The 102497-nt window shown below is 66.3% G+C and carries 74 protein-coding genes (1 of these 74 only partly in view); 39 read left to right on the forward strand and 35 right to left on the reverse strand.

Annotated elements, in window-relative coordinates:
- The 8 genes from CEY11_RS09610 to CEY11_RS09645 form a co-directional block, all read right to left on the reverse strand.
- Position 1 carries a 1-nt sliver of an ABC transporter ATP-binding protein gene (locus CEY11_RS09610; RefSeq protein ID WP_088603138.1) on the reverse strand. It extends 1142 nt beyond the left edge of the window, so just 1 of its 1143 coding nucleotides falls inside the window; only part of the start codon is in view: it crosses the left edge, with 1 base visible at position 1; its stop codon lies off the left edge, out of view.
- A 6-nt stretch (positions 2-7) separates the two neighbouring features.
- Positions 8-1693, reverse strand: a complete 1686-nt coding sequence (locus CEY11_RS09615) for an ABC transporter permease (protein WP_088603139.1) — start codon at positions 1691-1693, stop codon at positions 8-10.
- A gap of 42 nt (positions 1694-1735) precedes the next feature.
- Positions 1736-2869, reverse strand: coding sequence for an ABC transporter substrate-binding protein (locus tag CEY11_RS09620; RefSeq protein WP_088603140.1), 1134 nt, complete (start codon positions 2867-2869; stop codon positions 1736-1738).
- Between the two features lie 181 nt (positions 2870-3050).
- Positions 3051-4784: an L-arabinonate dehydratase gene (gene araD, locus CEY11_RS09625; protein ID WP_088603141.1), complete on the reverse strand. Its 1734-nt coding sequence runs from the start codon at positions 4782-4784 to the stop codon at positions 3051-3053.
- 195 nt (positions 4785-4979) lie between these two features.
- On the reverse strand, positions 4980-6035 hold the full coding sequence (locus CEY11_RS09630) for an Ldh family oxidoreductase (protein WP_088603142.1): 1056 nt from the start codon (positions 6033-6035) through the stop codon (positions 4980-4982).
- 21 nt (positions 6036-6056) lie between these two features.
- Positions 6057-7004 (reverse strand): 2-hydroxyacid dehydrogenase, encoded by a 948-nt coding sequence (locus tag CEY11_RS09635; protein ID WP_088603143.1) that lies wholly within the window; start codon positions 7002-7004, stop codon positions 6057-6059.
- Between the two features lie 118 nt (positions 7005-7122).
- Positions 7123-8643 (reverse strand): aldehyde dehydrogenase (NADP(+)), encoded by a 1521-nt coding sequence (locus CEY11_RS09640; protein ID WP_088603144.1) that lies wholly within the window; start codon positions 8641-8643, stop codon positions 7123-7125.
- A gap of 22 nt (positions 8644-8665) precedes the next feature.
- Entirely contained in the window at positions 8666-9442 is a 777-nt protein-coding gene (locus tag CEY11_RS09645; RefSeq protein WP_088603145.1) for an SDR family oxidoreductase, read from the reverse strand.
- 289 nt (positions 9443-9731) lie between these two features.
- Between CEY11_RS09645 and CEY11_RS09650 the strand changes: the two genes are divergently transcribed.
- Complete coding sequence (locus CEY11_RS09650) at positions 9732-10772, forward strand: LacI family DNA-binding transcriptional regulator (protein ID WP_198958871.1); 1041 nt, start codon at positions 9732-9734, stop codon at positions 10770-10772.
- An 18-nt stretch (positions 10773-10790) separates the two neighbouring features.
- On the opposite strand, the gene CEY11_RS09655 is transcribed toward CEY11_RS09650, so the two are convergent.
- The 3 genes from CEY11_RS09655 to CEY11_RS09665 form a co-directional block, all read right to left on the reverse strand.
- Positions 10791-12104 (reverse strand): CaiB/BaiF CoA transferase family protein, encoded by a 1314-nt coding sequence (locus tag CEY11_RS09655; protein WP_233154814.1) that lies wholly within the window; start codon positions 12102-12104, stop codon positions 10791-10793.
- A gap of 16 nt (positions 12105-12120) precedes the next feature.
- Positions 12121-13086, reverse strand: coding sequence for a Bug family tripartite tricarboxylate transporter substrate binding protein (locus tag CEY11_RS09660; protein ID WP_158215257.1), 966 nt, complete (start codon positions 13084-13086; stop codon positions 12121-12123).
- Between the two features lie 214 nt (positions 13087-13300).
- On the reverse strand, positions 13301-13771 hold the full coding sequence (locus CEY11_RS09665) for a MarR family winged helix-turn-helix transcriptional regulator (protein ID WP_088603147.1): 471 nt from the start codon (positions 13769-13771) through the stop codon (positions 13301-13303).
- A gap of 245 nt (positions 13772-14016) precedes the next feature.
- Between CEY11_RS09665 and CEY11_RS09670 the strand changes: the two genes are divergently transcribed.
- The 6 genes from CEY11_RS09670 to CEY11_RS09695 all read left to right on the forward strand — a co-directional run bounded on the left by CEY11_RS09670 (position 14017) and on the right by CEY11_RS09695 (position 20569).
- Positions 14017-15033, forward strand: coding sequence for an NAD(P)H-dependent flavin oxidoreductase (locus tag CEY11_RS09670; RefSeq protein WP_269845277.1), 1017 nt, complete (start codon positions 14017-14019; stop codon positions 15031-15033).
- 72 nt (positions 15034-15105) lie between these two features.
- On the forward strand, positions 15106-15831 hold the full coding sequence (locus CEY11_RS09675; RefSeq protein ID WP_088603149.1) for an enoyl-CoA hydratase/isomerase family protein: 726 nt from the start codon (positions 15106-15108) through the stop codon (positions 15829-15831).
- Between the two features lie 9 nt (positions 15832-15840).
- Positions 15841-17046 carry a CaiB/BaiF CoA transferase family protein gene (locus tag CEY11_RS09680; RefSeq protein WP_088603150.1) on the forward strand — a complete coding sequence of 402 codons (1206 nt, stop codon included), beginning with the start codon at positions 15841-15843 and terminating at the stop codon, positions 17044-17046.
- Between the two features lie 95 nt (positions 17047-17141).
- Positions 17142-18125, forward strand: coding sequence for a Bug family tripartite tricarboxylate transporter substrate binding protein (locus CEY11_RS09685; protein ID WP_088603151.1), 984 nt, complete (start codon positions 17142-17144; stop codon positions 18123-18125).
- 52 nt (positions 18126-18177) lie between these two features.
- A complete protein-coding gene (locus CEY11_RS09690) occupies positions 18178-18936 on the forward strand; it encodes an enoyl-CoA hydratase/isomerase family protein (protein ID WP_088603152.1) in 759 nt (252 codons plus the stop codon).
- Between the two features lies 1 nt (position 18937).
- A complete protein-coding gene (locus CEY11_RS09695; RefSeq protein WP_088603153.1) occupies positions 18938-20569 on the forward strand; it encodes an AMP-binding protein in 1632 nt (543 codons plus the stop codon).
- A 128-nt stretch (positions 20570-20697) separates the two neighbouring features.
- Here the strand turns inward: CEY11_RS09695 and CEY11_RS09700 are convergent, their stop codons facing one another.
- Entirely contained in the window at positions 20698-21558 is an 861-nt protein-coding gene (locus CEY11_RS09700; RefSeq protein WP_088603154.1) for a class I SAM-dependent methyltransferase, read from the reverse strand.
- 327 nt (positions 21559-21885) lie between these two features.
- Between CEY11_RS09700 and CEY11_RS09705 the strand changes: the two genes are divergently transcribed.
- Positions 21886-22500: an LON peptidase substrate-binding domain-containing protein gene (locus CEY11_RS09705; protein WP_088603155.1), complete on the forward strand. Its 615-nt coding sequence runs from the start codon at positions 21886-21888 to the stop codon at positions 22498-22500.
- 23 nt (positions 22501-22523) lie between these two features.
- Positions 22524-23300 carry a trans-aconitate 2-methyltransferase gene (tam, locus tag CEY11_RS09710; protein WP_088603156.1) on the forward strand — a complete coding sequence of 259 codons (777 nt, stop codon included), beginning with the start codon at positions 22524-22526 and terminating at the stop codon, positions 23298-23300.
- 46 nt (positions 23301-23346) lie between these two features.
- On the opposite strand, the gene pdxR is transcribed toward tam, so the two are convergent.
- Positions 23347-24771, reverse strand: coding sequence for a MocR-like pyridoxine biosynthesis transcription factor PdxR (pdxR, locus tag CEY11_RS09715; RefSeq protein ID WP_088603157.1), 1425 nt, complete (start codon positions 24769-24771; stop codon positions 23347-23349).
- 210 nt (positions 24772-24981) lie between these two features.
- Here pdxR and CEY11_RS09720 point away from each other — a divergent pair, with 210 nt between their 5' ends.
- The 8 genes from CEY11_RS09720 (at position 24982) to CEY11_RS09755 (ending at position 32856) form a co-directional block, all read left to right on the forward strand.
- Positions 24982-25455, forward strand: a complete 474-nt coding sequence (locus CEY11_RS09720) for a GNAT family N-acetyltransferase (protein WP_088603158.1) — start codon at positions 24982-24984, stop codon at positions 25453-25455.
- 147 nt (positions 25456-25602) lie between these two features.
- Positions 25603-26289 (forward strand): TetR/AcrR family transcriptional regulator, encoded by a 687-nt coding sequence (locus tag CEY11_RS09725; RefSeq protein WP_088603159.1) that lies wholly within the window; start codon positions 25603-25605, stop codon positions 26287-26289.
- A 53-nt stretch (positions 26290-26342) separates the two neighbouring features.
- Positions 26343-27071 carry an RraA family protein gene (locus CEY11_RS09730; RefSeq protein ID WP_088603160.1) on the forward strand — a complete coding sequence of 243 codons (729 nt, stop codon included), beginning with the start codon at positions 26343-26345 and terminating at the stop codon, positions 27069-27071.
- A 1-nt stretch (position 27072) separates the two neighbouring features.
- Positions 27073-28788, forward strand: coding sequence for an ABC transporter permease (locus tag CEY11_RS09735; RefSeq protein ID WP_088603161.1), 1716 nt, complete (start codon positions 27073-27075; stop codon positions 28786-28788).
- 28 nt (positions 28789-28816) lie between these two features.
- On the forward strand, positions 28817-29908 hold the full coding sequence (locus CEY11_RS09740; RefSeq protein ID WP_088603162.1) for an ABC transporter ATP-binding protein: 1092 nt from the start codon (positions 28817-28819) through the stop codon (positions 29906-29908).
- A 20-nt stretch (positions 29909-29928) separates the two neighbouring features.
- The gene (locus CEY11_RS09745; protein WP_158215258.1) at positions 29929-31182 is read left to right on the forward strand and encodes a 3-isopropylmalate dehydratase large subunit; all 1254 of its coding nucleotides are present in this window, start codon (positions 29929-29931) and stop codon (positions 31180-31182) included.
- Positions 31183-31194: 12 nt separating this feature from the next.
- The gene (locus tag CEY11_RS09750) at positions 31195-31740 is read left to right on the forward strand and encodes a 3-isopropylmalate dehydratase small subunit (RefSeq protein ID WP_088603164.1); all 546 of its coding nucleotides are present in this window, start codon (positions 31195-31197) and stop codon (positions 31738-31740) included.
- Positions 31741-31782: 42 nt separating this feature from the next.
- Positions 31783-32856 carry an ABC transporter substrate-binding protein gene (locus CEY11_RS09755; RefSeq protein ID WP_158215259.1) on the forward strand — a complete coding sequence of 358 codons (1074 nt, stop codon included), beginning with the start codon at positions 31783-31785 and terminating at the stop codon, positions 32854-32856.
- Positions 32857-32991: 135 nt separating this feature from the next.
- On the opposite strand, the gene CEY11_RS09760 is transcribed toward CEY11_RS09755, so the two are convergent.
- The 3 genes from CEY11_RS09760 to CEY11_RS09770 all read right to left on the reverse strand — a co-directional run bounded on the left by CEY11_RS09760 (position 32992) and on the right by CEY11_RS09770 (position 36077).
- On the reverse strand, positions 32992-33828 hold the full coding sequence (locus tag CEY11_RS09760) for a M90 family metallopeptidase (protein WP_088603166.1): 837 nt from the start codon (positions 33826-33828) through the stop codon (positions 32992-32994).
- A gap of 81 nt (positions 33829-33909) precedes the next feature.
- On the reverse strand, positions 33910-34785 hold the full coding sequence (locus CEY11_RS09765; protein WP_088603167.1) for a carcinine hydrolase/isopenicillin-N N-acyltransferase family protein: 876 nt from the start codon (positions 34783-34785) through the stop codon (positions 33910-33912).
- Between the two features lie 218 nt (positions 34786-35003).
- Entirely contained in the window at positions 35004-36077 is a 1074-nt protein-coding gene (locus CEY11_RS09770; protein ID WP_408608112.1) for an Lnb N-terminal periplasmic domain-containing protein, read from the reverse strand.
- Positions 36078-36361: 284 nt separating this feature from the next.
- Here CEY11_RS09770 and CEY11_RS09775 point away from each other — a divergent pair, with 284 nt between their 5' ends.
- A complete protein-coding gene (locus tag CEY11_RS09775) occupies positions 36362-38146 on the forward strand; it encodes a solute carrier family 23 protein (RefSeq protein WP_158215260.1) in 1785 nt (594 codons plus the stop codon).
- A gap of 3 nt (positions 38147-38149) precedes the next feature.
- Here CEY11_RS09775 and CEY11_RS09780 read toward each other — a convergent pair whose 3' ends face one another.
- Positions 38150-38488 (reverse strand): STAS domain-containing protein, encoded by a 339-nt coding sequence (locus CEY11_RS09780; protein WP_088603169.1) that lies wholly within the window; start codon positions 38486-38488, stop codon positions 38150-38152.
- 229 nt (positions 38489-38717) lie between these two features.
- Between CEY11_RS09780 and CEY11_RS09785 the strand changes: the two genes are divergently transcribed.
- Entirely contained in the window at positions 38718-39164 is a 447-nt protein-coding gene (locus CEY11_RS09785) for an ATP-binding protein (protein ID WP_088603170.1), read from the forward strand.
- On the forward strand, positions 39161-40354 hold the full coding sequence (gene alr / locus CEY11_RS09790) for an alanine racemase (RefSeq protein ID WP_088603171.1): 1194 nt from the start codon (positions 39161-39163) through the stop codon (positions 40352-40354). Before CEY11_RS09785 ends, alr begins: the two co-directional genes overlap by 4 nt.
- Here the strand turns inward: alr and CEY11_RS09795 are convergent.
- The gene (locus tag CEY11_RS09795) at positions 40340-42799 is read right to left on the reverse strand and encodes an MFS transporter (RefSeq protein ID WP_088603172.1); all 2460 of its coding nucleotides are present in this window, start codon (positions 42797-42799) and stop codon (positions 40340-40342) included. The genes alr and CEY11_RS09795 overlap by 15 nt on opposite strands.
- Before the next feature lie 132 nt (positions 42800-42931).
- Here CEY11_RS09795 and CEY11_RS09800 point away from each other — a divergent pair, with 132 nt between their 5' ends.
- Positions 42932-44947 carry a SpoIIE family protein phosphatase gene (locus CEY11_RS09800; protein ID WP_088603173.1) on the forward strand — a complete coding sequence of 672 codons (2016 nt, stop codon included), beginning with the start codon at positions 42932-42934 and terminating at the stop codon, positions 44945-44947.
- Positions 44944-46128: an ABC transporter substrate-binding protein gene (locus tag CEY11_RS09805; RefSeq protein ID WP_088603174.1), complete on the forward strand. Its 1185-nt coding sequence runs from the start codon at positions 44944-44946 to the stop codon at positions 46126-46128. Before CEY11_RS09800 ends, CEY11_RS09805 begins: the two co-directional genes overlap by 4 nt.
- Positions 46129-46200: 72 nt before the next feature.
- Here CEY11_RS09805 and CEY11_RS09810 read toward each other — a convergent pair whose 3' ends face one another.
- The 6 genes from CEY11_RS09810 to CEY11_RS09835 all read right to left on the reverse strand — a co-directional run bounded on the left by CEY11_RS09810 (position 46201) and on the right by CEY11_RS09835 (position 64886).
- Positions 46201-47724, reverse strand: coding sequence for a glutamate-cysteine ligase family protein (locus tag CEY11_RS09810; RefSeq protein WP_088603175.1), 1524 nt, complete (start codon positions 47722-47724; stop codon positions 46201-46203).
- Positions 47711-49084, reverse strand: coding sequence for a glycosyltransferase family protein (locus CEY11_RS09815; RefSeq protein WP_143322777.1), 1374 nt, complete (start codon positions 49082-49084; stop codon positions 47711-47713). The genes CEY11_RS09810 and CEY11_RS09815 overlap by 14 nt, the downstream gene beginning before the upstream one ends.
- 132 nt (positions 49085-49216) lie before the next feature.
- Positions 49217-58828 carry a hybrid non-ribosomal peptide synthetase/type I polyketide synthase gene (locus CEY11_RS09820; RefSeq protein WP_088603177.1) on the reverse strand — a complete coding sequence of 3204 codons (9612 nt, stop codon included), beginning with the start codon at positions 58826-58828 and terminating at the stop codon, positions 49217-49219.
- The gene (locus tag CEY11_RS09825) at positions 58825-60960 is read right to left on the reverse strand and encodes an AMP-binding protein (protein ID WP_088603178.1); all 2136 of its coding nucleotides are present in this window, start codon (positions 60958-60960) and stop codon (positions 58825-58827) included. The genes CEY11_RS09820 and CEY11_RS09825 overlap by 4 nt, the downstream gene beginning before the upstream one ends.
- 156 nt (positions 60961-61116) lie before the next feature.
- Complete coding sequence (locus CEY11_RS09830) at positions 61117-63858, reverse strand: ATP-binding cassette domain-containing protein (protein WP_088603179.1); 2742 nt, start codon at positions 63856-63858, stop codon at positions 61117-61119.
- Between the two features lie 242 nt (positions 63859-64100).
- On the reverse strand, positions 64101-64886 hold the full coding sequence (locus CEY11_RS09835) for a thioesterase II family protein (RefSeq protein WP_158215261.1): 786 nt from the start codon (positions 64884-64886) through the stop codon (positions 64101-64103).
- 206 nt (positions 64887-65092) lie between these two features.
- Here CEY11_RS09835 and CEY11_RS09840 point away from each other — a divergent pair, with 206 nt between their 5' ends.
- From CEY11_RS09840 to CEY11_RS09885, 10 genes are all read left to right on the forward strand, one after another.
- Positions 65093-65944: a phytanoyl-CoA dioxygenase family protein gene (locus CEY11_RS09840; protein WP_088603181.1), complete on the forward strand. Its 852-nt coding sequence runs from the start codon at positions 65093-65095 to the stop codon at positions 65942-65944.
- A gap of 241 nt (positions 65945-66185) precedes the next feature.
- Positions 66186-66512, forward strand: coding sequence for an antibiotic biosynthesis monooxygenase (locus CEY11_RS09845; protein WP_088603182.1), 327 nt, complete (start codon positions 66186-66188; stop codon positions 66510-66512).
- A gap of 224 nt (positions 66513-66736) precedes the next feature.
- Positions 66737-70009: a non-ribosomal peptide synthetase gene (locus CEY11_RS09850; RefSeq protein ID WP_198958872.1), complete on the forward strand. Its 3273-nt coding sequence runs from the start codon at positions 66737-66739 to the stop codon at positions 70007-70009.
- Complete coding sequence (locus CEY11_RS09855) at positions 70006-77019, forward strand: non-ribosomal peptide synthetase (protein WP_088603183.1); 7014 nt, start codon at positions 70006-70008, stop codon at positions 77017-77019. Before CEY11_RS09850 ends, CEY11_RS09855 begins: the two co-directional genes overlap by 4 nt.
- A 184-nt stretch (positions 77020-77203) precedes the next feature.
- Positions 77204-77542 (forward strand): cupin domain-containing protein, encoded by a 339-nt coding sequence (locus tag CEY11_RS09860; protein WP_088603184.1) that lies wholly within the window; start codon positions 77204-77206, stop codon positions 77540-77542.
- Positions 77543-77789: 247 nt separating this feature from the next.
- The gene (locus CEY11_RS09865) at positions 77790-78488 is read left to right on the forward strand and encodes a GntR family transcriptional regulator (RefSeq protein WP_269845273.1); all 699 of its coding nucleotides are present in this window, start codon (positions 77790-77792) and stop codon (positions 78486-78488) included.
- 69 nt (positions 78489-78557) lie between these two features.
- Positions 78558-79493: a thiamine pyrophosphate-dependent dehydrogenase E1 component subunit alpha gene (locus CEY11_RS09870; protein ID WP_143322779.1), complete on the forward strand. Its 936-nt coding sequence runs from the start codon at positions 78558-78560 to the stop codon at positions 79491-79493.
- Positions 79490-80560, forward strand: coding sequence for an alpha-ketoacid dehydrogenase subunit beta (locus tag CEY11_RS09875; protein ID WP_088603187.1), 1071 nt, complete (start codon positions 79490-79492; stop codon positions 80558-80560). Before CEY11_RS09870 ends, CEY11_RS09875 begins: the two co-directional genes overlap by 4 nt.
- Before the next feature lie 8 nt (positions 80561-80568).
- A complete protein-coding gene (locus CEY11_RS09880) occupies positions 80569-81291 on the forward strand; it encodes a 2-oxo acid dehydrogenase subunit E2 (protein ID WP_088603188.1) in 723 nt (240 codons plus the stop codon).
- The gene (locus CEY11_RS09885; protein WP_088603189.1) at positions 81284-81526 is read left to right on the forward strand and encodes a biotin/lipoyl-containing protein; all 243 of its coding nucleotides are present in this window, start codon (positions 81284-81286) and stop codon (positions 81524-81526) included. The genes CEY11_RS09880 and CEY11_RS09885 overlap by 8 nt, the downstream gene beginning before the upstream one ends.
- 125 nt (positions 81527-81651) lie before the next feature.
- Here CEY11_RS09885 and CEY11_RS09890 read toward each other — a convergent pair whose 3' ends face one another.
- The 4 genes from CEY11_RS09890 to CEY11_RS09905 form a co-directional block, all read right to left on the reverse strand.
- Complete coding sequence (locus CEY11_RS09890; protein ID WP_088603190.1) at positions 81652-82716, reverse strand: ABC transporter ATP-binding protein; 1065 nt, start codon at positions 82714-82716, stop codon at positions 81652-81654.
- A complete protein-coding gene (locus tag CEY11_RS09895; protein ID WP_088603191.1) occupies positions 82713-84386 on the reverse strand; it encodes an ABC transporter permease in 1674 nt (557 codons plus the stop codon). Before CEY11_RS09895 ends, CEY11_RS09890 begins: the two co-directional genes overlap by 4 nt.
- A gap of 18 nt (positions 84387-84404) precedes the next feature.
- Positions 84405-85397, reverse strand: a complete 993-nt coding sequence (locus CEY11_RS09900) for an ABC transporter substrate-binding protein (protein ID WP_088603192.1) — start codon at positions 85395-85397, stop codon at positions 84405-84407.
- A 398-nt stretch (positions 85398-85795) separates the two neighbouring features.
- Positions 85796-86734, reverse strand: coding sequence for a bifunctional helix-turn-helix transcriptional regulator/GNAT family N-acetyltransferase (locus tag CEY11_RS09905; protein ID WP_088603193.1), 939 nt, complete (start codon positions 86732-86734; stop codon positions 85796-85798).
- Positions 86735-87082: 348 nt separating this feature from the next.
- Between CEY11_RS09905 and panE the strand changes: the two genes are divergently transcribed.
- On the forward strand, positions 87083-88021 hold the full coding sequence (panE, locus tag CEY11_RS09910; protein ID WP_088603194.1) for a 2-dehydropantoate 2-reductase: 939 nt from the start codon (positions 87083-87085) through the stop codon (positions 88019-88021).
- A 123-nt stretch (positions 88022-88144) separates the two neighbouring features.
- Here panE and CEY11_RS09915 read toward each other — a convergent pair whose 3' ends face one another.
- Both CEY11_RS09915 and CEY11_RS09920 read right to left on the reverse strand, forming a co-directional pair.
- Positions 88145-89722: a DHA2 family efflux MFS transporter permease subunit gene (locus tag CEY11_RS09915; RefSeq protein ID WP_088603195.1), complete on the reverse strand. Its 1578-nt coding sequence runs from the start codon at positions 89720-89722 to the stop codon at positions 88145-88147.
- 103 nt (positions 89723-89825) lie between these two features.
- Entirely contained in the window at positions 89826-90335 is a 510-nt protein-coding gene (locus CEY11_RS09920; RefSeq protein ID WP_088603249.1) for a MarR family transcriptional regulator, read from the reverse strand.
- A gap of 238 nt (positions 90336-90573) precedes the next feature.
- On the opposite strand from CEY11_RS09920, the gene ppc reads away from it, so the two are divergent.
- The gene (gene ppc, locus CEY11_RS09925) at positions 90574-93471 is read left to right on the forward strand and encodes a phosphoenolpyruvate carboxylase (protein WP_269845274.1); all 2898 of its coding nucleotides are present in this window, start codon (positions 90574-90576) and stop codon (positions 93469-93471) included.
- 33 nt (positions 93472-93504) lie between these two features.
- On the opposite strand, the gene CEY11_RS09930 is transcribed toward ppc, so the two are convergent.
- Both CEY11_RS09930 and CEY11_RS09935 read right to left on the reverse strand, forming a co-directional pair.
- Positions 93505-93849: a PsiF family protein gene (locus tag CEY11_RS09930; protein ID WP_088603251.1), complete on the reverse strand. Its 345-nt coding sequence runs from the start codon at positions 93847-93849 to the stop codon at positions 93505-93507.
- Positions 93850-94031: 182 nt separating this feature from the next.
- The gene (locus tag CEY11_RS09935; protein WP_088603196.1) at positions 94032-94934 is read right to left on the reverse strand and encodes a LysR family transcriptional regulator; all 903 of its coding nucleotides are present in this window, start codon (positions 94932-94934) and stop codon (positions 94032-94034) included.
- A gap of 113 nt (positions 94935-95047) precedes the next feature.
- On the opposite strand from CEY11_RS09935, the gene CEY11_RS09940 reads away from it, so the two are divergent.
- The 4 genes from CEY11_RS09940 (at position 95048) to CEY11_RS09955 (ending at position 98478) form a co-directional block, all read left to right on the forward strand.
- On the forward strand, positions 95048-96307 hold the full coding sequence (locus CEY11_RS09940; protein WP_088603252.1) for an aromatic ring-hydroxylating dioxygenase subunit alpha: 1260 nt from the start codon (positions 95048-95050) through the stop codon (positions 96305-96307).
- Position 96308: 1 nt separating this feature from the next.
- Positions 96309-96779, forward strand: a complete 471-nt coding sequence (locus CEY11_RS09945) for an aromatic-ring-hydroxylating dioxygenase subunit beta (protein ID WP_088603197.1) — start codon at positions 96309-96311, stop codon at positions 96777-96779.
- An 11-nt stretch (positions 96780-96790) separates the two neighbouring features.
- Positions 96791-97105, forward strand: coding sequence for a non-heme iron oxygenase ferredoxin subunit (locus CEY11_RS09950; RefSeq protein ID WP_088603198.1), 315 nt, complete (start codon positions 96791-96793; stop codon positions 97103-97105).
- Positions 97106-97281: 176 nt separating this feature from the next.
- The gene (locus tag CEY11_RS09955) at positions 97282-98478 is read left to right on the forward strand and encodes an MFS transporter (protein WP_408608109.1); all 1197 of its coding nucleotides are present in this window, start codon (positions 97282-97284) and stop codon (positions 98476-98478) included.
- Between the two features lie 63 nt (positions 98479-98541).
- On the opposite strand, the gene CEY11_RS09960 is transcribed toward CEY11_RS09955, so the two are convergent.
- Both CEY11_RS09960 and CEY11_RS09965 read right to left on the reverse strand, forming a co-directional pair.
- Positions 98542-100047, reverse strand: coding sequence for a DUF3300 domain-containing protein (locus tag CEY11_RS09960; RefSeq protein ID WP_198958874.1), 1506 nt, complete (start codon positions 100045-100047; stop codon positions 98542-98544).
- 281 nt (positions 100048-100328) lie between these two features.
- A complete protein-coding gene (locus CEY11_RS09965; protein ID WP_233154817.1) occupies positions 100329-100763 on the reverse strand; it encodes a hypothetical protein in 435 nt (144 codons plus the stop codon).
- A 454-nt stretch (positions 100764-101217) separates the two neighbouring features.
- Here CEY11_RS09965 and lhpI point away from each other — a divergent pair, with 454 nt between their 5' ends.
- Complete coding sequence (lhpI, locus tag CEY11_RS09970) at positions 101218-102171, forward strand: bifunctional Delta(1)-pyrroline-2-carboxylate/Delta(1)-piperideine-2-carboxylate reductase (protein WP_198958878.1); 954 nt, start codon at positions 101218-101220, stop codon at positions 102169-102171.
- A 185-nt stretch (positions 102172-102356) separates the two neighbouring features.
- Here lhpI and CEY11_RS26000 read toward each other — a convergent pair.
- The coding region (locus CEY11_RS26000; RefSeq protein WP_332888362.1) for a fumarylacetoacetate hydrolase family protein at positions 102357-102497 on the reverse strand (141 nt) is incomplete at its 5' end.

The following is a 102497-nucleotide window of genomic DNA, read 5'->3' on the forward strand; positions in this document are numbered from 1 at the left end:
TTGAGCGTTATCCTTTCAAATCGCGCCGGCGCATCAGCACCGTGAAAATCACTATGACCACGCCGACCACCACGGTCTGGATCAGGGCCATGGCCGCGGTCAATTCGGAGCTGCTGAAATTCCAGGCGTCGACGATGGCCGGTGTCAGGACTTGCGAGTTGGGCCCGACCAGCAGTATCGACGCGCCGAGTTCACGCACAGAACCAATGAACAGCAGCATCCACGCGGCCATGATGCCGGGGCGCAGCAGCGGGATGTTGATGGTACGCAGCCGCTGGAACCAGTTCGCGCCGCACACCTGGCCGCATTCATCCAGGGTTTTGTCCAGCTGCAACAGCACGCTGGATATGGTGCGCACCCCAAGCGGCAGGAACACGGTGACGTAGGCGATCAGCAGCAGCCAGATGGTGCCGTAGACCGGTACGGGTATCACCAGCCATGCCCACATGATGCCGAAGGCGAAGACCAGGCGCGGCACCGCTTGCGGGAACATCGAAATGTATTCCAGGGCGCCGCGGCCCGGCAGCTTGCTGCGATGCAGTAGCCAGGAAATCGTCCCGGTCAGGGCCACGCCTATGGTCGCCGTAAAGACCCCGAGCTCGAGGCTGTTGCGTATGGCAAAGCGCACGGCGTTCTGCGACAGCGCGACCCGGTAGTGCTCGAGCGTGAAGTTCGACCAGCTGGGCAAGGCGGTGGCGAGCTGCTGCAGCGACACATATGCCAGCGTCAGCAGCGGCAGGATGACCGACAGGAAAATATAGGCACCGACCAGCGCCAGATAAACCCAGCGCAAGCCGCCCACATCCACGGGGCGCGGCCGGAAGGCCTTGCCGCTGACGGTGACGTAGCTGCGCCCGGCAATCATGCGACGATAGATGTAGGTCATGAGGAACATGACCGCGAACAGCACCACGCCCATCGCCGCCGCCAGCGGGATACGGGGCGGATACTGGGTCACCATCAGGAAAATGGCCGTGGTCAGAACATAGAACCGGCTCGGCGTACCCAGCACCAGCGCCGCGGAGAACGACCCGAGCATCTCGGCAAAGACATAGATCAGGGCTCCGAGCACGCCGGGCGCGACCAGCGGCAGCGTAACCCGCATCATGGTGTTGAAGCGGCTGGCGCCTATGACCTGCGAGGCCTCTTCGAGGGACGGGTCGATGGACTGCATGACCGCGCTGATCATGACGAAGGCGACGGAGCCCTCGAACAGCGCCATGACCCAGGCAATGCCCATGGCGCTTGTGACGTTGATGATCGCCCCCTCGCCGCCCAGCGCGCGCCACAGTATGTTGATGTAGCCGCTGTGCGGCTCGCCCAGCAGGCCCCAGGCCAGCGCGCCCAGCAGCGGCGTCACGTAATAAGGCACCGCCATGAGCTGCTCGAGCCCACGGCGGAAAGGCACGTTGGTGCGAGTCAGGATATACGCGATGAGAAAGCCCACGACGATGGCGACGATGGTCGCCACCACCGAGACTTCCAGCGTATTCCAGATAATGCTGCCGTAGCTGGGCAGGCGTTCGAAATTCCCCAGGCCGTAGCCGGTACTGCCTTCAACCGTACCGTCTCCCTGCTTCAGGGCGGCCTGAAACAGGAAGAAGATCGGGTACAGAACAAAAACCCCGATCACCGCGACGACGGCGATGCCGGTAATTGCGCTTCTGCGCGATTTGGTCTTGCTGGTCGCCATGCGGTGCGCTCCTGGTCAAAGATCGGGGTCAGGTGGTCTCGATCAGAGCAGACCCAACATCTGATTCCATTCGGAATTGAATTGCTTGCGGCTCGCCAGGAACGCCTTCATGTCCGTCGGAACCAGCAGCTTGAAGTCGTTGAGCTTCAGCCCACCAGGCATGGCCGGCGCGTCTTTGCGGATCGAGCCATAGTACAGATACGGGTTTTCCTGGTAGAAGGTCTGGCCCTTGAGCGACATCAGCCAGTCGGTGAACAGCCGTGCGGCCTGCGGGTGCGGCGCATTGGCGACAATGCCGTTGGCCATGGGCGAAGACGGCAGGCCGTCTTTGGGCGCGACGAACTTGATCGGCGCCTTCTTCTGGTGGGCAAGCTGGTAGCCGGCCCATTCGGCCATGCCGCAGACGGCATCGTCGCCTCGTCCCAGGCGATCGAAGAGCTGCACCCGCGAGTTGACGGCCGTGGGCTTCTGCTTGGCGAACTCTTTCCAGTAGCTGTCGCCGTACAGCTTGCGCAGTTCGTACCATTCGGTGAACTGCATGCCCGAATTGGCCTGCTTGACGCTGAGCTTGCCCTTCCATTTCGGGTCGAGCAGATCTTTCCAGTTGGCCGGCGCTTCTGCTTCCTTGACGCGATCGGTGCAGTAAGCAAGACCGGCAAAACCCATGGCGATCCAGAAGAAGTGCCCGGCGGGATGGCTCAGGTGATCGAGCGAGTAGTATTTTTGCTGCGGCGAATGGTAGTCGTCGTAGCCGCCCTTGTTCTGGAAATCGATGGCGGTGCCCAGATCCGAGAACTGGATGACGTCCGCCTCGTAGCGACGGGCCCCGCGCTCGGCCAGGATCTTGCTGAACAGCGAGCCGTTCTGCAGGCTGACATAACGCGCCGTTATCTTGGGAAAGTCTTTGTGGAACGCCTCGCAGATCGCCGCGGCGGCGGCGCCGCTGTCGTGCGTATAGAAAACCAGGGCGCCTTCTTTTTCGGCGGCCGCGACATCGGCGCCGGTTTCAAAGCCCTGGACGGTCGTGGTCTTGCCGGACTGCGCGTAGGCGCCGCGCGGCGTGATCACGCTTAGAACCGGAAGCGCCGCCAGCGACAGCCCCGCGCGCAGCACATTGCGGCGACTCGGAACCCATACACTGCCCGCGGTACCCCTTGCCTTGCCTTCTTTGCTCATACCTTCCTCCTTGCTGGTTTCCTTACTATGGGTAAGGTCTTACTGCCAGGCTGGAGCCCTGTCGTCGGACGAGGCTCCGGCCTGATGGATCAGACAGATGAAGCTACGCTTGGACTTCAAGGGCGCCGGCGGCAACACCTGCCCGCGCCCCGCGCCACCCCCGGCATCCCGGGGATGATGTTCAGAAAATATCGGGCTCGCCGGCCGTGCGCCCGAAGTCCGTCTGCAGGAAATCGAAATCGCAGCCCTTGTCGGCCTGGGTAATGTGGTTGATGTACATCCAGCCCCAGCCCCGCTCGAAGCGCGGTTGGGGCGGCGTCCAGGCTGCGCGGCGCCGGGCGATTTCCGCGTCGTCGACCAGCATGTCCAGGCGCCTGTTGGCAAGATCCAGGCGCACGATGTCGCCGGTCTTGAGCAGCGCGAGCGGGCCGCCCACATAGCTTTCCGGCGCCACGTGCAGCACGCAGGCGCCATACGAGGTGCCCGACATGCGCGCATCGGAAATCCGCAGCATGTCGCGGTGGCCTTGCTTGATCAGCGCCTTGGGAATGGGCAGCATGCCCCATTCCGGAAAGCCCGGGCCGCCCTGCGGGCCGGCATTGCGCAACACCAGCACGTGATCGGGTGTGACTTCCAGGTTTTCGTCGTCGATCGCCTTTTTCATTTCAGGGTAGCTGTCGAACACCAGCGCCGGGCCTTCATGGTTGTAGAACCTGGGGTCGCAGGCCGCCGGCTTGATCACCGCGCCGTCCGGGCAGAGGTTGCCGCGCAGCACCGCCAGCGAGCCTTCATGGTAGACGGGGTTGGACAGCGGCCGGATCACGTCGTGGTTGTAGACTTCCGCGCCTTCGAGGGTTTCGCCGAGGCTCTTGCCGGACACCGTCGGCGCCGAAGTGTCGAGCCTGTCTTCGATCTGCTTCATCAGTGCCAGCAGGCCGCCGGCATAGTAGAAGTCTTCCATCAGGTAGTCTTTGCCGGAAGGGCGCACGTTGGCGATCAATGGCGTGACGCGGCCGAGCGCGTCGAGGTCGTCGAGTGTCAGGCTGAGACCGGCGCGCCGCGCCATGGCAATCAGGTGCACCACCGCATTGGTCGAACAGCCCAGCGCCATGGCGACGATGGCCGCGTTCTTGACCGAGGCCTGGGTAAGAACTTTGTTCGGCGTCAGGTCTTCGCGCACCATGTCGACGATGCGCCGGCCGCAGTCGGCGGACATGCGCTGGTGGCCCGAATCGACCGCGGGAATGGACGATGCGCCAGGCAGCGTCAGCCCCAGCGCATCGGCGATCGACATCATGGTCGAGGCAGTGCCCATGGTCATGCAGGTGCCGGCCGAGCGCGCGATGCCGCCCTCGACGCCCTGCCACTGCTCGCTGGTGATGTTGCCGGCGCGCCGCTCGTCCCAGTACTTCCAGGCGTCCGAGCCCGAACCGAGGATCTTGCCCGCATAATTGCCGCGCAGCATGGCGCCGGCCGGCAGGTAGATCATGGGCACGCCCGCCGATATTGCCCCCATGACCAGGCCCGGAGTGGTCTTGTCGCAGCCGCCCATCAGCACCACGCCGTCCAGCGGATGCGAGCGGATGACCTCTTCGGTTTCGATGGCCAGCAGGTTGCGATACAGCATGGAGGTCGGCTTGGTGAAGCTTTCGTCCACCGACAGCGCCGGCATTTCGACGGCAAAGCCGCCGGCCTGGAATACCCCGCGCTTGACGTGCTGTATGCGATCGGGAAAGTGCGAGTGGCAGCTGTTGAGTTCGGACCAGGTGCTGAGCACGCCGATGATGGGCTTGTTGCCGAAATCGGCCTCTGAAAAGCCCAGCTGCATCATCCGGGAACGATGCCCGAAGCTGCGCAGATCATCGGGCGCAAACCAGCGAGCGCTTCTGAGTTTTTGTGTCGAATCTTTTGCCATTTGAGTTACCTTCGCGCGCCGCCAAGGAGATTTTAAATTTCCTTAGTATGCGCATACATTGATTAAATTCCAACTAGGGAATTACCCCAATAATATGGATAATTATTTGATTTTATTAGATTAATTTTTAAGAGAAAGCGTAACTAAAAAAGAATGCGCAATCATTTTTGGAAACAAAAAAACCCCGCTGGGGCGTCAGCCCGGCAAGCCCGCGCCCTGCCATGCAACGCCGGCCTGCCGGGCGCGCCGTTCCAGCCGCTCGAGCAGCGCATCGGGAATTTCCAGGCCATGCTCGAGCGCGGCACGCCGCTTGCGCGCCGCGGCATCGCCCGGCACGCGCACCGCATCGACACCGGGCGCCGCCGGCGTGTCCCGGCACAATTGCGTGGTGTAGCTGGATTGGCGCACGAAGGCGTCGAGCCCGGCAAAGGCCTGCGGATCGATGAGCTGAATGAATACGGCCAGGGCCATGTGATCGGGGTGATCGACCCTGCCGAATCCGGCGAGCCCTTGCGTCATGAGGTCGACACCCAGAGCCATCCCGTACCCCTTGTGGCCCTTCAGGCTGCCGCCCAGCGGCAGCAGCGTGCCGCCGCCCTCTAGCACCGCGCGCGGATCGTCAGTCGGCTCGCCCTCGGCCGTCAAGGCCCACTGCTCGGGATAACGCCGCCCTTCGCGGGCCAGCGTCTGGGTAAGCGACGTCGTGGTGATGCTGGAGCTGATGTCTATCATTACCGGGTCGCCATTGGTGGGATAGCCTTCGGCCAATGGGTTGGGCGTGAAGACCGGGCGGATGCCGCCGTAAGGCGCCATGCGCGCGACCGAGGCCGTGGAGCACTTGATTTGTGCGACGTAGCCGCGTTCGGCAGCATCGCGCAGATACACGGCCAGTGCACCGATATGATGCGAGTTGCCGATTGCGAACGTGACCACGCCGTGCCGCTGCAGGCGCTCGTAGCCCAAGGCCAGCGCCTTCCTGACCAGCCAGCCGCCGGGCAGGCGCTGCCCGTCCCAAGTGATGCAGCCGCCGCGGTCATTCACTACCCTGACGTCGCCGCTGCCGCGCATGCGTCCGTTGGCCAGCGCATCGAGGTAGGACTCCAGCAGCGCCACCCCGTGCGTATCGTGGCCGATCAGATCGGCCTCGACCAGCACGTCGCCGACGGTCTGCGCCTTGTCGCGGTCGACACCCGAGGCTTCCAGCAGCGCCACCACGTTATTGAAAAGAACGGCGTGACTGACTCTTGCCATGAATTTTCTCCGTAGGCCGCGCTACAGCTTCACGGGCGTCAGCAGCGGCTTGCCAGCGAAGAATGCGGCCAGATTATCGACCACGAGCTGCGCCATGGCGTCGCGCGTCTCGACCGTGCCCGAGGCGTGATGCGGATACAGCGTGACGTTGGGCAAGGAAACCAGGCTCGGCTCTTGCGTGGGCTCTTGCGCATAGACATCCAGTGCCGCGTGGCCCAGACGCCCGTCGCGCAAGGCCGCGATCATCGCCTCTTGATCCACCACCGAGCCGCGCGCGATGTTGATCAGCAGGCCCTGGGGCCCGAGGGCTTCGATGATCTCGCGGGAAATCAGGCCGCGCGTGCCCGCGCCCCCGGCCACCGTGACCACGAGGTGGTCGACCTCTGCCGCGAGCGTCTTGACGTCGGGCCGATACTGCCAGCTTACGTCTTTGGGGCTGCGGTTCCAGTACAGAATTTCGACACCCATAGCCTGTGCCCGCTGCCCGATGGCGTTACCGATCATGCCCAGCCCGACTATGCCCAGGCGGCTGCCCTTGAGCGAGCGCTGCAGCGGAAACATGCCGTGCTTCACCCAGTCGCCGGAACGCACGTAGGCATCGGCCGCGATCAGTCCGCGGCGGGCGGCCAGCATCAGCATGATGGCCGTGTCGGCCACATCGTCGCGCAGCGCCTGCGAGGTGTTGGTCAGGGCAATGCCGCGCTCGGCCATCAGGCCGGCGTCGAAGGACTCGAAACCGGCCGAGGAACAGGCGACCAGCTCCAGGTTCGGCAGCGCGTCCAGCATCGCCTTGTTCAGCGGCGCATGGCCATTGGTGGCCACCGCCCGGCATTTCGCCCCATGCTCGGCCAGCAGGGCGGCCTTGTCCGCCGCCGTGTCCCAGCGGTGCAGGGTATAGGCCTGTTCCAGCTGCGCCATTGCCTTGGGGCGCTGCTGGTACAGCACCATTACATCGGGTTTGCTCGTCATAATGTCTCCGGGATGTGCCGCAAGGCGCGGCCGGCAAGGCCGCCGCACGGCTGCATTTGCATCGCTGCGCGGCGCGGCCTTGCCGCGCCGCGAGCAGGCATGTGCCTGGTGCCGTCCATCAGGCGAGATCCACGGGCAGCAAGGCTTCGGGAATGTTCTGGTAGCAGACCGGCCGCAGGAAGCGGCGGATCGACAGGGTGCCCACGGACGTGGCTCCGAAATTGGTCGAAGCCGGATACGGGCCGCCGTGCACCATGGCATCGCAGACCTCGACGCCCGTGGGGTAGCCGTTGGCCAGCAGGCGGCCCGCCTTGCGCTCGAGCACGGGCAGCAGCCGGCGGCCGAGATCGGCGTCGCCCGCATCCAGATGCAGCGTGCAGGTCAATTGCCCTTCGATGTTGCGCGCAATCGCCAGCATCTGCTCGGCGTCTTGCGCCGTGACGATCAGGCCCAGCGGGCCGAACACCTCTTCGGCCAGCTCGGCATCGGCCAGCCAGTCTGTTCCCGACACAGTGAACAAATTGGGCGAGGCGCTGCGCTGGCCGCTTTCCGAGACCAGCACCTTGCCAACGCCAGGGCCGCCGGCAATACGGGCGCAGCCTTTTTTATAGGCTTCGGCAATGCCGTCGGTAAGCATGACCTGCGCGCCGACCGGCACAAGCGCCTGCTGCACGGCCTCGGCGAAGGCGCCGGCCTGGTCTTGCATGATTACGGCGATGCCGGGATTGGTGCAGAACTGCCCCGCCCCCATGGTCAGCGAAGCGGCCCAGCCCTTGGCGATTTCGGCGCCGCGGGCCGCAATGGCCGAGGGTAGCAGGAACATCGGGTTGACCGAGCCCAGCTCGCCGAAGAAGGGAATCGGGTCGGGGCGCGCGGCGCACAAGTCGAAGAGCGCGCGGCCGCCGGCCAGCGAGCCGGTGAAGCCGACCGCCTTGATCAAGGGATGCTGCACCAGTGCGTGGCCGACATCGCGGCGGCCGCCCTGCACCAGGCTGAAGACACCCTTGTGCATGCCGCAACGGGCGACCGCGGCGCTGATGGCCTCGGCGACGATCTCGCCCGTCCAGGGGTGGGCGGAATGGCCCTTGACCACCACGGGGCAGCCCGCCGCCAGCGCGGCCGCGGTATCGCCGCCCGCGGTCGAGAAGGCCAGCGGGAAGTTCGACGCGCCGAACACCGCGACCGGGCCGATGGGCCGCTGCATCATGCGGATGTCGGGCCGCGGCGCGGGCTTGCGATCGGGCAGCGCCACGTCGTGGCGGCGATCGAGATACTCGCCATTGCGTATATGCTGGGCGAACAAGCGCAGCTGGCCGATGGTACGGCCGCGCTCGCCTTCGAGCCGGCCGGGAGGCAGGCCGGTTTCGCTGCTGCCGACCTGGGTGATGGCCTCGGCGCGGGCCTCGATCTCGTCGGCAATGGCGTCCAGGAAGGCGGCGCGCTCTGCGCGGCTGGAATAGCCATAAGACAAGAACGCCTCTTCGGCCGCCTTGCAGGCCTGATCCACTAGGGCCACCGTGCCGACGGAAAAATCATGCGGCTCGCCGGAGGCGGGCGCCGAGCGGAATGTGGCGTCCGTCGCGACCCATTCGCCGGCGATGAGATGCTTGCCGTGAGGCTGGAAAGATTTGTCGAGCATTTGAGATTCCTGTTTGCGGCTGTCAGCCGCGACCAATAAACGGCATGGTCGTTGCCATGACCGTCAAAAATGGGATGTTCACATCGAGCGGCAGATTCGCCATGTGATAGACGGACGAGGCGACATGGTCGACGTCCATCATGGCTTCCGCCCGGATCGAGCCGTCTGCCTGCGGTACGCCCTTTTCCTGCTTGGAGGCCAGGTCGGTGCGGGCATTGCCGATGTCGATCTGGCCGCAGGCGATCCCGAAGGGACGGCCATCGAGCCCCAGCGTGCGGGTCATGCCCGTGACCGCGTGCTTGGACGCCGTGTAGGCGATCGAGCCGGGCCGCGGCACGTGGGCCGAGATCGAACCGTTGTTGATGATGCGGCCGCCCTGCGGATCTTGGCGCCGCATGCGTGCGAAAGCCGCGCGGGCGCAATAAAAGACCGCATTGATGTTGACGTCTATGACGGCCTGCCATTGCTCTATACTGACGTCGTCCGGCAGCACCGACTTCAGGCCCCTGCCGGCATTGTTGAACAGCGCATCCAGGCGGCCCCATTGCGCCATTGCCTGGTCGAACGCCGCCTCGACCTGCTGCGGATCGGTTACGTCGCAAGTAAGAACCAGCGCGTTTTCATTGCCGGCCGCAGTCTCGACCAGCGCTTCCGTGCGGCGGCCGATCAGGCCGACGCGCCACCCTTCTTGCAAGAATTTGCGTGCCGTGGCGCGCCCGATTCCGGCCGATGCGCCTGTCACGATAATGGTTTGTCCCGCCACGGGCGTTCTCCTTGGATTGTTAATTAGTATGCGCATTCATTAGAATACACAAAAACCGTCGCTTCTATCAAGAATAAAAACAACTAATTGATAATAAATAGAATTATTTATGTTTTTACATAATTTTGAATATGCATACGCAATCAATTTTATGCCAAAAGAGCGCCAATTCGTGTACGATGCAATACGACGCCGTATAAAGGCGCCTTTGGATATTCGGACTTAGCATCGTCCGGCGCCTGTGCGGCAGGCGGGGCATGGGCTTGCAAGCGGCAAGAGCCTGTCGCCGCCAGTTGCCATGCCTCCACCAACAAAATGAATGGCGATGAACAAGACTTCTAATCTGCGCGAGAGAGCATCGGGCGGCCGTCCCAGCGGGCGGGTCACCATGGCAACGGTCGGCAGATTGGCGGGCGTCAGCCAGGTGACCGTGTCGCGCGCGCTGTCCGACCCTTCGAAGGTATCGCCGGCGACTATGCGCAGAATCCGGGACGCCATCGATATCACCGGTTTCGTTCCGAACGCCGTGGCCGGCGCCCTGGCCTCGCGCCGCTCGAAGCTCATTTCGGCGCTGGTGCCGTCGCTGACGAACACCGTCTACGCATCGATGATGCAGTCCTTCAGCGACCTGATGCGCGACAACGGCTACGAGCTGCTGCTGTCCGAATGCGGCTTCCAGGCCGAAACCGAAGAAAAGCTCATCGCCGCCCATTTGTCGCGCCGGCCCGACGCCTTCTATCTGACCGGCATCCATCACACCACTCGCGCCCGGCAAATGCTGATCGGCGCCGACATCCCGGTCGTGGAAGTGTGGGATCTGACCGATACGCCCATAGATATCTGCGTCGGCTTCGATCACCGCGAAGTCGGCCGGGCCATGGCAGACTTCGCCGCGGACGCCGGCTACAGGCATGCCGCCACGGTCGGCGCCGGCGACGCGCGCGCCCTGCGGCGTCGCGATGCTTTTGCCGACAGGTTTGCCGCAAGAGGCGGCACCTGCGCGGGCGATGTCACCTTCCAGGATTCGGCCAGCGTCGCCCACGGCCGCGAAGGCCTGTCCCGCCTCATCGACGAACACGGCTTCTCGTCCGGCGTGATCGCCTGCAGCTCGGATCTCATGGCGGAAGGCATCCTGATCGAGGCGCAAAAGCGCAGGCTCAGCGTGCCCGACCAGATCGGGGTCTTGGGTTTTGGCGACCAGGATTTCGCCGCCCATCTGGAACCCGCCTTAAGCACGGTGCGGGTCGACCGCCCCGCTCTCGGCACCACCGCCGCCCAGGCGGTGCTCAAGCGCCTGCACGGCAGCAACCCCGAACACTCGCGCGTGGACATCGGCTTCCAATTGATACGCCGCGGCTCGGCCTAGCAAGGCCGCCGCCGCGCACTACGCCGGACGGGCCCGCCCCTGGCTCGGCTCGAACCGATATTGGTAGGCCGCCCCTTCCCGCAGCAGACTCTGGATCTGCTGCGCGGAATACCCCAGCTCCGCCAGAATCTCGGAGGTCTGCTCGCCGATGTGCGGGGCATGGTGCCTGAGCCCCGGCGTGTAGCCCGTCATGGAAACCGGTACATTGATCTGCTTGATGCGCCCTTCGGTGGGATGCAAGGCGGTTTCTACCAGCCCGACATCCAGAATATGCGGATCGTTCAGCAGCGTGTCCATGGTGTGGCAAGGCATGACCGGTATGTCATGTTCCCCCAGGGTGCGCAGCCAATGGGCGGTGTCGCGGCGCGAGATTTCTTCGGCGCGTATTTTGAAGAATTCGGCAATATTGTCGATACGGTTGCGCGCTGAATTGAAACGGCTGTCCCGCTTCAGGTCGGGCCGCTCGAAAGCGTCGAACAAGGCCAGGACTTGCGCATCGGTATTGGTGGTAATGCAGATGTAGCCGTCCTGCGTTTTGACGGGCCGGGCATTGGGGTCGAGCAGGCGCGCATCGCCGCTGCCGGCGATGGGAGGCTCGAAGGTTTCACCATACAGGTGCTCGCTCATGACCAGCGAGGCGAAGCTTTCGAACATGGGAATCTCCAGCTCGACGGCCTGCTTGCTTTGGGCGCGCGCAATAATGGCCACCAGAATGGCATTGGCCACCATCAGCGCCGCGGTACGATCCACAACCACATAAGGTACATAGCGAGGCTCGCCGCCATGCACGGCAAACAGGCTCGCCAGGCCGGTGCCCCCTTGCAGGATGGAATCGTAGGCAGGCCTGTCCGCATAGCGGCCTTTGCTGCCGAAGCCCACGACATTGCAATAAATAAGCTTGTCGTTCTGCCCGCGCAGCTGCTCGAACGCCAGCCCCAGTTTTCTTACGGCTGGTGCACGCATATTGTGTACGAACACATCGGCTTGCGCGGCCAGGCGCAACAAGGCTTCGCGCCCATGGGCGGTTTTCAGGTCGAGCGAAATGCTGCGCTTGTTGCGGTTCATGTGCATGAACTTGCCCGACATGCCGGGGGTGGGCGAACGCCCGGATATCCAGCGGATGATATCGCCCGAGGCCTGTTCCAGCTTTATGACTTCGGCCCCGTAGTCCGCCAGGATTTGCGTGGCGTAGGGCCCGACCACCGCGGAGGTCAGATCGAGGATGCGCAGGCCGGCCAGGGGCAGGTGGCCGTCCCGGTCGAGATTTGCATCCCGACCCTCCGACGCCGCCGCGCCCGCGGCCCGGCGGGCTCTCTTGCTTGCTTCGTCCACCAGGCTGCTTCCCGTGTCAGTCTATATGTATGCCCGCGCTCTCGATCAGCTTGCGGTAGCTGGCCGTTTCCGTCTGTACCAGCCGCGCCAGATCCTGGGGGCTGCCCTCGAGCGCCACATTGCCGCTGGCCTTGAAGCGCTGGAGCAAAACCGGATCCGAGAGCGAGGCGTTGATGGCGTCGTTCAGGCGTTTGACCACCGCCGGGCTGGTGCCGGCCGGGGCGAACACGGCGAACCAATTGCTGGCGTGGAACCCCTGCAGCCCGCTCTGCGCGATCGTCGGCAGCTCGGGCAGTTCGGCTTCGCGCGTTTCTCCGGTGCTGCCGTAAGCCTTGACCTTGCCGGCCTTGATCTGCGGCAGGATGGTCGGCACCGAGTCGAACAGCAATTGGATATTGCCGGCGATCAGGTCGCTGAGTGCGCCGGCGGTTCCTTTGTAGGGAACGTGGGTCAGCCTTATGCCGGCCCGCGCCATGAAATCGGCCGCGACCAGATGGGTGTTCGAGCCGACACCTGCCGAACCGATATTCAGCTTGGACGGATGCGCCTTGGCATAGGCAATCACCTGCGCCAGGGTGGACATCGGCAGCTTCTTGCTTCCCAGCAACACATAGCTGAAGCGCGCAACCGGAGAAACAGGCGCGAAATCATGCTGCGGGTCGTAGCCTATATCTTTCTGTATATAGGGGTTGATGACGAAGGCGGCCGCGCTGCCCAGCAGCAAGGTGTAGCCGTCCGGCTTTTCCCGGGCAAGCTTGCGTGTTGCCAGCACTCCGCCGGCACCGGGCTTGTTTTCCACGATTACGGACTGATGCAGCTTCTGGCTCAGGGTCTGGGCCAGGATCCTGGCGACCAGGTCGCTGCCGCCCCCGGCAGAGAAGCCGACCACCAAGGTAACCGGATGGTCGGGATATTCGGCATGGGCCATGGACATGGCGCCAAAAGCCAGGCATACGCCCAGCATCCTGATGTATCGCTTCATGAGGCTCCTCCCTTGCGTGCATGCGTCGGCCCGAGCGCGGCAATACGGCGCTGCCGAGCCCATCAAGCCAGCCAAACAAGTTTCAATAATCAACTATAAAGTTGTTTTTGTCAACTAATAGACAGGAAGAGAGGCGGGCAGAAGCCGATTTGAAGGAGGAAGTTTTTAGGCCTTGCAGGCGCCACTGCCCGCGCGGCCCCGGGCCAGGGAACCCCTAGCGTTTTCTGCCGCCATGCAGGCTGCCGAACATGACCCTGGCCCGATATAAAAGCTTGTCGAGCATGAAGTCGAGCTGTTCTTTCTCGGCGGGGCTCAGGGCATCGAGCAGATCCTCGTTGCGGCTCAGCGCCAGCGGGAACACTTGGGCGTACAGCGCCTCGCCCTCGGGCGACAACGACAGCTGGATGCCGCGCCCGTCGCGATCATCGGCGCGCCGCGCGATCAGGCCCCTGCGCTCCAGCGAGGCAATCGACCTGCTGGCGCGGCTTTTGTCGATGTTGGCCTCTTTGGCCAGGGCCTTGAGCGACATGGGCTGAAAGGCCGCCAGCAATGCGAGAAACCGCCAATCCTGCTTGTCCAGCCCATAGCGCTCTTTATTGAGGCTTTCGGCAATAGCGCTGGAAAGAAACGCAAGATGATTCAGGCGATATGAGAAAAGCTCTTTGATATGGGCGGGCTGCTTCATAAATGAATATGTAAAAAAGTGGCGGACGGCCGGCGCCCGGTGGACGGCAATGCCGCCCGCGCCGGGACGGCGCCAAGCAATCGAAAACTTTCCCCGACGATTGCCCGTCGTCAACAAAATTGGTTGAATTTGTCAACGGGATAAGATAGCATACCAATATGGTTGCTAAATACAACTATATTTTTTGACAACCGGTCTCCAGCCGGCCTCCGGGCTCGAATCCCGCGCCGGCCTGGCTCCAGACCCTGCCCTCCACGTCATCAACGCATCACGCCATGAAAACACGCGCGACGAGCCTGCTAGGCATAGAACACCCGATCATCCAGGCCGGCATGAGCTGGGCGTCATCGTGCGCGGCGCTGCCCGCCGCCGTATCCAATGCCGGCGGGCTGGGCATGCTGGCCGCGGGCCCCATGCGTGTGGCCGACTTCAGCCAGGCCCTGGATCAACTGCGCCGGATGACCACGATGCCGTATGCCGTGAACCTGCCGCTGTATCGCCCGGAAGCCGCGGCCATGCTGGATATCCTGTACGCGGAACGCGTGCCCGTGATCTTCGCCTCCCAGGGCGGCCCCGCCAAGCACCTGGATCGCTTCCATGCGATCGGCACCAAGTGGATCCACGTCGTCAGTACCGTCGAGCATGCCCGCAAGGCCGTTGCCGCGGGCGTGGACGGCCTGGTCATCGTCGGCGCCGAAGCCGGCGGCCACCCTCCGGCCAATCAGGTCGGCACGCTGGTCATCGTGCGCAAGATCGCCCGTGAATTCGACATCCCCATCATTGCCGGCGGCGGCGCCGCGGACGGCTACGGCATTGCCGCCCTGCTTGCGCTCGGCGCCGATGCCGTGCAACTGGGAACCCGCTTCCTGATGACGGAAGAGGCCGCGGTGCATCCCAACTACAAGCATGCCGCCCTGCGGGCCGAAATCGACGGCACCACGCTGGTCGGGCGCAAGGGCTTGCCGGTGCGCATGATCCACAACGATTTCGCACGCCACATGGAAACCGTGGACGCCGGCCCGTTCGACCAGCAAGCCTATGCGGCGGAATTCAGCAAAAGCACGCTGAAACAGGCCGCGTTGGAAGGCAATGTCGACTGGGGCAAGGTCGAAGTGGGCCAGTCCGCCGGCCTGGTCGACACCATACTTCCGGCGGCCGAGGTCATGCGCACTTTGGTGGCCGAACTCGAACATGCCTGGGCGCGCCTGTATGCCATGCATGGCGGCGCCGAACACAGGCAGGCCGCCGACATCGTCAGTTAGAGCCCGTTCATCCCAAGCGGGCACCCCGCGCCCGCCGCGGCCCGATCAACACTCAGAGAGGTAAACGTAAACGTGTCCACACTACTTACGCAAATACATGGGGCCGTGCTGCAAATCAGCCTGAACCGCCCCGAAAAGCACAACGCCTTGAACACGGATCTGACCCAGCGGCTGCTGGACAGCCTCGAGGTCGCCAAACACGACCCGGAAGTGCGGGCCATCGTCCTGCACGGCAAGGGCAAGTCTTTCTGCGCTGGCGCCGACACCGGGGAATTCAAGTCCTTCGCCCCCGACACGGGCAATGCCGCGGTAGACCGCGCCGACCTCACCACCGCCCTGCACCTGGCATTTTCGCGGACGGCCAAGCCCGTCATCGCCGCCGTGCACGGCAACGCGCTGGGCGGAGGCGCCGGCCTGGCGCTGGCCTGCGACATGGTCGTCATGGCCGAAGACGTCCGCTTCGGCTACCCCGAACTGAAGCACGGCATCGTCGCCGCCGTGGTGCTGGCGAACCTGGTGCGCCAGGCCGGACTGAAACATGCATTCGAGCTGGTATCGATGGCCGAGCCCATAGACGGCCACCGTGCGCTCGCGCTGGGCCTGGCCAACCGGGTATGCCCCGCCGGCGAGGTGCTGGATCAGGCCCTGGCGCTGGCCGGCAAGCTCGCGGCCTGGAGTCCGGCCGCCATGGCCACGACCAAGCGCACGTTCTATCGCGCTGCGGATCTGTCGCTGGAAGCCGCACTGGCCGTAGGCCGCGATGCCAACGTCATGATGCGCGGCTTCGACAAGAAATAGGATGCGGCGATGAGACCTCTGGATGGTATCAAGATACTCGACTTGTCGCGCGTGCTGGCCTGCCCTTTCGCCACCATGATACTGGCCGAACTGGGCGCCCGCGTCATCAAGGTGGAACAACCCGGCAGCGGCGACGAAACGCGCCACTTCGAACCCAAGATTCCGGCCGCCGACGGCAGCGGGCGGGAAGAATCGGCCTACTACTTCGCCTTCAACCGCAGCAAGGAGTCGGTCACCGTCAATCTGCGGCACCCGCGGGGCGGCGAAATCATACGTGAGCTGGCGGCGGGCGCCGATGTGGTGCTGGAAAACTTCCCCACCGGCAGCCTGAAGAAATACAACCTGGACTACGAGTCGATACGGGCGGCCAACCCCGACATCATCTATTTGTCGTGCACGGGCTTTGGCCAGACCGGCCCATACGCGCCCCGCAAGGGATACGACACCATCTTCATGGCCATGGGCGGGCTGATGAGCCTGACCGGGGAAAAAGGCGGCGGCCCGGTCAAGCCCGGGCTGCCCATGGCGGATCTGACCTCGGGGCTATGGATCGCCATCGCAGTCTTGTCCGCCGTGATCGGCAAGCAGGCCGGCCGCGGCGGCTGCCACGTGGACTTCTCCATGTTCGACGGCCAGGTGGGCCTGCTGTCTCTGGCCGCGGCACGCTTTTTCACGCTGGGCGAGGTGCCCGCGCGCATGGGTACCGAACATCCGGGCCGGGTTCCTTCCGCCGCCTTCGAGTGCGCCGACGGGAAATGGCTGCAGATTACCGGCAGCGACCAGCACTGGAAGCCGCTGTGCGAACTGCTGGGCCTGCAAGACTGGGCCGACGATGCCAGCCTGGCGCGCAATGCCGCACGGGTGGCGCGGCGCGAAGAGGTAATGGCCGGCCTGGCGGCCGCCGTGGCGCGCCTCGATCGCAAGACTCTGTGCGAACGCTGCGACGCGGCCGGCGTGCCGGCGGGCCCCATACTCGACATCGACGAAATTTTCGCCGATGCCCAGGTGCGGCATCGGCATATGGTTCAGGGCTTCGACCACCCCACGACGGGGCACTTCAAGGCGCTGGGCCTGCCTTTCAAGTTCACGAACTACCAGAACCCCCGCATGGAACGCCCGCCGCTGCTGGGCGAGCACACGGCGCAGGTGCTGGCTCGGGAACTCGGCCTCGACACCGAAGAGATCCAGGAGCTGGCCGCGGCCGGCGCCATCTGAGCGCCCGAGCCACCGAACCCGCACCTTCATCACCCAAAGCCACATCGCGGCTTATACAACGCAGTTATCGAGCAGACACACACAAGGAGACCAACATGTTCATACGCATTTCACGCCCGGCCAAGGCCTTGTTCGGCGCCACGTTGCTGGCCGCAGGAGCCCTGGCATCCGCCCCCGGGCTGGCGGCCTACCCGACGCAGCCCATCAACTTCGTCAACCCTTACTCGGCGGGCGGGCCCAGCGACATACTCGGCCGCATCGTGTCCCAGAACATGAGCAAGATCCTGGGCCAGCAATTCATCGTGCAGAACAAGCCCGGCGCGGGCGCGGCAATCGGCGCCGCCTACGTCGCCCATGCCTCGCCGGATGGCTACACAATGCTGATCGGCACCGCCGCGGCCCATGCCGTGTCGCCCTTGCTGGAAAAGACGCCCTATGACGGCATCAAGGATTTCAAGTTCGTCGGCATGATCGCCAACATTCCCAACGTGCTTACCGTATACCCCGCCACCGGCATCACCACGGTCAAGCAATTGATACAGGAAAGCAAGGCGCACCCCGACAAATTCAGCTATGCCTCGGCCGGCAACGGCAGCTCGCCGCACCTGACGGGCGAGAATTTCAAGCTGGTGACCGGCGCGAAAATGCTGCACGTTCCTTACAAGGGGGCCGCGCCGGCCACCACCGACATGGTCAGCGGCCTGGTGCAAGTCGGTTTCATGAATCTGCCCGCGGTGCTGCCTTTCGTCAAGTCGGGCAAGCTGCACGCCCTGGCCATCGCGGCAAGCTCGCGCTCGCCCACACTGCCCGATGTGCCGACCTTCGCACAGCTGGGCTACTCCGGCTTCGAAGGCTCCAGCTGGTACAGCCTGGCCGTGCCCGCCAAGACCCCCGATGCCGTCGTCCAAACGCTGTACTCCGCATTGGCCAATACCATGCACGACCCCAAGATACTGAAGCAGCTCGCTGCGCAAGGCATAGAGCCATTCCTGATGGATCCCGCGCAGACCAAGGCCTTCATCATCAAAGACCAGCAGCGCATCAAGGGGCTCTTGAAAGCCGCGCATCTCATAAAGTAGTCATGCAGCGTGGCGCATCGCCCTGTTTCACTTCCCATCATCGAGTCCGTCCATGAGTTATCAAACCCTAAGCCTAGAAGTGGATGCCCAGGGCATCGCCACCCTGACACTGAACCGCCCCGACAGCCGCAATGCCCTGAACGTACAGATGTGCGCAGAGTTCCTGCAAGTGCTCGACGCCGTTGAACAAGACCCGCAGGTGCGGGTCGTACTGGTGCGCGGGGCGGGAACCGCTTTTTGTGCGGGCGCCGACCTGAAAGAACGCAAGACCATGAGTCACGCGGAAATGATGGCGCGCCGCATGGCGGGGCTCACCGCCTACAACGCCATCGAGAAAGTGTCCCGGCCCGTAGTGGCGCTGGTGCACGGCCCGGCCTATGGTTCGGGATGTGAAATCGTCGCCGCGTGCGACTTCGCCTGGGCTACCGAGCAGGCCACTTTCCGCTACCCCGAAGTGGGCTGGGGCACGGTAGGCGCCACGCAGCGCATTCCGCGCATTGCCGGCTTGCGCGTGGCCAAAGAGCTGCTGTTCACCGGCCGCATCTTCACCGCGGCAGAGGCACTCGAATACGGCTTGGTCAATCGCGTCCTGGAGGCGGGCCGGTTCGAATCCGAAGCCCTGGAAATGGCCCGCCACATCGCCCAGGCGCAGCCGCTGACGGTCAGCCTGACCAAGCATTCGCTGAACGCCGGCGTCGAAACCACGCGCGAGGGCGCCATGGCGATAGAACTGCTGGCCATAGAGAAAAACCTGCGGGGCATGGACTGGAAGGCGGCCATTGCCGGCTTCGGCACCACCAAGGAGGCCTGAAATGCTGCCACGCCGCTTGAACCTCGCCCAGGTTCTGGACGATACCGTACAGCGCCATCCCACAAACGAGGCCTTTGTCTGCAATGGCACCCGCGATACCTGGGCCACGCTGGACGACAAAGTCTGGCGCACCGCCGCCGTCCTCTGGAAGCTCGGCATCCGCAAGGGCGATCACGTCGGGATAATGCTGGGTAATTCGATCCAGTGGCTGCAGGCCTTCTTCGCCTGCGCGCGCATCGGCGCGGTAACCGTGCCGGTGAACACCCGCTTCCGGACGGAAGAGCTGCGCTTCTGCCTGTCGCAGGCCGACATCAAGGCACTGGTCATGGCCGACGAATTCCTGGGCATAGACTTCAGCGCCTTGCTGCAGGAGGTAGAGCCCGCGGTTTCGACGCGCCTGCCGGGCGCAAACCTGCCCAGGCTCGAGCACGTGCTGGTGGTACATTCCAGCAGCAAAGAAATACCCGCCGGCGCGCAAGACTTCGCAGCGCTCGTGGCGGCGGCCGCGGCGGCGGATCTGGACGCCGTACGAACCCGGCATACGCCTGCGGCCCCCGACGACATCCTGTTGATTCAATACACCTCGGGCACGACCTCTTTCCCCAAGGGCGTCATGCTGAGCCATGACAATATGCTGTCCAATGCCGCCGCGGTGGCCGAACGCATGGGGGTGCGGCCGGACGACCGCTATTTCAGCATACGGCCGTTTTTCCACGTGGCCGGGACGACCCTGTCGGTACTGGTTTCCTTGACCGCCGGCTGCTGCCTGCTGACCTTGCCGCGCTTCGACGTCGCCGAGACACTGCGCATCCTGGATCAGGAAAAATGCACGCTGACTTCGGGCAACGACACCATATTCCTGATGCTGATGGCCCACGAAACCTTCGACCCCGCCAGGCTGCACCTGCGCGGCGGCTGGGCCGCCGCCGGCCCCGAAGTCATGCAGAAGATCCATGACGTCATGCGCGTTCCCGGCCTGTGCAATGCCTACGGCCTGTCCGAAGCGTCGCCCAACGTCGTGTTCTCGTCCTGGAACGACCCGCTGGCGCTGCGCGTCGCGGGCCTGGCCCTGCCGCATGCCGGAACGCAGGTGCGCGTGGTCGATCCGGAATCCGGCATCGCCCTGCCTCCGGACAATCCTGGCGAAATCCAGGTCAAGGGCTGGAACGTAATGCGCGGCTACTACAACATGCCCGACAACACCGCCAAGACCTTCACGGACGACGGCTGGCTCAAGACCGGCGACCTGGGCGTACTGAACCAGGAAGGGCGCCTGAGAATCGTGGGCCGCCTGAAAGACATGCTGCGCGTCGGCGGCGAGAACGTCGCGCCTTCCGAAGTCGAGGGCCTGCTGCTGACACACGATGCCATAGAGCTGGCCCAGATAGTAGGCGTGCCCGATCCGCGCCTGGGCGAAGTGCCCGCGGCCTTCATCGTGCTCAAGTCCGGCCATCACTGCACCGAAGACGAGCTCATCGCCTGGTGCAAGCCGCGAATCGCCAATTTCAAGGTTCCGCGCTACGTACGGATCGTCGACGACTTCAATGCCATAGGCATGACGGGAAGCTCGAAGGTTCAAAAAAACAAGCTGCGCGCGCACGCCATCACGGTACTGGGGCTGGAAGGCCGCTGAGCCGGCTTCCCCAGGCAGGCCATGGCGCCATGGCCTGCAGCGACGTCCGCCGCGTTTCGCGCAACGGCCGCGCCCCGAACGGGTGTTGCGTACAAGGACAAGATCCCAGCCCGGGGCGGCGCGGAATACTAAACGCGTGCAATCAACAACTCTTCCGCATTGGCGGGCGGCCGGAGGCCGTCGGGCCTTGCCGCGAAATACCGTTGCGTCAGGGCTTGCGCCGATACATGCTCGGCCTTGCCGAAGCCCGCGGCCCTGGCCATTTCCAGGATTTCCGCAGGCTTGAAGAAGCTGACGAACGGTGTGCCGCTCGCCCTTGCGCCCTTCTCGGCCATTTCCAGGGCGGGACGGATTCCGGGGTCGGCGAGCTGCAGCGGCAATAGAAAGGTCATGGCCAGCGTCGTGCCTGGGGCGAATGCCGCCACCTGGCGCAACGCGGCCGCGTTGGCTTCTTTGCTCAGGTACATGCTGACGCCGGTGGAGACCACCACTGCCGGCTTGCCGTCGTCGAAACCCGCGGCCAGCAGCCCGTCGCGCCAGGACTCATTCGCTTCGAAATCGACCGGCACGAAACACAGGCAGTCCGGGATGCCGAAGCCCAGCTCGACCAGGCGCCGGCGCTTCCAGGCCTGCGGCCCCGGCCGGTCGACCTCGAACACCTTGAGGCGCGAGGCGAGTTCCGGCCGGCGCTGGACGAAGCTGTCCAAGCCGGCGCCAAGAATCACATACTGGCTCAAGCCGCGGCCGGCCTGCTCCGCCACCATGTCTTCGATATAGCGGGCGCGAGCCACGATAGAAGCGCGGAACGGCCGGGTGAATTGCGGATCCATATCGCCGCGGCCGCGCCAGTTCGGCTCGGGAGCCAGCAGCTGCAGGCCGACCTCGTCCTCCAGCACATGCGGAGGCGGGTCAATTTGCACGTGCAGGGCGCGCCACAGCGCGACCCGGGCGGCAGTGCTGTCGGGGGCGATGTCTGGGGTATCACTCATACATGCGACTCGCTTGTTGCGGCGATCATGACCTGGGCCGGCTAGCACTCGCGTCTCAACGGCCGTGCGTGCCGCTTGTTTGCCGCTTGTCGACGCGATTCCGGCATGCCCTCATGTTACTACCATGCTCAGTGCAGGCCCTCGCGGTGCCGCGCCCGCCGAAGGGCTCTTCGACATGATCACGGCACCTGGGTTTTCGACAACATTTGAGACAGAGCCCATTCTCGATCGACAATCCTGTCCACCTATTAAAATAGCGCAACACCTATGTCGACATCCGGTGACAATCGGCCCAGGCCCGTACTACCGCCGAGTTCCGCACACACCATGGCCATCATCCCCCTCTTCCCTCTGCAAACAACCTTGTTTCCCGGGAGCCATCTGCCCTTGCGCATCTTCGAGGTGCGCTACCTGGATCTGATCAAGAAATGCATCGCGGACGGCACGCAATTCGGCGTGGTGGCGCTGCTGAGTGGCGGGGAGGTGCGCACGCCGCAAGGCGGCGAAGTGCTGGCGGCTCATGGCACCATGGCCCGCATCGATGCCTGGGAGGCCCCCATGCCGGGCCTTTTGCATGTGAAATGCTCGGGCACGACGCGTTTCGCGCTGTCGGGCAGCACAGTGGGAAAATACGGCCTGTGGCACGGCGAGGCCGCCGAACTGGCCGAGGATTCGCGCGTCCCGATCCCGGCCGCCTTGCAGGCCGCCGCCAATCGGCTCGGCAGCCTGATCACCGAGCTGCAGAAGAATCGCGTGCCGGCCGAGGAAATGCCCATATCGCGCCCGTACCTGCTGGACGAATGCGGCTGGGTGGCCAACCGCTGGGGCGAGCTGCTGCCGCTGCCGGTTGCCGAAAAACAATTATTGCTGGCCATGGACGACCCGGCTGCGCGGCTGGCATGGGTGCACAATTATCTGTCCGCCAAGAATCTGCTTTCCTGAACCTCGCACATTGTGGAGCCCCGATGAAAGACTGGAACCCCGAACTGTATACGCGCTTCGAAGCGCAGCGCACGCGCCCCGCGCAGGAGCTGCTGGCCCGTGTGGCCCTCGAGCACCCGGCGCACGTCGTCGACCTGGGCTGCGGTCCGGGCAATTCCACGGAGTTGCTGGCCGACCGTTTTCCCGGCGCGCGCATAAGCGGCATCGATACGTCCGAGGCGATGCTGCAAAGCGCCCGCAAGCGTCTGCCGGGCTGCACGTTCGATCTGGGCGACATCGCCACATGGCGCCCCGAAACGCCGCCCGACCTGATCTACGCGAATGCATCGCTGCAGTGGGTTCCCGATCACGCAAGCCTGTTTCCCAAGCTGATGTCCAGCGTGGCGCCGGGCGGTGTGCTGGCCGTCCAGATGCCGTCGAATCGCGACGAGCCATCCCACAGCTCGATGCGCGAGGTGGCTGCCAGCGGCCCCTGGGCCACAGCCATAGGCGATGCCGCCGCGGTGCGCATCAAGGTGCAGCCACTGGCCGACTATTACGACATGCTCGCTCCGCTGTCCGAGGAAATCGATGTGTGGTGCTGCATCTATTACCACCAGATGCCCTCGGCCGATGCCATCGTCGAATGGGTGCGCGCCACCGGGCTCAAACCTTTCGTAGAACGCCTGCCGGCCGACCAGCAGGAAGCTTTCATCGATGCCTACCGCCGGCGCATCGACGCGGCCTATCCGCGGCAGGCCGACGGCCTGCGGCTGTTGAAGTTCCCGCGTATTTTCATGGTGGCGCGGCGCAAGCGGTAAAAGCCTGCCAGGCTCACCATCTATAGGCAGCGCCGCGGCGCACGGTTCAACGGCGCATCAGCTCCAGCAGGCGCGCGCCCAGTTCTTCGGCGCGGCCCTGCGAGGCGATATTGGTAAAGCCCAGCATCAGGCCGGCGTGGCCGGCCGGCGCCGTGGCCCAGCTTGCCACGGTATGGCTGTACATGCCGTGCTCGAGCATGCGCGCGACCAGGCGCTGTTCCGCGCGGCGGCTGCCCAAGCGCAGCAGCAGGTGCATGCCGCCGGGCCGCTCGTCGATGTGCGCACGCCCGGCCAGGGCCCGCGCCAGGCCGGCGGCGGTCGCGCTGCGGCGCTCGCCGTATAGTTTTCTCATGCGCTGTATGTGCCGCACGAAATGCCCCTCTTCCATGAACGCGGCGACGATCGCCTGGGTCGTGTGCGGCACGCCTATCGACAGCACCTGGCGGGCCCGCAGGAAATTGTCGACCTGCGCCTCGGGCACCACCAGGTAGGCCAGGCGGATGCCCGGGAACAGCACCTTGCTGAAGGTTCCCGCATAGAGCACGCAGCCGTGGCGATCCAGGCTTGCCAGCGCCGGCAGGGGCCGGCCCAGATAGCGATATTCGCCGTCGTAGTCGTCTTCGACGATCCAGGCCTTGCGCCGCACCGCCCAGTTCAGCAGCGCCAGGCGCCGCGGCAGCGACAAAGACACGCACAAAGGGCTCTGGTGGGCGGGAGTGACCACCGCGGCCCGTGCGCCTGCGGCAATATCCACGGCTCGCTGCACCGCCATGCCCTCGGCGTCGACCGGTACGGGCACTGGCTGCAACTGCAGGCCTTTCAATACCGCCCGGGTCGGCGGATAGCCGGGATCCTCGACCCAGACCGAGTCGCGCGGCCGCAACAGCGTACGCGCGATCCACTGCAGTGTGTCGTGATAGCCCGCCGTGACCAGCACCTGCGCCGGATCGCAGTCGACGCCGCGCGCCATGCGCAAATAGGCCGCGATGGCGCCACGCAGGGCCGGCAAGCCGGCCGGATCGGGAAAGGACATGTCGCACGGCTGCATGGCTCGCGCCTGGCGGGCGCCCAGGCGCGCCCAGATTTTGCGCGGGAAGGCGTCGAGCGCCGGCAGCCCCATCTGGAACGGGCGCATATGCGCAGACTCGAAAAGACTGCCGCCCGTGCCCGCCGCGGCATGGCGCGGCGCAGCGGCCTGCACGGACTCGAGGCGCAAGCCCGGGCTGACCATGGTGCCCGCCTGGCCGCGGCCTTGTATATAGCCTTCGGCCTCGAGCAAGGCATAGGCGGTTTCGACCGTGCCGCGGGCCAGCCCCAGCTCTTTGGCCAGCGCCCGGGTCGACGGGATGCGGCCGCCCGGCTTGAGCGCGCCGTCGGCGATGGCGCCGCGCAAGCGGCCATACAGCTGCCGGTACAAGGGTTCGGCCGCGCCGGTGTCGACCGCCAGCAGTTCATCGATGGAAGAATTCATGGCCCAGCCGAAATGACGATTCTTGGATCTTTGGATTATGACATCACGGCCCTAGGATAGACGCACGAGCCAGCGCAAGACTACCAGTCTCTGCGCCCCCATGCAGCGCACGATGCAGCAAGGCAGATAAAAGGCGCACTGGCCGTGGCTGCTGCGAGAACGCTTGCGCTGAAGCCTGCCGTCAAAATCCAATTCGAGCGATTCCACCCCATGAACCAAGCCCACAGCAACGACAGCCCGCGCGAAGCCGCCGCCATCCGCCACGCGGAAACGGAACAGGAACTACGCGCATGTTTTCCCGTGATGCACGAGCTCAGGCCTCAGCTCACGGACGAAGAAGACCTGCTGCAGCGCATACAGCGCATGCGTGGCCAGGGATACCAGTTGCTGGCCGCCTGGCGGGGCCACAAGCCTCTTGCGCTGGCCGGCTACCGCCTGCAGGAAAACCTGATCTACGGCCGCTTTCTATACGTCGACGACCTGATAGTGACGCAGGCCAGCCGCGGCCAGCGCCTGGGCGCGCAGCTGCTGCAATACCTGCGGGCTCAGGCGCACAAAGCCGGATGCGATGCCTTGGTGCTGGATACAGCCTTGTCCAACGCGCTGGGCCAGCGCTTTTATTTCCGGCAGGGGCTGCTTACAAGGGCGATCCGGTTCAGCGTTCCGGTAGCGGAGACTGCTTGATCCATACGCCGCTACACAAGAAAACATCTGAATAACCGGCCCGCATCTCCTCTGCCTCGTCCGGGCCGGGATTCAACCCATTGACACGCCAGGATTCCCATGTTTACCATACGGTAAATTTACTGTTTGGTAAGTAACTTATCCGACATGCCGAACCAGTCTCGCACTCGCGGCCGGGCCCATACCCTGGCCGCCATCATCGACGCAGCCCGGAAGGAATTCGCCCTGAAGGGCTATGCCGGCGCTCGCATGGAGTCGATCGCCCAGACAGCCGGCATCAACAAGGAACTGATCTACCACTACTTCCGCAGCAAAGAGCACATCTTTCAGGAAGTCCGGGGCCTGCATCGCACCGACGTGCTCACCAACGATGCCCGCCTCGATCCCGCCACCGATCCTTCGGGCGCCACAGATGGCCTATTTGCCTGGCGTTTCGACACCGCCGCCAAACACATGGAGTGGGTCAGGTTCCTGACATGGGAAGCCGCGCAGAGCCAGGACGACAAGGTGCCTGGCGAGCAAGGCCGCCGCGAAGGAATGCAGCGCACCATAGACAGGCTGCGCGAAGCACAGCAGAACGGCCGCATCAGCAATGCGTTCGACCCGCGCCTATTGCAGTTGGCCGTGTTTGCGCTGGCGACCTATCCCCTGGCCTATGGGCAAATAACCCGCATGGTGACCGGCAAATCGCCGTCCGATCCCGCTTTCCAGAAAGAGTGGCACGAGTTTCTCCAAAAACTGGGGGAAAGGGTACTGCCCCCGTCGAAGGTGGAAAAAGCACCCGCCAAATCAACCAGGCCAAGAGCGCGCAAGCGCGCTAATCCTGGCCAATAGCCGCAGCGCGGCAATGGCGCCCCGGCCAGCGGGAGCGCCTGGAGGAGGCAAACATGGCCGGCAAGGTTCTTACCGGGAAAATCGATCCGTCGCGCATCCGGCTGACCGAGATCCCTCATCTGCCCAGCGAGATCATCGAGGGCTTCCGCGAATTGGGAGACGCATCCAGCGCTGTGTCCGATGCCCTGGACTACATCGGAGTGGCCGGGGCGGTGGCAAGCTCCACGCTGATCAGCGTCATACCCGGGGCCACACTGGTGGGCCACGCACTGACGCTGCGCAACATGAAGCGCAACGGCGACATCCACCTCGCAGCCCGCGAGCGCAATTCACAGACGGCGGAAGTGGAGGCGCACAACCTTGCCGGAAAGGACGACGTACTGGTGATCCAGGGCGTGGCGGGCATCTCGAACATGGGGGGCATAGGCGCCCAGATGGGAAAGCGGCAGGGGGAAGTCGGCGCGATCATCGATGGCGGGTTTCGCGACGTGGCCGACATGAGGCGCTTGGGCTACCCCGTCTGGTCCACCGAACGCACGCCACTGACGGGTAAGTGGCGCATCGAAGCCGTCGAGATCAACGGCCCGGTCACGATCTGCGGGATCCGGGTTAACCCCGGCGACCTGGTCGTAGCCGACGACACCGGCGTATGCTTCGTGCCCATCGCGCATGCCGCCGAGGTTCTGGAATACGCTCGCAAAAAGACCGCGGCGGAACAGCGCAAGAGCGAACGAATAGCCGCAGGCGCCAGCATCGTCGAGCTGGCGGGCGGGAAGAGCTGACATGGTCAAGTCCTTCGGCTGGCCCTCCGGAGAGAGAATCATCTGGCTGGTGATCGCCGCGGCCATTCTCTGCATCGTGATCTGGCCGCTTGCAGCCAATATCGACGCAGCCTTTCACCAAGAAGGCCGCTTCGGCCTGGCACCCGAACACAGCCTGGCCGCCATATCCTCAGTCTATCTCGGCAGCGAGTACCTCGGCCTGCTCGGCAAGTCGCTGCGCCTTGCGGCATGGGTGACGCTGCTGTGCACTGCTACGGGCGTGTCGATAGCCGTGCTATTGGCAAGAACAGACTTGCCGGGCAAAGCTGCGCTCGAACTGCTGGTGGTCATGCCGCTGTTCATCAGCCCATTCACCGGCCTGATCGCCTGGGTGGCCCTGGGTTCGGCCAAAACGGGCTTCATCAACACCCTTGCCGCCACCGTGCTTCGATCGGCGGACGTGAATGTGGCGCCCATCGTGGATATCTGGACCTACGGCGGGGCCGTCTGGATCATGTATCTGTTCTTCACGCCCTTCATCTACTTGTTCACCATCGGCAGCCTGAGAACCATGGACGGGACGCTGGAGGAAGCGGCCCGTGTGAACGGCGCCTCTCCGCTAAGAACGATCTTGCGCATCACACTGCCGCTGTCCATGCCCTCCATCCTCATTGCCGCACTGACGGTATTCATCCTGACGACGGAAACCTACACGATTCCCGGGATCATCGGGAGCGTTGCCGACTTCGACGTCCTGGCCTACCGGATCTTCGAGGACGCCACGGGCGCCCCGCTCAGACTCGCGCACGCGGCGGCGGCGGCCACCATGCTGGTCGCCCTGGCGTTCTTCGGCATGCTGCTGCAGCGTCACATCACGCGCAGCGCCTCCCGATTCGTAACCGTGACGGGCAAGGGGCTGCGCACCGAGCCGATGAAGCTGGGCCGCTGGAAGCCGGCAGCCCTTCTTTTGGTCTGGGCCTATATTGTCTGCACGACACTGCTTCCCCTGGCGGCACTGACACTGTCGTCGCTGATGCGGTACAGCTCGGGCGATCTGTTCGGCCAGCCGCTGTCCTGGGCCAACTACTGGCAGTTCTTCAGCGGCGACGATATGCGTCGAGCCCTGGCGAACACGATCCTGCTCGCCTTCGGAGCCGCAGGGATATGCGTGTTCGCGGGCGCCGCCATCAGCTTCATGGACGTGCGCCGGCCCGGCATTGCGACACGCGCAGTTGCAATACTGGCCTCGGTGCCGGTGGCAGTCCCCGGGCTGGTCTTCGGCCTGGGCCTGCTGACCGTGGTACTGAAGTCGCCCCTGTACGGCACAGTATGGGTGCTGCTCATTGCCTATGTGGCCAAGTTCGTCCCGTTCGGCATAATGATGAGCCGCAGCGGCCTGCAGCAGATGCACCCCGATCTCGAGCACGCGGCCCGCATCGCAGGCGCGAATTCCCTGCAGACCATTCGATACATCACGATCCCCTTGCTGCGCTTTACGCTGCTGTCGGCGCTGTTCTGCATCGTCGTGCTGTGCTTCAAGGAACTCTCGGCCTCGGTCATTCTTTACACCAAGAACAGCGAGGTTCTGTCGGTGCTGGCCTGGAATTACATGGGATCGGGAAATTACCAGTTCGCGGCGACCTTGGGCGTCCTGCAATGCATGATCATTATTATTCTCGTCGTCGCCATACGCGCGCTATTCGGAATCAAGCTCGAGCGCGCGATGGGGAAGTCCTGACGGGCAGCCGGGCACAACGGAATCGGAAATGAGCGCCATCAGAATCAACGGACTCGTCAAACGGCACGGAGGCGTCGCGGCGGTTCAAGGCCTCGACCTCGAAGTCGAGCCCGGCGAATTGGTCGTACTGCTGGGCCCGAGCGGATGCGGCAAGACCACCACGCTGCGTTGCCTGGCGGGCCTGGAGGACGCCACGGAAGGAGAGATCCATATCGGAGGAGCCCTCGTTTCCCGCCCGGGATACAAGACACCTCCCGAGAAGCGGTCGATCGGCATGGTTTTCCAGTCGTACGCATTGTGGCCACACATGACCGTGGCGGAAAACCTGGCTTTCGGCCTGCGGCTACGCCGGCTGCCCGCAGCCGAGGTTTCCGAGCGCGTGGAAACCGCGTTGCGCCTGGTTGGCCTGTCCGCGCTCGCTACACGCAACGCCGGCGAGCTTTCGGGCGGGCAGCAACAGCGTGTGGCGCTGGCGCGCGCCATTGTCCTGGAACCGGAAATCCTGCTGTTCGACGAACCGCTGTCGAACCTGGACGCCAAGATGCGGGAGCGCATGAGGCTGGAAATCCGCGAACTGCAAAAGCGTCTCGGAATCACCACGGTATATGTGACTCACGACCAGCAGGAGGCCATGGTCATCGCGGATCGCATCGTGCTGATGAACGCGGGCCGCGTCGAACAAATGGGCGCTCCGCGGCAATTGTACGAACGGCCCGTGACACAGTTCGCGGCCGACTTCATCGGGGTGGCCAACGCACTGGGCGGGGTCGTACACAGCATCGATGGCGCGCGCACGACCGTGGCCGTCGGCAATGCCATGCTGGAGTGCACGACGCAGAACGACTGCCGCCAGGGCGACGCTGTCGACGTCATTATCCGCCCTGAACACGTAAGCGTCATCCCCGAACACGAAGGCACGGCCAACTGCTTGCGGGGCCAGGTGACGGACGTCATTTTTCTCGGGAGCAGCACCGACATCGGCATCGCTTCGGGCATCGGCAGCCTGCGCGCCCAGGTCAGCCCGCCAGGCGTCGAGGTTCCGGGCCAGGAGGTGCGGCTGAAGGTCAATCCAGCCGCCATAGTGCTGCTGCGCCGGGAACCGGCTGTCAACAAGGCATGAACAGGAGTCGCAAGATGGGCATGACTATTTCAGAGAAACTGCTGGCGCAAGCTTCGGGCAGGGATCGGGTGAAGCCAGGCGAGATAGTTTCGCCGATACCGGAACTGGTGATCGTACACGACGGGTATCTCGAGACCGCCTACGAACAGCTGAAGGAGATCGGCTACCGCAGTATTGCCAATCCGGAACGCGTCATGGTCGTCACCGATCACAACGTCATCCAGGTCACGCCCCGGGCAGTCGAGCGCAGCCGGGCGAACCGGCGCATCGCAGCGGAATGGAAGGTCGGCCATTTCTTCGATGTCGGCCGCGGCGGCCATGGCCATATTTTCCCGATGGAAGCCGGCTTCGTGCGACCGGGGATGTTCCTGTTCTCTTATGACATGCACTGCACGAATTTCGGCGCAATAGGGGCCTTCGCGCTAAGGGCCGGCCCCGACATTCCCGTGGTGCTTGCCACCGGAACCCTCTGGACCATCGTGCCGGAAACACTACGCATCGAGCTGGTCGGCAGGTACCGGCCCGGAGTCCACGCCCGCGACCTCGGGTTCCGCCTGTCGTCGGATCTAACGTCGGGCCGCCACGGCGTGGAATTCGATCACCGGGTGGTGGAATTCGGCGGGGAACAGGTAGAGGCCATGCCGGTCGCCGAGCGCATCGCGCTGTGCAATACATTGACCGAGATCGGCGTCAATAACGTCATGTTTCCACCCATGTCGATCGACGGGAAGCGCGTCGCCCGCCCCGTCGCAAGTGATCCGGACGCACACTATGAAAGTCGCCTGACGCTCGATCTGGAACAGCTGGTGCCGCAGGTGGCGCTTCCCGGCGGCCCCGATCGCGCGGCGGACATCGGGGACGCCGCGGGGACGCCGGTAGACCAGGCGTTCCTGGGCTCCTGCGGATCAGGGATGTACGAAGATTTCAAGCTCGCCGCCAAGTTGCTCCGGGGGCGCAAGATCGCCCCAAACGTGCGCTTCTTCGTCGTGCCCGGCACGGTTTCCATCGCCAAGCGGCTGGCCGACGAAGGAATCGCGCAGCAGTTTCTCGATGCCGGCGCGATGTTCCTGCCGGCGGGATGCGGCCCCTGTACCGGAGGCATCGGCGCGCCTCTCGGCCCTGGCGAGGTCTCTATTTCCACGGCAGCGACCAACGGCGTCGGCCGCATGGGCTCAAAGGAAGCCCGCTGCTACTTGGCCAGCCCCATCACTGTGACCGAGTCGGCGATTGCCGGCCACATCGTCGACCCGCGCACAACCGGCAAACCGCACTGAAGGAGTTCGATCATGGGAACATTCGAGGGCTGGAAGACGCGCGGACGATGCCACGTGCTTGGAGACGATATCCCGCACGACGGCGCAGTCATGCCATTCGACCTGGTCACCGCCAAGGTGCGGGATCCGGAATTATTGATCTCCCACCTATTCGAAGCCGTCGACCCCGGCCTGCGCGCCCGGCTGCAACCCGGCGACTTTATTGTGGCGGGGCGCAACTTTCTATGCGGCAAGGCCCACAACCAGGGTCTCATCGCCCTGAAGGCGCTGCAGATACGAATACTTTGCGAGTCCATGCCTTTCAGGTCGTTCCGCGGTGCCATAGGGTTGGCGCTGCCGTGCCTGGTGGGCTGCACGGGAATCACCGGGTTTCTGAAAGACGGGGACGAAATCGAAGCCGATCTCGAAACAGGAGAAGTAATACGCCTCGCCGCGGGCGAGAGCAAGAACTATCCGCCCATCTCGCCGACCGTCAAGGCGATCGTCGAGGAAGGCGGGATGCGAGGCATGTTGGCGAAGTGGCTGGAAGACCACCCCGAACGCCGTCTTCCGGCGTGACGAAGGCTGTGTGAAAGCGACAACAACCTGGAGACAATGATGATGAGTACCCGAAACCTGCTTATCAGTGCAATCCTGCTCTTGTACCCCCTGGCGGCTCCTGCCGCGCAATCCTACCCCGTGGATGACGCCCAGCTTTATGCCAACGCGAAATCGCACGAAGACGGAAAGATCGTATGGTATCTGAATCAACCGCTGGAGCCCCTGCGGCTGGTGGCGAATGAATTCGAAAGGCAGTATCCCGGCATGAAGGTAGAACTGCAGCGGGCCGTGGGAGGACAGCTCCTGCAGAAATTCGTCCGGGAATCGGACGCCAAGCAGAACATCGCAGATCTGGTGCAGATCAGTGACCCGGTAATGATGCGCGATCTGGCGCAAGGCAATTACCTGGCGCACTGGAAGGTACCCACCCATGACCGGATACCCGCTGGCTATCGGATCGGTGATCAGGCTTACTCCGCGATCATTACCGACATGGCGATTCCGTACAACGCCAACAAGCTGACGCCGGAAGAAGTGGCAATTCTGCAGAAGGGCTGGGACGGCGTGCTCGACCCCAGGTTCAAAGGCCGGTTCGCGGTGTCGAGCTCCCGTAGCGGCATAGGCTACGCGGGTTTGAGCATGTTCCTGGATCCGGCGCTGAAAGACCGGTATGGAGAGAAATTCCTGGCCAAAGTCATCCAGCAAAAACCCGCGGTCTACTCGGATGGTGCGATGGCGCTGGATCGCGTGGTCGCCGGCGAACAGGACTTCTTTTTCTGGTTCACCGAGGGGCCTTCTGTAACAAAATGGATGCAGGGCGCCCCGCTGCGCTGGATCGAACCCAGCCCACGTCCCGCTTATCCAAACGCCCTGCAAGGCATTTCGGCGGCAGCGCCGCATCCAAACGGCGCACGATTGTTCCAGGACTGGCTGACCAGCGACGCGGGCGCCAAAGCACTGCAGGACAAATACGGCGTTCGCACTTCACTGGAGGGCGTCCCCGACACGCGCAAGGCGGCCCAGCAGCCCTGGTCCCCCAAGCCCAAGGACTATCACATCGACCTGCAACGCTGGGCAAAAAATTACAGCGCGACGCAGAATCTCTGGGCCAAGATTCTAAAAGAAAATCGCTGAAGCACCCCTGCCCGCCCGACGAACCAGACGGACTTGCCGCCGACCGGAACCGCCGCCCGCGCACACCTTTGAAGGCGGCATGAACCGTCATGGTTCCCGCGGTGCAGTGCCGGCGTGGCAGCCGGCAGCTTTGCCCTATCCCAGCCTCAGCAGCGGATCCTGCCGGTAGTAGCGCGCCAGCAAGCCATACCATTCGGGCAGGTCGCGCGCCAGGGGCGCGGGGCTGACGAAGAAAGCTTCGGAGCTGACGGCGAAGAATTCCGCTACGTCGGTGGCGGCGTAGGGATCCAGCGGCAGCCTGTCATACCAGCGCGAGGCCGCGGCGGACTCCGGATCCACATGGCGCGGGATGTCGGCCTCGACCGCGTCCAGCATGCGCTCGAAGCGATCCAGCGAAGCCTCCAGCACGCGCTGCCATTCGCGTGGCCGGATGTCGCGGTGCGCATGCAGGGCGGGCATGCCATCGGCCTCGCCGCCGTGCAGATCCAGCTTGTGCGCAAATTCGTGTATGACGACGTTGGTCTGGCGCGGCGCGCCGGGCGCGCTGTCTTCCCACGAAAGAATGACGGGGCCGCCGTCCCAGGCTTCGCCGGACGCGGGCTGCAGATATTCGTGCACCACGCCGCTGTCGTCGACCTCGCGGCGCGGGATGATGAAGCCCTCGGGGTACAACACGATCTCGACCCAGCCCTCGTAGAGCACCGGGTCGAGCTCGAGAATGGGCAGAGCCGCCTGGATGGCCACCGACATCCTGATCGCGTCCGTGACCTCGAGGCCGCGCACGCCGGTATAGGTCTTGCTGGCCAGCAGCCACGCGGCGCGACGCCGCAAGGCCTCGTCCTGCTGCGGCGACAGGCCGCGCAGGAACGGCAGCGCCGCTACGGCGGCGCGCCAGTCCGGGTCGGAGATGCGCGCCAGCTCGCGCTCGACCTGCCGCCGGCCGGCGCCGCGGCCGCTCAGCCATCTGAACATATGCCCGATTCCTTGATGAACATCGACGACGCCAGTGCCCGTCAGCGCCCATAGTAGCAAGCGCAGCGGCAGGCACGACGGTCAATGGCCGGGCGCGGAATGATCGGGCGCGGCCCAGAAGGCATCATTCAGCGTATATGTCCGCACCACTTCGGGCGCACCGGGGTTGTCCAGCACGACGCGCAGGGTCTGCGCGCCCCGCGCGGGGGATTCGATGATCCAGGACGCCAGGGTGGCTTCCTTGCGGCCCGTGCGCCACAGGCTGTCGTCGGGCCCGTCGCGGCGGTCGCGGCTGATGGCCACGTAGCTATCCAGGGTGTAGGGCCGCGGCGCATCGTTCAATAGCTGGCTGACGCGCCGGTAGCGCGTCGCGCTGCTGCGGCCGACCTTGATATTGAACTCGGCCAGGGCGCGATCCAGGTAGTAATTGGTGTGGGCGATGGCGCCGCGATCCAGCACCTTGTAGGCGTAGCGGCCGTGCAGGCCGATTTCCGCCACGAGAACCTTGTGGCGATCCGAGACCATCAGGAACATGGCGCGAGACTGCGAAAAGATTTCATCCGCATGCGCGGCGAGTTCGTCCACGCTGCCGTAGTGCGCCAGGATGCGGCTCAGGATGCCGTGCTTGCCGGGCTGCGAGGCGCGCAGCCGGCTGGGGATGCTGCTGGCCGAGGCGGTGACGGCCGACAGGCCTTGCCGATTGACGCCGCTCTTGATGCCGCGCGCGCGGCCATCGATGGCATACAGGCCGAAATACGCAATGCCGTGGTTGGGATGGCGGTATTCCAGCACCTGATGCTGGCCTGGCGCCCAGTCGCGGTTCTTGGAAAGCAGCGTGCCGCCGGCCGCAACCTGCGAGCCGGCAGAGGCCCATAGCGTGCAGGCTCCGGCCGGCATGGCCAGAGCGACGGCCAGGCAGGCCGCGGTGCAATTCAGAAAAAACGAGGTCTTGGGCATGATGAACGGTGCCGAGCAAGAAACGCATGGCGCAGCGTGCGTGCATGCGTGCGGCGGCACGCCTCCAGTTTGCCGCGCCGGCCGTGGGCGCGCAAGACGGCTTCGAAGCCTGCCGCCATCCAGTCGTTTCACTCGATTTCGCAGCCAGGCAGTCAAGCCGGCCGGCAGCCGCCAGCGCTGCCCGCGGCGGCTGTCGAATCTGCTCCGCGCAGGCGCCGCTACGCGCTTGCGGGCCGGGCCGGCTCGGCAGCAGCCTGCCGCGGCTCTATTCCCGGCACGCCACGCCGTATCGCCGCGGAAAACCCCGCGGCGTCGCCCTCGGCCAGCGCTCTATCGGTATAACGGCCGCGGCTGCGGTATTCGGCCACGCTGTCGGCACCCCGCAGCGCGCCCAGGTCGTACAAGTATTCCGGCAAGTAGCCGCAGGCCACCAGGCGATAATCCAACGGCAGGCCAGGCACGATGCGGTTCATCATCTTGAAGATGATGGTGGTGCAGTTGGCGGTGATGGTGTTGTAGAAACGCGGTTTGTCCACCAGCCGGTTGGCCCGGCGCACGTAGGCCAGGAACAGCGACCTCATGGCCTCCGGCGCCATCGGTACCCGGTAGATATAAGAGTCTTCGCCGCGCATATTGGTGCGCACCAGCAGGATGTCGCGCTCGTCGGCGGCGACCACGCTCAATTCGTACTGCCGGAAGAAGCCTCCCAGGGTGGAAAACGCGTCGCCCTTTTTGCGGCGTATCTCTACGGAAAACACGACGTAGCGGTCTTCGCCGAAGCCAAAGGATACCAGCGCATGGGCAATGCCGGGGTGCATCCAATACGACAGGATCAGATCGGTGGACTGCAGCCGCCGCAGGTCGTAGGCGCGGGTTTCCCAGCGCACATCGAAATCGTCGGCGCTGCGCCAGTGGAAATTGCGCACGTTTTCCAGCGTGACCAGGTCGCCGTCGACCGTACCCTGGGTCTGGCAGGCCACATCGGGTATCCAGTCCCGGTCGTTGCTGGGGCGCACCGCGGCCCACCATGCCAGCACCAGCACCACGGCGCCCAGATACAGGCTGGCGCTCAGGGGCCGCGCCGCCGGCCACTGCGGCAGGAAGAACCCGACAAGAAACAAGCAGGCCGCGGCCAGCCACAAGACGAGCAGCGCCCTGCCCACCACCAGACCGCCGGGTTTGCGCACCCAGAGCGCCAGGCCGGCCCACACAGTAAAGGCCAGGGCCAACACGATTTGCAGAATCAGAATCCCCTCCGTATGTGCGTCACCGGGAGCTGCGGCCGTCGGCAGCGTCGCCAAGCCAACTATTCTATATGCAGGACGCGCCCGCACGCAGGACGCCGGGCGCGCCACGGGGTTCCCCAGCCAGGCGGCCCGAACCGGGAAGCCCGGACAAAGGATTCCGAACCCGGCCTGCCGGAACCGGCTTGCGGCTTTTTTTCGGCGCTCCGCGGGTGGTGCTTCAGCATATACCCTACGTCCACGCCGCCGCCGCGCCACGTACAATACGCAAAACTATAAACGCCACGCGCGCGGACTTCGCCCCACAGGCCGGGCCGCAGCAGGCCCTTTCCGTGCATGCGAGCACCATGGCCCTGTTCTCGAAGATCAAGCTGCCTCCCGTCCCCGCGTTCAGGCGCCCCGCGGATCTGGTCTACGCGCTGGGGGAAAAGCCGCCCGCTTTTACCCTGTTCGGGCTGGCCGTACAGCATATGGTCACGGCCCTTACCTGTGTCGTCTACGTGCTGGCCGCCGCCAAGATCGGCGGCCTGTCGGCGGCCAGCACACAGGGGCTGGTGACGGCCACCACGCTGGGCATGGCGCTGGCCACGTTTTTCCAGGCCTGGGGCGGCCGCCTGGGCTCGGGGCTGATGCTGGTAGACATCCCGTCGCCGCTGCTGATCGTGATCGGCGGTTCGATCATCGGGCAATTCGGCATTGCCGGCGCTGCCGCAATGAGCCTGACCAAGGGCCTGGTGTCGCTGGCAGCCAGCGTGGTGGTGCCCAGGCTGCGGGCGATCCTGCCGCCCACTGTGGCCGGCGTGGTGGTGTGCATCGGCGGCCTGTCGCTCGTCGCCCCCGCACTGACGCACATGACGGGACTGCAAAGCGGGGCCATGGACGGCGCCGACATCCTGATAGGCACGGTGACGCTGCTGGTGATCGTGGCCCTGTCCATCTGGGGCAATCGCCGGCTCAAGCTGGCGGCGCTGCTGGCAGGGCTGCTGGCCGGCGTGATACTGGCCGCCGTACTGGGCAAGCTGCACGGCATGGCGCTGCTGAGCAAGTCATCGGTGCTGGCGCTGCCGCAATTACATCTGCCCAACCTGGCGGTGGATCCCGCCGCCCTGGCGGCGGTCGCACTGGTGTCGCTGATGGCGCAACTCGACTCGCTGGGCAGCCTGGTACTGATGCACAAAATGAACGACGCCGACTGGCGCCGCCCCAGCATGCGCCTGGTAAGCCACGGGATACGTGCCAACGGCCTGGGCAATCTGCTGGCTTCCTGCCTGGGCTCGTACCCGACCGGCATGTCGTCGGCCAACCTGGCACTGTGCCACATCAGCCGTTCGACCTCGCGCTGGATCGGCCTGGTGACGGCGCTGCTGCTGGCCGTCAGCGCCTTTCTGCCGCAAGTGGCGCTGGGCCTGACGCTGATCCCGACCTCGGTGGTCGGCGCCATCGAAGTGTACGCCGCCGCCTACCTGGTGGTATCCGGCATCGAGCTGATCGCGTCGCGGGCCCTGGACTCGCGCGGCATCTTCATGATCGGCCTGTCGTTCGTGGCCGGCCTGGGCGTAATGGTATTGCCTCAGCTTGCCGACCAGGCGCCCGCGGCGCTGCATTTCGTGGCGCGCAGCGGCATCATCACCGGCGGGGTCATGGCCATCGTGCTCAACGCGATATTCCGCCTGGGCACTTCGCAGCGGGCCGTGCTGCATATCGACGAGGCCAGCCACAGCGAACGCATGCGCCGCATCGTCGAATTCGTGGAATCCAGCGGCGCACGCTGGAGCGCCAGGCGCGACGTGGTACGCCGCGCCGCGCAGGCCATGCTGGAAGGCGCAGAGGCGCTGGAAGCCGCCGGCGAAGGCCGGCGCCTGGTGCAGGTACAGGGCAGTTTCGACGAATTCAACCTGGACTTCGAACTGCTGTACCAAGGGCCCGCGTTACTGCTGGAACCCTCGGCCGAGCCGAGCCCCGCCGCGCTGCTGGACATGCGGGAAGAAGATTTTCACAATGTATTGGGGCGCGCGCTGTCGGGTGTGTCGCACATGCTGCTCAAGAGACTGGCCGACCGCGTGACCAGCGGCACGCGCGGCCGGCTTTCATACCTGCGCCTGCATCTTAATCACTGACGTTCAGCCCGCGAGCCTGGCCAGAGCCGCGGCGCGATCCGGGACGACATTGAGAATCGACAGAAAGCCGCTGATCTCGAACACCTCGGTTACGTTCGGCTGCAGCCCGCACAGAATCAATTGCCCGGAATTCTGCTTCAGGCGCTTGGCCAGCATCAACACCACCCGCAGGCCTGCGCTGGAGATGTAGTCGAGCTGGGACAGGTCGAGCACACAGCGCCGCTCTTCTTTGCCGATGGCGGCCACCAAGCCGGCCTCGACCTCGGATGCATTGGCGCTGTTGACCTGTCCGGCCACGGACACGACCTGGATCTCGCCGATTTTTTCGCTTGCAAGACTCATAGACAAACCATAGAGGTGGGTGAAGTGATTACCGTATTACCGCATTGTAATTCACTGTAATTAATTATTTCGCATTTAAGCGGCTGAATAATATAATACGCGACAAACCTGCCGTCGGCACAGCTTGCCTTGCGACACGATCGGTGCGCCGGGCCGGCCTGCATCGGCAGCCGCACAACCCGCCTCCAGAGGCGCGTTTGACTGGGTGGCTTCCCCAGCCCACACACTTATGCAGACACTCGCCTCTCTGACGCTGACTCCCGGGCCCGACGCCGTGACCCAGGCGCTGGGCTGGCTCGAGACGGTGGGTGAACAGGCCCGGTGGCCCACGCGCACGACCTTCAAGCTCAGCCTCTGCCTGGACGAGGCGCTAAGCAATATCGTCATGTACGGCTTCAAGCATGCGGCGGGCGATAGCGGCACCGGCGTCATCAGGCTCGCCGTGCACCAAGACGCGCAGCATGTGCTGCTCGACCTCTACGACAATGGCGTGCCGTACGATCCCACCCAGCAAATGCCGCGTGATCTCGACAGCTCTATCGAAGACGCAGAAATCGGCGGCCATGGCCTGCGCCTGATGCGGCATTATCTGCTCGACATCCAATATCAGCATACCGGCGCAGAAAACCATCTGCGCATGACCGCCGCATCCGAAACCGAAGCGGGCCGCGCATGAAAACCCTGCAGCCTGCCGCTCCGCAGCCGCAGGTTCGCAGCCAAGCGGCGCAGCACGGCTGCGTGGCCATTATCAGCCGCCAGGCCATCGCCCACAATGTAGATACAATTCGCCATCGACTCGACCAGGATGGCCAGCGCGACGGCCCGCGCCTGTGGGCCGTGGTCAAGGCCGACGCCTATGGCCACACGCTGGCTCACGTGCTGGGCGGACTGGGTAAGGCCGACGGGCTGGCGGTGCTCGAACTCGAAGAAGCCCATCTGTGCCGCGCCATGGGCTGGCGCAAGCCCATCCTGATCATGCACGCGCGCTACACCGCGGCAGATCTAAGCGATCCGGGCCTTGCGCCGCTGCACGTCGTCGTCGACAACGACGAACAGCTGCGCCACCTGGAAGCGCTGGCACAGCGCCCCGGGCCGCATGCCTGGCTGCGCTACCGGGGCAGCCTGAATCATTCGGGCTTTGCCGCCGCGGCCTACCGCCGCGCCTACGACAGGCTGCACAAGCTGCTGCAGGCGGGCCGACTGTCCGGCCTCGGGCTGCTGCAGCACTATGCGCGCGCCGAAGAAGCCGAACACCTGCGCGAGGAACGCCGAGACTTCGAAGCCGTCTTCGCCGGCCTGCCCGGCCCGCGCTGCACCGAGAATTCGGCGGCTCTGCTGTCCGACCCGGGCTACGCCGGCAGCGGCGACTGGGTGCGCAGCGGCATAGCCCTTTACGGCATCAGCCCGCTGGCCGGCGTCGACGGCCGCGGCCTGGGCCTGCTGCCGGCCATGACGCTCAGCGCGCCCATCCATGATGTACAACTGCTTGCCGCCGGCGACCCGCTGGGCTATGGCGCCACTTTCCGGGCCGCGCACCAGCTGCGCGTGGGGCTGGTGCATTGCGGCTACGCCGACGGCTACCCGCGCAACCTGGTAGCGGCAGGCACGGTGCTGGTGCAGGGGCGCCCGTGCCGCATCATCGGCCGCATCTCTATGGACTCCATCACCATAGATCTCAGCGGCCACCCGCAGGCCAGCCCGGGCACCCCGGCCGTGCTGTGGGGGCCTCCAGATCTGTCGGTGGAAGCCGTGGCGCTAAGCGCCGGAACCATACCTGCACAACTGTGCGTGGGGATCACCGGCCGCGTGCCGCGCCTTGCCGAAGCCGCGGAGGCAAGCGGCGCGGCAGGTTCAGGAAGCCCTTAAGGCCGGGGCGCTGCTAAGCGGTGCAAGCACCAGGAAGGCCAGCGTGGCCACCAGGTACAAGACGCCCGTAAGCGCCAGGCCGCCCGAGATCCCCACCGAGGCGAACAGCGCCCCCACCGCCAAGGGCCCCAGCATCTGCCCGAACTTGTCGGCCGCGCGCATCACGCTGGTGGCGCCGCCCGCCCCGTAGCGCTGCACATGATCCAGCGACAGCATGTAGGCCGTCTGGGCGCCTCCGGCCAGGCAACTGGCCAGGGCCAGCAGCACCACCGCCAGCCCCGCGGCGACCACGCCGCTGGCGAAATACAGGCTCAGCAGGCCGACGCTGCCGATCACCCCGCCGGCGGCGATCCAGTATTTTTTATAGGCGCTGCGGTCGGCCAGCCTGCCCATGTACGGCCCGACGTAGATCACGCAGAAGCCATACAGCATCAGGATGCGGCCGACGGTTGCCGCGCTGGCGTGATATTCCTCCATGTACAAGGGCAGCGCATAAGTGAGCAGCCCAACCTGGGCTATGGAGAACGGCACCACGCAACCCAGCAGCAGCATGCCGAAATCGCGTGTCGCAAGCAGCTCGCGCAGCGCCTTCCAGGAACGTATCACCGGCCCGGCGATCACCTGCGTGGCCTTTTGCGTTCCCGCCACATGGCGATACGGCCACATCAATGTGAAGACACCCAGCGTCGGCAGCGCCAGCAGCACGGCCCCGGCGACGAATACCGCCACCGGCCCGAGCTGCTGCATCAGCATGGCGCCCACCGCGGCACCCGAAAGATGGCCGGCGAACAGCCCGGCGACCACCAGCGCCATGTTGCGGCCGCGATAGGCGGCCGGGCTGCGGATGACGATGAAGCCCTGCAGCCCCATCCAGGTCAGCCCATAGCCCAGCCCCACCAGTCCGCGCGCCACGATGAAAGCGGGCAGCGAACCGGCCAGCGCGCAGGCCAGGTTGCCGGCCACCGACCCCAGCAGGCCGGCCAGCACCGGGAACTGCCAGCCGCGGCGATCGCTCAGGCGGCCGGCCAGCAGGGCAGTCAACAGGCCGCAGGCCATTTCCGCGGCGATGGGCAGCGCCATGAGCAGGGCGCCCTGCCCCGGCGCATCGCCCACCAGGCTGCGCGCGTAGATCGGCAGGAAGCTCAGCGGCAGCGCCATCGCGAACAGGAAGCCGAACATCACCGGGCGCACGATCGCGCCCACATTGGACGGGTCGTCCAGCCCCACCGGCTCGCCTCCCGCACTCGGCGCACGCACCGCGAACGCCCGATCCATCAGCAGGTTCAGCAATAGCAGCAGCTCGATGGCCGCCACCAGCGCCACGGCCGCCACGGTGGCGGCATCCAGCGCACGGGCGCGTATGCCCGCGGCCAGCAGGCGCGGATCGAGCAGCACTTGCAAGGACGCCAATACCGGGCCTTTTCCTTGCGCCTTGAGCGGGAAGCTCAGGGTGTCGTGGGGCTCGGCCGGCGCGGCGCCGGCCAGCGGCATGGCGCCGTGCGCATTGGCACGATTCAGCAGACGCCCCTGCGCATCGACCAGGCGCAGCTCGCCGATGACGGGAAAGGCCGAGGCCAGTCGTGCCATGGGCTGCTCGACGCCGCGCAGGTGGGTGGGCTCGATGCCGTAGCCCAGGACGCGGTCGAGCGAACCCTGCAGGCCCTGGGCCAGCACCTGGGTGTTGTCGCGCGTGACGCGGATCCAGACATCGCGGAAGGTGTGTATGGTATAGGCCGCATAGACCCCCTGGGCCAGCAGCAGCACCAGCAGCGGCACCAGCATGCGGGCCCGGCTCGCCGCCGCGACCTCGTACAGCGGCATCGCATAGCGGAAGGCCAGCCCCAGGACGATCGCGGCGCACAGCGTGGACAGCCCCAGCACCGTCAGATTGTCGATCATCAGGGTGCTCTGGCGCATTTCCTGCGGGTGCACCTGCAAGACCACGGCGCCCTGCAAGCTGCCGTGGTCGCGCAACAGCGGCACGGCCACCCGGATGCCCTGCGCGTCGGCCTGGTGCACGCTGCCCGGGCCCGCCGCGCGGGCATGGCCGTGTTCGTCGGTCAGGTTCGAGCGCAAATCGCGCAGCAGCGCCGCCGTCTGCAAGGGGGTGCCCACCGAAGCCAAAGCCTGCCCATCGGCCAGCACCACGCTGGCGCCGGAAAGATCGGGAATGCGATGCTGCAGGTCGTCGAGCATGGCCGACAGGCCGAAGAACTGCGCCAGGGGCTTGCCCAGCCGCATGCCGTTCTGGATCTGGTCGGAAGTCTGGCGCGCCAGCAGCTGCACGCGATCGGCCGTGTTGTCGATGATCTGGCGGTTCAGCGCCGACAGGCTCAATGCCCCGATCAGTCCCTGGGCCAGCAGCAGCACCAGCATGCAGGCCAACAGTACGTCGCGCAAGGGATGACGGCGGCTCTTCACTTCCGATACAGAACTATTCTTCATAGCAGAGCCACGCCGCTATTGCACGCCGGGCCTTCTCCGGTAGACCAATTCATGCAATATTAATTTACAATCCCAGACAAAAGAACACTCCCGATCATCGGGCCCGCAATTTTCCGGCCGAGCGTCCCACCAATGCGACTGACTTCGCTGCGCAGCAAAATCTTCCTGCTGGTCGGCCTGACGCTGCTGATCAGTGCGGTGGCCGTCATGCTCGTCACCGAACACGATGTGCGCAAAACCGTGGTTGCAAGCGAACGGCTGGCAGTCAAGAACGTCCTGAACCTGCTGTTGCGCGACAGCGACGCCCGCTGGGGCAGCCTGCTCAACGACAAAATCACCACCGTACGGGCCGACCGCAAAGAAATGGTCGAACAGGGCGCCCTGATCCGCTCGGTGCTCGACATGTACGCCGACCAGGTCGTCCGCAAGGAACTCGGCACCGAGCAGGCGCAGCATCTGGCTATACAATGGATAAACCGACTCTTCAAGGGCCGGGATCGCTACAGCTTCGTGTTCAACCACGACCTGACCGTCATCGCCAGCGGCAACCGCAAGCTGCTCGGCGCCAGCCTGGCCGGCATCAAAGACTTCAAGGGCCACCCCATGGCGGCGGCGGCCTACCAGGAAGCGCGCACCAGCGGGCAAAGCTTCGCCATCTACCGCTGGCCGCAGTACAGCAACGGCACCGGCGAACTGCGCTACGCTTATTTCGCCTACTTCCAACCCTGGGACTGGGTCTACGCCATCACCGACAACGCCCGTGGGGTGGTCAAGCAATTCCAGGTGCGGCGCCAGGACATGCAGCGCGCCATAGGCGAAACGCTCGAATCGCTGCGCCTGGCGCAGTCGGGCTTCGCCTTCATCGCCGCCGACGACGGCTCGCTGGTGGTGCCGCTGCCCAAGCCCCAGACCGGCCTGCTGCAAGAGCGCGACACCCATTCAGACAAGACACTGCACGACCTGCTGCGCGCCATCCCGCCCAATGGCGAGATATCGTCTTTCCAGTTCGACAGCAGCGGCCAGGAACCCTGGGAAATCACCGCGGCCTATTTCAAGCCGCTCAAGTGGACGATCGTGGCCGCGGTGCCCAGGCGGGATCTTACCGCCGCCGCCATCCAGTTGCGCAACCGCCTGGCCTGGGTGTTCCTGATCGTGCTGGTGGCTTCGCTGGCGGTTGCCTGGGCCTTGTCCACCCGCATCTCGCGGCCGCTGCGGCAATTGGCCGATTTCGCGCGCAAGCTGCCCGAACAGGATCTGAGCACGGCCGCGCCCATACCCGAACGCATATCCCGGCTGCCCAAAGACCAGCCCGATGAGGTCGGCCGGCTCGCAGCCACCTTCATTTTCATGGATCAGCAGTTGCGCGAGAAGATCGCCCGGCTGGTGCAGGAAACCTCCAGCCGCGAACGCTTCGAAAGCGAACTGAACATCGCCCACAGCATCCAGATGGGGCTGCTGCCCGTGCCGCTGCCCAACGAGGTGCTGCGCAAGGTCGATCTGCATGCCACCATGATTCCCGCCAAGGAAGTCGGCGGCGATCTGTACGACTATTTCGTGCTGCCCGACGGCAGGCTGTGCTTCGCCATCGGCGACGTATCCGACAAAGGGGTGCCCGCGGCCCTGTTCATGGCGGTCACACGCACCCTGATCCGCGCCTCGGCCGAAGACGAGACCGATCCGGCGCTTATCATGGAGCGCGTCAACAACCGCTTGTCCGAAAACAACCCCAACCTGATGTTCGTCACACTGCTGCTGGCCGTGCTCGACCTGGACAGCGGCGAGCTGGCATGGTGCAATGCCGGCCATCTGCCGCCCTGCGTGCTGGACGCCAACGGCTCGCTGCGCATGCTCAAGGGCCGCAGCGGCCCGGCCTGTGGGGTGCAGGAAGACATCCCCTACAAGAGCTTTAACGCCACGCTCGAACCCGGGGAAATCTTCGTGGGCTACACCGACGGCGTCACCGAGGCCTTGAATCCGGACAACAAACTGTATGAAGAGGCGCGCATGGTTCAGCTGCTCACCGACCAGAAGCCGGCCGATGCGCAGGCCGCCACCGCCGCGCTGCTGCACGACATCCGCAACTTCGTCCAAGATGCGGAGCAATCGGACGACATCACCTTGATTGCCGTCAAGAGGTTCACGTCATGATTTCACGCTTTCTGTCCCTGATGCTGCTGGCGGCAAGCCTGTGCGTGTTCCCCGTGGGCCGCGCGGCCACACCGGCGGCGGCAGCGGCGCCATCCGCCCAAGCCCGGGTATTTCCCACCACCCCCACCCTGCGGCCCGACGGCCAGCGCTGGCGCATCGGCTATGTGGAAAGCGGCGATTATGGCGATTACCCGCTGACCCTGGGCGAGATCGTCAAGGGCCTGCAGCACCTGGGCTGGCTCAAGCTCAAGGGCACTATGCCCAAAGAGGCCAGCGGGCACGACCTGTGGCAATGGCTGGCGCAAAACACCGACAGCAAGTATCTGGAATTCGTCGCCGATGCCTGGTGGCAGCCGGGCAATTTCGACGCCAGCAAGCGCGAGCCCATGCGCGAGGCCATCGCGCAGCGCATCAAAGACCGCCACGACATCAACCTGATCATCGCCATGGGCACCTGGGCCGGGCAGGACATGCGCAAGCTCGGGCCGCCGGTGCCTACCATCGTGGCCTCCACCAGCGACCCCGTGGCCTCGGGCATTTCCGACAGCGTCAAGGACAGCGGCCGCGACAATCTGCAGGCGCGCATCGAGCCCGAACGCTATCAGCGCCAGGTCAGGCTGTTCCACGAGATCGTGCCCTTCAAGAAGCTCGGCATCGTCTATGAAAACAGCGAGGCGGGCCGCACCTACGGCGCGGTGGCCGCCGTCGAGCAGGTCAGCCGCGAACTGGGCTTCACCGTGCAGCCCTGCTATGCCCAGTCCAACAGCATCACCACCGAGCAGGCCGTCAGCAACGCCGTGCAGTGCTACAAGAAACTGACCGAAGAGCGCGTGGACGCCGTCTACGTCACCACGCATCGCGGCGTCACGGCCGACTCCATCAAGGAAATCGCCAAGATCCTCGAGCAGGCCAAGGTGCCCAGCTTCTCGATGAACGGCTCCAAAGAAGTCAAAAGCGGCATTTTGCTCAGCCTGGCCCAGGCCGATCTTTCTTACGTGGGCCTGTTCCACGCCGAAAGCATCGCGCGCATCTTCAACGGCGCCAAGCCGCGCCAGCTCAGCCAGGTGTGGATAGACCCGCCGAAGATCGCGCTGAACCTGGCCACCGCGCGCGCCATAGGCTTCGACCCGCCGGTAGACATTCTGCTGGCCGCCGACGAGGTCTACGAAACGGCGCCATAGCGCCCGGCGGCACTACTGCGCCCGCGGCGCTGCCATGGGACTAGGGCGCGGCGGCACACCCCCGATCAGGAATCAGGCCGCGTAGGCCGATGGATGCAGCGCGGCATGGCGCGCCAGCACGGCGCGCAGGCGCTGCGCCGCATCGCCGGGCGCGCGGTTCCAAGTGTCCAGCATCCGATCGGCCGCGCTGCGGCCCGTGTCCAGCACATAGTCGGCATAAGCCAGCCACTGTTTGTCCGCGGCGCCCAGGCCGTCGCGCGCCAGTTCCAGCACTTCGGCGCACAGCGCCCTGACCCGGGCATCGTCCAGGCCGCTGTGCATGGCGGGCTCGCGCAGGGCCGCCAATGCATCCCAGCCCCAGCGCGCCACCAGATCCGTAGCGGCATCGAGCCGGTTCAACAGGCCGCGCTGCAAGGCAATGGGCGCCAGCAGCACGCTGCGCGCCTGCTGCGGCCCCGCGGCACTCATCAGGCACGCATCGGCAAAGCCCGCACCCGGCGCGCGCGCCTCGATATACATCTGGGCGCCGCAAGCCTCGAACAAGGATTCCAGCCCCCCTTCCCGCTCCCAGGCCCGCAGAAGCTCGGCAAGATCGGGGGTGCGCTGCAGGCGATAGCGCAGACGCGCATCCAGGAACTGGCCGATCTGCGAATACTCGAAATGCTCGGCCTGCGGCGCCAGTTGCACGCACTCGCCGGTATCGACGCGCCGTCCCGGCCACTGTTCGGCGCGCAGGAAATCCTGCAGGCAGGGGTCGCCGTCGGGCAGTACGGTTGCCACCGCCTTGTAGTCGTAGGACTGCGCCATCGGCAGGCCGCGCGTCACGGTGCCCGGGCCGAACATCCAATGGAAGAAATCGCCCAGGTCGCGAAACGGACGCCGCGGGCAGGTGCTAAGCATCAGGTCGCCGGGGAAAGTGGCCGGCGCGAATACCCGATGCCACAAGGTCATGCGGTTTTCCTTGAAGCCGGTGGGACGGCCGCCTTCCAGCGGACTGTTGGCAAACAGCGCGATGCTGGCCGGCGCCAGCGCAATCATGGCATTCAGCGCGCGCACCGCCGACTCGGTCGGAATCGAGGTGTTGGCGCCGTTCTGCGCCTTGGCATCTATGCCTTCATTATGGTGCCAGCCGCGGTAGCCGCGCAGTTCGGTGTAAATAGGCCGCGGCACGCAGACCTGCGCATACCAATCCGCATTACGCGGGCAGTCGGGGTGTTCCGATGCATTCAGCACGCAGGCCTCGTCGGCGCGCAGGGCCTCCAGGCTGTCGGCCAGTTCCTGGTGCGCGCACGCCGCCAGCGCGGCCAGCCCGTTCTCGTCGGATACCGGAGCCAGCGCGGTTTCCAGCAGATTGAAACCGTTGTCCAAGCCGCACTCGGCCTGCGCGGTATGCAGCGCCACGCAGCGCTGCTCGAGACAGGCGCGCTCGCAAGCGATGCCGCGCCGCTGCTTGATCGATTCGAGGGCCTCGAAGTAGCGGCGCACCGGCAGGCTGCGCCCGCTGGACTCGTGCACCACCACCATCTCGATTTCCAGCCCCACGCGGCTGCGATAGGGCTGCAGGCCGCTCGCGCCCTCTGCTTCAAGAGGCGGCATCGTTTCCGGCCCAGCCGTGCAAGGTATCGTCCCGAAACAGCGGCGTGCACCAGGAAAAGCCGCCATGGCAATCGACCATTGCCTTGAAGATCTCGGCCAGCCCCTCGTAGTCTTCGCCGCTGACCTCTATGCCCAGCGAGGCCAGCAGCTCCATGGGTGCGGAAACAAAGGCCGTGCGCAGACCGGGCTGCTGCCTGCACATGCGCAAGGCATCTTCCAGGCGCATGCCGCCGGATTGCCGGGCGGCGTCGTTCCAGGCCGAAGGCACCGGGGCGTCCAGGCGGGCGCCGGCATCCGGCACGGGCTGCCGCGCACCGGGCTGGGCGGCCCGCTGCGGCGGCTCGAAGGCAAGATCCAGGGGCGAGGACGCCTCGCCCAGCCTGTCCAGCAGGGATTCGAACTGGCCGATGACGGCGTCCCATTCACCCTGGCGCTGCTGGCGCAGCAGCCGCATGTCGCGGTACAGGGGTGTGGTGGCCGCATCCAGCCCCCAGCGCCAGCTGCAGGGCCGGCTCAGCAAATTCCAGACAGGGACGCCGAGCGCGCCTGCGATATGCGCCGGCGCGCTGTCTATGCTGACCAGCAGGTCGAGCTCGGCGATGGCGCAGGCCAGATCGGCAACGTCGGCTATCTCGCGCAAGGGTTCGATGACGTCGGCCCAGGCATATTCGCGCAGTTCGTCGCCGGCTGAACCCCATTGCAGGCTCACCCATGAAATTTCGGGATGCGCGCGCACCGGGCCCTCGAATAAAGCCAAGGGCACGGATCTGAGTTCGGACGCCGCCCCCGCGGAGCGCGCCGACCAGTTCAGGCCCACGCGCAGCCGGCGCCGTTCCGATCCCCGCGCAGCGGGTGCGGGATCGACTATCTTCAGATAGGGTTGCCCGCCGGTCGGATCCGGATCCAGCGCCCCCATGCGCATCAGCGACACCTGCACCTTGGCGGGCTCGGCGCGCGCCTGCTCGGCACTGACCAGCTCGGCCGGCAGCCCCTGCTGGCGCAACAGCCGATGCAATTCGGGGCGGCATTGCACTCGCACCCGGCCGAATTGCGCGGCGAGCTGCGGGACATAGCGCCACTGCTGGACGATGTCGCCTATGCCCTGGTCGGCCAGGATCAACAAGTCGCGCTCCTGAAGTTCGGGACGTATGGTGAATATCGTGGGCGCATGCTCGTTGTTGCGCCGGGCCAGGGAGCAAGGGCTGTTCACGTCCCACAGCATCGACTCGCGCTCGCCGGTGGACAGCCGCTCGATGTCCACGTCCAAGCACCAGGGCTGCTGCAGCGCAGGCGTCCGTATGCTTACGTGCAGGTCGCCGAGCGCCCAATGAAACGGTGTAATGGCAGGAGTCGGTTTCATGATACGGCGGGGTAAAGGCTGACGCAGGACGGGCGGGCTCGGGCCGGATCGGCCTGGCGCGGCCCCGGGACAGGCGCAAAGCTGCCCGCATAAAGGGCAAAAACACGCCGGCGCGGGTACGCGGGCAAGGGCTCAGTTCTCTTCATCGGCATCGCCAAGTTCCCCCATCAATTGATCCAGTTCGCCTTGAGAAAATTCCATGCCGGTGAAGTCCGAAGGCGTATAGACCGCGGCCGAAGCCGCGGCGCAAGCCTGCTCCAGGCGCTGCACTTGGCCCTGGACGCGTTCGAGCAGGCCGGCGATGGTGGCCTCGCCGTGCCGCGCGGCATGGCGGCACGACAGCCAGAGGCCGGCTTCGTCCTGCCAGCCGTCGAAGGCCAGCAAATGGCGCCGGGCGGCATTTTCCGCCCGCTCACGGCCCGCGCCCAGGCGCAGCAGCGACACGTCGCGGCCGCCGAACTGCCCCAGCTCGCCGACAAAGTTGAAAGACACTTCGGGCTCGATGCGCAATTCGTCATGGCCGCCATAGCGCAGCACGCCGTAAGACATGCCGTGTTCGGGAATTTCCCGCAACCCTTCCTTCAGGGCCAGCAGCCAGTCGTCGAGGCGCTCGGCGTCCACCTCCGGCAGCATCACCGGGTAACGCGTCGTGAACCATCCCACGGTGCGCGACAGATCTATGGCCGCGTCGAAGGGCTGCCGGCCATGGCCTTCCAGATCCAGAACCAGGGGCCCCGCGGCCCATTCGGCCAGCGCCAGGCCGGCGGCGGCCAGCACCGCCTCGTGGGCGCGCAAGCCATACACCGAGGCCATGCCGGCCAGGAACTGCGCGGCCTGTTCTTTGGGTACACACAGGCGCAACTCGTGCACATCGCCTTCACGGTTGGGCCGCGCCGCGTCGTCGACCGGGACACCGGCCGCGCCGGCGGCACGCCGTACCGTGCGCGACCAATAAGGCAGGAAGGCTGCTTCGGCCGCTACCCGCTGCGACAAGGCCTGCGCCCACCATGACCACGAGGTGCCACCGGCGCGCACCGCCGACGGCCCACCGGCCAGCCCGGCCTCCAGGTCGTCGGCCAGCACCGACCACGACACCACATCGGACACGGCATGATGCACGGCCAGCACGATCTGCGTGCCGCGGCCGGCATCCAGCTTCAGCGCGCCCGCCGCCAGCACCCGGCCCGCGGCCAGGTCGATGGTACCCATCAACTCGTCGGCCAGGCGATCCTGCGCATCGGCCAGCCCCGCGCCGTCCAGCGCCGTAGCATCGCGCATGCAAAGCTGCAGGGGCACCGCCGCGCGCACCTGCTGGCAGGCGGGCGAGCCGTCCAGATCGACCGCCGTGCGCAGCGCATCGTGGCGTTCGATCATGGCCTGGACAACGGCCGCCAAGGCCGCAGCATCGACGGCTTGGGGCGTCTGGAACACTGCGCTCAGGCACCAGCGCTTGCGATCGGGCATGGCGGTTTCACGCAGCCAGTGCTGGATGGGGGTCAAGGGCACGGGGCCGGCCAGCGGCTCGGCCCCCGCCACCCCTGCGGCGGCCGGCACCGCCAGGGCGGCCAGCCCGCGCGGCGTGGGCGCCTGGAACACCTGGGTGGGCGTCAGGGCCATGCCGGCGGCGCGTGCGCGGCCGACGATCTGTATGGCCATGATGGAATCGCCGCCCAGGGTGAAGAAGTCATCGTCCGGGCCTATGCCGTCTTGCTGCAGCACCGCGCACCAGATTTCCAGCAGCGCCGCAAGCCGGCCGTCCGCCTCGCCGGCGGTCGTTGCACTCGCAGCGGCCGGCGCCTGCGCGGCACCGCTGCCGGCCGCCGCAGCGGCGGAAACCGCCTCGCCGGGCGCCGCCGACAGCAAGGCCTGGCGATCGATTTTGCCGTTGGGCGTGAGCGGCATGGCGGCGCGCACCATGATGCGCGCCGGCACCATGGCCGCCGGCACCTGCCGCGCCAGCCAGGCCAGCACCGCGGCGGCCTCGGCTTCGCCGGCCGCCACGGCCAGCAAGGAAGGCTCGCGCCCCTCGTGGCGTTCCACCAATACCGCCGCGTCGCGCACCCCCGGGCAGGAACGCAGCAGCTCCGCCAGCCCGGCGGGCTCGATGCGATGGCCGCGGATCTTGACCATGTCGTCGCCACGGCCCAGGAACACGATGGCGCCGTCGGGCCGGCGCCGCCCCAGGTCGCCCGTGCGGTAGCAGCGCAAGCCGCGGGCATCCAGGCCGAAGCGTTCCGCCCCCGCGGCTTCGGGGCGTGTATAGCCGCTGGCCACCGCCGGGCCGGAGATGACGATTTCGCCTTCGGCACCGTCGGCCACCGGCGTACCGTCGGCAGCGACCAGGGTCACGCCGTAGCCGTCCAGCGGCAGGCCTATGGGCACGGCATGCTCGCCCGCGGCGCGCAGCGCCGCCGTGGCTTCGATCATGCAAGCGCCCACCGTGGTCTCGGTCGGGCCGTAGTGATTGAAGACGCGGCACGCGGCGCCCAACCCCCGGATGCGGTCGACCAGCTTCCAGCTGAGCACGTCGCCGCCCAGCAGCAGCGCCTTGCGCGGCAGCAGCGCCGCGGCGCCCGGCGCATCGAGCAGCGCGGCCAGGTGCGCCGGCACAATCTTCATCACATCCACCGGCGCCTGCGCCATCCACTGCTGCAGGGCGGCCGGGTCGCGGGCGGTCTCGGCATCCACCGCGTGCAGCGCACCGCCGCTCCATAAGGCGCCCAGCACCGAGGTATAGCCCAGGTCGGCGGCAAAGGACGACACGATCGCGCAGGACAGAGGCCCGTCCAGGCCCAGGCGGCCGAGCATGGCCTGCACATAGGCGGCCACTGCGCCCTGCGGCACCAGCACGCCCTTGGGGCGCCCGGTGGAACCCGAGGTGTACAGCACATAGGCGATGTCGGCGGGCGCAGCGGCGGCGGGCTGCTGCGAGGCCGCAGCAGCCAAGGCGCCGCCCCGCTCCCAGGCGACGGCGGGCACGCCGGCCAGCGGCGAGGCGGTGCCCGCCTCGACCACCAGCGCCTTGGCGCCGCTGTCTTCCAGCACGTAGGCGTGATGGCTGTCGGGATGATCTTCGTCCAGCGGCACGAAGGCGGCACCCAGGCGCATCGCCGCCAGTATCGCCACCACCGGCCCCAGGCCGCGCGGCAATCGGAAGGCCACGCGGTCGCCAGCGTGCACGCCCGCCTGGGCGAGCCGCGAGGCCAGCGCCTGTGCCATGGCGTCGAGTTCGGCGTAGCCGACCGTACCGTGCGCGTCACGTACGGCAGGCGCCTGCGGCGTTTGCGCGGCATGGCGCGCGACGCGCTGCGCCAGGGTCTCGACGGCGGCGCCGAAACCGGCAGCTGTGCCGGTGATGGGGCTCGAGCCTGTGCTGGCGACGGCGCCCGCGGCTGTACCCACGGCTGTGCCGGAACCGACACCTGCCGCGGCAAGAGGCCCGGGGCCGGCGGCCATGCCACTATGCGTGCCGGCACCGCCGCCAGGCCCCCGGCCCGGCGTTGCCACCAGCGACTCGAGTATGCCGGCGTACATATCCAGCCATTGCTCGACGCGTGCGGCGTCGAACAGCTCGCGGTTGTAATGGGCCTCGATGCACAGCCCGTCGACGCCGGCCGTCATGTTCCAGTTCAGATCCCAGCGTACGGCGCCATGGGCATTGGCATCGACCGCCACATCCAGGCCGGCGAACCGCAGCGGGGCTTCCATTCGATCCAGGTTGAAGGACACTGAAGCCAGCGGCGGGCGCGACGGATCGCGGCGCAGATTCAGGTCTTTCAGCAAGCGCGCATACGGATAGTCGCGATGCGCCATGCCTTGCGCCACGCTGCGCTGCACGGCCGCCAGCAGCGCGGCGTCGGACACGCCCGCACCGGCATCGATGCGCAGCGGCAGCACACCGACGCAATAGCCCAGCAGCGCCGGGGCGCCCAGCTCGGCCTGGCCCGCGGAAAAAATCGCGACCGCCAGATCGTCCTGGCCGGACAGGCGCGCCAGCATGCGTCCGTATGCCGCCAGGCAGACGGCGAACAGCGAGCCGCCTGTGCGGCGCCCGTAGGCCTCGAGCGCCTGCTTCAAGGGCGCCGGCAGGCGCCGCAAGGCGCGCGCTCCGGCGTAGCCCTGCAGGGCCGGGCGCGGCCTGTCGGCCGGCAGGTCGAGCGCCTGCGGCACCGTCGCGTATACCGCGCGCCAATAGGCTGCGGTTTCCGGCAGCTCGGCGCGGGCGCGGGTATGTTCGGCATAGCGGCGATAGGGAACCGGCTCGGGCAGCCCGGCGTTGCGGCCTTCGCGCGCAGCACTGTAGAGCTCGGCCAGTTCCAGCGCCATGGCCTGCATCGACCAGCCGTCGGTGACGAGGTGCGGCATGGCCAGCACCAGGCGGTGCCGGTCGGCGGCCAGGCGCAGCACCCAGGCAGCGACCAGCGGCCCGCGTTCGAGGTCGAAGGGCGCCAGCACGGCCTGGCTCATCCAGGCCTGCAGGGTGGCAGCATCGGCATTTTCGCGATCCAGCACCTGCACGCGCGGCGGCAGATCACGATGCACCACCTGGCTTGCGCCGTCTTCGGGGAAGGTGGTGCGCAACGCTTCGTGGCGCCGCACGACTTCATGCAGCGCGGCCTGCAGCGCGGCCGCATCGAGCGCGCCCTTGAAATCGAGCACCAGCGACTGGTTGTAGGCCGCCGAGGTCTGCGGGCTGAAAGCCGCCAGCAGGCGCAGCGCCTGCTGCCCGGCGGTGGTGGGCAGGAACTCTTCATCGGCCGGGGCCGAGGCCACGCCTTGCTCGACGCCGGAGCCTGCCGGGCCGCTGGCCGCAACCGGTGTGCCGCCCGTCGCCCCATGCATTCCGGCGGCCGCCGTTGCGGACGCAGCGGCAACGGCCTGTGCCGGCAAGGATGCGGGCGCGGAAGCGGGCGCCGCCGCCCCGCCCAGCATACCCGCGGCGCGCATGGCGCGCACCGAGTCGCGCACGGCCCGTTCGACGAGATCGAGGTCGGCGTCGGAATGGGCGGTCGACAGGAAGCAGGTACGGCCCTCCCAGACGTAGACGCCGTGCTGGATCATCTGGTTGTAGAACAGGTCGCTGGCGCCGATGAAGCGGAACAGCGAGGCGAAGTGATGCACCGAAATGCCGGACTGCTCTTGCGCCAGCACGGCGTTCAGGCGCGCCGCGAATTCCGTGGTGCGGAGGTTCAGCGTTTCCTGCAGGCCCGGCCCCGCGGCTTCCAGGTATTCCAGCACCGAACGCGCCGCCGCCATGGCCAGCGGGTTCTTGTTGAAGGTGCCGGCAAAGAAGGTGCGCTCGTCGCGCGGCGCGCCCGGCCCGTCCAGGGGCCAGGCGCCGCCGTCCAGCGCGTCCAGATAGCGGGCCTGCCCGGCCACCACGCCTATGGGCAGGCCGCCGCCGACGATCTTGCCATAGGTGACCAGGTCGGCGCGCACGCCGGCCCAGGCCTGGGCGCCGCCCAGCCCCACGCGGAAGCCCAGCAGCACCTCGTCGAATATCAGCGGCACGCCCAGGGCCTGGGTAATGGCGCGCAGGCGTTGCAGGAATTCGCGCGGCTGCCGGTCGGGCCGCCGGCCCTGCACGGGCTCGACGATCACCGCGGCCAGGCTGGACGCCTCGCGGGCCACGATTTCCAGCGAGCCCTGCTCATCGCCGTAGTCCAGCAGCAGCACGTCGCCCACCATGGCCGGCGGCGTGCCGCCGGCCAGCGGCACCGATGCGCCGCCGGGGCCTACTTGCGCCAGAGTGCCGTCGAAGTGGCCGTGATACGAGCCCTGGAACATGGCGATGCGCTGGCGTCCCGTGGCGTGGCGCGCCAGGCGCAGCGCCGACATCACGGCCTCTGTGCCGCTATTGCAGAATGCCGCGCGCTCATTGCCTGTGAGGCGGCAGATGCGCTGCGCGACGTCTCCGGCCAGGTGCGCCTGCGGGCCTATGAACATGCCGCGCTCGGCAATATGGCGCGCAATGGCCTCGGTGACGAAGGCCGGGCTGTGGCCGAACAACTGCACACCGAAGCCCATCGCGATATCGACGTACTGATTGCCGTCGATGTCGGTAAGATGGCTGCCCGCCGCCTGCGCGCCGACTATGGGATAGAGCATGCCCTTGGTTTCCGGCCGGAAACCGGCTACCGCGCGGCTGTCGGCCAGGTACGGGCCGAACTCCAGCCGCTGGCCGCGCGAGCCCCGGCTGCGTTGTATATAGGCGCGGGAAAAGGATTCGAGCCCGGCCAGGGCCTGCGGCGACATGGCCGGCAGCGCGGCGGCAGGCGCAGGCCGCGTTGCGACCGAGGGGACGGCAGGCGCCGCGGTGGCGCCCGCTGCCTGTGACGTGGAGGCCGGAACGGCGAGCGAGGCCGCCGCGACACCCTGCGGCACAGCGCCGGCCTGGGCCGCCACGGTTGCGGGCGACGGCGCGGCGGACGACGCAACTGCGCTGGAAACGCCGGCCGCCCCATGCGCGACATTGGCGGCCGGCGGCACCGCGGCGCTCGAAGCAGCGCCCGCGGCCTGCGCGCTGGCATCCAGCACATGCTCGGTCAGGCGCAGGGGCGTAGCCAGCGTCTCGAACAGCGCGCGGCGGGGGATGGCAATGGCCCAGCGCCGCTCCAGCGCGGCCACCGCCTCGGTCAATGCCAGGGAATCGACACCCAGCTCGAGGAAGCTGCGATCGGACTGCGCATCGGCTTCGGACAACTGCAGGGCGCGGGCCAGCATGGCGGCGATCTGCTGCCGCGGATCGACGTCGGATTGCGCCCTTGATTGCGGGCTGCCGCCGGCCTGCGCGGCCTGCGTGGCTTGCGCCGCCGTGGCGGCGCCTGCCGCGGAATTGGCTGGTGCCAGGCCCGGCGCAGTGCCCGCGGCGGCGATACCCGTGCCCTCGGACGCGGCGGCGCCGACGCCGCTCCAGTCCAGGGCCGGCAGCCAATGGCGCCGGTCGGCAAAGGGGTAGCCCGGCATATCGATGCGCGTAGCCGGGCCGAATACCGCGTCCCAACGCAAGGGCACGCCGGCCACGTGCAACTGGGCGAGCAAGGTGCCGAGCGTGCGGCGCGCAGGCTGGTTGCGCCGCAAGGTGGCAAGGAATACCGCGCCGCGCCCCTCGAACCCGGGACAGCGGCTGGCCGTTCCCGTGAGCGCGGGCGCAGCCCCTATTTCGATCAGTACCGTGGCTCCCGTGTCGGCCACGGCGGCCATGCCCTGCGCGAAGCGCACCGGCTCGCGGATGTGGCGCACCCAATAGTCGGTAGTGGCGAATGCCGCCTGCGCCGTGCCCGTCAGGTTGGAGACGACCGCGCCGACCGGCGCCGCCAGGCGCACGCCTTGCAGCGCCGTCGCAAAGGCGCCGAGCGCGGGCTGCATCAGTCGCGAATGAAAGGCCTGAGTGGTGCGCAAGCGCTGCGTACCCACGCCCTGCGCGTCGAGCGCGGCGCAGGCGGCCTCGACCGCGGCGGCCGGGCCGGACACCACGCACTCGTCGGGCGCGTTCACGGCCGCCAGGTCTATGTCTGCACGCACATCAGCCGGCAATTGATCCAGCGCCTGCGGGCCCGCGAACACGGCCGCCATGGCACCGCCAGCCGCGGCCGAGGCCATGACACGGCCGCGCTCGACCACCAGGCGCAAAGCGTCGTCCAGCGAGAACACCCCGGCGCGGCATGCCGCCACCCATTCCCCCAGGCTGTGGCCTATGGATACGTCGGGCTCGACACCCCAGGCGGCCAGGCGTTCGGCCAATGCGTATTCCAGCGCGAACAGGGCGGGCTGCGCCAGGCGCGTGTCGGCCAGGTCTTCGGCCGGGCCCTCGTAGAACATCGCCGCCGTCAGCGAGCGGCCGATCAGCGGATCCACCACCTGCGCGCAGCGATCCACGGCGGCGTGGAACACGGGATCTTCTTCGTAGAGATCGCGGCCCATGCCCAGCCACTGGCTGCCCTGCCCGGTATACAGGAAGGCGATGCGCGGCGCCGCCTTGGGGGCGCTGCCGCGGGCGCCGCCCACCGGCGTGCCGCCGGCGGCGATTTCACCCAGCGCCACGGCCATGGCCGGCGCATCGGCAGCGATGGCGGCCGCGCGCACGGCGTGGTGGCTGCGGCCCAGCGCCATGCCGGCCGCCGCCAGGCGCAGGTCTGCGCCGCTTGCTGCGAGCCACTCGGCCAGTGTAGCGGCCAGGCGTTCCAGGCCCTGCTCGTCGGGCGCGGCCAGCGGCAGCACCACCGGGCCGGCAGCATGCGATGCCGCGGCGCCCGTCGTATCCGCTGCACACGCACCGGAAATACCCGAAGTATGCACGGTGGCTGTATCAGCCCCGCCAGGCTTGCGGCTCTCTGCTACGCCGGACATGCCCGATGCATGCGTAGCAACTATATCCAATACCTCGGCCGCTTCCAGTATGAGGTGGGCGTTGGTGCCGCTGAAGCCGAAGCTGCTGACCCCGGCGCGGCGCGCCGCGCCGCCGGGCCAGTCTTGCGCGCGGTCTATGACGCGCAGCGGCAGGCGTTCCCAGGCAATGCGCGGATTGGGGCTGGACTGGTGCAGCGTCGGCGCCAGCGTGCCGGATTCCAGCGCCAGCACCAGCTTGATCAGGCCGGCGATGCCGGCGGCGGCCTCGAGGTGGCCGATATTGGTCTTGACCGCGCCCAGCAGCAAGGGCTGGCTGCGGCCCGTGCCGTAGGATTCGGCCAGGGCCTGGACTTCGATGGGATCGCCCAGCGGCGTGCCGGTTCCGTGGCACTCGACCACCTGGACGTCGTCCGGCCGCAGGCCGGCATCGGCCAGCGCCGCGCGCACCAGCGCCACCTGCGCCGAGGCATTGGGCGCAGTCAGGGAACTGGCGCGGCCGTCGTGGTTGACGGCGCCGCCGCGCACGATGGCGCGGATGCGGTCGCCGTCGCGCTGCGCATCGGCCAGGCGCTTGAGCACCACGAAGCCCGCGCCCTCGCCGCGCACGTAGCCATCGGCGGTCGCGTCGAAAGTGCGGCAGGCATGGCTGGGGCTGAGCATGCCCGCAGCGGCGAAGCCGCGGGTCAGGTCGTCGCCCACCAGCAGGTTCACGCCGCCGGCGATGGCCATGTCGCATTCGCCCCGTTGCAGGCTGCGGCAGGCCTCGTGCACGGCCACCAGCGAGGAGGAGCAGGCGGTGTCCAGGGACAGGGCCGGCCCGGTGATGTCCAGCAGATGGGCCAGGCGTCCGGCCGCCGCGCTGGCCGCGTTGCCGGTGGTAGCCAGGGGCGTGAAGCCCGGCCCGGGCCCATGGAAGCGCAGCTCGTAGTCGTGCGTGCTGATGCCCAGAAACACGCCGGTGGCGCGCGCGCGGCGCTGCGGATCGGCCGCCCCGGCGTCTTCCAGCGCGTGCCAGGCAACCTCCAGCATCAGCCGGTGCTGCGGATCCATGTGCGCCGCTTCGCTGTCGCGCATGCCGAAGAAGGCGGCATCGTAGCGGTCGATGTCCTGGATATAGCCGCCCGGCGGCAGGGCGGCGCCTTCGGGGCGGCCCGCCGGCACCGGCCCGACGGCGTCGCGGCCCTCGGCCAGCAGGCGGCGGAACGCCGCGGCGTCGGGCGCACCGGGGAAGCGGCAGGCCAGGCCCACGATGGCGATCTGCGGTGTCTGCGCCGGCTGCTGCGCCGCACGCAGGCCATCGATGCGCTGCTGCAGGCCGGTGACCAGCCGCGTTACCTGATCCGCGTCGAGGCGGGCGAGCCGGGCGCGCAGCGCGGCGGAATCATCATTGCTCATGCCTCGCCCCGCTCGATGGAACTGAGTATATCGTCGAGGTCGCTTCCCGGCGCCGGCGCTGCGGACGGCGGCGGCACCGATACGGGTGGTGCCGCCGCGGCGCCGCTGCCCGCGACGTGCGCCACCAGGCGCGCAATGGTCGGGTGATCGTAGGCAATCGTCTCGGGCAGTTCGGTGCCTATGTGCTCGCCCAGGGCCAGGGCAAGCTCGGTGGAACCGATGGAATCCAGGCCCATCTCGGCAAAGCCGTGGCCGGCCTCTATGGTTAGAGCGGGCAGATTGAGGCGCTGCGCCAGCCAGCCGGTCAGCCACACGGTCAGCGCCGGGGCCTCGGCGGGGCCGCGGCCGCTCTGGGCCGTGCCGGCCGTGGCATGGGCTTCCGGGGCTTGCGGCCGCGCCCATTGCGCGATCACCGGCAGGCTGCCGTCCAGGTAGGCGCGGCGGTTGGCCAGCCGCTGGATCTTGCCGCTGGAAGTGCGCAGCACCGAGCCCGGCGGCACCAGCACCACGCGCGCCAGCGGCAATTCCAGGTTCTGCCACACCGACTCGACAATGGCATGGAATATGGGTTCGGGCGCATCGCCGCGATGCGAACGCTCGAGTTCCTGCACCAGCACGACTTGCTCGCGCCCGCCGGGCTCGGCGGCGCCGTCCACGGAAAAGGCCGCGCCATTGTCGCGCCGCAGCGCCGCGTGGGAACTCTGGGCGGCGCGCTCGATATCGTGCGGATAGAAATTGGCGCCGCCCAGGATGATCAGGTCTTTGATGCGGCCGGTGACGAAAACCTCGCCGTCCACCAGCGCGCCCAGGTCGCCGGTGCGCAGGAACGGGCCGGCCTCGGGTTCGCCGGCGATGACGGCGCCGAAGGTGTCGACGGTTTCCTGGGGCCGGCGCCAATAGCCGCCGGCGATGGTCGGCCCGCCGACCCAGATCTCGCCGACCCGGTCGGGCGCGCAGCGCCGGCCCGTTTCGGGGTCGACGATGGCCACCGGCACGTCGGGCAGCGCCTTGCCGCTGCCGGGCATGATGCGGCCGTTGGGCGCGCCGGGCTGCAGCACCTGTACGCCGCCCTCGGCCAGTACGTCGACATCGAAGCAGCTGAGCACCGGCGGTTCACCCACCGGGTTGGCCGTGACCGCCAGCGTGCTTTCGGCCAGGCCGTAGGCCGGGCAGAAGGCCTCGCGACGGAAGCCGTGCGGGGCGTAAGCCTCGCAAAACTGATCCATGACGGCAGGGTTGATGGGCTCGGCCGCGTTCATGGTCATGGCCACGCTGCTCAGGTCGAGGCCGGCACGGTCTTCGGACGCGATGCGGCGCACGCACAGATCATAGGCGAAGCTGGGAGCGGCCGAATGCGTGCCGCGATAGCGCGTCAGCGCCGTCAGCCACAACAGCGGCTTCTGCAGGAACGCATTGGGCGCCATCTGCACCGAGGCGCAGCCCGAGTACAGCGGCTGCAGCAGGCCGAAAATCAGGCCCAGGTCGTGGAAAGCCGGCAGCCAGCTCACCATGGCGGACTCGGGCCCCAGCGCCCATACAGCCTGCATGCGGGCCAGATCCTGGATCAGGTTGCCGTGGCCGACCCGCACGCCCTTGGGCAGCGCCGTCGAGCCCGAGGTGTACTGCAGGAAGGCGACATCGTCGGCGGCGATCGCCGCCGGAGCCAGCGATGGTTCGTCGGCCAGATCGTCCACCGGCACCCAGTCGAGCGCACCGAGCTGCTCGCTGGCCTGGCGCCACTCCGCGATGGAGCCCATCTGGTCGGCGCTGGTAAGCGCCACCCGCGCGCCGGAGTCGGAGGCCACGGCCACCAGGCGCTCGATCAGCCGATTGCGGCGCGGCGGGTTGATGGGCGTGGCCAGGCGGCCGCTCCACAGACACCCCATGAAGGCCGACAGAAACTCGGGGCCGGCCTGGAACACCAGCAGCACCGGTTCGCCGGGACGCGTGTCGCGCAGCAGCCGCGCCGCAATGGCTCGGGCGCGGGCCGCCAGCTCGGGGGCACGCCAGCGGCACTGCTCTGCGCCCTGGCTGTCGAGAAAGGTGAACGACCAGCGATCACCTGACGCGGCGGCACGCTGTTCGAGTATGTGCGGTAGAAAAACGGAAGCCGCGGGGACGCTTTCTCGCATCAGGAACGCTCCTAACTGTTTCATACATTCAACACGGCGGCTGCGCCGCAGCCGCGGCGCCATCATGCCCTGCCGGTGCGACGCACGGCCCGGTGCCGTGCGCCTTGCGGATGCCGCGGAGGGTCGCAGCGGCCGCGGCGCAAGCGCCAGTCCGCTTCAGACCGACGGCCCCGCGGCGTCTGCGGTGGCGCGCGGCGCGGCGCCTCGCTGCTTGCTGGCCAGGCGGCGCCCGATCAGTTCCTCGAGCTTGGCATCGAGCCGCCGATCGAGCGTGGCCACGATTTCTTTCTCGAGCTCGGACTGCTCGTCGGCGGTACGGTGCAGATCGGCCACATGGCGCAGATCCTGGCGGCTGAGCGACAGCAGCATGCAGGGCAGGCGCGTGCGGCAGGTGGTGGGGTTCGGCACACCCTCGAGCAGCGCGAATTCGCCGAAGAAGTCGCCGACTTCGAGGATCTCCATGGTCAGCGAAGTGCCGTCGCCCAGCAGTACCGAGCTTTCGACCATGCCGCGGGCCAGGATGTAGAAGCGCCCGGTGGTGGTGCCTTCGACGGTAAGCACGGTATCGGCGGGCACCTCTTCGACGCGCAGCATGTGGCGTATGCCTTCCAGGTCTTCTTGCGGCACGGAGGCGAACAGCGGAATCTTGCGCAGGCGCTCGACGCTGATGTCGACATCCTGGCCCGAACTGTCGATGGAAATGTCGGCCTGTTTTTCCCACATGCCTGCATACACGCCGTGCAGCGCCAGGAGTTCTTCGTGAGTGCCCTGCTCGACCAGCCGGCCTTCGCGGAACACGCAGATCATGTCCATGTCGGGGCAGGAATTGAGCCGGTGCGTCACCGAGAACATCATGCGCTTGGAGCTGATCTTGGCCAGTGTCTCGTTGATGGCCGCCTCTGCCTCGGCGTCCAGCGCGGAAGTGGCCTCATCGAGCAGCAGGATCTGCGGGTCGTGCAGCAGCGCGCGGGCGATGACGATGCGCTGGCGCTGGCCGCCCGACAGCAGCTTGCCGCCCTCGCCCACCTCGGTGTCGTAGCCGTTGGGCAGGGTGGTGATGAAGTCGTGGATCTCGGCGTCGCGCGCGGCCTGCTCGATTTCGGCATCGGTGGCGCCCAGGCGGCCGATGCCGATGTTGTAGCGGATCGAGCCCTCGAACAGCGTGGTGTCCTGGTTGACCACCGCCATCAGCGCACGCAGCGTGCGGTTGTCGACATCGCGTATGTCGGTATTGTTGAGCAGAATCGTGCCCTTCAGGGCATCGTAGTTGCGCGACAGCAGATTGATGACCGTGCTCTTGCCCGATCCCGACGGCCCCACCAGCGCCACGCGGCGCGGTACCTGGGTCTCGAGTGTGATGTCGTCCAGATTCAGCCTTTCGCCCGTATAGCTGAAGGAAACATCCTGGAAAGCCACCCGCGACAGCGGCAGGTCGGGCTCGGCCGCGCGCTCGGCATCCGGCGCGTCGGCCGGACGCGCCAGCAGCGACTCGATGCGCTGCCAGCTGCCCACCGCCTGGATGGCCGTCGGCAGCAGCGAGGCGATGCCGCCGGCCGAGCCGCCTATGGCCAGCAGCAAGCCGATATACGCCACCACCACGCCGCCCGAGACGGTGCCGGTCAGCGACAGGGCGGCGCCCAGGCCGATGATGCCCAGCTGCGCCGCGCTGATGCAGAACACTGTGGCGCGGCTGGTGAGCTCGCCCATCAGGTACTGGCGGTAGCTAGTCTTGTAGATCGTGTCGGCCTGTTCGTTGAACAGGCCGCGCCGATGTTCGCCGATGTCCAGGGTGCGGATCACGGGCAGCAGTTGGGCGGTTTCTTTGATGAAGCCGGCAAACTTGCCGTCCTCGACCTTGCGGTCGTAGGCGGCCTTGACCGCGAAGCGCGCCACTTGGCGCGGCGCCCAGAAGGCGATGGCCAGCAGCGACACAGTGGCCAGTGCCATGCGCCAGTCCAGATCCACCGCGGTGACGATCGAGCCCAGCATCAGGAACACCTTGCCGACGATGCCGGCCACGGAACGCACCACCGCGTTCTCGACGATGAACATATCGGTCGAGAAAATAGAAACGATGTCGCCGCTCTTGAAGCGGTTCAGGGTGCGTGAGGACAGCAGCAGCAGTTTGTCGAACACCTGGCGCCGCACATCGCCCATCGCCCTGGGCCCCAGGGCCGAGACGCTGAAGTCTATGGCCAGCCCGGCCGAGGCGGTGACCAGAAAACCGCCTATCAGGTAGGCCAGCGTGCGCCATATGACGCCGGCATTGTGCGGCGTGATGCCGTCGTCGAACAGTTGATGCAGCCACAGCGGCATGAAGGCGGCATACAGGGTCTGGATCAGGATGCCCACCACCAGCATGGTGGAGTGAAAGCGATAAGGCCGCAGCAGCCCTGCCGTCCAGCGCATGAATGGCAGCACGCCGCGCATCGGCGGCTCATGCGACAGGGTTTCGCTCCATTGCAGCTCTATCATCGCCAAGGACTTGCCGGTGGTATCGAGGCAGACCTGGCCGACGGGCGCGCCGGGCCGCAAGGCGCGGGCGAAATCCTGCAGAGTGGCCGCGCCGTAGGCATCCAGCAGGAAGCGTACGAAAGCGCCGGCGCGCGCCGCGTCGCGCGGCTCGGGAGCATGGACGGCCAGGCGCTGCGTCAGGCCCGAGAGATCGCTGACGTCCTCGATATCGAGCAAGAAATTCTTGGCGTCGAGGTTGTCGCCGACCAGGTACAGCACGCCCACAGCGATCAGGCCCGGCGCCGGCCGCGAGCAGCCCAGCCGTTCGGTCAGCAGATGTTCGACCAGGCTCAGCCCCGGGTCTTTGCCGGGCTGCGAGCGGGCCTCGGCCTGAGCCGCGCCGACCAGGCTTGCAGCCCCCGCCGCGGCGTCGATGCCAAGCAATTCAGACGCCGCCCGCTCGATACGCTGCAGCCGCCGAGCCGGAGAATTGAACCGCCCCCGCAAGAGTTCACACAGTTGCCGTTTCACATCGAACCTCGCTGATGAGGGTTATGCGGGATTGCAATCGAAAGAAAGATGGTCGAGCCGCGTGCCTTGGCGTACTACTCGTAGCGCCTGCGGCCGCGCGCCGGACTCTCTTTCGGTCGCGATCCCATGGGTTGTAGTGTCGGATCCATCGACGTTCAGGCATGCGCCGCCAGCGGCGACTCGCGGCCATGCCCTGCCGATTGAAGAAGAATGCGGGCCGTCGCAGCCGGCTGCGAGGCCCACGGGAAATGCCCCGCGCCCAGCGGCAGGATGCGAAACGGCCCGCGGGTCGTTTGCGCCCACGCCGCCAGCTCGTCCGGCGAAACCGAGGAATCTTGCGTCAATTGCAGGGCATCGACCGGTACGGGCAAAAGATCTTGGTGCGCGTGGCGGTAGGTGTCGCAGGCCTCGAGGTCGGCGCGCAGGGCCACTTGCGCGAGATCGAGCCATTCGAAGTCGTCGCCCGGCGCGCTGCCATAGCGGGCCTCGAGTTCGGCGCGCAGCCTGGACAGCGGCAGCCGATGCAAAGGGGCTTCGGTGCAGCTCAGGCACGGCGAACGGAACCCGGACACGACCAGGCGCTCTGGCGGTACCGAAGCCTGGGCCAGACGCCTTGCCGTCTCGTAGGCCAGCAGGGCGCCGTAGCTGTTGCCGACCAGGATCAGGCGAGTCCGCGCCGGCGCGCCCAGAGCCAGCCATGAGGCCGCCACAGCGTCGGCGGCGGCGGCGCAGCGCCGCGGCGGCACGCCATCGTCGAGGCCGCCGCCGCGCGGCAGCGCCAGCACCGCCACGCCCACATGCCGGGGCAGTTCAGCAGCCAGCCGCACGATGGACAGCGGCGATCCGCCCGCATGCGGAAAAAAGACGAACGACGGCTGCCCGGGTTCCGCAGGCCGCAGATTCAGTATCCACGAGGAGCTCGAAATGCCGGGATCGTGCAAAGGGGCGCCTACCGCTGAAAACATGACGTAAGAGTTGACCAAACAGGTTATTATTAACATGTTGTATCAATTGGGACATATCTTAGCAGTTGACGTAGCATTTTTGTATTTCTATTTATAGTTGCGGCACCTGGCCGCGCACCCGCTGCGGCGCCTTCCGCCTACAGGCATCGCATCGGTTCCGCCAGCGCACCAAAGGATCGGAAATGGAAGATTTCGTCGAACGTTTCGAAGCCGACGGCGCCATATGCCTACGCGGCGCCATAGATGCAAAACAGCTCGAACTGCTGCGGCTCGGAATCGAGCGCAACGTGTCCAGCCCCAGCCCGTTCTTCCGCAACCTGGGCGGCGAAAACGGCGGCTTTCTGTCCGACATGTGGTCGCGCCGCTACATCCCCGAATTCCAGCGATTCTGCATGGAATCGCCCGCGGCCTCGATCGCCGCGCGCGCCATGCGCACCGATCGCGTGCGCCTGGCACAAGACACCTGGTTCATGAAACGCCCCGGCAGCGCCGAGCGTACGCCCTGGCACCACGACACCGTGGTCGACGGGCCCTTTTGCTCGCTGTGGGTGGCGCTGGATCCCACCCCGCGCGCCGCCACGCTGGAATTCGTGCGCGGCTCGCACGCCTGGGGCAAGGCGCTGATGCCCAAGTCGTTCTTCGAAGCGCCTACCGCCGACACACCGGCGGTCGATCGCTTCTACACCGAATTCCACGGCGACCAGTCGCGCCGCGACGCCCAGGAATTCGGCGAAATCCCCGACATCGAGGCCGATCGCAGCGCCTACGACATCATCGGCTGGGACATGCAGCCCGGCGACTGCGTGCTGTTCGACGCGCGCACCATCCATGGCGCTCCGGGCAACAGCTTCGGGCACTGCATGCGCCGTTTCGTCACGCGCTGGGTCACCGACGCTTCGGTCGTGGCGCGCCACGGCCAAGAAATGATCGACGCCCTGGCCGGCGCCGGGCTGGACATCAGCCTACGCATCGGCGGCCCCATACGCGGCGACATGTTCCCCGAATTCGGCCCGTCCGGCATGCGGGCCGCCTAAGCCCCAATGTATATACATCATATATCCATACAGAAGCCTCGGCCTGTCTTGCGGGATACATTTTTTCTTATGGCTGTAACCATCATATAGGTAATATGTCGAATATTGACATCATTTAGAACCGCAGCATAAACTGCGCCTGTGAAGGAGGCCGCGCACGAGACAAACGACACACCTATCGCCCCTCACCTGTAAGTTCCGCAAATCCATTCCCCCCTCCTAGATAACCAAGGAATTCATCATGGCCGATATGTTCTTGACCATCACCCGCGCCAACATCAAGGCAGGCAGCGAAAAAGACGCCCGCGCACTACTCGAAAAATCCCTGCTGCCCAGCGACGGTTCCAAGCCCAGCGATCACGTTCCCGGGCTCATCGGCTTCGGCTTGATGCGCTCCAAGAAAGACCCCTCCATGTTCGGCCTGGCCACCGTCTGGAAAGACGAGGCGTCCTTCGATGCACTGGCCAAGAACCCCAACGCCAAGACCGGCGGCCATTGGGTCGAGAAGTTCATGAACTTCACCAACGGCGACGTCAAGGGCGAAGGCTTCTACATCGAAAGCCTGTAAGCTCGGCGCATAGTTGCGCTCGTGGCCCCGCCTGCACGCAGGCGGGCAGCCGCGACAAAAGTTTGTATACATAACGTAGATACTGTAGTTCTCTCCACCGCAGCTCCCTCCACATGACGGGCCGGGCCGGTTTGCAGGCATGTCGTCCACCACGGCCTCGAACTCGCCACCAGCGTAGCCAGGATCCGGCCTTGACCGTTGCGCCGCAGATTCCGGACACGCTCATGACCTCAGCCCAGTTCCCTTCAGGCCCGGCCATGCCAGGCCGCACTTCCGAGCCGAGCGGCCCCGCGCTGCGCCCCATCGAAGACGCTTATCCGCTTACCCGCATGCAGCAGGCACTGCTGGTGCGCTGCCTCGCCTATCCCGAGCAGCCCTTGTATATGGGGCAGTGGTGGGCCGTGCTCGAAGGCGCCCTGGACACCGCGAATTTCACTGCCGCCTGGCAGGCGGTGGTCGATCGTCATGCGGCGCTGCGCAGCGGCTTTCACTGGGATCTCAAAGACCACCCCTTCCAGGTCGTGCATCGCCAGGCGAAGCTCAAGGTTCTGCAGCAAGACTGGAGCGCCGAAGCCGATTGGCGTGCGCGCCTCGATGCCTTTCTGGCCGAAGACCGCGCACAGGGTTTCGAACTCAAGAAGCCTCCGCTGATGCGCATTGCGCTGTTGCGGCTCGCGCCGCAGCGCCACATCGTGGTCTGGACGCGCCATCACCTGACGGTGGACGGCTGGTCTCTGGGCATCCTCCTGGAAGAAGCTTTCGCGATATACAAGGGGCTATGCCGGAATCAGCCGGCGGCCCTGCCGCCTGCGCCATCGTTCCGCGCCTATGTCGAATGGGAAAAGACTGCCGCCTCGGCGGCGCCGCACTGGGGCGCGCTGCTGGCCGCACACCCCATCGAAGACGGCGCAAGCGGCGAGACCCGCCTTACCCGGGGCGCGTCGAACCCTGACATACAGGCCATCGAACGCCGCGTACCGCAAGCCGACGTGCAGCGCCTCGAAGCGCTGGCCCGCGCCTGCCGGGTAACACTCAATACCTTGATCCAGGGCGCCTGGGCCATGGTTGGCAGCCGCCTCGACGGGCACGACGGCCAGCTTTTCGGCGCGGTCGAAACACTGCGCCCGCCCCAGCTCGACCAAGGCGGCGACAGCCGCCTGGTGGGCATACAAATACGCATCCAGCCGGTGCTGGCGCGCATCGACGACAGGCCGCTGGCAGCCTGGCTCGAAGCCCTGCAGGCCACGGTGGCCGACGCACGCGAAGCCGGAACGCTGGGCATGGACGAACTGCGCGAACTGCTCGGGCTGCCGCGCGACAGCCTGCCTTTCGACAGCCTGGTGGGCTATCAAAACTACCCGCTGGACATCAACGCCGCGCTCGAAGGCAGCGGCCTGGCGCTGGCCGGCAGCGGCGACACCACCCTGCCCGATATGCCGCTGAACCTGATGGTCGAGCGGCACCAGGGCGAACTCAGTCTGCAGCTGATGTTCGATCGCCACCTGCGCGATGCCGCCGATGCCGCCCTGCGGCTCGACATGCTGGCGCACACGCTGGCCAGCCTGCCGGATCACGCCGATACGCCGGTCGCCGCCATCGACGTGCTGCCGCAGCAAATACGCGCCGCACTGCTGGCGGACGCCGCTACGCCGGCGCCGGAACCGGCCGGCCAGCACGGCGTGCTTGGCGCCATACTCCAGCACGCGGCGGCGCAGCCGCACGCCATCGCCGCCACATGGGGCGAACAGCGCCTAAGCTACGCCGAACTCGCGGCCACCGCCGCGGCCGTGGCCCGCCACCTGGCGCAGCGCGGCATCGGCCGCGGATCCCGCGTCGGCGTACTGCTGGAACGCACGCCCCTGGCCATCGCGGCAATCATCGGGATCCTGCACAGCGGCGCGTCTTATGTGCCGCTGGACATGGATTCGCCAGCCGAGCGCAAAGCATATATCGTCGAGCAGGCCGGGCTGGCCGCCGTGCTGGCCGACAGCGAAGGCGGCGAGCTGGCCGGCGCGCCCCTGGTTACCGTGAACGAGATCGTTCGCGGCGAATCGGCTCCAGCTGCGGATCCGGATGCGGCAACGCTGCCGGCCCCGGGCGACGAAGCCTACGTCATTTTTACCTCCGGCTCGACCGGGCGCCCCAAGGGCGTGTCGGTCAGCCATGGCAACCTGGCCTATCACGTCGCGGCGCGTGCCGCGGCTTATGCGGGCCGGCCCAACCAGGTGCTGCTGCTGAGTTTTCCCCTGATCTTCGACGGCTCGGTCACGGGCATCTTCGGCACGCTGGCCATCGGCGGCACGCTGGTGCTGCCCAAGCCCATCGAGGCCACCGACCCCGACCGCCTGGCGGCGCTGATCCGCAGCCAGGGCGTAACCCAGACCATCATGATTCCCTCGCAATGGAGCCTGCTGCTGTCGGCCGGCAACGCCACCGACTTCGCCAGCATGAAAATGGCCGTGGTCGCCGGCGAGGCCTGCCCGCGCGACCTGGTCGAGCGCCACTGTGCGCGGCTGCCCGGCGTCGTGCTCAGCAACGAATACGGCCCCACCGAAACCACGGTCTGGGCCACACTGGAAATCTGCCGCGCCGGCGAGACCGGCCCGGTGGCCATAGGCCGCGCCATCCCCGGTGCCCGCGCCTACGTGGCCGACGGCCGCAACCGGCTGTGCCCTCCGGGGGCGGCGGGCGAGCTGCTGATCGCCGGGCCCGGGGTCGCGCAGGGCTATGTGGGGCGGCCCGACCTTAGCGCCGAGCGCTTTATTGCCAACCCGTTTCATGACGAGCCCGGCTACGGGGTGGTGTACCGAACCGGCGACCGCGTCGTACGCGGCTTCGACGGCCGGCTGCGCTTCCATGGCCGTTCCGACGACCAGGTCAAGATCAGCGGCTACCGTATCGAACTCACCGAAATCGCGGCCTGCCTGCAGGAACTCGCCGGCGTGCGCGAAGCAGTCGCCATAGCCCAGCGCGCCTCCCCGCAAGCGCCGGCACGCATCGTGGCGCACGTGGCGGGCCCCGACCTGCCATCCGAAGAAGCCATACTGCGCCACGCGCAGCGGCTGCTGCCCGCCTACATGGTGCCGCACGGCGTGGTGCTGCACGAGCGCCTGCCGCGTACGGCCGCCGGCAAGGTCGACCGCCAGGCGCTGCCGCAGCCGCGCCTGCGCGAAAGCGTTGCCGAAGCCCCCGAAAGCGGCGCCGAACAAGCCATAGCCCAGATCTGGCAGGCGGTGCTGGGCTGCGGCGCGGTGGGCCGGCACGACGATTTCTTCGCCATAGGCGGCCGCTCGCTGGACGCCATGCAGGTGGTATCGCGCCTGCGGCGCGACCTGAAGCTCGGCGTCGACCTGATAGACCTGTTCGAGGCGCCGCGGCTGGCCGATTTCGCGCGCCGCGTCGGCGGCCGCGAGTCCGGCGAAGCGCCGGCGATCCGCAAGCGGCAGCGGGCGCGGGTCGACCTTTCTACCGTATCGACTCCCGGGCAGGCATCGTGAGCAGCGGCTACGTCGCGGCGGCATCGTTCGCCCAGCGCCAGCTGCGCTATCTGGATCTGCTGCAGCCCGGGGGCATCGAATACGCGGTGCCGCTGGCCATAGAGATCTCCGGCCCGGTGAACCAAGACGCGCTGTGCCGCGCGCTGCAGGCGGTAATCGCCCGCCACGACGTGCTGCGCGCCGCACTGCCCCTGGCCGACGGCGTGCCTGTACTGGCGGTGCGCGACGACCTGCAGATCGATATCCCGCTGCTGCGCGTCGAGGCTCCCGACCGCGCCCAATGGCAGCAGGCGCTGGCCGCGGCCGTAACCGCCCTGGCGGCGCAGCCCTTCGACCTGGATCACGGCCCGCTGTGCGCGGCGCAGCTGCTGTGCCCGTCCCGGCCCGCGGCGGCCGGCTGCAGCCTGGCCCTGCTGGTGGTCATGCACCACGCCGTGGCCGACGGCACGTCCCTGCCGATTTTCCTCGACGACCTGGTGGCCGCCTACGACGCCTGCGTCGGCGGCGCCGAGCCGCGCTGGCCGGAACTACCTCTGCAGTATCCCGATTATGCCGATTGGGAACAGGAACAATACGGCGAGGCCGGCGCCCCCGCGCTGGCCGAGGCCTTGCGCTACTGGCGCGAACAATTGCAGAACGTCCCGCCGCTGCTCGACCTGCCGCTGGATCGGCGCCGCGGCGCGAACCTCGCGCGCGCCCGGGGCGCCACGGCACGCCTGGTGCTGCCCGCCGCAAGCGCAGCGGCCATCGACGACATGGCGCGCCGGCACGGCGCCACGCCCTTCATGGCGTACCTGGCAATATTTTTCGCGGTGCTGCACCGCTGGAGCGGGCTGGACGACCTGGTGGTCACCGTTCCGGTCTCCAAGCGCACACGGCCGGAACTCGCGCGGCTGGTGGGGCTGCTGGTCGACACGCTGCCGCTGCGCCTGGCCTGCACGCCCGACACGGGCTTCGACACGCTGCTGGGCGACGTGCATCGTACCTTCCTGGCCGGCGTGCGCCACCGCGACGCCCCCTTCCAGCGCATCGTCCAGGCCATCGGCATCGAGCGCCGCACCGACGTCGTGCCGCTGATGCAGGTGCTGTTCGGGGCGCTGGAACAGTCCGGCGTAGCGCTGGTCGCCGCCGACGGTACGCGCTTCGCGGCCGTGGACGACCAGGCCGAGCAGGCCGCCAAGTCCGACATTTCCTTCGTGTACCGCCAACAGGCGCAGGGCACCGAGCTCTGGTGCCGCTACGACCCGTCGCTGTTCGACCACGCCAGCATCCAGGGCCTGCTCGCCTGGTTCGCCGCGGCGGCCGGCGCCGTGGCCCTCGCGCCCGCCCTGGCGCTGGGCGACCTGCCGCTGATCGATGCGCGCGCGGGACGCGAACTCATCGCCCGCTACAACGACAATCGCCGGCCCTACCCCGCCGATAGCTCGGTGGCCGAGCTGTTTGCCGAAACCGCGCGCCGCTATCCCGGGCACCCTGCCGTAGACGACGGCGGTACGCCGCTCAGCTACGCCGAGCTGGCGCAGCGCGCCGGGCGCCTGGCCGCGGCGCTCGCCGCGCGAGGCGTGGCGCAAGGCGACGCGGTGGTGCTCATCGTGCCCTTGTCGGCCCGCTATATTTCCCTGGTGCTGGCCATACTGGAACTCGGCGCCACCTACGTGCCGCTCGACCCTTCCCACCCGCACGCCCATCGCGCGCGGCTCGCCGCCGCAGTGGGCGCCCGCGCGGTCATCGTGCAAGACGAAGAAACGGCCGAAGGGTACGGCGCCTCCGCCACACTGCACGCGGCGCGCATCGAGGCCGAGGCGGCCGCACTGCAGGCGCCGCATCCGGCGGCGCGGCCCGCATCCGGTGCCGCCTACGTCATGTTCACCTCCGGGTCGACCGGCGAGCCCAAGGGCGTGGCCGTGCCGCACAAGGCCATCGCGCGCCTGGTGCGCAACACCGATTTCGCCGAGTTCGGCCCGCGCACGCGCGCCGCCGTCTACTCCAACCCCTCGTTCGACGCCTCTACACTGGAACTCTGGGCGCCGCTGCTCAATGGCGGCACCGCCGTCATCGTCGAGCGCCGCGCCATGCTCGAAGTGGCCGAGCTGCGCCGCACCCTGGCCGAGCGCAATATCACCCTGCTGTGGATCACGGCCGGCCTGTTCCACGAGATCGCCGGCATAGACCCGGCCGTCTTCGCCGGGCAGCGGCTGGTATTGACCGGCGGCGACGCCGTCAACCCGGCGGCGGCGCGCGCGGTGACGGCCGCGTGCGCCGGCTCGGGCCTGCGCCTTATGAATGGCTACGGGCCCACCGAGAACACCACCTTCAGCACCACCTTCGACATCGGCGCACTCGACCCCGACGGCCCCACGATACCGATAGGCCGCCCCATCGCCAACAGCACCGCCTATATTCTCGACCGGCGCGGCCAGCCCCTGCCCACCGGGGTGAACGGCGAGATCTACGTGGGCGGCGACGGCGTCGCGCTGGGCTACGTCGGCGACCCGCAGCGCACCGCCGCCGCGTTCCTGCCCGACCCCTATGCCGGCGTCGACGGCGCGCGCATGTACCGAACCGGCGACCACGGCCGCTGGCGGCCCGACGGCACGATACTGTTCGCCGGGCGCACCGACGACCAGGTCAAGGTGCGCGGCTTTCGCATCGAACTCAATGAAATCGCCGCCGCGCTCGGCCGCCACCCGGCGCTGCGCGCGGTGCACGTGGCCGCGCCGCGCCAGGCGGGCAGCGAGCGCAGCATTGTTGCCTATGTCGTGCCGCTAGGCGCCGCCGCGCCCACCCCGGCGGAACTGCGCCAATTCCTCGAACCGCTGCTGCCCGCGCACATGCTGCCGCAAGCCTATGTGGCCACGGAATCCCTGGCGCTGAACCTGAACGGCAAGGTCGACCGCAAGGCGCTGCCGCCCATCGAAGACCGCCACTACGACAGATCCACACAGATCGTGTCGCCGCGCACCGACGAAGAAGCCACGCTGCACGGCATATGGCGCGAGCTGCTGGGCCTGGAATCCGTCAGCGTCACCGATGATTTCTTCCACGTCGGCGGCGACTCCATCCTGGCTATCCGCATGGCGGCGCGCGCCGTCGACGCGGGGCTGCCGCTGACGCCCACCGATGTCTTCCAGCTGCAGTCCATCGAGCGGCTCGCGGCGGCGGCCGGCGCGGCGCGCCAGCCGCGCCCCAGACGCGGCGGCACCGAGCAGGTCTTCGCCGCCGAACTGGTGCCGCAGACCCTACCCGGCCAATCCGGCGCCAGGCCGGCCTATGTGCTGGCCAGCCTGGCGCTGGATCGGCCCGTAAGCATCGCCGAGCTGGCCTTCGCCACCCAATTGCTGGCCGAGCGCCACGAAGCGCTGCGCCTGAGGGCGATCCGCGACAGCGCCTCCAGCCGGCTGGAGGTCATGGCCTATGTAGCGCAGCTGCCCATCCGCACCGTCGAGGCGCCGGGCCTGGACGACACGCAGATCGACGACTGGGTCGCGGCGCACGCCGAACGCATAGGGCGCGGGCTCGACCCGAACAGCGGCGTCATGATCGCCGCCACCCTGGTGGATCGCGGCCCGGCGGACGGCCCGGTGGCGGTGATCGCACTGCATCGCGCCGCCGCCGACGAACACAGCGCGGCCCTGATCCTGGCCGAACTGGACACCGCGCTCAAGTCCGGAAGCGCGGCGCTGGCGGCGCCCGACACCAGTTATGGGCTATGGCTGCAATGGCTGCAAGCCTATGCCGACCGTCAGGCGGCCGACGGCGCACTGGCCGTCCTGGAAAGCCCGGCCATGCGCACGGCCGCCACCCCCGAACTAAGCTCAGCCACCGACTGTGCACGCGCCGCGGCACGCTGCTGGCTCGATGCCGACACCGCGGCGGCGCTCGCCGGCGACGCGCCGCGACGGCTGCGCGCCACCTTGCCCGATCTGCTGGCCGCGGCCCTGGCCGCCGCACTGCCGCAAGCGCCGGGCGGCCCGGCCCGCGTACTCATCGAAGCCCTCAATGGCCGCGGCACCCTGCCGCCGGACGCGCCCGCCAGCGACGGCCTGGTCGGCATGCTCGATGCCCCGCTGCTGATCCTCGCCCCCATCGGCCCGCAGGCCACGCCCCAGCACCTGCGCGCCGTCAAGTCGGCGCGCCAGGCCGTACAGGCGGGCGCCCCGGTCTATGCGGTGCTGGGCCAGACGTTCGACCTGCCCGCCGCTGCGCTGGGCGTGGCCTGGTCCGACGCCACCGCGGCGCACCCCGCGATGCGCCTGCATTCCCTGCCTGCCTTCAGCCCCTCGGTACGCGGCATGCTGCTGGCCCGCGCGCACGGCGGACGCATCACCCTGGAATGGTTCGGCGCCGAGCCCGGCTGCGGGGCCGCCAAGCTGCTGCAACGCGTATCCGCCGAGCTGCAGCGCGCCGCAGCTCTGGCCGCCGCGGACAAGGCCGCGCTCTACACCCCGGCCGACTTTCCTCTGGCCGCGCTGTCCGATGCAGAACTCGAACGCATCGTCGCAGACGGCTCCCACATCCAGGACATCTACCCGCTCTCGCCCATGCAAGAGGCCATGCTGGTTCACACCCTGGCCGCCGAACATTCCGAGATCAATTTCGAACAAAGCTGCGTGCGCATGCGCGGGCCTCTGGATCTCGAAGCGTTCCGCCATGCCTGGGCCACCGTGTTCGAACGGCACGACGTGCTGCGCACCGCCTTCCATTGGCGCGGCCTGGCGCGGCCACTGCAAGTCGTGCACCGCAGCGTGGCGCTGCCCATGCAAGACGAAACCTGGCCAGCCTTCGACGCCGCGCGCCTGGAAGACTTCCTGGCGCGCGACCGCGCCCGGGGCTTCCGCCTCGAAGAGGCGCCGCTGGTGCGCCTGCACGTCATCCGCTGCGCCCCGGACGAAACCTATGTGGTGTCCAGCTTCCACCATCTGCTGGTCGACGGCTGGTGCCTCGGGCGCCTGGAACGCGAAGTGCGCGCCGCCTATGAAACCTACCGCGGCCGCCCGCCCCTGTTCGATGCGCCGGTGCCCTACCGCGCCTATATCGCCTGGCTGGCGCAGGCCGACCAGACGGCCAGCCGGCGCTTCTTTGCGGAACTGCTGGCCGACCTGCCCGCCGAGCGTCGGCTGTATGCGCCGCCGCAGGGGCCGGCCCGCTCGTTCGCCACGGCGCGGCTGGCGCTGGATCGCGGCGCCAGCCGTGCGCTGACGGCGTTCGCGCGGCGGCGCGGCCTGACCCTGGCCGCCACGCTGCATTTCGCTTGGGCGGTTTGGCTGGGCGCGCGTCTGGGCAGCGACGACGTAGTCTTCGGCACCACGGTGTCGGGCCGGCCGGCGGGTATCGCCGGGGTCGAGAACATCGTAGGCCTGTTCATCAACAACCTGCCCGTGCGGCTGGACGTGGCGGCCACGGCCGCCTGCGGTGCGCGGCTTGCCGCCATGCAGTCGCTGCTGGGGCAGCTGCAGGCCCACGCGCACCTGCCGGCCACCGCGGTGGCCGAAGCGGCCGGGCGCGGTGCGCGCGCCAGCGCACTCTTCGACACGCTGGTGGTGGTGGAAAACATCGCATCCGGCACCAGCGCCTGGAGCGGCGCGCAAGGCCTGGTCGCCGAGCCTGTCCATTCCCGCCTCAAGACCGCCTACGACCTGACCTTCATCGCCGTGCCCGGCGATTCGATCGTGCTGTCGCTGGTGCAGCCCGAAGACGGACGCGAACTCGAAGACGGCCACGAGGTACTGCGCGCCGTGGCAGCCATACTGACGGCGCTGCCCGAGGCGGCCGACGGGCGCATCGACACGCTGCCCCGGCCCGAGGCGCGCCCCGCCCCCGCCGCCGGGCCGGCTGCCGAACGCCGCGCGCTGCGCTTCGCGACGCGGCCGCGCAGCACGCTCGAGGCCCGCATCGCGGCGGCGGTCGCCGACCTGGCCTTGCGCGCGTCACCAGGCGCCGAGGCGGCCGACCTGGATACGGACTTCTGGCGGCTTGGTGTCACATCGCTGGAACTGGTGCAACTGGCCGCAAGGCTCGAACAGGCCCTGGAACGCCCGGTGCCGATCTCGCTGCTGCTCGAACACCGCTCGGTGGCAGCCCTGGCGCGGGCCATCGAATCCGGCCAGGCCTGGAACCCGATCGTACCCATGAGCGCTGCCGCGCCGCGCACCGCAGCCGGCGGCGCCGAGCCCCCCGCCCCCTTCGTCTGCGTGCATCCGGTGGCCGGCGACGTCAGCGTCTTCCTCGACCTGGCGCGCGCCATGCCGCCATCCATACCGTTCTGGGCGATCCAGGCGGCCGGCCTCGAAGAGGGCCAGGAACCGCTATCCAGTGTCGAAGCCCTGGCACAAGCCAATCTGCAGGCCCTGCAGGCGCGCGGGCAGCCGCAGCCGCGCTGGATCGGCGGCTATTCCTTCGGCGGCATCGTCGCCTTCGAGATGGCGCGCCAGTTGGCCGCGCAAGGCCGGGCGCCCGAAATGGTGGTGATCATCGACACGCCGGCGCCGCTGGAACGCGCCTCGGTGCTGGATCCCGACGCCGATCGGGCGCATGCCCAATGGCTGGCACGCATGGCCGACGTGCGCGCCCGCTTCCAGGGCCTGGAACCCGTGCTGGAAATGGAAGAGCTGCTGGCCCTGCCGGCCGCCGAGCGCTTCGATCTCGCCGTGCGGCGCCTGCACGCGGCGCGCATCCTGCCGCCCGCGGCCAGCGCGCGCTGGCTGCAGCGCGCCCACCGTACCAGCCTGGTGCAGTATGACGCCTACCTGGCCTATGCGCCGCGGCCCGAGCCCGTGCCCGGCCTGAGGCTGGCGCTGATCCGCGCCAGCACGCCGCTGCATTCCGACCTGGGCGACGCCGAAAACCGCCAGCTGGCATTGGCCGACCTGGGCTGGGGCTGCTTCACCGACACGCCCATACCGGTACATCAAGTGCAGGGCGACCATGTCACCATACTGGGGCCGGACAGCGCAGCCGAGGTCGCGGCGGCGGTGATGCAAGTGCTGCAGGCCGAGCCCAGAAAAACCTGACCTGTCCACGACGAATTTTCCGGATGGCGCCCATTGACGCTCCCTTTGATACTGTCTACACTTCTATCAACAATTCTAAAGACAGGTCTGCTTGCTGAGATGTTCATGGTAGGCGCCCACCCGTCGGGGCAGGGTGTACCAGGCGTAATAGCCCCGCTTTCCCTATAAATTTCAGGAGACCGTTATGGCAGGCGTTGGTACTGACAAGATTTTCGAAAACGACAAGGTAATTGTCTGGAATTTCGTGCTGGAGCCCGGTGCCGAGACACCGATACATACGCACGAGCACGCCTATATGTGGTATTCGATCCAGGGTGCTCCATTGCAGATATTCGACGAAGCCGGCAAAGACTTGGGCACGCTGGAGGTTCCCACGGGCGCCGTGTATTCGCTCAAGCTGGAAGATGGTTTTCTCGAGGTGCTTTCCGACATCGGCAAGGGCGTGCGGGTTCCGGCCACGCACAAGGCGAAGAACACCGGCCCCACACCCTATCGCGAAATCCTCGTGGAATACAAGAACTGACCCGTCACCCGCTGTCAAGAACGTGGCGCCCCAAGCCAGCTGGGGGCGCCATGCCTGCGAAGATTACCTGGCGGCCGGGGGCGCGTCCGAACATGGGCAGCTCTGCTTTGTCTCGAGCGTACCGGGGCGGGTCGTGTGTTCCGGCGGGCGAACGTCCGCCGGAACATGGCAAGTGCTGTGCTCGACAGGCGCGCATGGCCAAACTATGAGACGATGAAATTTTCTGAACGCCGATATGTTGGATCGAATGAATGACATTGTCATAGAAAATGCCGTGGCGCCGCCACGGACCAAAAGAAGCCATACAGTAGGTGAGCTATACAAACGCATCAAAGACATGACCATTTTGTACGACTTCATGCCCGGGGAAAGAATCAACGAAGTCGAGGTATCCAATCGGTTCGGCGTCAGCCGCGCGCCCCTGCGCGAAGCCTTGAACAGGCTGGCCGCGGAAAACCTGCTGCATTTCATTCCCAACAAGGGATATTTCACCAAAAAGCTATCGCGGCAAGAAGTCTTCGATCTCTATCAGTTACGGGAAATCATTGAGCTCGGCGGGCTGAGGCTGACCCTGAAAAAGGCGACGGATGAAGAAATCTCGGATCTGTCCGATTTTTGGGATTCAGTCATGGAACGCACCGATGAACTCGGAGCCAAGGAACTGGTGACGCTCGACGAAGAATTCCATATCAGGCTGATACGCCTTTCAGGGAATGTCGAACTGGTCAGATCGCTGAACGCTGTCAACGAAAGAATACGTTTCGTACGCTGGATCGACCTCAAGAGAGAACAGACCACCTATTCAGAGCACCGCTCTATCGTGGAGTCTCTGGCCAAGCGGGACGCGGAACAGTCCGAGACGCTATTGAGCAAACATATTTCCCGCAGGATGGAGGAAATCACATTGATACTTCGGGAAAGCGTGGCGCAGTTATATGTACGGTAGCCCCCGTTCGCGGGGCTGAAAACCGATGATCCGGACCTAACCGATGATCCGGGCCTACAGGAGATCGAATTGACAGTCGACGCACTTCATTTATACCGATGGATGATTGTCTGCCGTGAGTTCGAGTCGGCGCTGTGTGCCGCGAATCCGCGCTGGTTTTCGACGGAAGGGGAAGAAGCCGTTCTCGTCGGGGCCTTCGCGGCACTGGAAGCCGGCGATATCGGCGCACCGCATTATCGAGGCCCTTTTGTCGCCTACCTCATGCGCGGGGCGGACATGAAGACGCTGGCGTGCCAGGCCTTCGGCAAGGCCGCAGGATACAACAAGGGAAGATCCGTTCCTTTTACCGGCCCCCCCGAGCTGGGCTTCGTGCCCTGGGTGGCGGGCGACCTGGGCTCTTCGCTGGGTATCGCCACAGGTGCAGCCCTGGCTTTGCAGCGTACCGGAAGCGGCGGCAAGGCCTGCATCTGTTCATTCGGCGACGGCACCGCCAATCGGGGAGACTTTCACGAAAATCTGAACATTGCCGGCCTGTGGAAACTACCGATCGTGTACGTCTGCCAGAACAATGGCTGGGCCATTTCCCAGCACGTGCAGTCTTATCTGCCCGCCCCGGTAGTCGAACGTGCCGCAGCCTATGGCATGCCGGGCGTTACGGTCGACGGCAATGACGTGCAAGCCGTCTATGCCGCGGTGGCGGCCGCCCGGCACCGGGCAGCCAAGGGTGAAGGTCCGACCTTGATCGAAGCCATGACATGGCGCAAAGGCGGCCATTGGTCCGGCGACAAAGCGCTCTATAAAGACGCTGCACAAAGAGCCTACGCCGCCCCCGACCCCATCGAGCTGTTGAAAGGCCGCTTGATCCGGGACGCACTTGCATCCGAAGATGCACTGGAAAATATTCGCGGCGAGGCAGCGGAACAGGCCCGCAATGCTGTCGCAGAGGCCCAGACCCGCAGCGACGCAGGGGCAACGGAGCTCGGAGAGCACGAGGTGTTCGCATGAACCAGGACATCAAGCGCGCCGCGTCTGGCGGCATGACCGGCAGCGGGGCGCCCCACAGCCGGGAAAACGTTCGGCTGACGCTGGCCGAAGCCATCATCGAAGCCATTCGCCAAGAAATGCAGGATGATCCGTCGGTCATCTACCTCGGACAGGATGTGGGGGTTTTTGGTGGCGTCATGCAGGGCACCCGAGGGCTGTACGATGAATTCGGCCGGAACCGCGTCCTCGAAACACCCATCTCTGAATCGGCCATGGTGGGTATCGGGCTGGGCGCTGCGCTGTTTGGCATGAAGCCCATCGTGGAAGTCAGCTTCGGCGAGTTCTTGCCGGCGGCCATGAACCAGTTGATCAACCAGGCCCCCAATCTTCACTATATGACCGGCGGGGCCAAGAGCGCGCCGGCCGTCATCAGAACGCGCGCCGGCCATGGGCCCTATGGCGGGCACCCGCAGGACTACTCGGTATGGTTCTGCCACGTTCCCGGCATCAAGGTCGTCATGCCGGCAAACCCATCCGATGCCTATCGGCTGATGCGTGCCGCAATCCGCGACCCGAATCCGGTGCTTTTCGTGGAACCCATGTCCCTGTCCCACGGCCGTCGGGAACAGGTCGATCTCACCGAATCCATAGGCCCGGAAACCATCGGATCGGCACGCATCGCGCACGCGGGCAAAGACCTGACGCTGGTCGCCTACGGCTCCCAATTACCGCTGGTGCAACGCGCGTCCCAGCGAGCCGAGGCCGAGCATGGCGTCAGTGTTGAAATCATTGACCTCCGGAGCCTTGCCCCCTGGGACGTCGCAACGGTCGTGCAGTCGGTACGCCGGACCCGGCGGCTATTGACCGTGCACGAGGCCTGGAAAGGCTTCGGGCACGGCGCCGAAGTCATTGCGCGGGTACTCGAAGAGCTGGGGCCTGATTCAGAAGCCGTCAGAGTCGGGCGCGTTGGAGCGAAGCCGGTACCGATTCCCAGCGGCCCGCTGCGTGGGCTTGCGTTGCCCGACGAGAAGGAAATTCACACGGCCATCATGAATCTCGCCAGGTCGCGCGAAGCTCATATTGCATAGGGATTCCCATGACTGGAGAAACGCTCGCATCCATCCCTGTCGCGCGCCGGATCAAACTCGCCGGCAGCCAGAAAATAGTGGCAGAGCGAATGGTGGAAAGCCTCAGAGTCAATGCCAGTGTCACCGCCATGGCGGAAGCGCCGGCCGGGGCCTTGCTGAAAGCCTGTGCACAGTGGCAATCGTCCGGCTCCAAGGCCGGGCTGACTCACTTGCTGATACACGCATGCGCGCGCTGTCTGGAGCGGCATCCCCGGCTCAACGGCGCGATCTTTGAAGACCAGATCGTCGAGTTCGCCGAAATCAATATCGCGCTGGCGGTGTCCTTGCCGGACGGCGGCTTGCAGTCGGTGGTGATACGCCGCGCCAACGAAAAAGATATCCCCCAGATTACCGAGGAAGCCCAAAGCCTGGTGCAGCGTGCGCGCGACGGCGCATTGAAGCTCGAGCACGTGCGGGGCGGCACGTTTACGCTCAGCAACTACGCAGGCTTGAAACACGTGGTGTGGGCCACTCCCATCATCCCCCCGGGCCAGTCCGGAGTGCTTGGCGTCGGCCGAATCCATCATAGCCTGGCGCCGCAAGCAGGCAAAAATGGCTATACAACGCAAGAAACGTTGCCATTGTCCCTAACTTACGACCACCGGCTCATAAATGGAATGGCGGCGGGTGCATTTCTGGAAGATCTGATAGATATGATGGATACGACGTCTCTGGAGCGCACCAATGGCTAAGCAAGTTCGGATAACTCTCCCAAAATTGTCTGAAGACTTTGAAACCGGGACTTTCGTTGCCTGGCACAAGAAGGTCGGTGACAGGGTTGAACAGGGCGAGATCGTCGCCGAGATCATGACCGACAAAGTCAATCTCGAGATCGAGTCGTCCGCCAGCGGAACAGTTCAAGCGCTTTTGGTCCAGGAGGAAGATTCCGTTCGGGTCGGCCAGGAGCTCGCCATCCTCGAGTGTTGAAATACCGCCTTGTCCGGTCGGTGCACCCTTTCGAATGCAGATCCATGAGCCAGAAATACCTACTCTACTCATAGAAACACCAACAACCGGTTTTTCAAGCCGACGCGGGCTTGGCCAGGCAGCGCCTACAAAACGGTCGCGCAGGCGGGCGCGGGCGTCAGGTACACCGGCTCGCCCACGCCCAGCAGCGTGCCAGCGGCGGGGTTGGCATGATCCACCAGCAGTTCGCCCACACCGGGCACCTCGGCCAGGTATTCCGCAATGCTGCCCAGGAACATCACGCGCCGCACCGTGCCGCGCAGCATGCCGGCCTCACGGCCGACGGCCAGGGCCTCGGGCCGCAGCACCACGGTCACCATCTCGCCTGCCGCCCTTTCGTGGGGCCGCACTTCCAGCGCGGTACCGCTGATGTCGACGTGCGTGGCGTCGATGACGCGTGCCTGCACGAAATTGGCCTTGCCCAGGAAGTCGGCCACGAAGCGGCTGCGCGGCCGCGCGTAGATTTCATCGGGGCGGCCGATTTGCTCGACCGCGCCCGCATTCATGATGACGATCAGGTCGGAAATGCTCATGGCCTCGACTTGGTCGTGCGTGACGTACACGGTGGTGATGCCGACACGCTGCTGCAGCTCGCGGATCTCGACGCGCATCTGCTCGCGCAGCTTGGCGTCCAGGTTGGACAACGGTTCGTCGAACAGAAGCAGGCGCGGCTCCATGACGATGCAGCGAGCCAGCGCCACGCGTTGCTGCTGGCCGCCGGACAACTGCTCGGGCGAGCGCCCCGCCAGGCCGGCAAGCCCCGTGATGTCGAGGGCGCGGCCGACGCGCTCGCGCAGCTGGGCGGCCGGCACGCGGCGCAGCCGCAAGCCGAAGGCCACGTTCTCGAAGACGTTCAGGTGCGGAAAGATGGCGTAGGACTGGAACACCATGGCCGCATCGCGCGCATTGGGCGGATCGTCGTTGACGCGGCGTTCGCCGAAATAAATGTCGCCGCCGGTGGGCTCTTCGAAGCCCGCGATCATGCGCAGCAGCGTAGTCTTGCCGCAGCCCGAAGGGCCCAGCAAGGTGACCAGCTGCCCTTTCTCGACATCGAGGCTGACGCCGCTGACCGCCACGGCGCGCGGCCCCGACGGGTCGCGGCTGGCGAATTCCTTGCGCAGATCGACCAGTCTCAAGTCTTTCAGGGTCATGCCATGCCTCCGTGCGTGCCGGCCGGCGTCAGCCGGCCGACGAGCTTGCCGATCACGCCGATGGCGATCACTACTATTACGATAAGCAGCACACTGAAGGCCGCCGCCACCCCCAGGCGCCCCGAACCCACCTGGCTGAGTATCTGCACTGTCATCAGGTTCCAGTCGGCCGACACCAGGAAGATGGCCGCGCTGATCGCCGTCATGGCCCGCACGAAGGCATACACCAGGCCCGAGAAGAAGGCGGGGGCCACCAGCGGCAGCGTAATCTTGCGAAAGGTCTGCAGGCTGCTGGCCCCCAGGTTGCGGGCGGCCTCTTCGATGGCCGGGTCGATCTGGCGCAGCACGGCCATGCCCGACTGTATGCCCACCGGCATGTAGCGGAATACGAAGGCCAGCACCAGAATCGCCAGGCTGCCGGTCAGGATCAGCGGCGGCCCGTTGAATGCCAGCACATAGCCTATGCCCACCACCGTGCCGGGCACGGCGAAATTCAGGATCGAGCCGAATTCCATCAGGCTCTTGCCGGGAAAGGCGCCGCGCACCACCATGAAGGCGATCAGCATGCCGAGCACGCCGCTGATGGGCGTGGACAGCAGCGCAATGACCAGCGTGTCCTTGACGGCGTCGAAACCCAGCTGGAAGACATAATGGAAGTGCTCCAGGGTGGGCGTGTAGTCGCTGCCCCAGACCCGGGTGAAGGCGCCCACGGCGATCACCGCGTAGAACACTGCAATGGCCAGCGCAAACAGCAGCACCAGCGCGTACAGCAGCCAGAGCGTGCGCGGGCCCAGCAGCCGCGAGGTCGAACGCGAGGGTTTGCCGGTGACCGTAACGTACTGGCGCCGCGAAATGTAGTAGCGCTGGATGGCGAACGCGGTGACGCTGGGAATCAGCAGCACCACGGCCAGCGCGGCCCCCAGCGGCAGGTCGAACGAGCCGGTGATTTCCAGATAGGCCTGGGTGGCCAGCATCGGGAAACGTGCGCCGGCCAGCACCAGCGGGTTGCCGAAATCGGCCAGCGACTCGATGAACACCACCAGGAATGCGCCGGCGATGCCCGGCAGCGACAGCGGCAGCGTGACCCGGCAAAACACCTGCCAGCGGCTTGCCCCCATATTGAACGCGGCGTCCTCCAGTGTGGCATTGATCGACTGCAGCACGCCGCGCAGCGACAAGTAGGCAATGGGTGCGAAGGTGAATATCTGCGACAGCACCACGCCGCGATAGCCGTAGATATCGAAGTCCTGCAGGTGCAGCAGCCGGCGCGTTATCAGGCCGTTGAAGCCGAACAGCAACAGCACCGATACCGCGGTGACAAACGGCGGCGAAATGATGGGCAGCATGGCCGCCAGGTGCAGCGGCTTTTTCAAGGGCACGGCGGCGCGGCCCAGCACGAAGGCCAGCAAATAGCCCAGCACGACGCTGGCCACGCCCACAGTAAGCGCAACTTTCAGGCTGTTGAGCAGCGCGCTGAAGTACAGACGGTGCTGGACGATGCGCTGGTAATGCGCCAGCGTCCAGCCCGTGTCGTCCTGGAAGCTGGTCAGCAGAACCTGCACCAGCGGGTACACGACGAACAACAAAAGCGCGACGAAAACCGCCGCGACCAGTGCGAAGAACACCGGGTCGCGCGCCAGCCTCTTGAGTTGCACCCCCACCTGGGCCATGTATTACTGGCCGGGCCGTTATTGGCCGAGCACGTCCTGCAGCCAGCGATCGACCAGGCGCTTGCGATTCTTGGCCGCGTAGCCCGGGTCGGATTCGACCAGCTTGATCTGGCTCATGGAGGGCACGCCGGCGCCAGCCTTGACGTCGTCGCGCACCGGCATGAAATAAGTCTTGGCATCGACCATGGCCTGCTGCCCCTGCTGCGAGGTGATCCAGTCGATCAGCTTCTTGGCCGCATCCAGGTCTTTGGCCCCCTTGAGGATGGAAACCGCCGCCACTTCGTGGCCCACGCCTTCAGAGGGAAACACCACGTCGACCTTGTAGCCCTGGTCTTTCAATTGCAGGAAGCCGGGCGTGAACTGGATCGCCACGGCGCATTGCCCCAGGCCCAGGTTGGCGCTGGGTGCCGTGCCGCTTTGCGTGTAGGTCTGCACGTTGGCATTGAGCGCCTTCATGTAGGCGAAGGCCTTGTCCTCGCCCATGATCTTGATGAGCGTGAGCACCGCTTCGTACGAGGTGCCCGAGGTCTGCGGCGAGGGCATCTGGATCAGGCCCTTGTAGGCGCTGTTGGTAAGATCGGCCCAGGAATGCGGTACCGGTGCGCCGCGCTTGGCCAGGATATCGGTGCGCACACCGAAAGCCAGCGGGTTGGTGTAGATGGCATACCAATAACCCTTGGGATCTTTGTACTGCGGCGCCACCCCGGCCGCCTTGTCGCTGACGTAGGGTTCGAGCAGATTGCGCTGCTCGGCCACCACGTGGTTTTCCACCGGCGCGCCGAACCAGACGTCGGCCTGCGGCCGCTTCGATTCGGCCTGTATGCGCGACAGCGCAGGCCCGGTGGACAGGAACACCATATTGGCCTTGATGCCGGTGTCCTTGGTGAAAGCGTTGAGGATCTTCTTGGCATTGGCCTCGTCCACGCTGCTGTATACCGTCAGCGTCTGGGCATGGGCCACGCCCGCCATGACAAGGGTAAAAAGTGAAAGTGTAGCCAGGCAGCGTTTCATTTCGTGTTCTCCTGCGCCTTTGCGGGCCGGGCGTGCGGCGCGGCGGGACACCCGTCCGCCGGCTTGTCCGGCGCATGGGCAAAGCCACGCGCCAGACCGCCAACTTAAACCCCGGCGCAAAACGCTGTCAATAGACAAAAGGCGGGAAAAGGCGGCTAGCGCCCGTGCACACTAAAGTAAAGCAAGAGGGAAGCCACGCTGGCGAGCAAACGGTCACGGCACAACGGACACGACACCAGTGTCGTGTCTCAGAAGTGCGTGCCCATAATGAAATCGATGGATTCGTGTGCAGGGCAAGGCGCAAACCGCAGCGATAGCCGTAACTATCGCGAGGATTTGCAACGCTGCCGTGTGCGCGAAGACACGATTTCATGGGTGCGAACTTCTGAGACACGACACTAAAGATCCAGGGCCCAGTTCTGGCCGACCAGATCCTTGCCGAAGGAATGATGGCGCTCTTGCTCGACCAGCTGGAAGCCGGCGGCCTGATAGATGCGGCGCGCCGAAACCAGCACATCGTTGGTCCACAGCACCATGCGCGTGTAGCCCTTGGCGCGCGCAAATGCAATGCATTCGTCCACCAGGCGCCGCCCTATGCCCAGGCCCCGCGCCGAGGGCTCTACATAAAGCAGCCGCAACTTGGCCACCGCATCGGATTCCTTGACCACAAAGATCGAGCCCACCACTTCGCCCTCGCGCTCGGCGACCCAGGCGCGCTCTCGCCTGGGGTCGAACTCTTCCACGAATTTCGCCAGGATCTGCGCCACCAGCGCCTCGAAGGTCTCGTCCCAGCCGTATTCCTGGTTGTACAGCACACCCTGGCGATGCGTGATCCAGCCTATGTCGCCCGATTGCAGGGGGCGCAGCACATAAGGCACGGCGGGCTCGGCGCGGCCGCCCAGCAGGCGCTCGATGGCCTGCATCGATTTCACCAGCCTGTCGCGCCCGGGCGCGTCCAGCGCCTGCAGCATCTGCGAGATTTCATCGTGCGATGCGCGATCCAGCGGCTCGAAGGCCTTGCGGCCGGCGGCAGTCAGGGCAAGCAAAGTCTGCCGCGCGTCTTGCGGCGCCGGCGACCGGGCCAGCAGGCCTCGCGCTTCGAAACGCTTCAGGACCCGGCTGAGATAGCCGGCATCCAGCCCCAGCTCGCGCACCAGATCGCTGGCGCTGAGGCTGTCGCGATGCGCCAGCTCGAACAATATGCGCACTTCGGTGAGCGAATATGCGCTTTTCAGTATGCCCTCGTTCAGCAGGCCTACCAAGCGCGTGTAGAAGCGGCTGAAGCCGCGCACCACGGCAATTTGTTGATCGAGGATCGAGACGGCGGCTGCGGTCATGGCATGGCTCCGGATGGCAAGAGGTACAGACGCGACAATAGTGGCTTGCCGACCATTTAATAGCCATTGTCAAATAATAACTTGCCTTAGTCAAGTATATAGTCATTATGGAAGCCAAAGACGGCGGCAGGCGTAGCGGGCCCCGAACCCGAGCGCGAACCCCGCCTCTTGGCGCAAGGGGCGAGTCATGCCTGATTCACTTCCGCGCCATGGGCGCCCCCGCATAGTGGCCGAGAGCCCCGGGCTCTTCACAAAGTGCATGCTTGATCCGGAAATAGAGCCAAGCCTCGAGCGCACCAGGCCGGAGTAATATGGGCACCACTGTTTGCAATCACGGGAAGCAAGACAATGAGATTTCTGGTTGTAGGGGCTGGAGCATTGGGCGGGTATTTCGGCGGCAGGCTGCTGCAGGCCGGCCGCGACGTCACATTCCTGGTGCGGCCGGCCCGGGCCGCGCTGCTGCGCGAACACGGGCTGCGCATCAAGAGCGTCAAGGGCGACGCCCACATCCCCAATCCTCCCACCGTCTCGGCGCAGGAGCTGAGCCCCGCCTTCGACGTCATCGTGCTCGGCTGCAAGGCCTACGACCTGGACTCGGCCATGGAATCGATCGCGCCGGCCGTGGGGCCGGACACCGCTATCCTGCCCTTGCTCAATGGCATGAAGCACCTGGATAGGCTGGCCGAGCGCTTCGGGCGCGATCACGTACTGGGCGGGCTATGCCTGATCTCTGCCGCGCTCGATGCCGACGGCACTGTGCGGCATTACAACGACAGGCACACTCTGGCCTACGGCGAGCAGGACGGCGCCTCGTCCGAGCGCGTGCGCCGTATCGAAGCGCAATTCGCGGAGGTCAACTTCACGGCCCGCGCCAGTACGCAGATCGTGCAGGAAATGTGGGAAAAGTGGTTGTTCATCGCGACCGCTGCCGGCACCAACTGCCTGATGCGCGGCGCCATCGGCGACATCGTGCAGGCGGGCGGCGTCGAACTGACCATGAGCCTGCTCGACGAATGCGTGGCCGTCGCCCGCGCCAACGGCCACGATCCACGCCCCCAGGCGCTGGAAAGCCCGAGAACCTTGCTGACGTCGCCCACGTCCACCGTAACGGCGTCCATGCTCAAGGACATAGAGCGCGGCGCCCCCACCGAGGCCGAGCACGTTTTCGGCGACCTGCTGCAACGCGCCGGCACGGCCCTGCCCGAGCGATCTTTGCTGCGCCTGGTCTATTTGCACCTCAAGGTCTACGAAGCGCGCCGCCTGCGCGAGGCGGCCGCGGCACATTGACCGCCCAGTTCAGGGATCCGCGCCCCGGAGCGGCGCCGCGCAGCTTGCGTTCGGGGTAGCCGACGCCACACAGCCCCGCCCGGCGCCGCAACACTGCGCAGCCGGTGCCAGGGCCCGTCGCCCCTAATCCGCCCCCACCGCCACGGCCTCGGCTTGCGCCTCGGCCGGGGCGGGTTCCTTGCTCTTTTTCTCGATGCGGCGATCGTTGCTCATCAGCATCAGGCACGGCATAGCCAGCATCGTCAGCCAGAACATCAGCCGGAAGTCGTCCAGGTAGCCGATGAAGGCCGCCTGGCGGTTGAGCACCTCGTTCAAGCCGGCCGCGCCGCTTTGCGTACCCAGGTCGAAGAGGCGCGACAGCCCTTCGGGCATGGCCAGCAGCGAGCCGGCCGTGATGTAGGTGGCCAGCGTGCTGTGCATGGTGGAGGTATTGCGCACCAGCAGTGTCTGCATTACCGAAATGCCTATGCTGCTGCCCACGTTGCGCGACAGGCTGTAGATCGCCGTGCCTTCGGAACGCAGGCGCCGATCCAGCGTCGAGAAAGTCATGGTGGTCAGCGGCACCGAGGTAAAGCCCAGGCCCAGCCCCTGGATGAAGCCGGGCCAGGCCACGTCCCATTCGGTGATCTGCATGGTATAGCAGGACATCTGCCACATCGACAGCGCCGTCAGGCTGAAGCCGAAAGCCAGGATCGCACGGCTGTCGATGCGGCCCACCAGCCGCCCGGCGAACATCATGGCCACCATCGTGCCCAGGCCGCTGGGTGCCGTAACCAGGCCGGTGGTCACCACCGGATAGCCCAGCAAGTCCTGCAGCATCGGCGGCAGCAGCGCCCGGGTGGCGTACAACAGCAGGCCCAGCAGGAAATAAATCGCCAGGCCGGTGACGAAGTTGCGGTCGTGCAGCAGCTGCACCTTGAAGAACGAATCGCCTTCGTCGGTAGCAGTGTGGATGACGAAGAAAGTGAAGGCGATCACCGCACAGACCGCCTCGACGCGGATCTCTATGGAGCCGAACCAGTCGGCCTGCTCGCCGCGATCCAGCAGCATCTGCAACATGCCTATGGCGATGGCCAGCATCGAAAAACCGAACCAGTCGAACTTGCTGAGAATGCGCGCGCCGCTGTCGTGTATGTAGTAATACACCCCGGCCAGGGACAGCACGCCGACCGGCAGGTTGATGAAGAACACCCAACGCCAGGTGAAATTGTCGGTCAGCCAGCCGCCCAGCGTGGGCCCCAGCACGGGGCCGAGCATGACGCCCATGCCCCACACCGCCATTGCCCGCGCGTGGCGCTCGGGCGGATTGATATCCAGCATGACGGCCTGCGACAGCGGCACCAACGCCGCCCCGAACACGCCCTGCAACAGCCGCGCCAGGACTATGGCCAGCAAGTCGACCGACATGCCGCAAAGCACCGAACTGATGGTGAAGCCGGCGATGGAGATCAGGAATATGGTCTTGCGCCCGTAGCGCCCCACCAACCAGCCGGTCACCGGCGTGGCGATGGCCGCGGCGACGATGTAGGACGTCAGCACCCACATGATCTGGTCTTGCGATGCCGACAGGCTGCCCGCCATGTGCGGCAGCGCCACGGCGGCGATCGTGCTGTCCAGCGTCTGCATGATGGTCGCCAGCATGATGGACAGCGTGATCATCAGCCGCCGGGACTCGGGCATGTCCTCCTGCAGGCCGCTCATGGCGCCACCCGGCCGCTCGGCATGGCAGGCAAGGCGCCCAGATAATAACCAGCGTTACTATCTACGCAAAAAAGACCGATTCGGTGCGTTCGGCGCATGAGTATCAATCCAGCTTGTACAGCAGCTTGCGCAGCAGCCGCTCGAGTTCGTTCACTTCTTCCGCCGAAAAGTCTTCCAGGGCCTCGCGCACGTGGTCGCGGCGCACGGGCAGGAAAGCCTCGACGAAGTCGATGCCCTTGCGCGTAAGCTGCAGGAACCACTGCCTGCCGTCGTTGGCATCGGCCTGGCGGTCGACCAGACCGTGCTTCTGCAGCTGGCGTGCCACGCGCGTGCTGTTGGTGCGCGACGAATTCATGAAGACACTGAGTTCCGATGGCCTGAGCCGGCGCTCCGGACTGGCGTAGATCACTACCAGCGACGTCCACTGGGTGGTGTTCAGGCCGTATTCGCGGAAAGGCTCGTCCATGAAATCGTTCAGGCGCTGCGCGACATGCTGGAACAGGCGCACGATGACGGACTCGCGCAGCGCCGCGCGCGACGCCAGGCGCCGCGACAGGCCCTGCATGGCCTGCTCGAAAGACTGGAAAGACGAAGGCTTGTCGGGAGTTTCCATATAGTAACGCACGTTACTATTTTCGCCGACGGAAGTCCAGTGCGCATCGAGCCGTGTGTGCCGCGAAGCGCGCACGGTTCCCCCGTCCGGGCCGGAAGCCGGATCCGGAAACGGCGGCGGCCACACTTCCGGGCGCCCCAGCCCCGGGCGCCGCGATCCGGTAATCGTATATAGTTAGCGCTGCCCCGCGCGGCTGCAGCACCTTCCCTCCACCCCCTGCCCAGAATGAGGAGTACTCGTGAATCTGCCCTCCCCCAGCCATCCGGAATCGCTACCCGGCCTGCGTACCGACATACGCATGCTGGGCAAGATACTCGGCGAAGTCATCCGCGAATGCGAGGGCACGGCGATCTACGACATTATCGAGAAACTGCGCCGCGCGGCCGTCTCGTTCCGGCGCGAAGGCAAGATCCGCGACAGCCGCCTGCTCGAGCGCCAGATCCGCGGGCTGGACGCCAGGCAGGTGAACTCGGTGATCCGTGCCTTCACCTATTTCCTGCATCTGTCCAATATCGCCGAAGACCGCGACCAGAACCGGCGCCAGCGGCATCATGCCCTGAGCGGGCGCGGCCCGCAGCGCGGCAGCCTGGGCCATGCCATCGAATTCCTGCAAGGCAAGGGGGTCAGCAACCGCAAGATCCAGCGCGCGCTGGAACAGGCCTGCGTGACGCCGGTGCTGACCGCGCACCCCACCGAAGTACAGCGCAAGAGCACGCTCGACCTGCACCGCGAGATCGCACTGCAGCTGGCGCGCAACGACAGCCGGCTGTCGCCCGATGAAGAACAATGGCTGCAGCGCCGCCTTGCCGGCCTGGTCTCGACCCTATGGCAGACGCGGCTGCTGCGGCGCCAGAAGCTGACTGTGCTCGACGAGATCGACAATGCCCTGGGCTTCTATCACAGCACCTTCCTGGCTGCCATCCCGCGCCTGTACCAGGATCTGGCCCGGCTGCTGCAGCGCCCGGGGCGCTCGCCGTTCAAGGTGGACGCCAGCCCGCTGCCCGCGTTCCTGCGCATGGGCAGCTGGATAGGCGGCGACCGCGACGGCAACCCGAACGTAAACGCCGCCACCCTGGAACAGGCGCTGCTGCGCCAGGCCACCGTGGCCCTGCAGCACTACCTGCTGGAAGCCAAGGAACTGGGCACCGAGCTGTCGATCTCCGAGACGCTGGAACACGCCAGCCCCGGCCTGCTCGCACTGGCCCAGGCCAGCGAAGACACCTCGCAGCACCGCGCCGACGAACCATACCGGCGCGCCTTCATACATATGTACGCACGGCTCGACGCCACCGCGCTCGAGCTGACCGGCCAGCGCCTGGCGCAGCGGCCGACCTACCCCGCCGCGCCCTATGCCGGCGCGGCCGAATTCCAGGCCGACCTGCAAACCGTCGCCGACTCGCTGGCGCAGCATCACGGCGGGGCGATCGCCATGCTGCGCCTGAATGCGCTGCTGCAGGCCGTCAGCGTGTTCGGCTTCCATTTGGCCACGGTCGACCTGCGCCAAAGCTCCGACGTGCACGAGCGCGTGCTGGCCGAGCTGTTCAAAGCCGCCGGGGTGCGCCGCGGCGATGCGGTAGTAGACTATGCCAGCCTCGACGAAGACGCGCGCATCGAGCTGTTGCGCAGCGAGCTGCGCGAGACCCGGCCCCTGGTGTCGCCATGGATACACTACAGCGCCGAGACCGAAAAAGAACTGGCCATCCTGCGCGCCGCGGCGGCGGCCCGCCGGCGCTACGGTGCCCAGGCAATGGTGCAATCCATCGTCTCCCACACCGAGACACTCAGCGATTTGCTCGAGGTGCTGGTGCTGCAGCAAGAGACCGGGCTGATCGCTCCGGGAGCCGGTGTTCCGGGAGCCGATGCTCCGGGAGCCGATGCTCCGGGAGCCGATTGCGGTTCCTGCGACGGGCTCATGGTGGTGCCCTTGTTCGAAACCATACCCGACCTCGAGCGCGGCCCCGACATCATGGCCGCCTGGCTCGATCTGCCAGAAGTCGCCGAGCGGGTGCAGCGCTGCCAGGGCGGCATCCAGGAAGTCATGCTGGGCTATTCGGACAGCAACAAGGACGGCGGCTACCTGACTTCCACCTGGTCGCTGTATCGCGCCGAAAGGCGCCTGGTCGAGGTCTTCAAGCAGCGCAAGGTGCGCCTGCGCCTGTTCCATGGCCGCGGCGGCTCGGTGGGCCGCGGCGGCGGCTCCAGCTTCGACGCCATCCTGGCCCAGCCGCCCGGCACGGTCGACAACCAGATCCGGCTCACCGAACAGGGCGAAGTCATACAAAGCAAATACAAGGACAGCGAGGTCGGACGCTGGCACCTGGAGCTGCTGGTGGCCGCGACGCTGGAAACCAGCCTCAGCCCGCGGCGCTCGGCCTCGCAGGCCGAAGACGAAAACATGCAGCGCTATGGCGCCGCGGTGGCGCTGATGTCGGACGCGGCGCAACAGGCCTATCGCGACCTGGTCTACCAGACCCCGGGCTTCGCCGATTATTTCTTCGCCTCGACCCCCATACTCGAGATCGCCGGCCTGAACATCGGCTCGCGGCCGGCGGCGCGCAAGCCCAGCCGCCGCATCGAAGACCTGCGCGCCATCCCCTGGGGGTTTTCCTGGGCGCAATGCCGGCTGATGCTCACCGGCTGGTACGGCCTGGGCACCGCCATCCAGACCTATCTGGAACAGGGCGGGCCCGGTTGCCCCGAAAGCCACAGCGCCAGGCTTGCGCAGCTGCGCCGCATGGCGCGCTCGTGGCCGTTCTTTTACACATTGTTGTCAAACGCCGAGATGGTGCTGGCCAAGACCGACCTGGCCATCGCCCGCAGCTATTCCCTGCTGGTGCCCGACAAGAAGCTGCGCAACCGCGTTTTCGGCTGCATCGAACGCGAACACGCGCTGACGCTGGAAATGTTCCGGCTGGTGACCTGCCGCGAGCTGCTGGACGACAACCAGCAGTTGCGGGCCTCGCTGAACGAGCGCTTTGCCTATATCGACCCGCTGAACCACCTGCAGGTCGAGCTGCTGCAGCGCCACCGCAACAGCCGCAGCTCCAGCAAGGGCGCCGACGAAGAAAGCAGCACGCAGCGCGCCATACACATGACCATCAACGGTATCGCGGCGGGGCTGCGCAACTCCGGCTGAGCCGACCTGCCGCAATACCGCCTGCCTGGCGGCCTACTTGGCCTTCAGGCAGGTGCTCATGAAGCTCTTGCGCGCGTCGCCCTTGAGCGACTTGGCCGAGGCCTGCGCATTGCAGGTCTTCATGCGCTGCTGCGAGGAAGACAGCTTCGAATCGGAGCTGGTTTCGCCCTTCAGGCACGACTTCATGAATTCCTTGCGGGCATCGCCCTTTTTGCCCGCGGCATCTTTGTTGCAGGTGGCCATGCGTTCCTGCTGGGCGGTCTTGGGCTTGGACATGGACATGGCGGCGCCGCCCGCCGTGGTGGCGGCAAACACCGGGGCGGCGGCAAAACCGCACAGGGCAGCGCAGACCAATACCGCGCGAGTCGTTTTAAACATGTGTGGCACCTCGTTCAAGTGGGTGTAGGTGCGCATATCTTGCTGTGCGCCCGGCCGCCGCGCAAGCTGCCGAAGCCCCGGCTTGACAATTTTTTTGCAACAGAATTTGAAACGCCTCGTGCTCGCCGGAGACCCCGTCCGGCCGCAGGCTCGGGCCGCCCCATGCCGCATACGGCTAGCGATCAAAACGAGAAGGTTTCCGAAATCAGGCCGCGCAGCCACTGGCTGCCCGGTTCGCGGTGGTTCCTGCTATGCCACAGCTGGCGGATGACGAATTCGGGCAGGCGCACCGGGCACGGCGCGTACACCAGGCCGAAGGGCTTGAGAGTGCGCTCGGCATAGGCCTGCGGCACCACCGCGATCATGTCGGTGCTTTGCAATATATGGCCGACCGCCACGAAATGCGGCACGCTCAGGCGCGGCCCGTCGGCAAGCCCGGCACGCCGCAGCGTCGCATCGACGGTGCCGTGGCCGGTGCCCGCGGCAACAATGGCAACTCGCTCGGCCGCCTTGAATTCCTTCAGGCCGAAATTGCCCGTGGCCAGGCGGTGGCCGCGGCGGAATACGCATACATAGCGCTGGCGGAACAAGCGGCGCTGAAAGAAGCCATGGCGCAAGTCGGGCAAAAAGCCTATGGCCAGGTCGACCTGGCCGCTTTCCATTTCGCTGCGCAGGCTGATGGTGGTGTCGCGCACCGTGCTGACGGACACGCCGGGCGCCAGGCGCGCCAGGCGCTTCATGAGTTCCGGCAGGAAATAGATTTCACCGATGTCGGACATGGCAATCGTGAAATTGCGTGTGCTGGTGGCCGGCTGGAACGCCGCCGGCGCAGTCAGCGACGCGCGCAGCGCGCCCAGCGCCTGCTCTATGGAGCCGGAAAGTTCCTCGGCATAGTGCGTAGGCGCCATGCCCCGCGCAACCCTGACGAAGAGTTCGTCATCCAGGGCCAGGCGCAGGCGGCGCAGCGCATTGCTGACCGCCGATTGCGACAGGCCCAGCGCCTCGCCGGCCCGCGACACGCTGCGCAGCCGGTACAGTTCGTTGAAGACCAGCAAGAGATTGAGATCCAGATCCTTGAGATCCATGCGGGCATATTATCACTGTTGATGATAGTTTTTATTCACGTAGTTCTATTTATAAATATATGGTCTGGGTGCATGATACGCAGAACATATCCAACACCAAGCAGGAGACATTCATGAGCCAGCCTCTCGACGGCCCCTGTACCGAACACCGCTGGAGCGGCGAGGGCACCAGCCGAACCCCGTTCTGGGCCTATACCGACGACAATCTTTACCGCCGCGAACTCGAGCGCTTCTTCTATTCGGGCCACTGGAACTATGTGGGGCTGGAAGCCGAAATCCCGCAACCCGGCGACTTCAAGCGCACCACCATAGGCGAACGCTCGGTCATTCTGGTACGCGCCGAAGACAATGAAATCCATGTCGTCGAAAACGTCTGCGCCCACCGCGGCGTGCAGTTCTGCCGCGAACGCTACGGCAACCGCAAGGACTTCACATGTCCGTACCATCAATGGAACTACGACCTGAAAGGCAATCTGCTGGGCGTGCCGTTTCGCCGCGGCGTCAAGCAGAACGGCAGGATCAACGGCGGCATGCCGGCCGACTTCGATCCCAAAGACCACGGCTTGAACCGGCTCGCCGTGGCCACGCGCAACGGCGTGGTGTTCGCCTCGTTCGACCATGATGTCGAGCCGCTGGAAGACTACCTGGGGCCCGACATCCTGGGATACTTCGACCGCGTCTTCGACGGCCGCAAGCTCACCATCCTGGGCTACAACCGGCAGCGCATTCCGGGCAACTGGAAGCTCATGCAAGAGAACATCAAAGACCCGTATCACCCGGGCCTGCTGCATACCTGGTTCGTGACCTTCGGCCTGTGGCGCGCCGACAACCAGGCGGAATTGAAGATGGACGCGCACTTCCGCCACGCGGCCATGATCTCCACCCGCGGCTCGGGCGGCAAGGGCGCGGTAACAGCAGGCGTGTCCAGCTTCAAGGAACAGATGAGCCTGCACGACGACCGCCTGCTCGACGTAGTGCAGGAACCATGGTGGCGCGGCCCGACTGCGGTCATGCTGACGCTGTTTCCCAGCGTCATCATCCAGCAGCAGGTGAACTCGGTGTCGACCCGCCACATTCAGCCCAGCGGCCCCGATTCCTTCGACTTCGTCTGGACCCACTTCGGCTTCGAGGAAGACTCGGCGGAAATGACACGGCGCCGTCTGCGCCAGTCCAATCTGTTCGGGCCCGGCGGGTTCGTATCGGCCGACGACGGCGAAGTCATCGAATTCTCGCAAGAGGGCTTCCGCCAGAAGCCCGAGCACCGCACCATCGCCGAACTGGGCGGGCGCAGCGTGGAAAACACCGACCACATGGTCACCGAAACCCTGATACGCGGCATGTACGCCTACTGGCGCAAAGTGATGGAGCAGTAAGATGGATTTCGACACCTACTACTCGGTCGTAGCGCTGTATGCCGAATACGCCTCGGCCCTGGACGACCGGCGCTGGAGCGCCTGGCCCGAATTCTTCGTCGACGACTGCATCTATAAAGTGCAGCCGCGCGAAAACTACGACCGCGGCTTTCCCCTGGCCACCCTGTCCTTCGAGAGCAAGGCCATGCTCGAAGACCGCATCTACGGCGCCACCGAAACCATATTCCACGAACCCTACTACCAGCGCCATGTGGTGGGCCTGCCCAAAATCGGCAAGGTCGACGCGCAGCGCATCGAGTCGCAGGCCAATTATTCCGTGTTCCGCACCCGCAGCGACGGCGTGTCCACGGTCTATAACGTGGGCCGCTACATCGACGTCATCCGGCGCGAGGCCCAGGGGCTGAAATTCGAATCGCGACTGTGCATCTTCGATACCGAGATGATCCCCAATTCCCTGATCTACCCCATATAAGCAAGCGCGCCATGAACGAAGACTGGATAGCGGCCATCGCCGCCGCAGAAGTGCCCGAAGACGACGTCACTGCAGTACAGGTGGCGGGCCACGACATCGCTTTCTACAAGACCGAGGGCCAGTACTACGCCACCGACAATATCTGTACCCACGGCCAGGCCAGGCTGTGCGACGGCTTTCTATACGGCCACGAAATCGAATGCCCCTTACACCAGGGCCGCTTCGACATCCGCGACGGCCGGCCGCTGTGCGCGCCGGCAAGCGCGCCCATCAAGGCCTACGCCGTCAAGGTGGAAAACGGCCAGGTGCTGGTGAACCTGTCCTGAGGCCTGGCGCCCCTGCCTGGCCGATCGATTGGCGCGCCCCGTTCGCGCCGCCGCAATAGACAGGCCCGCCGCACAATTCGAGTTAGCCTGGCTGCCCGGCGGGCACGCCCCGTCTGCCCGCCCCGTCTGCCCGGCCCATGTGCCGGGCGGTTCGTGCATGGCGTAGAATTCCTGATTTGGCCGCTGCGGCAGGTACGCAGCTCGAGCTGCACCGCAACGCGGCGGCGGCCGCGCAGCGACAGGAAGGCACACCATTGAGCGACGCCCCGGCCCAAACCACAGACAAGAACTCCCGCTACGCCTCATTGGTACTCGGCATGTCGCTGCCGGCCGACACCGTGCTTTACCTAGTGCTGCCGCTGTATGCCGCACAGTTCGGCCTGACCCTGGCCGAGGCCGGCATACTGCTGGCCGCCAACCGCCTGGTGCGCATCGCCGGCTACAGCACGGTGGCCAGGCTTTACGCCAAGCATGGCGACCGCGCCGCCTGCATGCTGGCCGCGGCCGTCGCATCGGTGTGCGCATTGGGCTATGCCACCTGCTCGGGCTTCTGGGCGCTGCTGGTGTTCCGGCTGCTGTGGGGCCTGTCGTATGCGGCGCTGAATCTCTCCACCCAGTCGCTGGCCACCGCCGAGCTGGCCGGCGCCGCGCGCCGCACGGGCCAATCGCGCGCGCTGATCGCGCTGGGGCCGATGCTGGCGCTGCCGCTGTCCGCGATCTCGGCGGAACACTACAACCCGCACATCTTCTTTCTGCTGCTGGCCGCGGTGGCGCTATGCGCGGTGCCCATCGCGCGGCGCCTGCCCTCCGGCCAGGGCCACATCAAACCCAGGGAACAGCGCTTCAGGCTGCCCGGCGCACTGGACATCTGGTCCTTCGTCGAGGGGCTGGTGCTCGACGGCCTGTTCATCGTCGGCCTGTCGTTCCTGGGCCATAGCATCGCCCCGACGGGAGCCGTGGTCATCGCCGGCCTGTTGCTGGCCCTGCGCTATCTTGCAGAGATCCTGCTCAGCCCCGTGGGCGGCCAGGTCGCCGAAAAATACGGCGCCGAGCGCATGCTGGTCACGCTGTCGGTGACGACGTCGGTGGCCCTGGTAGGGTTCGGTGCCGGCTGGCTGTGGGCCTGCGCCGCGGCGGTAGTGGTGCTGCGCGCGCTGCAGCTGCCGCTGATCGCCCCCATCGTCGCCCAGCGCTACCCCGGCCCGCAGCGCGTTCATGCGCTGGCCACGCGGGCGATCTGGCGCGACATCGGCGCCGGCGTAGGCCCGATGATGGCCGGCGTGCTGCTGCCGGTAACCTCGTCGCTGCTGCTGTATAGCGTCGCCGCGGCATGCCTGGCGACTTCGGCGCTGGCCTGCCGCAGCAGGCAGTGACGCGGCAGGCAGCGACGCGGCGGGTGTGCGCCGCGGCGCCTGCGCTGCCTGACTAAAGATAGATCAATGCCGTTCTTCGCGGTGGCCATGTCCACCGCCGCGGCCATTCCCATGGCCGCCCTCGGGCCGGCGCGCCGCCGGCGGATGGTTCGCGGCCGGCCGTGGCGCAGAAGCCTGCCGTTCCGGGCCTCGATGGGGTGCCTGCATGCCGCCATGCATCGCCGGGCTTTGCGGGCGCGGCTGAGACGGGCGTGATTGAGGCGGGCGCGACTGGGGCGGGCGCGATTGAGGCGGACGCGACTGCGGGGCGGGAGCGCGCGCAGGCCCGGCCGCCGGTGGCGGGCTATGGGGAGCACGCCCCGCGCCGGCGGGATGGCCGGCAGGCGGAGAGCCTCCGGGAGGCCGGCCGCCCGCTGCGGACGGACGCGGCCCGGGAGCCCCGGGAGGGCGCGATCCAGGGCTATGCGGCGCGGAGCCATGGGCCCGCGAATCTTGCGGGCCATGGACTTGCGGGCCGCCGCGACCCGCCGGGCCGTGAACTTGCGGGCCCGGGCCATGACCCGCTGCGGGCGGCCTGCCCGGGGGCATTGCGGGGCCGCGCCCGCCATGGAAGGCCGGCCCGCCCGGCCCATGGCCGTAGCGCTCGCGCAGCGCCGGATTACCATAGCGCGCACCACGCCTGTGCTCGGGGCGATGCACCCAGTTCGGGCTTGCTATGTGCACGTGGTTATAGCGGTTGTAGCGCTGAACATTTATACGCACGACATGGCGATGCCAGTCCATGTGGCCCCAGAGCGCATGCCCGACCATCAGGCCCGCCCCGAACGAAATGAACACGCCCGGCGGCGGCGCATAGCGGGGAGGATGCCAGTAGAAGGGGCGATATGCCGGATAGGGCCAGGCTCCGTATACCACCAGCGGATCGTACACGGGCACATACACCAGCTCCGGCTGCGCCGGAAGAATCTCGATGACCGGGCTGGGGCCGGACACCACCTGTACCGTCTGCTGCGCCGTCGATTGCAGATGGCCCGCGGCCCGAGCTCGCTCGCGCAGCCGCTGCACCGCGCTCATCAAATCTTGCTGCTGCGATAGAAAGACCTCGCCCAGCTGTTGCGTCCAGTCGAGCCGGTCGCTCATCATCTGCAATACGTCCGGAAACGCCGCCAGCGACTGGACGCTGGGATCCCAGGGCGAATTCTGCAGGGCCGACGACAATTGCTGATCGGACATCTGGCGCGGCTGTGTCGAACGCCAGCGCTGGGCTTCGACGACTTCCAGTGGGTATGTGGAAGCCATGAGTACCTGTGACAGCAGCGCATCGGGATATAGCGCGATGGGCGCCACCAGCTGTTCCAATTGCGGCGGACTCAAGAGAGGCGGCGGCGGAGCTTCCTGGGCTCGCAGTGCAGCGAACGGCGCCAGGCAGGCCAGCAAGGCGAACAGGCAAGCCCAGCCGGCGACGGCAACCGTAAATCGATGGCTTGAACCGTGCCGCAGCCGACCGGCTGCCGCGACACCGCGGCCGGCGGCAAAAACGCGCGCACCGTATGCGCTGATCATATTCATTTCCGTACTCCACAATCCCGCGGCCACAGAACGGCCATACGGCGGCGGCATGCCGTGCGACGCTCAAGGCCTGCGGCCGCCGCCCCGGGACTGCGGCACGCAATCCCACTCCACAATAAGACCACACGGGCGGCGCATTGTTCGGGCCGGAAACGGAGCGAAACACATTTACTTTGCCCGGCATTCATGCATAGCCATGGCGCGCCACATCATCAGCGCGAGCAATCACGCGCAAGAAGCGGCGCGCCACTGGCACACCGGCATGCCAACCGGACAACACGCTAGCCGGTGACCTTGCAATCCTTGGCCAGAATATTGTGGGCGATGGCCGCCTGGCCGCTGGCGCCGGGCTGCTGCGTGTCCTGAGTCAGCATACTGCCGTTGGCATGCGAAGTGTCGTCGCGCGTGAACTTTTCCGTGGCCCAGGTATAGCCATTGCCGGTGAAAGTATCGCCGACCATATCGGTCTTGCTGCCCGTATCGCGCGTCAGGTCGATCGCCTGGTTGTTGTAGATCAACTTGGCCGTGACAGGATCCGTACCCTGGAAGGTGTACTGCACATCCAGCGCTTGCTGCCCATGGGTACCGCACTCATAGTGCACCGTTTTCTGCGACAGTTCCTGAGGCTTCATGTCGTGGCCGGTCGAGGCGCAGGCCGCCAGGCCGGCGCATAGCGTAGCCGCGGCGAGACAAGTCAGGGGGCGGGTGATCGTCATCTGTATATCCTTAATGAAATCCAGGCTCGGCGCCTGCTCCTGCAATTTTTATAGCACCCGCCTGCAGCCCCCCATGTAAGCAAACGTGCCGCTCGGCCCCTGCGACCTTGCGCGCCACGGCCATACGGCAGCGCACGCCGTACGGCCCTCGCGGCGTGGAAGCCCTGCGCAACAAAAACGCACAAATACTTCACACGCGGCGTACGCGGCGCTTACAAAGGTAAAGTAATGACACCCGTCGGCGCCACACCTGCGGCCATGCACGTGCTTGCCGGCAAACGCCGCCACAGATCGATACCTTGCAACATGCCGCGCTATCATTACCGAATCACTACCAAGCCGAGCCAGCCGGTTCCAGTATGTTGCTTGCTCTAGAGGCAAGTTCGGGCCAACAGGCAGGCCATCGGCTGTGGTAATCCGCGCCGCCGCATGCGTACCACCTCAAGGACATCCCATCTTGCAGATATACGACAGCAGCACGACGGCGGCCAGGCTTCCGTTCGACGCATTGATACCCGCCCTGGCACGCATGTTCCGCGAGGGCTGCACCGTCCCGCGGCGGCACAATCACGCGCTCGGCACGACATCGGGTACGCAGAACAGCTTATTGATCATGCCAGCCTGGCAGCAAGGAAAGTATCTGGGGATCAAGCACGTCACGATCTTTCCGGGCAACGGTGCGCACGGCCTGCCCGGCCTGCACTCGACCTACACCTTGTTCGACGCCGGCAATGGCGTGCCCCTGGCCATCATCGACGGCGACCGGATCACCACGTGCCGCACGGCGGCAGCATCGGCGCTGGCCGCCTCGTACCTGGCGCGCCGGGATGCACGCACACTGCTGATTGTCGGCGCCGGAAATGTCGCAGCGGTGCTGGCCCCGGCCTACGCGGCGGTACGGGACATCAGCCGCGTTCTGGTCTGGAACCGCTCGCCCTCAAAAGCAGTATCCCTCGCACAGCAGTTGACGCAGCAAGGCTTTGACGCCCATGCCGAGCCCGACCTGCAGGCCGGCGTCGAGCAAGCCGACATCGTGAGCTGCGCGACCCTGTCACAAGAACCGCTGGTGCGGCGCGCATGGATGCGCCCAGGAACCCACCTGGATCTGATCGGCAGCTTCCAGCCCTACATGCGCGAAGCCGACGACGCTTCATTTGCCGACACCGCGGTATTCATAGATACCGAAGAAGCCCTGGACAAGGCCGGCGACCTGCTGTCGCCCATCGCCGCCGGCGTATTCAGCCGCGACCGAGTGCAGGCCACGCTGGAAACGCTATGCCAAGGCCGGCACCCGGGCCGGCGCAGCGATGAAGAAGTCACCGTGTACAAGGCGGTCGGCACGGCTTTGGAAGACCTGGCCGCGGCGATGCTGGTGCATGCGGGGAATCCGGCAGGCGGCCAGGGATGAACCGCAGATCCCGGCAAGGCCGGGCAACAATGGACATACAAACCATCGCTCGGACAAACCATTACTCAGCGGGGAGCCGGTGGCGGCAGGCAAAGCAAACCATGACTGCGCCTCGGCATCTGATCTGGCTCGAAGAACCACGATGCCGGGCGAATAGCTTTTATCTCGCCCCGCCGGAGGGCGGCTCAGACGAGGCCGGCCTGCGTTGCGGTGTCGCCGGGGCATGCCACCAGGGTGTTGACCAGGCGGCCGATGCCTTCAATTTCGGTGACGACCTCGTCGCCCGGCTGCACGTTGACGATGCCGTCGGGCGTGCCAGTAAGGAT

It is taken from the genome of Candidimonas nitroreducens (assembly GCF_002209565.1).
In the GTDB taxonomy this organism is placed as follows: domain Bacteria; phylum Pseudomonadota; class Gammaproteobacteria; order Burkholderiales; family Burkholderiaceae_B; genus Candidimonas; species Candidimonas nitroreducens.

What these genes read in the sequence shown, in the direction of transcription:
- CEY11_RS09615 (WP_088603139.1), bottom strand. Translation starts at nt 1,693, where the DNA reads ATGGCGACCAGCAAGACCAAATCGCGCAGAAGCGCAATTACCGGCATC.
- CEY11_RS09620 (WP_088603140.1), bottom strand. Translation starts at nt 2,869, where the DNA reads ATGAGCAAAGAAGGCAAGGCAAGGGGTACCGCGGGCAGTGTATGGGTT.
- araD (WP_088603141.1), bottom strand. Translation starts at nt 4,784, where the DNA reads ATGGCAAAAGATTCGACACAAAAACTCAGAAGCGCTCGCTGGTTTGCG.
- CEY11_RS09630 (WP_088603142.1), bottom strand. Translation starts at nt 6,035, where the DNA reads ATGGCAAGAGTCAGTCACGCCGTTCTTTTCAATAACGTGGTGGCGCTG.
- CEY11_RS09635 (WP_088603143.1), bottom strand. Translation starts at nt 7,004, where the DNA reads ATGACGAGCAAACCCGATGTAATGGTGCTGTACCAGCAGCGCCCCAAG.
- CEY11_RS09640 (WP_088603144.1), bottom strand. Translation starts at nt 8,643, where the DNA reads ATGCTCGACAAATCTTTCCAGCCTCACGGCAAGCATCTCATCGCCGGC.
- CEY11_RS09645 (WP_088603145.1), bottom strand. Translation starts at nt 9,442, where the DNA reads ATGCGCATACTAATTAACAATCCAAGGAGAACGCCCGTGGCGGGACAA.
- CEY11_RS09650 (WP_198958871.1), top strand. Translation starts at nt 9,732, where the DNA reads ATGAACAAGACTTCTAATCTGCGCGAGAGAGCATCGGGCGGCCGTCCC.
- CEY11_RS09660 (WP_158215257.1), bottom strand. Translation starts at nt 13,086, where the DNA reads ATGAAGCGATACATCAGGATGCTGGGCGTATGCCTGGCTTTTGGCGCC.
- CEY11_RS09665 (WP_088603147.1), bottom strand. Translation starts at nt 13,771, where the DNA reads ATGAAGCAGCCCGCCCATATCAAAGAGCTTTTCTCATATCGCCTGAAT.
- CEY11_RS09680 (WP_088603150.1), top strand. Translation starts at nt 15,841, where the DNA reads ATGAGACCTCTGGATGGTATCAAGATACTCGACTTGTCGCGCGTGCTG.
- CEY11_RS09685 (WP_088603151.1), top strand. Translation starts at nt 17,142, where the DNA reads ATGTTCATACGCATTTCACGCCCGGCCAAGGCCTTGTTCGGCGCCACG.
- CEY11_RS09690 (WP_088603152.1), top strand. Translation starts at nt 18,178, where the DNA reads ATGAGTTATCAAACCCTAAGCCTAGAAGTGGATGCCCAGGGCATCGCC.
- CEY11_RS09695 (WP_088603153.1), top strand. Translation starts at nt 18,938, where the DNA reads ATGCTGCCACGCCGCTTGAACCTCGCCCAGGTTCTGGACGATACCGTA.
- CEY11_RS09700 (WP_088603154.1), bottom strand. Translation starts at nt 21,558, where the DNA reads ATGAGTGATACCCCAGACATCGCCCCCGACAGCACTGCCGCCCGGGTC.
- CEY11_RS09705 (WP_088603155.1), top strand. Translation starts at nt 21,886, where the DNA reads ATGGCCATCATCCCCCTCTTCCCTCTGCAAACAACCTTGTTTCCCGGG.
- tam (WP_088603156.1), top strand. Translation starts at nt 22,524, where the DNA reads ATGAAAGACTGGAACCCCGAACTGTATACGCGCTTCGAAGCGCAGCGC.
- pdxR (WP_088603157.1), bottom strand. Translation starts at nt 24,771, where the DNA reads ATGAATTCTTCCATCGATGAACTGCTGGCGGTCGACACCGGCGCGGCC.
- CEY11_RS09720 (WP_088603158.1), top strand. Translation starts at nt 24,982, where the DNA reads ATGAACCAAGCCCACAGCAACGACAGCCCGCGCGAAGCCGCCGCCATC.
- CEY11_RS09725 (WP_088603159.1), top strand. Translation starts at nt 25,603, where the DNA reads ATGCCGAACCAGTCTCGCACTCGCGGCCGGGCCCATACCCTGGCCGCC.
- CEY11_RS09730 (WP_088603160.1), top strand. Translation starts at nt 26,343, where the DNA reads ATGGCCGGCAAGGTTCTTACCGGGAAAATCGATCCGTCGCGCATCCGG.
- CEY11_RS09735 (WP_088603161.1), top strand. Translation starts at nt 27,073, where the DNA reads ATGGTCAAGTCCTTCGGCTGGCCCTCCGGAGAGAGAATCATCTGGCTG.
- CEY11_RS09740 (WP_088603162.1), top strand. Translation starts at nt 28,817, where the DNA reads ATGAGCGCCATCAGAATCAACGGACTCGTCAAACGGCACGGAGGCGTC.
- CEY11_RS09745 (WP_158215258.1), top strand. Translation starts at nt 29,929, where the DNA reads ATGACTATTTCAGAGAAACTGCTGGCGCAAGCTTCGGGCAGGGATCGG.
- CEY11_RS09750 (WP_088603164.1), top strand. Translation starts at nt 31,195, where the DNA reads ATGGGAACATTCGAGGGCTGGAAGACGCGCGGACGATGCCACGTGCTT.
- CEY11_RS09755 (WP_158215259.1), top strand. Translation starts at nt 31,783, where the DNA reads ATGAGTACCCGAAACCTGCTTATCAGTGCAATCCTGCTCTTGTACCCC.
- CEY11_RS09760 (WP_088603166.1), bottom strand. Translation starts at nt 33,828, where the DNA reads ATGTTCAGATGGCTGAGCGGCCGCGGCGCCGGCCGGCGGCAGGTCGAG.
- CEY11_RS09765 (WP_088603167.1), bottom strand. Translation starts at nt 34,785, where the DNA reads ATGCCCAAGACCTCGTTTTTTCTGAATTGCACCGCGGCCTGCCTGGCC.
- CEY11_RS09780 (WP_088603169.1), bottom strand. Translation starts at nt 38,488, where the DNA reads ATGAGTCTTGCAAGCGAAAAAATCGGCGAGATCCAGGTCGTGTCCGTG.
- CEY11_RS09785 (WP_088603170.1), top strand. Translation starts at nt 38,718, where the DNA reads ATGCAGACACTCGCCTCTCTGACGCTGACTCCCGGGCCCGACGCCGTG.
- alr (WP_088603171.1), top strand. Translation starts at nt 39,161, where the DNA reads ATGAAAACCCTGCAGCCTGCCGCTCCGCAGCCGCAGGTTCGCAGCCAA.
- CEY11_RS09795 (WP_088603172.1), bottom strand. Translation starts at nt 42,799, where the DNA reads ATGAAGAATAGTTCTGTATCGGAAGTGAAGAGCCGCCGTCATCCCTTG.
- CEY11_RS09800 (WP_088603173.1), top strand. Translation starts at nt 42,932, where the DNA reads ATGCGACTGACTTCGCTGCGCAGCAAAATCTTCCTGCTGGTCGGCCTG.
- CEY11_RS09805 (WP_088603174.1), top strand. Translation starts at nt 44,944, where the DNA reads ATGATTTCACGCTTTCTGTCCCTGATGCTGCTGGCGGCAAGCCTGTGC.
- CEY11_RS09810 (WP_088603175.1), bottom strand. Translation starts at nt 47,724, where the DNA reads ATGCCGCCTCTTGAAGCAGAGGGCGCGAGCGGCCTGCAGCCCTATCGC.
- CEY11_RS09815 (WP_143322777.1), bottom strand. Translation starts at nt 49,084, where the DNA reads ATGAAACCGACTCCTGCCATTACACCGTTTCATTGGGCGCTCGGCGAC.
- CEY11_RS09820 (WP_088603177.1), bottom strand. Translation starts at nt 58,828, where the DNA reads ATGAGCAATGATGATTCCGCCGCGCTGCGCGCCCGGCTCGCCCGCCTC.
- CEY11_RS09825 (WP_088603178.1), bottom strand. Translation starts at nt 60,960, where the DNA reads ATGCGAGAAAGCGTCCCCGCGGCTTCCGTTTTTCTACCGCACATACTC.
- CEY11_RS09840 (WP_088603181.1), top strand. Translation starts at nt 65,093, where the DNA reads ATGGAAGATTTCGTCGAACGTTTCGAAGCCGACGGCGCCATATGCCTA.
- CEY11_RS09845 (WP_088603182.1), top strand. Translation starts at nt 66,186, where the DNA reads ATGGCCGATATGTTCTTGACCATCACCCGCGCCAACATCAAGGCAGGC.
- CEY11_RS09850 (WP_198958872.1), top strand. Translation starts at nt 66,737, where the DNA reads ATGACCTCAGCCCAGTTCCCTTCAGGCCCGGCCATGCCAGGCCGCACT.
- CEY11_RS09860 (WP_088603184.1), top strand. Translation starts at nt 77,204, where the DNA reads ATGGCAGGCGTTGGTACTGACAAGATTTTCGAAAACGACAAGGTAATT.
- CEY11_RS09865 (WP_269845273.1), top strand. Translation starts at nt 77,790, where the DNA reads ATGAATGACATTGTCATAGAAAATGCCGTGGCGCCGCCACGGACCAAA.
- CEY11_RS09875 (WP_088603187.1), top strand. Translation starts at nt 79,490, where the DNA reads ATGAACCAGGACATCAAGCGCGCCGCGTCTGGCGGCATGACCGGCAGC.
- CEY11_RS09880 (WP_088603188.1), top strand. Translation starts at nt 80,569, where the DNA reads ATGACTGGAGAAACGCTCGCATCCATCCCTGTCGCGCGCCGGATCAAA.
- CEY11_RS09885 (WP_088603189.1), top strand. Translation starts at nt 81,284, where the DNA reads ATGGCTAAGCAAGTTCGGATAACTCTCCCAAAATTGTCTGAAGACTTT.
- CEY11_RS09890 (WP_088603190.1), bottom strand. Translation starts at nt 82,716, where the DNA reads ATGACCCTGAAAGACTTGAGACTGGTCGATCTGCGCAAGGAATTCGCC.
- CEY11_RS09895 (WP_088603191.1), bottom strand. Translation starts at nt 84,386, where the DNA reads ATGGCCCAGGTGGGGGTGCAACTCAAGAGGCTGGCGCGCGACCCGGTG.
- CEY11_RS09900 (WP_088603192.1), bottom strand. Translation starts at nt 85,397, where the DNA reads ATGAAACGCTGCCTGGCTACACTTTCACTTTTTACCCTTGTCATGGCG.
- CEY11_RS09905 (WP_088603193.1), bottom strand. Translation starts at nt 86,734, where the DNA reads ATGACCGCAGCCGCCGTCTCGATCCTCGATCAACAAATTGCCGTGGTG.
- panE (WP_088603194.1), top strand. Translation starts at nt 87,083, where the DNA reads ATGAGATTTCTGGTTGTAGGGGCTGGAGCATTGGGCGGGTATTTCGGC.
- CEY11_RS09915 (WP_088603195.1), bottom strand. Translation starts at nt 89,722, where the DNA reads ATGAGCGGCCTGCAGGAGGACATGCCCGAGTCCCGGCGGCTGATGATC.
- CEY11_RS09920 (WP_088603249.1), bottom strand. Translation starts at nt 90,335, where the DNA reads ATGGAAACTCCCGACAAGCCTTCGTCTTTCCAGTCTTTCGAGCAGGCC.
- CEY11_RS09930 (WP_088603251.1), bottom strand. Translation starts at nt 93,849, where the DNA reads ATGTTTAAAACGACTCGCGCGGTATTGGTCTGCGCTGCCCTGTGCGGT.
- CEY11_RS09935 (WP_088603196.1), bottom strand. Translation starts at nt 94,934, where the DNA reads ATGGATCTCAAGGATCTGGATCTCAATCTCTTGCTGGTCTTCAACGAA.
- CEY11_RS09940 (WP_088603252.1), top strand. Translation starts at nt 95,048, where the DNA reads ATGAGCCAGCCTCTCGACGGCCCCTGTACCGAACACCGCTGGAGCGGC.
- CEY11_RS09945 (WP_088603197.1), top strand. Translation starts at nt 96,309, where the DNA reads ATGGATTTCGACACCTACTACTCGGTCGTAGCGCTGTATGCCGAATAC.
- CEY11_RS09950 (WP_088603198.1), top strand. Translation starts at nt 96,791, where the DNA reads ATGAACGAAGACTGGATAGCGGCCATCGCCGCCGCAGAAGTGCCCGAA.
- CEY11_RS09960 (WP_198958874.1), bottom strand. Translation starts at nt 100,047, where the DNA reads ATGAATATGATCAGCGCATACGGTGCGCGCGTTTTTGCCGCCGGCCGC.
- CEY11_RS09965 (WP_233154817.1), bottom strand. Translation starts at nt 100,763, where the DNA reads ATGACGATCACCCGCCCCCTGACTTGTCTCGCCGCGGCTACGCTATGC.